106 protein-coding genes and 2 pseudogenes (1 of these 108 running past the window's edge) are annotated in these 113,729 nt (G+C 75.0%); 49 read left to right on the forward strand and 59 right to left on the reverse strand.

Annotated features, from left to right (window positions below; translation table 11 throughout):
* Positions 1-1,059: non-reducing end alpha-L-arabinofuranosidase family hydrolase (locus Cph01nite_RS11100; RefSeq protein ID WP_203674146.1), on the reverse strand; the 1,059-nt coding region annotated here is incomplete at its 3' end.
* A gap of 409 nt (positions 1,060-1,468) precedes the next feature.
* On the opposite strand from Cph01nite_RS11100, the gene Cph01nite_RS11105 reads away from it, so the two are divergent.
* From Cph01nite_RS11105 to Cph01nite_RS11125, 5 genes are all read left to right on the forward strand, one after another.
* On the forward strand, positions 1,469-2,395 hold the full coding sequence (locus Cph01nite_RS11105; RefSeq protein WP_203674148.1) for an ABC transporter ATP-binding protein: 927 nt from the start codon (positions 1,469-1,471) through the stop codon (positions 2,393-2,395).
* Entirely contained in the window at positions 2,392-3,258 is an 867-nt protein-coding gene (locus Cph01nite_RS11110; protein WP_203674150.1) for an ABC transporter permease subunit, read from the forward strand. The genes Cph01nite_RS11105 and Cph01nite_RS11110 overlap by 4 nt, the downstream gene beginning before the upstream one ends.
* A complete protein-coding gene (locus Cph01nite_RS11115; protein ID WP_203674151.1) occupies positions 3,255-4,097 on the forward strand; it encodes a hypothetical protein in 843 nt (280 codons plus the stop codon). The genes Cph01nite_RS11110 and Cph01nite_RS11115 overlap by 4 nt, the downstream gene beginning before the upstream one ends.
* A 76-nt stretch (positions 4,098-4,173) precedes the next feature.
* On the forward strand, positions 4,174-5,598 hold the full coding sequence (locus tag Cph01nite_RS11120; protein WP_239069202.1) for a sensor histidine kinase: 1,425 nt from the start codon (positions 4,174-4,176) through the stop codon (positions 5,596-5,598).
* On the forward strand, positions 5,595-6,293 hold the full coding sequence (locus Cph01nite_RS11125) for a response regulator (RefSeq protein WP_203674155.1): 699 nt from the start codon (positions 5,595-5,597) through the stop codon (positions 6,291-6,293). The genes Cph01nite_RS11120 and Cph01nite_RS11125 overlap by 4 nt, the downstream gene beginning before the upstream one ends.
* A 7-nt stretch (positions 6,294-6,300) precedes the next feature.
* Here the strand turns inward: Cph01nite_RS11125 and Cph01nite_RS11130 are convergent, their stop codons facing one another.
* Positions 6,301-6,990, reverse strand: coding sequence for a winged helix-turn-helix transcriptional regulator (locus Cph01nite_RS11130; RefSeq protein ID WP_203674157.1), 690 nt, complete (start codon positions 6,988-6,990; stop codon positions 6,301-6,303).
* Between the two features lie 74 nt (positions 6,991-7,064).
* Between Cph01nite_RS11130 and Cph01nite_RS11135 the strand changes: the two genes are divergently transcribed.
* Positions 7,065-7,745, forward strand: a complete 681-nt coding sequence (locus tag Cph01nite_RS11135; RefSeq protein ID WP_203674159.1) for a maleylpyruvate isomerase family mycothiol-dependent enzyme — start codon at positions 7,065-7,067, stop codon at positions 7,743-7,745.
* Positions 7,746-7,772: 27 nt separating this feature from the next.
* Here the strand turns inward: Cph01nite_RS11135 and Cph01nite_RS11145 are convergent, their stop codons facing one another.
* Entirely contained in the window at positions 7,773-9,047 is a 1,275-nt protein-coding gene (locus Cph01nite_RS11145; protein WP_308439441.1) for a DcsG N-terminal domain-containing protein, read from the reverse strand.
* A 26-nt stretch (positions 9,048-9,073) separates the two neighbouring features.
* Positions 9,074-9,562 (reverse strand): MarR family winged helix-turn-helix transcriptional regulator, encoded by a 489-nt coding sequence (locus Cph01nite_RS11150; RefSeq protein ID WP_308439442.1) that lies wholly within the window; start codon positions 9,560-9,562, stop codon positions 9,074-9,076.
* 129 nt (positions 9,563-9,691) lie between these two features.
* Here Cph01nite_RS11150 and Cph01nite_RS11155 point away from each other — a divergent pair, with 129 nt between their 5' ends.
* The 6 genes from Cph01nite_RS11155 to Cph01nite_RS11180 all read left to right on the forward strand — a co-directional run bounded on the left by Cph01nite_RS11155 (position 9,692) and on the right by Cph01nite_RS11180 (position 16,533).
* Entirely contained in the window at positions 9,692-10,522 is an 831-nt protein-coding gene (locus Cph01nite_RS11155) for an alpha/beta fold hydrolase (protein WP_203674161.1), read from the forward strand.
* A 233-nt stretch (positions 10,523-10,755) separates the two neighbouring features.
* Positions 10,756-11,760, forward strand: coding sequence for a hypothetical protein (locus Cph01nite_RS11160; RefSeq protein WP_203674163.1), 1,005 nt, complete (start codon positions 10,756-10,758; stop codon positions 11,758-11,760).
* A gap of 98 nt (positions 11,761-11,858) precedes the next feature.
* A complete protein-coding gene (locus tag Cph01nite_RS11165; protein ID WP_203674164.1) occupies positions 11,859-12,311 on the forward strand; it encodes a peptidoglycan-binding domain-containing protein in 453 nt (150 codons plus the stop codon).
* A 98-nt stretch (positions 12,312-12,409) separates the two neighbouring features.
* Entirely contained in the window at positions 12,410-13,453 is a 1,044-nt protein-coding gene (locus Cph01nite_RS11170) for an alcohol dehydrogenase catalytic domain-containing protein (protein WP_203674165.1), read from the forward strand.
* Between the two features lie 192 nt (positions 13,454-13,645).
* A complete protein-coding gene (locus tag Cph01nite_RS11175; protein ID WP_203674166.1) occupies positions 13,646-15,316 on the forward strand; it encodes a glycosyl hydrolase family 18 protein in 1,671 nt (556 codons plus the stop codon).
* Between the two features lie 182 nt (positions 15,317-15,498).
* Positions 15,499-16,533, forward strand: a complete 1,035-nt coding sequence (locus tag Cph01nite_RS11180) for a hypothetical protein (protein WP_203674167.1) — start codon at positions 15,499-15,501, stop codon at positions 16,531-16,533.
* A 221-nt stretch (positions 16,534-16,754) separates the two neighbouring features.
* On the opposite strand, the gene Cph01nite_RS11185 is transcribed toward Cph01nite_RS11180, so the two are convergent.
* A complete protein-coding gene (locus tag Cph01nite_RS11185; protein WP_203674168.1) occupies positions 16,755-17,543 on the reverse strand; it encodes an aldo/keto reductase in 789 nt (262 codons plus the stop codon).
* A gap of 178 nt (positions 17,544-17,721) precedes the next feature.
* Between Cph01nite_RS11185 and Cph01nite_RS11190 the strand changes: the two genes are divergently transcribed.
* Positions 17,722-19,554: an ABC transporter ATP-binding protein gene (locus Cph01nite_RS11190; protein ID WP_203674169.1), complete on the forward strand. Its 1,833-nt coding sequence runs from the start codon at positions 17,722-17,724 to the stop codon at positions 19,552-19,554.
* A gap of 14 nt (positions 19,555-19,568) precedes the next feature.
* On the opposite strand, the gene Cph01nite_RS11195 is transcribed toward Cph01nite_RS11190, so the two are convergent.
* On the reverse strand, positions 19,569-20,249 hold the full coding sequence (locus Cph01nite_RS11195; protein WP_203674170.1) for a nucleotidyltransferase family protein: 681 nt from the start codon (positions 20,247-20,249) through the stop codon (positions 19,569-19,571).
* A 97-nt stretch (positions 20,250-20,346) separates the two neighbouring features.
* On the opposite strand from Cph01nite_RS11195, the gene Cph01nite_RS11200 reads away from it, so the two are divergent.
* Both Cph01nite_RS11200 and Cph01nite_RS11205 read left to right on the forward strand, forming a co-directional pair.
* Positions 20,347-21,108 carry an endonuclease/exonuclease/phosphatase family protein gene (locus Cph01nite_RS11200; RefSeq protein ID WP_203674172.1) on the forward strand — a complete coding sequence of 254 codons (762 nt, stop codon included), beginning with the start codon at positions 20,347-20,349 and terminating at the stop codon, positions 21,106-21,108.
* 189 nt (positions 21,109-21,297) lie between these two features.
* Complete coding sequence (locus Cph01nite_RS11205; RefSeq protein ID WP_203674174.1) at positions 21,298-21,570, forward strand: iron-sulfur cluster assembly accessory protein; 273 nt, start codon at positions 21,298-21,300, stop codon at positions 21,568-21,570.
* A 127-nt stretch (positions 21,571-21,697) separates the two neighbouring features.
* On the opposite strand, the gene Cph01nite_RS11210 is transcribed toward Cph01nite_RS11205, so the two are convergent.
* The 6 genes from Cph01nite_RS11210 to Cph01nite_RS11235 all read right to left on the reverse strand — a co-directional run bounded on the left by Cph01nite_RS11210 (position 21,698) and on the right by Cph01nite_RS11235 (position 27,411).
* Entirely contained in the window at positions 21,698-22,318 is a 621-nt protein-coding gene (locus Cph01nite_RS11210) for a CE1759 family FMN reductase (protein WP_203674176.1), read from the reverse strand.
* A gap of 97 nt (positions 22,319-22,415) precedes the next feature.
* Positions 22,416-23,600: an LLM class flavin-dependent oxidoreductase gene (locus tag Cph01nite_RS11215; RefSeq protein ID WP_203674178.1), complete on the reverse strand. Its 1,185-nt coding sequence runs from the start codon at positions 23,598-23,600 to the stop codon at positions 22,416-22,418.
* An 85-nt stretch (positions 23,601-23,685) separates the two neighbouring features.
* Complete coding sequence (locus tag Cph01nite_RS11220; RefSeq protein ID WP_203674180.1) at positions 23,686-23,883, reverse strand: hypothetical protein; 198 nt, start codon at positions 23,881-23,883, stop codon at positions 23,686-23,688.
* Positions 23,864-24,577 (reverse strand): signal peptidase I, encoded by a 714-nt coding sequence (locus Cph01nite_RS11225; protein ID WP_239069203.1) that lies wholly within the window; start codon positions 24,575-24,577, stop codon positions 23,864-23,866. The genes Cph01nite_RS11220 and Cph01nite_RS11225 overlap by 20 nt, the downstream gene beginning before the upstream one ends.
* Before the next feature lie 7 nt (positions 24,578-24,584).
* On the reverse strand, positions 24,585-25,259 hold the full coding sequence (locus Cph01nite_RS11230; protein ID WP_203674182.1) for a TasA family protein: 675 nt from the start codon (positions 25,257-25,259) through the stop codon (positions 24,585-24,587).
* A gap of 130 nt (positions 25,260-25,389) precedes the next feature.
* Entirely contained in the window at positions 25,390-27,411 is a 2,022-nt protein-coding gene (locus tag Cph01nite_RS11235) for a putative bifunctional diguanylate cyclase/phosphodiesterase (protein WP_239069204.1), read from the reverse strand.
* Between the two features lie 182 nt (positions 27,412-27,593).
* On the opposite strand from Cph01nite_RS11235, the gene msrB reads away from it, so the two are divergent.
* The 3 genes from msrB (at position 27,594) to Cph01nite_RS11250 (ending at position 29,431) form a co-directional block, all read left to right on the forward strand.
* On the forward strand, positions 27,594-28,040 hold the full coding sequence (msrB, locus tag Cph01nite_RS11240; RefSeq protein ID WP_203674183.1) for a peptide-methionine (R)-S-oxide reductase MsrB: 447 nt from the start codon (positions 27,594-27,596) through the stop codon (positions 28,038-28,040).
* A 100-nt stretch (positions 28,041-28,140) separates the two neighbouring features.
* Positions 28,141-28,902: a nuclease-related domain-containing protein gene (locus Cph01nite_RS11245; protein ID WP_203674186.1), complete on the forward strand. Its 762-nt coding sequence runs from the start codon at positions 28,141-28,143 to the stop codon at positions 28,900-28,902.
* A 67-nt stretch (positions 28,903-28,969) separates the two neighbouring features.
* Complete coding sequence (locus Cph01nite_RS11250; RefSeq protein ID WP_203674188.1) at positions 28,970-29,431, forward strand: MarR family winged helix-turn-helix transcriptional regulator; 462 nt, start codon at positions 28,970-28,972, stop codon at positions 29,429-29,431.
* A gap of 36 nt (positions 29,432-29,467) precedes the next feature.
* Here the strand turns inward: Cph01nite_RS11250 and Cph01nite_RS11255 are convergent, their stop codons facing one another.
* On the reverse strand, positions 29,468-31,009 hold the full coding sequence (locus tag Cph01nite_RS11255) for an MFS transporter (protein WP_203674320.1): 1,542 nt from the start codon (positions 31,007-31,009) through the stop codon (positions 29,468-29,470).
* A 347-nt stretch (positions 31,010-31,356) separates the two neighbouring features.
* Here Cph01nite_RS11255 and Cph01nite_RS11260 point away from each other — a divergent pair, with 347 nt between their 5' ends.
* The 3 genes from Cph01nite_RS11260 (at position 31,357) to Cph01nite_RS11270 (ending at position 33,832) form a co-directional block, all read left to right on the forward strand.
* The gene (locus Cph01nite_RS11260) at positions 31,357-31,959 is read left to right on the forward strand and encodes a hypothetical protein (protein WP_203674323.1); all 603 of its coding nucleotides are present in this window, start codon (positions 31,357-31,359) and stop codon (positions 31,957-31,959) included.
* Between the two features lie 241 nt (positions 31,960-32,200).
* Complete coding sequence (locus Cph01nite_RS11265; protein ID WP_203674190.1) at positions 32,201-32,821, forward strand: DUF47 domain-containing protein; 621 nt, start codon at positions 32,201-32,203, stop codon at positions 32,819-32,821.
* A 6-nt stretch (positions 32,822-32,827) separates the two neighbouring features.
* Positions 32,828-33,832, forward strand: a complete 1,005-nt coding sequence (locus tag Cph01nite_RS11270; protein ID WP_203674192.1) for an inorganic phosphate transporter — start codon at positions 32,828-32,830, stop codon at positions 33,830-33,832.
* A 19-nt stretch (positions 33,833-33,851) separates the two neighbouring features.
* Here the strand turns inward: Cph01nite_RS11270 and Cph01nite_RS11275 are convergent, their stop codons facing one another.
* The 3 genes from Cph01nite_RS11275 to mshD are packed head-to-tail and all read right to left on the reverse strand — an operon-like array spanning position 33,852 to position 38,121.
* The gene (locus Cph01nite_RS11275; protein WP_203674194.1) at positions 33,852-34,829 is read right to left on the reverse strand and encodes an NUDIX hydrolase; all 978 of its coding nucleotides are present in this window, start codon (positions 34,827-34,829) and stop codon (positions 33,852-33,854) included.
* Positions 34,829-37,066 (reverse strand): RNA degradosome polyphosphate kinase, encoded by a 2,238-nt coding sequence (locus Cph01nite_RS11280; RefSeq protein WP_203674195.1) that lies wholly within the window; start codon positions 37,064-37,066, stop codon positions 34,829-34,831. The genes Cph01nite_RS11275 and Cph01nite_RS11280 overlap by 1 nt, the downstream gene beginning before the upstream one ends.
* Positions 37,063-38,121, reverse strand: a complete 1,059-nt coding sequence (gene mshD / locus Cph01nite_RS11285; RefSeq protein ID WP_203674197.1) for a mycothiol synthase — start codon at positions 38,119-38,121, stop codon at positions 37,063-37,065. The genes Cph01nite_RS11280 and mshD overlap by 4 nt, the downstream gene beginning before the upstream one ends.
* A gap of 124 nt (positions 38,122-38,245) precedes the next feature.
* Between mshD and Cph01nite_RS11290 the strand changes: the two genes are divergently transcribed.
* On the forward strand, positions 38,246-39,463 hold the full coding sequence (locus Cph01nite_RS11290; RefSeq protein ID WP_203674199.1) for an NAD(P)-binding domain-containing protein: 1,218 nt from the start codon (positions 38,246-38,248) through the stop codon (positions 39,461-39,463).
* 85 nt (positions 39,464-39,548) lie between these two features.
* Here Cph01nite_RS11290 and Cph01nite_RS11295 read toward each other — a convergent pair whose 3' ends face one another.
* From Cph01nite_RS11295 to Cph01nite_RS11305, 3 genes are all read right to left on the reverse strand, one after another.
* Positions 39,549-40,988: a cellulase family glycosylhydrolase gene (locus Cph01nite_RS11295; RefSeq protein ID WP_203674201.1), complete on the reverse strand. Its 1,440-nt coding sequence runs from the start codon at positions 40,986-40,988 to the stop codon at positions 39,549-39,551.
* A 172-nt stretch (positions 40,989-41,160) separates the two neighbouring features.
* Positions 41,161-43,194: an acetate--CoA ligase gene (gene acs / locus Cph01nite_RS11300; RefSeq protein ID WP_203674203.1), complete on the reverse strand. Its 2,034-nt coding sequence runs from the start codon at positions 43,192-43,194 to the stop codon at positions 41,161-41,163.
* A 115-nt stretch (positions 43,195-43,309) separates the two neighbouring features.
* On the reverse strand, positions 43,310-44,164 hold the full coding sequence (locus Cph01nite_RS11305; protein WP_203674205.1) for a hypothetical protein: 855 nt from the start codon (positions 44,162-44,164) through the stop codon (positions 43,310-43,312).
* Positions 44,165-44,434: 270 nt separating this feature from the next.
* On the opposite strand from Cph01nite_RS11305, the gene Cph01nite_RS11310 reads away from it, so the two are divergent.
* The 5 genes from Cph01nite_RS11310 to Cph01nite_RS11330 all read left to right on the forward strand — a co-directional run bounded on the left by Cph01nite_RS11310 (position 44,435) and on the right by Cph01nite_RS11330 (position 50,094).
* Positions 44,435-45,811, forward strand: coding sequence for an L-lactate MFS transporter (locus tag Cph01nite_RS11310; protein ID WP_203674207.1), 1,377 nt, complete (start codon positions 44,435-44,437; stop codon positions 45,809-45,811).
* Positions 45,811-45,984, forward strand: a complete 174-nt coding sequence (locus tag Cph01nite_RS11315; protein ID WP_203674209.1) for an MFS transporter small subunit — start codon at positions 45,811-45,813, stop codon at positions 45,982-45,984. Before Cph01nite_RS11310 ends, Cph01nite_RS11315 begins: the two co-directional genes overlap by 1 nt.
* Before the next feature lie 401 nt (positions 45,985-46,385).
* Complete coding sequence (locus tag Cph01nite_RS11320) at positions 46,386-48,062, forward strand: ABC transporter substrate-binding protein (protein ID WP_203674211.1); 1,677 nt, start codon at positions 46,386-46,388, stop codon at positions 48,060-48,062.
* A gap of 83 nt (positions 48,063-48,145) precedes the next feature.
* A complete protein-coding gene (locus tag Cph01nite_RS11325; RefSeq protein ID WP_203674213.1) occupies positions 48,146-49,168 on the forward strand; it encodes an ABC transporter permease in 1,023 nt (340 codons plus the stop codon).
* A complete protein-coding gene (locus Cph01nite_RS11330; protein ID WP_373307571.1) occupies positions 49,162-50,094 on the forward strand; it encodes a carbohydrate ABC transporter permease in 933 nt (310 codons plus the stop codon). Before Cph01nite_RS11325 ends, Cph01nite_RS11330 begins: the two co-directional genes overlap by 7 nt.
* 63 nt (positions 50,095-50,157) lie before the next feature.
* Here the strand turns inward: Cph01nite_RS11330 and Cph01nite_RS11335 are convergent, their stop codons facing one another.
* Complete coding sequence (locus Cph01nite_RS11335; RefSeq protein ID WP_203674215.1) at positions 50,158-51,609, reverse strand: NAD-dependent malic enzyme; 1,452 nt, start codon at positions 51,607-51,609, stop codon at positions 50,158-50,160.
* 105 nt (positions 51,610-51,714) lie between these two features.
* Here Cph01nite_RS11335 and Cph01nite_RS11340 point away from each other — a divergent pair, with 105 nt between their 5' ends.
* Together Cph01nite_RS11340 and Cph01nite_RS11345 are read left to right on the forward strand one after the other, a co-directional pair.
* The gene (locus Cph01nite_RS11340; protein ID WP_203674217.1) at positions 51,715-52,194 is read left to right on the forward strand and encodes an NUDIX hydrolase; all 480 of its coding nucleotides are present in this window, start codon (positions 51,715-51,717) and stop codon (positions 52,192-52,194) included.
* Entirely contained in the window at positions 52,191-53,048 is an 858-nt protein-coding gene (locus Cph01nite_RS11345; protein ID WP_203674219.1) for a Fic family protein, read from the forward strand. The genes Cph01nite_RS11340 and Cph01nite_RS11345 overlap by 4 nt, the downstream gene beginning before the upstream one ends.
* Positions 53,049-53,345: 297 nt before the next feature.
* Here Cph01nite_RS11345 and Cph01nite_RS11350 read toward each other — a convergent pair whose 3' ends face one another.
* The 7 genes from Cph01nite_RS11350 to Cph01nite_RS11380 all read right to left on the reverse strand — a co-directional run bounded on the left by Cph01nite_RS11350 (position 53,346) and on the right by Cph01nite_RS11380 (position 59,130).
* The gene (locus tag Cph01nite_RS11350) at positions 53,346-54,188 is read right to left on the reverse strand and encodes an HAD family hydrolase (protein ID WP_203674221.1); all 843 of its coding nucleotides are present in this window, start codon (positions 54,186-54,188) and stop codon (positions 53,346-53,348) included.
* Between the two features lie 78 nt (positions 54,189-54,266).
* Positions 54,267-54,833: a nucleotidyltransferase family protein gene (locus Cph01nite_RS11355; protein WP_203674223.1), complete on the reverse strand. Its 567-nt coding sequence runs from the start codon at positions 54,831-54,833 to the stop codon at positions 54,267-54,269.
* Positions 54,826-55,617 (reverse strand): ABC transporter permease, encoded by a 792-nt coding sequence (locus tag Cph01nite_RS11360; RefSeq protein WP_239069206.1) that lies wholly within the window; start codon positions 55,615-55,617, stop codon positions 54,826-54,828. The genes Cph01nite_RS11355 and Cph01nite_RS11360 overlap by 8 nt, the downstream gene beginning before the upstream one ends.
* Positions 55,614-56,474: an ABC transporter permease gene (locus Cph01nite_RS11365; RefSeq protein ID WP_203674225.1), complete on the reverse strand. Its 861-nt coding sequence runs from the start codon at positions 56,472-56,474 to the stop codon at positions 55,614-55,616. The genes Cph01nite_RS11360 and Cph01nite_RS11365 overlap by 4 nt, the downstream gene beginning before the upstream one ends.
* The gene (locus Cph01nite_RS11370) at positions 56,471-57,301 is read right to left on the reverse strand and encodes an ABC transporter ATP-binding protein (protein ID WP_373307572.1); all 831 of its coding nucleotides are present in this window, start codon (positions 57,299-57,301) and stop codon (positions 56,471-56,473) included. Before Cph01nite_RS11370 ends, Cph01nite_RS11365 begins: the two co-directional genes overlap by 4 nt.
* Before the next feature lie 10 nt (positions 57,302-57,311).
* Complete coding sequence (locus tag Cph01nite_RS11375) at positions 57,312-58,394, reverse strand: ABC transporter substrate-binding protein (RefSeq protein ID WP_203674227.1); 1,083 nt, start codon at positions 58,392-58,394, stop codon at positions 57,312-57,314.
* Positions 58,395-58,584: 190 nt separating this feature from the next.
* A complete protein-coding gene (locus tag Cph01nite_RS11380) occupies positions 58,585-59,130 on the reverse strand; it encodes a nucleoside deaminase (protein WP_203674229.1) in 546 nt (181 codons plus the stop codon).
* A 107-nt stretch (positions 59,131-59,237) separates the two neighbouring features.
* Between Cph01nite_RS11380 and Cph01nite_RS11385 the strand changes: the two genes are divergently transcribed.
* Positions 59,238-60,176: an XdhC family protein gene (locus Cph01nite_RS11385; protein WP_203674231.1), complete on the forward strand. Its 939-nt coding sequence runs from the start codon at positions 59,238-59,240 to the stop codon at positions 60,174-60,176.
* A 100-nt stretch (positions 60,177-60,276) separates the two neighbouring features.
* On the opposite strand, the gene Cph01nite_RS11390 is transcribed toward Cph01nite_RS11385, so the two are convergent.
* The 4 genes from Cph01nite_RS11390 to Cph01nite_RS19365 all read right to left on the reverse strand — a co-directional run bounded on the left by Cph01nite_RS11390 (position 60,277) and on the right by Cph01nite_RS19365 (position 64,765).
* Positions 60,277-60,786, reverse strand: coding sequence for a GNAT family N-acetyltransferase (locus Cph01nite_RS11390; RefSeq protein WP_203674233.1), 510 nt, complete (start codon positions 60,784-60,786; stop codon positions 60,277-60,279).
* A gap of 84 nt (positions 60,787-60,870) precedes the next feature.
* Entirely contained in the window at positions 60,871-63,075 is a 2,205-nt protein-coding gene (locus Cph01nite_RS11395; protein WP_203674235.1) for a catalase, read from the reverse strand.
* A 188-nt stretch (positions 63,076-63,263) separates the two neighbouring features.
* Positions 63,264-64,496: a type II toxin-antitoxin system HipA family toxin gene (locus Cph01nite_RS11400; RefSeq protein ID WP_203674237.1), complete on the reverse strand. Its 1,233-nt coding sequence runs from the start codon at positions 64,494-64,496 to the stop codon at positions 63,264-63,266.
* A complete protein-coding gene (locus Cph01nite_RS19365; RefSeq protein WP_203674239.1) occupies positions 64,493-64,765 on the reverse strand; it encodes a helix-turn-helix domain-containing protein in 273 nt (90 codons plus the stop codon). Before Cph01nite_RS19365 ends, Cph01nite_RS11400 begins: the two co-directional genes overlap by 4 nt.
* Before the next feature lie 128 nt (positions 64,766-64,893).
* Between Cph01nite_RS19365 and Cph01nite_RS11410 the strand changes: the two genes are divergently transcribed.
* The gene (locus Cph01nite_RS11410; RefSeq protein ID WP_239069207.1) at positions 64,894-66,297 is read left to right on the forward strand and encodes a recombinase family protein; all 1,404 of its coding nucleotides are present in this window, start codon (positions 64,894-64,896) and stop codon (positions 66,295-66,297) included.
* 186 nt (positions 66,298-66,483) lie between these two features.
* Here Cph01nite_RS11410 and Cph01nite_RS19080 read toward each other — a convergent pair whose 3' ends face one another.
* Complete coding sequence (locus Cph01nite_RS19080; RefSeq protein ID WP_444542253.1) at positions 66,484-66,897, reverse strand: rolling circle replication-associated protein; 414 nt, start codon at positions 66,895-66,897, stop codon at positions 66,484-66,486.
* A gap of 863 nt (positions 66,898-67,760) precedes the next feature.
* Here Cph01nite_RS19080 and Cph01nite_RS11420 point away from each other — a divergent pair.
* Complete coding sequence (locus Cph01nite_RS11420) at positions 67,761-68,267, forward strand: hypothetical protein (RefSeq protein ID WP_203674241.1); 507 nt, start codon at positions 67,761-67,763, stop codon at positions 68,265-68,267.
* Positions 68,268-68,807: 540 nt separating this feature from the next.
* Here the strand turns inward: Cph01nite_RS11420 and Cph01nite_RS19405 are convergent.
* The 13 genes from Cph01nite_RS19405 to Cph01nite_RS11480 form a co-directional block, all read right to left on the reverse strand.
* A complete protein-coding gene (locus Cph01nite_RS19405) occupies positions 68,808-69,290 on the reverse strand; it encodes a GvpU-like protein (protein WP_505661173.1) in 483 nt (160 codons plus the stop codon).
* Positions 69,287-69,661, reverse strand: a complete 375-nt coding sequence (locus Cph01nite_RS11425; RefSeq protein ID WP_203674243.1) for a hypothetical protein — start codon at positions 69,659-69,661, stop codon at positions 69,287-69,289. The genes Cph01nite_RS19405 and Cph01nite_RS11425 overlap by 4 nt, the downstream gene beginning before the upstream one ends.
* Before the next feature lie 103 nt (positions 69,662-69,764).
* Positions 69,765-72,542, reverse strand: a complete 2,778-nt coding sequence (locus Cph01nite_RS11430) for a molybdopterin-dependent oxidoreductase (RefSeq protein ID WP_203674245.1) — start codon at positions 72,540-72,542, stop codon at positions 69,765-69,767.
* Positions 72,539-73,336, reverse strand: a complete 798-nt coding sequence (locus Cph01nite_RS11435; protein ID WP_203674247.1) for an FAD binding domain-containing protein — start codon at positions 73,334-73,336, stop codon at positions 72,539-72,541. The genes Cph01nite_RS11430 and Cph01nite_RS11435 overlap by 4 nt, the downstream gene beginning before the upstream one ends.
* Positions 73,336-74,274, reverse strand: coding sequence for a MurR/RpiR family transcriptional regulator (locus Cph01nite_RS11440; RefSeq protein WP_203674250.1), 939 nt, complete (start codon positions 74,272-74,274; stop codon positions 73,336-73,338). Before Cph01nite_RS11440 ends, Cph01nite_RS11435 begins: the two co-directional genes overlap by 1 nt.
* On the reverse strand, positions 74,271-75,509 hold the full coding sequence (locus Cph01nite_RS11445) for an allantoate amidohydrolase (protein WP_203674252.1): 1,239 nt from the start codon (positions 75,507-75,509) through the stop codon (positions 74,271-74,273). The genes Cph01nite_RS11440 and Cph01nite_RS11445 overlap by 4 nt, the downstream gene beginning before the upstream one ends.
* Positions 75,506-76,714 carry a pyridoxal-phosphate-dependent aminotransferase family protein gene (locus Cph01nite_RS11450; protein WP_239069209.1) on the reverse strand — a complete coding sequence of 403 codons (1,209 nt, stop codon included), beginning with the start codon at positions 76,712-76,714 and terminating at the stop codon, positions 75,506-75,508. Before Cph01nite_RS11450 ends, Cph01nite_RS11445 begins: the two co-directional genes overlap by 4 nt.
* A 57-nt stretch (positions 76,715-76,771) precedes the next feature.
* Positions 76,772-78,217 (reverse strand): allantoinase AllB, encoded by a 1,446-nt coding sequence (gene allB, locus Cph01nite_RS11455; protein WP_203674254.1) that lies wholly within the window; start codon positions 78,215-78,217, stop codon positions 76,772-76,774.
* A gap of 10 nt (positions 78,218-78,227) precedes the next feature.
* Positions 78,228-79,130 carry a factor-independent urate hydroxylase gene (gene pucL / locus Cph01nite_RS11460; protein WP_203674256.1) on the reverse strand — a complete coding sequence of 301 codons (903 nt, stop codon included), beginning with the start codon at positions 79,128-79,130 and terminating at the stop codon, positions 78,228-78,230.
* A 3-nt stretch (positions 79,131-79,133) separates the two neighbouring features.
* Complete coding sequence (gene uraH, locus Cph01nite_RS11465) at positions 79,134-79,454, reverse strand: hydroxyisourate hydrolase (protein WP_203674258.1); 321 nt, start codon at positions 79,452-79,454, stop codon at positions 79,134-79,136.
* A complete protein-coding gene (gene uraD / locus Cph01nite_RS11470) occupies positions 79,451-79,993 on the reverse strand; it encodes a 2-oxo-4-hydroxy-4-carboxy-5-ureidoimidazoline decarboxylase (protein ID WP_203674260.1) in 543 nt (180 codons plus the stop codon). Before uraD ends, uraH begins: the two co-directional genes overlap by 4 nt.
* A 186-nt stretch (positions 79,994-80,179) precedes the next feature.
* The gene (locus Cph01nite_RS11475; protein ID WP_203674262.1) at positions 80,180-81,766 is read right to left on the reverse strand and encodes an AtzH-like domain-containing protein; all 1,587 of its coding nucleotides are present in this window, start codon (positions 81,764-81,766) and stop codon (positions 80,180-80,182) included.
* Positions 81,763-82,851, reverse strand: a complete 1,089-nt coding sequence (locus Cph01nite_RS11480) for an acetamidase/formamidase family protein (protein ID WP_203674264.1) — start codon at positions 82,849-82,851, stop codon at positions 81,763-81,765. The genes Cph01nite_RS11475 and Cph01nite_RS11480 overlap by 4 nt, the downstream gene beginning before the upstream one ends.
* Positions 82,852-83,052: 201 nt before the next feature.
* On the opposite strand from Cph01nite_RS11480, the gene Cph01nite_RS11485 reads away from it, so the two are divergent.
* The 7 genes and pseudogenes from Cph01nite_RS11485 to Cph01nite_RS19370 all read left to right on the forward strand — a co-directional run.
* Positions 83,053-83,763, forward strand: coding sequence for a CpaE-like family protein (locus Cph01nite_RS11485; RefSeq protein WP_203674265.1), 711 nt, complete (start codon positions 83,053-83,055; stop codon positions 83,761-83,763).
* Positions 83,760-84,977, forward strand: coding sequence for a TadA family conjugal transfer-associated ATPase (locus Cph01nite_RS11490; protein WP_239069210.1), 1,218 nt, complete (start codon positions 83,760-83,762; stop codon positions 84,975-84,977). Before Cph01nite_RS11485 ends, Cph01nite_RS11490 begins: the two co-directional genes overlap by 4 nt.
* A gap of 215 nt (positions 84,978-85,192) precedes the next feature.
* Entirely contained in the window at positions 85,193-85,687 is a 495-nt protein-coding gene (locus tag Cph01nite_RS11495) for a type II secretion system F family protein (RefSeq protein ID WP_203674267.1), read from the forward strand.
* Positions 85,684-86,292, forward strand: a complete 609-nt coding sequence (locus tag Cph01nite_RS19235; RefSeq protein ID WP_275407398.1) for a type II secretion system F family protein — start codon at positions 85,684-85,686, stop codon at positions 86,290-86,292. The genes Cph01nite_RS11495 and Cph01nite_RS19235 overlap by 4 nt, the downstream gene beginning before the upstream one ends.
* A 188-nt stretch (positions 86,293-86,480) precedes the next feature.
* Positions 86,481-86,720: a DUF4244 domain-containing protein gene (locus Cph01nite_RS11505; protein WP_203674269.1), complete on the forward strand. Its 240-nt coding sequence runs from the start codon at positions 86,481-86,483 to the stop codon at positions 86,718-86,720.
* On the forward strand, positions 86,717-87,118 hold the full coding sequence (locus Cph01nite_RS11510) for a TadE family type IV pilus minor pilin (protein ID WP_239069211.1): 402 nt from the start codon (positions 86,717-86,719) through the stop codon (positions 87,116-87,118). Before Cph01nite_RS11505 ends, Cph01nite_RS11510 begins: the two co-directional genes overlap by 4 nt.
* A pseudogene (locus tag Cph01nite_RS19370) lies at positions 87,115-87,429 on the forward strand (Rv3654c family TadE-like protein); the annotation flags it as partial. The gene Cph01nite_RS11510 and the pseudogene Cph01nite_RS19370, both read left to right, overlap by 4 nt.
* An 87-nt stretch (positions 87,430-87,516) precedes the next feature.
* Here the strand turns inward: Cph01nite_RS19370 and sftH are convergent.
* On the reverse strand, positions 87,517-90,090 hold the full coding sequence (gene sftH / locus Cph01nite_RS11520; protein ID WP_203674271.1) for a DEAD/DEAH box helicase: 2,574 nt from the start codon (positions 90,088-90,090) through the stop codon (positions 87,517-87,519).
* A gap of 183 nt (positions 90,091-90,273) precedes the next feature.
* Here sftH and Cph01nite_RS11525 point away from each other — a divergent pair.
* From Cph01nite_RS11525 to Cph01nite_RS11540, 4 genes and pseudogenes are all read left to right on the forward strand, one after another.
* Positions 90,274-90,990 (forward strand): annotated as a pseudogene (locus Cph01nite_RS11525) (LamB/YcsF family protein); the annotation flags it as partial.
* A complete protein-coding gene (locus Cph01nite_RS11530) occupies positions 90,987-92,717 on the forward strand; it encodes a 5-oxoprolinase subunit B/C family protein (RefSeq protein WP_203674273.1) in 1,731 nt (576 codons plus the stop codon). The pseudogene Cph01nite_RS11525 and the gene Cph01nite_RS11530, both read left to right, overlap by 4 nt.
* Positions 92,718-92,857: 140 nt before the next feature.
* Positions 92,858-94,684, forward strand: a complete 1,827-nt coding sequence (locus tag Cph01nite_RS11535; protein ID WP_203674275.1) for a ribonucleoside triphosphate reductase — start codon at positions 92,858-92,860, stop codon at positions 94,682-94,684.
* Positions 94,681-95,415 carry an anaerobic ribonucleoside-triphosphate reductase activating protein gene (locus Cph01nite_RS11540; RefSeq protein WP_203674277.1) on the forward strand — a complete coding sequence of 245 codons (735 nt, stop codon included), beginning with the start codon at positions 94,681-94,683 and terminating at the stop codon, positions 95,413-95,415. Before Cph01nite_RS11535 ends, Cph01nite_RS11540 begins: the two co-directional genes overlap by 4 nt.
* Positions 95,416-95,423: 8 nt before the next feature.
* Here the strand turns inward: Cph01nite_RS11540 and Cph01nite_RS11545 are convergent, their stop codons facing one another.
* From Cph01nite_RS11545 to Cph01nite_RS11600, 12 genes are all read right to left on the reverse strand, one after another.
* Complete coding sequence (locus Cph01nite_RS11545; protein WP_203674279.1) at positions 95,424-95,906, reverse strand: Na+/H+ antiporter subunit E; 483 nt, start codon at positions 95,904-95,906, stop codon at positions 95,424-95,426.
* Positions 95,903-97,675 carry a proton-conducting transporter transmembrane domain-containing protein gene (locus Cph01nite_RS11550; RefSeq protein WP_203674281.1) on the reverse strand — a complete coding sequence of 591 codons (1,773 nt, stop codon included), beginning with the start codon at positions 97,673-97,675 and terminating at the stop codon, positions 95,903-95,905. The genes Cph01nite_RS11545 and Cph01nite_RS11550 overlap by 4 nt, the downstream gene beginning before the upstream one ends.
* Positions 97,672-99,186, reverse strand: a complete 1,515-nt coding sequence (locus Cph01nite_RS11555) for a complex I subunit 5 family protein (RefSeq protein ID WP_239069212.1) — start codon at positions 99,184-99,186, stop codon at positions 97,672-97,674. Before Cph01nite_RS11555 ends, Cph01nite_RS11550 begins: the two co-directional genes overlap by 4 nt.
* Positions 99,183-100,649, reverse strand: coding sequence for a proton-conducting transporter transmembrane domain-containing protein (locus tag Cph01nite_RS11560; RefSeq protein WP_203674283.1), 1,467 nt, complete (start codon positions 100,647-100,649; stop codon positions 99,183-99,185). Before Cph01nite_RS11560 ends, Cph01nite_RS11555 begins: the two co-directional genes overlap by 4 nt.
* Positions 100,642-100,923 (reverse strand): NADH-quinone oxidoreductase subunit K, encoded by a 282-nt coding sequence (locus Cph01nite_RS11565; RefSeq protein WP_203674285.1) that lies wholly within the window; start codon positions 100,921-100,923, stop codon positions 100,642-100,644. Before Cph01nite_RS11565 ends, Cph01nite_RS11560 begins: the two co-directional genes overlap by 8 nt.
* Entirely contained in the window at positions 100,920-101,912 is a 993-nt protein-coding gene (locus tag Cph01nite_RS11570) for an MnhB domain-containing protein (RefSeq protein ID WP_203674287.1), read from the reverse strand. The genes Cph01nite_RS11565 and Cph01nite_RS11570 overlap by 4 nt, the downstream gene beginning before the upstream one ends.
* Positions 101,909-102,223 carry a cation:proton antiporter gene (locus Cph01nite_RS11575; protein ID WP_203674289.1) on the reverse strand — a complete coding sequence of 105 codons (315 nt, stop codon included), beginning with the start codon at positions 102,221-102,223 and terminating at the stop codon, positions 101,909-101,911. Before Cph01nite_RS11575 ends, Cph01nite_RS11570 begins: the two co-directional genes overlap by 4 nt.
* Positions 102,220-102,477 carry an MrpF/PhaF family protein gene (locus tag Cph01nite_RS11580; protein ID WP_203674291.1) on the reverse strand — a complete coding sequence of 86 codons (258 nt, stop codon included), beginning with the start codon at positions 102,475-102,477 and terminating at the stop codon, positions 102,220-102,222. Before Cph01nite_RS11580 ends, Cph01nite_RS11575 begins: the two co-directional genes overlap by 4 nt.
* A gap of 93 nt (positions 102,478-102,570) precedes the next feature.
* Positions 102,571-103,782, reverse strand: a complete 1,212-nt coding sequence (locus Cph01nite_RS11585) for a hypothetical protein (RefSeq protein WP_203674292.1) — start codon at positions 103,780-103,782, stop codon at positions 102,571-102,573.
* Complete coding sequence (locus Cph01nite_RS11590; protein WP_203674293.1) at positions 103,779-104,351, reverse strand: RNA polymerase sigma factor; 573 nt, start codon at positions 104,349-104,351, stop codon at positions 103,779-103,781. Before Cph01nite_RS11590 ends, Cph01nite_RS11585 begins: the two co-directional genes overlap by 4 nt.
* A gap of 105 nt (positions 104,352-104,456) precedes the next feature.
* Positions 104,457-105,605: a hypothetical protein gene (locus Cph01nite_RS11595; RefSeq protein ID WP_203674294.1), complete on the reverse strand. Its 1,149-nt coding sequence runs from the start codon at positions 105,603-105,605 to the stop codon at positions 104,457-104,459.
* Entirely contained in the window at positions 105,602-106,174 is a 573-nt protein-coding gene (locus Cph01nite_RS11600; protein WP_203674295.1) for a SigE family RNA polymerase sigma factor, read from the reverse strand. Before Cph01nite_RS11600 ends, Cph01nite_RS11595 begins: the two co-directional genes overlap by 4 nt.
* Positions 106,175-106,361: 187 nt before the next feature.
* On the opposite strand from Cph01nite_RS11600, the gene Cph01nite_RS11605 reads away from it, so the two are divergent.
* Positions 106,362-106,685 carry an STAS domain-containing protein gene (locus Cph01nite_RS11605; protein WP_444542254.1) on the forward strand — a complete coding sequence of 108 codons (324 nt, stop codon included), beginning with the start codon at positions 106,362-106,364 and terminating at the stop codon, positions 106,683-106,685.
* Between the two features lie 131 nt (positions 106,686-106,816).
* Positions 106,817-109,108: a sodium-translocating pyrophosphatase gene (locus Cph01nite_RS11610; RefSeq protein ID WP_203674297.1), complete on the forward strand. Its 2,292-nt coding sequence runs from the start codon at positions 106,817-106,819 to the stop codon at positions 109,106-109,108.
* Positions 109,109-109,118: 10 nt separating this feature from the next.
* Here the strand turns inward: Cph01nite_RS11610 and Cph01nite_RS11615 are convergent, their stop codons facing one another.
* Complete coding sequence (locus Cph01nite_RS11615) at positions 109,119-109,781, reverse strand: hypothetical protein (protein ID WP_203674299.1); 663 nt, start codon at positions 109,779-109,781, stop codon at positions 109,119-109,121.
* A 167-nt stretch (positions 109,782-109,948) separates the two neighbouring features.
* Here Cph01nite_RS11615 and Cph01nite_RS11620 point away from each other — a divergent pair, with 167 nt between their 5' ends.
* The 4 genes from Cph01nite_RS11620 to Cph01nite_RS11635 form a co-directional block, all read left to right on the forward strand.
* Positions 109,949-110,647: an endonuclease/exonuclease/phosphatase family protein gene (locus Cph01nite_RS11620; RefSeq protein ID WP_203674300.1), complete on the forward strand. Its 699-nt coding sequence runs from the start codon at positions 109,949-109,951 to the stop codon at positions 110,645-110,647.
* 56 nt (positions 110,648-110,703) lie between these two features.
* The gene (locus Cph01nite_RS11625) at positions 110,704-112,266 is read left to right on the forward strand and encodes a DUF7059 domain-containing protein (protein ID WP_203674302.1); all 1,563 of its coding nucleotides are present in this window, start codon (positions 110,704-110,706) and stop codon (positions 112,264-112,266) included.
* Between the two features lie 128 nt (positions 112,267-112,394).
* Positions 112,395-113,219 carry a pyrroline-5-carboxylate reductase gene (gene proC / locus Cph01nite_RS11630; protein ID WP_203674304.1) on the forward strand — a complete coding sequence of 275 codons (825 nt, stop codon included), beginning with the start codon at positions 112,395-112,397 and terminating at the stop codon, positions 113,217-113,219.
* 80 nt (positions 113,220-113,299) lie between these two features.
* Positions 113,300-113,729 carry the beginning of a LacI family DNA-binding transcriptional regulator gene (locus tag Cph01nite_RS11635; protein WP_203674306.1) on the forward strand. 566 nt of this gene lie beyond the right edge of the window, so the window shows 430 of its 996 coding nt (coding positions 1-430); it begins with the start codon at positions 113,300-113,302; its stop codon lies off the right edge, out of view.

Below are 113,729 nucleotides of genomic sequence, written 5' to 3' on the forward strand. Positions count from 1 at the left end.
GGCGATGAGGGCCTGGTCGATCGGACCGGTGCCGGAGTTGCTGATCGAGCCGGTGAACAGCGTCTGGTGCGCGGACCAGCCGTTGACGTTGTCCGGGTTGGTCGACGTCCGGTAGGAGAACGCCGGGCCGCCCCACTGGTACGCCATCACCCAGATGTTCTTCGGGGCGAAGTAGAACAGCGAGGGCGCGACGGCCGTGAACGGCATCGAGTTCTGGCTGGCGGAGGCCATCTGCGAGTAGTTCGAGAACAGCCCGAACTTCATCGAGCCCCAGCTGGAGCCGTTGTCGTGCGTCGTGGCGTACACGAGCTGCTGGCCGTTGTACGGCGCGACGGTGAAGTCCTTCAGCGAGGCCCAGCCGGAGCGCGGCTGGGCGAGCACGCCGGAGTCCCGCCACCGGTACGACGAGGGCAGGGTGCAGGTGCCCGTGGGGGGCGGGGTGGTCGGGTTCGTCACCGGCGGGGTCGTCGGGTTCGCCCCGGCGCCGACCCGCACGAGCTGCCACTGCTGGTTGTTCCCGCCCCAGTTGGAGTACTGGACGATGTTGGCGCCGTCGGCGGTCGAGCCGCCCTGGACCTCGATGGCCTTGCCGGAGTTGCGGTTGATGAAGATGACGTAGCCGCCGGCGACGTCCTGCATCCGGAACTGCTGGTTGGTCTGGTTGCGGTCCGTGTACTGGACGATCGCACCGCCGTCGGCGGTCGAGAAGTTGTAGACGTCGAGCACCTTGCTCGAGAGGCGCGACTTGATCCGGTAGTTGCCGTCACCGGAGTCGACGAACTGCCACTGCTGCTGCGAGCCGTCGTTGCGGGTCCACTGCGTGATCCGGGCGCCGTCCGACATCGACAGGTTGTAGACGTCGAGCGCCTTGCCGCTGCCGCGGTTGATCAGCACGTACGACGCGTTCGTGTCGACGGTCGCTGCGGAGGCTGCCGGGGCTGCGGCGACGGCGAGGGCGCCGCCTGACACGACCAGGGCGGCTGCCGTGAGGGCGGACGCCCACCGGCTGCGTCGTCCCCGCACCGGGTGCTGTGCCCCGGGTGCACGTGCTGGTCTCATGGGTGCTCTCCTTCGAGTTGTCGAGCGGGGGACGCTCGGGTGGTGCCGCGGGACGACGGCCGGGGACCGGCGACGTCGCTGGTCCGGAGGGGAGCGCATCCCACGCGATGTGAACCTTCACATTGCCATGTCGGATGTCTCCGACTGAAGGGGTTCTGCGGTGAGTTAAACCTTTAGCAGGGTCGAGCGGCCCGAGGTGTCCTCCGACCGGGCGACCCGGGGCGCCCGGAGCACCCGGAGCCGCCCGCACGGTCGCCGGGGTCACCCCCGGGTAGCGCCTCCTCCCCCCGCGGGAGGAGGCGCCCACGGCGCCCACCTCCTGCGACGGCAGGTGACGGCGGGCCGGGCGCCCTCCGTAGCGTCGCCGACGGACGCCCCGACGGGGCCGACCCGACGACGAGGAGACGTGATGATCGAGGTGGAGGCGCTGACCAAGCGCTACGGCAGCACGACGGCGGTCGACGGCCTGACGTTCACCGCCCGGCCCGGCACCGTCACCGGGTTCCTCGGGCCCAACGGCGCGGGCAAGTCCACGACCATGCGCGTCGTCGTGGGCCTCGAGCGCGCCACGTCCGGCACGGCGCGCGTCGACGGCCGGCGCTACGCCGACCTGCCGGCTCCCCTGCACGCGGTGGGCGTCATGCTCGACGCGCGCTCGGTGCACCCAGGTCGCACGGCGTACAAGCACCTGCTGGCGATGGCGCAGACGCACGGCATCGGCCGGGCGCGCGTGCAGGAGGTCATCGCGCAGACCGGCCTGGAGCCGGCCGCGCACCGGCGTGCGGGCACGTTCTCGCTCGGGATGGGGCAGCGGCTCGGGATCGCCGGTGCGCTGCTGGGCGACCCGGCGACGCTCGTCCTCGACGAGCCCGTCAACGGGCTGGACCCCGACGGGGTGCTGTGGGTGCGGCGCCTGGTGCGCGAGCTCGCGGCCGAGGGGCGCACCGTGCTCCTCTCCTCGCACCTCATGCACGAGCTCGCGCTGTGCGCCGACCGTGTCGTCATCATCGGGCGCGGGCGGCTGCTCGCCGACGCGACGGTGCAGGACGTCGTCGACCGCTCCGAGCGGGCGGGAACCGTGCGCGTGCGCACCACCGACCCCGAGCCCCTGACCCGGGAGCTGCTCGCCACCGGGGCCCAGGTCACCCCGCAGGACGGCGGGGTCCTGCAGGTCCGCGGCGCCACGGTCGACGAGGTCGGCACCGCGGCACGCCGCTGCGGCGCGACCGTCCTCGAGCTCGGCACGGAGTCCGGCTCGCTGGAGGAGGCGTACCTGCAGCTGACCGGCGACGCCGTCGAGTACCGCACCGCCGACACCCGGGAGGGTGCGCGATGAGCGCCTCGACCATGCCCCGCGCCGCGCGTCCGGCAGCCACCGCGCGCAGCGGCGGCCCGGGCTTCGCCCGGGTCGTCGCCTCCGAGTGGACGAAGCTGATCTCGCTGCGGTCCCCGTGGTGGACCGCCGTCGTCACCGTGGTGGTGGCGGGGCTCATCACCTACCTGAGCGCGTCGGCGTCGTCCGTCGACCCCGGGTTCACGCCGGCGAGCGACCTGACCACCGGACTCATGCTGGCGCAGATCGGGCCGCTCGTGCTGGGCGTCCTGGTCGGCGCGGGCGAGTTCCGTACCGGTGCCTTCCGCACGACGTTCACGCTGGTGCCGCGGCGCTGGCCCGCGCTCGCGGCGCAGGTCCTCGTCGTGACGGCGTTCGCGCTCGGGATCGGGGTCCTGACCCTCGCGGCCAGCGCCTTGGCGCTCCTGCCCCCGGCGGCGTCGCGTGACCTCCCGCTCGGTCTGACCGCCGGGGACACCCCCGGGATCATGCTCCGCACGGTGCTGTTCGTCGTCGGGCTGGCGCTGGTCGGGCTCGCACTCGGTGCGCTGCTCCGTCGGACGGTCCCGGCGCTGATCACCGCCCTCGTGCTCGTCATCTTCCTGCCCGTGGTGCTCATGATGGTCGGCGACCCCGGCGTCGACGCCGCCGGCATGGCGGCGCCCCACCAGGTCACGGTCCCCGGCGCGATCGGCGCGTTCACCCCTGGCACGGCCGCCCAGCTGATGACGACCTCCACGTCGCACGGGCCGATGCCGGGCACGCCCGACATCGGCCCGGTGGGTGGCACCCTCGTCCTCGGTGCGTGGGTGGTGCTCCTGCTCGTCGTGGCCGCCGTGCGGCTGCGCGTCCGGGACGTGCGATGACGACGCTCACCTCGGGGTCCCGCGCGGCGGCACGCACGCCACGCGGGGCGCCCGCCCGGCCGGGCGTCCGGTTCGCCCGCGTGCTCGTCGCGGAGTGGACCAAGCTCACGAGCGTGCCGTCGAACCCCTGGCTGGCGCTCGGCACGGTCGTCGCGGCCGCGGGCACCGCGTACGGGCTCGGTCTGTTCGTCCGGCCCGACGACGGGCGGTCCGGGTCCTGGGTGGTGGTGTCCGGGTTCGTGCTCGCGCAGCTCGGGTTCCTCGTCCTCGGGGCGGTCGTCGGGACGTCGGAGCACACGACGGGCACCGCGCGCACGACCTTCACCGCGGTACCGCGCCGGCTGCCCGTGCTCGGGGCGCAGGCGGTCGTCACGGCCGTCGCGGCGGGCGTGACCGCGGCGGTCGCACTGGGCGCGTCGTACCTGGCGACGACCGGCCCGCGGGCCGGCGACGCACCCGCGCTCGACCTGGCGGTGCCCGGCACGACCCGCGCCCTGGTCGGCTTCGTGGTGGTCGCCGTCGCGGTCTCCCTGCTGGGGCTCGGCCTCGGTGCGCTGCTGCGACGCCCGGCGGACGCGCTCGTGACCGGCGTCCTGCTCGTCTTCCTCCTCGACCTCACCCTCAGCGGGAACCCGGGACCCGTCACCGACACGGTCCGCGCGCTCCTGCCGTCGGCGGGGACCCGGCTCCTGGAGGACGACGCGGCGGTCGCGGTGCTGGACGCCGCGACCCGCGGGCCGGAGCTCGGCGCGTGGGGCGGGGCAGCGGTGCTCGGCGCGTGGGTCGTGGTGGTGCTCGGTGCCGCGGCGTACCGGCTGGTGCGGCATGACGTCCGCTGAGCCCGGCCCGCGGGTGGTGGTGCCGACCACCCGCGGGCCGGGCCGCTCCCACGGGCCGGAGTGGGAGAGTGGGCCGGTGATCCGACGTGCGGCCGTGGTGCGGGTGCCGCGCACCGGCGACGAGCCGCCGCTCACCGAGGAGCAGGTGCGCGGCGCGAGCCCGGTCGCGCGTCTCGTGACCGCACGGCCCTGGGTCATGGACGTCACCGTCGCCGTCGTGATCGTCCTGGTCGGTCTCGTCGGCTCGGGGTTCGTCTGGGAGACCGCGAACACCGCGGTCTACCTCGGTCTGTACCGGCCCGACTCCGGGATCGTGGAGCTGGCGACCTCCACCTGGCTGGTGGGGACGGCCGTCGGCGCGGCGCTGCTGCTCCTGCGGCGGGCGCGCCCGGTCACCGTGACGGTGCTGATGGTGATCGCGTCGCTGGTGTCCTTGCAGGTGGCGGGGGTGCTGGGGGTGCTCGGTGCGTGCCTCGCCTGTGCGCTCTACAGCGTGGCGGCCTCGCGCAGCACGACCACCACGTGGATCGTGTTCGGCGCCGCAATGACGGTGGTAACCGTCGCGCTGTGGCAGTGGCAGGATCTCGGCCTCATCGAGATCCTCGCCTGGTTCGGTGTCCACCCCTCGAACGGCGTGGAGACGCTGCCCTTCCGCGCCGAGCGCCCGCTGTTCTCGCCGGCCCGGCGCATGGGATCGGTGCTGCTGCTCCTCGCGCTGCTGCTGCTCGGCGTCGCGGTCGGCTCGGCCGCCCGTTCGCGGCGTCTGCACGCGGCCGAGCTGGTCGAGCGCTACCGCGCGCTGGCGCGGCAGCGCGACGACGGCATCGCGCTGGCCCGCGCCGCCGAGCGCGCGTACATCGCGCGGGAGATGCACGACGTGGTCGCCCACAGCCTGTCCGTCATGGTGGCCCTGGCCGACGGGGCCGACGCCGCCTTCGTGCGCGCCCCGGACCGGTCGCGCGACGCGCTGCGGCAGCTCGCGAGCACCGGTCGCTCGGCCCTGGCCGACATGCAGCGCGTGCTGGGGGCGCTGGGCCCGGCCGACCGGGACGGCACGGACCGCCTGGCCGAGCCGACCGAGGTGGACCTGGCGACCGTCGTCGAGCGGTTCCGCGCGGCGGGGCTGCCCGTGACCGCGACGGGCCTGGACACTGCGCTCCCGCAGGACACGTCGGTGCGCCTGGCGGTCCTGCGGATCCTGGGCGAGGCGCTGACCAACGTGCTGCGGCACGCACCGGGCGCACCGTCCGTGGAGGTCACGGTGCGGCGCACCCCGACGGCCGTCGAGGTCGACGTCGCCGACGCGGGCGGGACGCGACCGGGCAGCGGCGGCACCGGACGTGGGATCGTCGGCATGCGCGAGCGCGCGGAGCTGCTCGGTGGGCACGTCGAGGCCGGCCCGCGGCCGGAGGGCGGCTGGCGGGTGCACGCGGTCCTGCCGTGCGCGCCGCCGGACGCGACCGGACCGGCGGACGACGACGAGGGCGAGGGCGGACGATGACGACGGTGCTGCTGGTGGACGACCAGTCGCTGCTGCGGGTCGGGTTCCGGATGGTCATCGAGTCCGAGCCGGACCTCGAGGTCGTCGGCGAGGCCGCGGACGGGCAGGTGGCCCTCGAGCAGGTGGCGGCCCTCGCACCCGACGTGGTCCTCATGGACATCCGGATGCCCGGCATGGACGGCATCGAGGCGACACGCCGCGTGGTGGCGGAGCACCCGTCCTCGCGCGTGCTCGTCCTGACGACGTTCGACGTCGACGACCTCGCGTTCGCCGCGCTGCGGGCGGGCGCGAGCGGGTTCCTGCTGAAGTCCGCGCGCCCCGACGAGCTGGTCGACGCGATCCGGACCGTCGCCGCGGGCACGTCGGTCGTCGCGCCGCGGGTGCTGCGGCGCATGCTCGACCTGTTCGCGCCGCACCTGCCCGACGCGGGCGGGGCGGTGCCCGCCGACCCGGCCCGCGACCCGCGGGTGCGGTCGCTGACCCCGCGCGAGCTCGACGTGCTGCGCCTCGTGGCGGACGGCTGCACCAACTCCGAGATCGCCGCGGAGCTGTTCGTGTCGGAGACCACCGTGAAGACGCACGTCGGCAGCGTCTTCGGCAAGCTCGGGGCACGGGACCGCGTGCAGGCGGTGATCATCGCCTACGAGTGCGGGCTGGTGGCGCGGGGTGGGTCGGCCCCGGTCGCGGGAGGGTGAGCGCGCGTCACCCCGGGCCGGCGAGCGCCGTCGCCTCGACGAGCCGGCGCACCACGTCGAGGTCGCCGGCCGTCCGGACGTCCGGGAGGTCCTCGAGCGGGACACCGCCGATGAGGCACGCCTTCCAGTCCCGCGTGCTCGCGTCGACCTCGGCGTGGAGGGGCGCGGGGTCGGGCGCGGTGGGTCGGCTCAGGTGCGTGCCGTGGCGGCCGAGCCGCGCGAGGTAGGTGACCGGCTCGGCGTCCGCACGCCGCGAGTCCGTCAGGCGCAGGGCGACCCGGCGCTCGTCGGCGTAGGCGGCGACGGGCCGGGCGTGGGCGCGCATGGCCAGCACGACGGTGTCGGGGCTCATGTCCGCGTCGCGCGGCAGGGCAGGGGACGCCACCGCCCACCGGGACAGCGCGGTGTTGACGGCCTCGAGCCCGTACCCCCACGCCGTCAGCTCGTAGAGCTCGCCGCGCGCCGGCCGGGGCGCGGGCAGCCGCCGCACGACGCCGTCGGCCTCCAGGGCCTGCAGCCGCTGGGTGAGGACGGTGGGGCCGATGCCGTTGACGTCGCGCTGGAGGTCGGTGAACCGCTGCGGCCCGAGCAGGAGCTCGCGCACGACGATCATCGTCCAGCGGTCCCCGACGAGGTCGAGGGCGTGCGCGGCAGCGCAGCCGTCGTTGTACGAGCCGTACGACCGGCGGGTTCCCATGTCGGCAGGTTACTACTGATACCGTAGTGGGCACTACTGATGGAGTAGTGCGACGACGACGGACGGGAGCGCCGGTGCACGAGCCGACGGGACGAGGCGCGACGGACGGGGCGACCCGGCGCAGTGACCTGTGGGCGTGCGCCCACGCGGAGCGCGCCGCGCTCGCCGACGACCTGGCCGCCCTGGCGCCCGCGGACTGGCGGCACGCCACCCTGTGCGAGGGGTGGGACGTCGAGGACGTCGTCGCGCACCTCACGGCCGCCGCCAGCATCGGGCGGTGGGCGTGGCTGCGCAGCATCGTCGGTGCCCGGTTCCGCCCCGAGGTGCACAACCGCCGCCGGCTCGAGGAGCACCGCGGGCCGACGCCCGCCGCGACGCTCGACCGGTTCCGCGCCGTGGTCGGCAGCACCACGGCGCCCTCCGGGCACGTGCCGGCGTACCTCGGCGAGGTCGTCGTCCACGCGCAGGACATCCGCCGTCCCCTCGGCATCGCCCGGACACCGGCGGTCGACGCGCTGACGCCCGTGGCCCGGTTCTACGCGCGCCAGGACTTCACCGTCGCCGGCGCGACGGTCGCGAAGGGCCTGCGGCTGCGCGCCGACGACGGCCCGTTCGACACCGGCGCCGGCCCCCTGGTGACCGGCTCCACGCTCGCGCTGGTGATGGTGATGGCGGGGCGCGCGGCGTACCTCGATGAGCTCGCCGGGCCCGGTGCGGCGGTCCTGTGCGAGCGGCTGGCGCCCTCGCGGGGCTGACGGCCCGGGCCGCGGACCCACCGCGCGTCAGGTGTGGTCGGTCGGGGCGTCGTGCCGCGCCGCGCCCGGTGCGGCCGTCCCGGGTGCCGGTGCCGAGCGCCGGCGGCCCCAGGCCTGCCGGCCCTTGTCGAGGCCGGTCCGCCCCGCGGCGTGCGCCCGCTCGAGCCACCGCCGCGCCCACGCGAACTCGGTGGCCAGCACGGCGAGCCCGGCGAGGATCGCGACGATCCCCGGCCCCGGCAGGACGAGCATCGCGACACCCGTGAGCAGCACGGTGCCGCCGACGACCGCGACCGCGACCACCCGCACCGGGCGCGGCAGGGCGTCGATCTGCGCGCGGGCCCGCGTCCACCGACGCGACCACGCGGCCATGGCGCCGGAGCGCACCGGATCCTCGACCCGTGCCTGCACCGCGTCCGCGACGACGTCGGTCACCTCCGGGACGACGTGCAGGTTGAGCGCGGGCTCGAACAGCTCGGCCTCGAGCAGGACGAGGCCGTGCTCGGCCGAGTCCACGGTGTCGATCCGCGCGTACAGCGGCACGCCCAGCCCGGTCGCGTCGCTCACCGCGGCGACGACGGCCCGGGCGAAGGCGGCCTCCGCGTCGGTCACGTCGACCTGCTCGGGGTGCTCGGCGTAGACGCCGCCGAGGAGCCCGCCACCCGGCGCCAGCAGCGCGCCCTTGGCGATCGCGTGCGTGAGTCGCCCGTCGACCACGTACAGCGCCTTCTCGCGGCCCGCGGACAGCTCGGGCACCTCGGGCTGCACCATGACGACGCCCCCGCGGTCGACGATCCGCGCCGCGAGGGCGAGGGCGGCGGGGTCGTCGGCGCGGAACAGCCCGGTGTCGCGGGCGCCGGCCGACACCGCGGGCTTGAGCACGACCCGCGCGCCGGGTGCGGCGCCGGCGAGGTCCGCGCGCACGTCGTCGAGGGACGTGCGGTACGTCGTCGGGACCACGGCCACGCCCCGGTCGGCGAGCTGGGCCAGGTAGCGCTTGTCGAGGTTCCACCGCACGAGCGCCGGCGGGTTGAGCACGCGCGTGACGCCCTCGACGTGGTCGAGCCAGGCGAGGAGCTCCGGCAGCCGGTCGGGGTAGTCCCACGGGCTGCGCAGCACGAGCAGGTCGTAGGACGCCCAGTCGACGCCCGCGTCGTGCCAGACGGTCGCCGTCGCGTCGATCCCGCGGGCCCGCAGCGCGGCGACGAGGGGCGCGGTGTCGTGGTCGAGGTCCTCGGCGGGGTAGGTGTCGGTGACGACGACGCCCACGCGGGCGGCGGGCGGTGGCGGTGACGTGCTCACGTCGGGACCCTACGTCGGCGGGTGGCTCACGAGGGGGCGGGTCCGTCGGCGGCGTGCTGCGTCGCGGTGCGCGTGACGGTGCCGAGCATCCCCCCCAGCGTCGTCAGTTCCTCGTCGGCGAGGCCGAACGCGGCGCCGATCCGGCCGGGGACGTGCGCGACCCGGGCCCGCAGCTCCTGCCCGGCGTCGGTGAGGCTCACGGTGACGGACCGCTCGTCGTCCGCGCGGCGGCGGCGCTCGACCAGGCCGCGGGCCTCGAGGCGCTTGAGCAGGGGGGACACGGTCCCGTAGTCCAGGTGCAGGAGGTCGATGACCTGCCGCACGGTCTGCTCGCCGCGCGTCCACAGCACGACGAGGACGAGGTACTGGGGGTAGGTCAGGCCGACGGGGTCCAGCAGTCCGCGGTAGACGGCGGTCATGGCACGCGACGCCGAGTACAGGTCGAAGCAGAGCATCGTCGCCAGCGAGATGTCGTCGGGGGCGGGCGCGTCGTCGGGCCGGGGATGGTCGCTCACGGATCGAGTGTAGCCGGGGATTGACGTCCACAACTAGATCGTGCACGATGCAGTTGTGCCCGAGGGAAACTCGGGCCGCCGCAGCCCGGGCTGCTCGGTTCGGGCGTCACGAGGGAAGAGGGCAGGGGCATGCCGTTCATCACCAGCACCGCGACGGACCAGACGGTCGAGCTGTACTACGAGGACCACGGCACCGGCCAGCCGGTCGTCCTCATCCACGGCTACCCGCTCGACGGGCACTCGTGGGAGAAGCAGGCGGTCGCGCTGCTCGACGCCGGGTACCGCGTCATCACGTACGACCGCCGGGGGTTCGGCCGCTCCACCAAGGCGACGCAGGGCTACGACTACGACACGTTCGCGGCCGACCTCGACGCGGTCCTCACGACGCTCGACCTCACCGACGTCGTCCTCGTCGGCTTCTCGATGGGCACCGGCGAGGTGGGGCGCTACCTCGGCACCCGCGGGTCGGGGCGGGTGGCCAAGGCCGCGTTCCTCGCGTCGATCGAGCCGTTCCTGCTGCAGACCGACGACAATCCGGGCGGCCTGCCCCAGAGCGCGTTCGACGACATCGCGGCGAGCGCCCGCGCGGACCGGTTCGCCTGGTACGACGAGTTCTTCGCCAACTTCTACAACCTGGACGAGAACCTCGGCACGCGGATCAGCGAGGCGGCGGTGCGCGGCTCGTGGAACGTCGCGGCGTCCGCCGCGCCGTGGGCCGCCTGGGCCGTCGTCCCGACGTGGCACACGGACTTCCGTGCCGACATCGGCCGGATCGACGTCCCGACCCTCATCCTGCACGGCACGGGCGACCGCATCCTGCCGGTCGACGCCACGGGCCGCGCGTTCGCCGCGCTGCTGCCCGGGGCGACGTACGTCGAGGTCGAGGGTGCACCCCACGGCCTGCTGTGGACGCACGCCGACGAGGTCACCTCGGCGCTGCTGGAGTTCCTCGCCTCCTGACCGACCCGCGGGAGGGCGCGCCGGACCCGGCCACGGCCGTCCGGCCCGCCCTCCCGCCGGGGTGTGCCGAAGGTCGCCGCGAGAACTGGCCACGCGGTCTGTCCGGTTCTGGTAGAAATGCCCACGTGAACAACAGGGGGGATCGCCGGGCTGCCCGCAGATACCGTGCCCGGGGTCTCGGGATCGTGACGGCCGGCGTGATGGCGATCGGTTCCTGCACAGGTGCGGTGACGGTGGACGGCGGTGACGCGGTCGCCGCGGGCCGCGCGCCGGAGAATTCCTCGTCGACGATCCAGGAACCGTCGCTCGCCCTGCGCGTCGGGCGTGACCTGCCGTTCTCGCCCTATGCGGACGCCATTGCGACCGTGCTCGGACCGGACGGCACGGCGCAGAACGAGGAAGAGTTCCTGGCGCGCGAGCAGGTCGTCGCGGACTGCATGAAGCGTGAGGGTTTCGACTACACCCCGCGCCCCTACGTGAAATCCGAGGACGTCGCTGCCGGATGGGCCGAGGGTGTCGTCTTCCTGCCGGTCCTGCCCGAGGACCGCGCGGTCGTCGAGCAGATCGGGTACGGCGTCGACGACGTCCAGGAGCAGGAGCGTCTGCTCGAGTCCGCCGAGACCCCCGACGAGAACGACGCCTACCTCGCGGGCCTCAGCCCGTCGGCCCAGGACGCCTACGTGCTCGCGCTGTCGGGTCAGGACGGGCCGGACGACCCGGCCCCCGACCCCGGTGGCGGGTGCGTCGGCGAGGCGCTGCGCGAGGTCGCCGACGGCGGGCACGTCCCGGCGGCGGCGGACGAGTTCGCCCCCCTCATCGTCGCGATGCGGCGGGTCGCCCAGGAGGCCGTGTACGACGACCCGCGGACGGTCGCGCTCAACGAGGAGTGGACAGGCTGCATGCTCGACGCCGGGTTCGACGTCGCACCGCCGGAGTCGTCGGCAGCCTCCTGGCCTGCGGGTCCGCTGCAGGCGTACGACCTCGCGGTCGTGACCGCCGCCGACGGCAGCGTCGAGCGCCCGGGCCGGGACACGCCCACGAACGAGATCCCCCTCGAGCGGCGGTACCTCGTCGGGTCCGACGCCGAGCGCGCCGTCGCCCTCGCCGACTTCGACTGCCGCGCGAGCACGGACTACGTCGAGCGTTTCGTCACGGTGCTCGCCGACCTCGAGAGCGACTTCGTCGCCACGCAGGGCGCCGCGCTCGAGCAGCTGGTGACGGCCGCCGACTCGCGCTAGCCCCCCGCCCCGCCGCACCCGCCGGCCACGGCCCCGCCACCCGGCGCCGGCCGCCCGGCCGCGGACCCCTGTCCACCTGGGACCAGGTGGCGTCCGGCATGCCCAGAAGAATGGAGAAGCAGATGAAGAAGAACATTGCCGCGGCAGCGCTCGCTGTCGTGATGGCGGGGGGGATCGTCGTCGGGATGGCGACCACGAGCACCGCGACCGCCAATCGCCCGTGCACGGCGGCGACGTCGTTCGGGTCGGGTCAGTTCAAGCGCGTCGTCCCGACCGCCAACGGCTCGACCGACTGCTACCTGGTGAACGGCAACAGCGGTAACGGTGTGCGCGCGCTGCAGCGCGCCCTGGTCTACTGCGAGGGCTACTCGGTCGGTTCCTCGGGCATCGACGGCTCCTTCGGGAATGCCACCAAGAGCGCGGTGCTGGCGTTCCAGCGCTCGTTCGGCCTGACGCCGGACGGTCAGTACGGGAACCAGACGCGCAACTGGCTGAAGTTCCTCGACCGGGCGTCGAACCCGACCGGTTACTTCTACTGCAACCGGGTCTGACGCATTCGGCTGACATTCTCGTCGCCATGAGGTGACGGTCGCCCGGTGGCCCGGCAGGGCCCCGGGTGGCCGGCGCCGGCGTGCGCGAGGATGTCGGGGTGCGCGCCCTGCTGATCGACGATTTCGCCGCCCTGCCCCACGTCGCGCAGGTGCCCGACCCGGTGTGCCCGCCCGACGGCGTCGTGGTGCGCGTGGCGGCCACCGGCGTCTGCCGCAGCGACTGGCACGCCTGGCAGGGGCACGACGACGACGTCCGGCTGCCCCACGTGCCGGGTCACGAGCTGGCCGGGACGGTCGTCGAGGTCGGCGCCGACGTGCGCGGCTGGGTGGTCGGCGACGTCGTGACCGTGCCGTTCGTCATGGCGTGCGGCGCGTGCGCGACGTGCCGGGCCGGCGAGCAGCAGGTCTGCCCGCAGCAGACCCAGCCGGGGTTCACGCAGTGGGGGTCGTTCGCGGAGCTGGTCGCGCTCGACCACGCGGACACCAACCTGGTGCGGGTGCCCGACGGCATGTCGCCGGTCACGGCGGCGGCCCTCGGCTGCCGGTTCGCGACCGCCTACCGCGCGGTGACCGTGCATGCGGGGGTGCGTGCCGGCGACGTGGTCGCCGTGCTCGGGTGCGGGGGCGTGGGCCTGTCGGCGGTGATGGTCGCCGCCGCCGCGGGCGCCGACGTCGTCGCGGTGGACCCGTCGCCCGCGGCGCGCGAGGCGGCGCTGGCGGCCGGTGCGCGCGCGACGGTCGACCCGGGGGCCGACGTGCCCGCGGAGCTCGCCGCGCGGATCGTCGCGGCCGCCGGGGGAGGGGTGCACGCGAGCCTGGACGCCCTGGGGAGCCCGGCCACCGCGCAGGCCGGTGTCCTGGCGCTGCGGCGCCGCGGTCGGCACGTGCAGGTGGGGCTGCTGCTGCGCGAGGACGCGTGGACGGCGCTGCCGATGGACCGCGTGGTCGCGTGGGAGCTGTCGGTGCACGGCAGCCACGGCATGGCGGCGCACGAGTACCCGGCCATGCTGGCCGCGATCGCCGCGGGGCGGCTGGCGCCGGCGACCCTCGTGGGCCGCACGATCGGCCTGGAGGACGCGGCCGCCGCGCTCGCCGGGCTGCCGTCCGCGGGCGGCGCGGGGATGACCGTCGTCGTCCCCTGAGCGGCTGTTTCACCTGAACGGGTCACCGCACCCGCCTGACCTGCGGTGATGGGTCACCCTGACGGCCCTGCGCAGTGACGGTCGGGCGCCGTCGGCGTCATCGGTCCATTGACCGCCCGATTCGTCCGGGACTAGCGTCGTGCTCGTCCTATTAGTACGCAGTCCTTACATATTCGACGAACGGGAGTCGAGATGTCACGCAGCAGGACTCACGGCGGTCCACGGGACGTACCGGGGGCCGCTCGCCCCCGGCGCGCGCTCGTCGCCGTCGCCGCCGCACTCGCGGTCGCCCTCACCGGGCTGGTCACCGCGCCGGTGGCGAGCGCCGCCGGCGGCGTCACCGTCACCTTCACGTCCCAGGGCGACTGGGGCACCGGCCACCAGGTCGCCGTCACCGTCACCAACACCGGCACCGCGCCCGTGCCGACGTGGACCGTCGACTTCCGGCTGCCCGCCGGCGTCGCCGTCACCAGCGCGTGGGACGCCGACGTCACCCGCACCGGCCAGGACCACCGCGCCGTGAAGAAGAGCTGGGCCGGACCGCTGGCGCCGGGCGCGTCGCAGACCTGGGGCTACGTCGCCTCGGGCGCGTACGGCGCACCCACGTCGTGCAGCGTCAACGGCGGGACGTGCACGGGTGGCGGTGGTACGCCCACCCCCACGCCCACGGCGTCCCCGACCCCGACCGCGAGCCCCACGTCGACCCCCCGGCCGACGCCCACCCCGACGAGCCCCACGACCCCCCCTCCCGGCGGCGGCAAGGTCGTCGGCTACTTCGCCGAGTGGGGCGTCTACGGGCGCAACTACCACGTGAAGAACATCCACACGTCGGGCGCGGCCGACCGCATGACCCACATCCTCTACGCGTTCGGCAACACCACCGGCGGCCGCTGCTCGATCGGTGACTCGTACGCCGACTACGAGAAGGCGTACACCGCGGCCGACTCCGTCGACGGCGTCGCCGACACCTGGGACCAGCCGCTGCGGGGCAGCTTCAACCAGCTGCGCAAGCTCAAGGCCATGCACCCGAACCTCAAGGTCATCTGGTCGTTCGGCGGCTGGACGTGGTCCGGCGGCTTCACCCAGGCGGCGGCCAACCCCGAGGCGTTCGCGCAGTCCTGCTACGACCTCGTCGAGGACCCGCGGTGGGCCGACGTCTTCGACGGCATCGACGTCGACTGGGAGTACCCCAACGCGTGCGGCCTGACCTGCGACTCGTCAGGCCCCCAGGCCTTCGACCGCGTCGTCACCGCCCTGCGGGCGAAGTTCGGGGCGAACAACCTGGTCACGGCGGCCATCACGGCCGACGGGTCGTCCGGCGGCAAGATCGACGCCACCGACTACGCCACGGCGGCGACCAAGCTCGACTGGATCATGCCGATGACGTACGACTACTTCGGGGCGTTCAACCCGCAGGGTCCGACCGCACCGCACTCGCCGCTGACGTCCTACCCGGGCATCCCCCAGGAGGGCTTCAACTCCCAGGCGGCGGTCGACAAGCTCATCGCCAAGGGGGTCCCGGCGCGCAAGATCCTGCTCGGCGTGGGCTTCTACGGCCGTGGCTGGTCCGGCGTCACGCAGACCGCACCCGGTGGCTCCGCGACCGGTGCGGCGCCCGGCACGTACGAGCAGGGCATCGAGGACTACAAGGTCCTCGCGACCCGCTGCCCGGCGACCGGGACCGTCGCCGGCACCGCCTACGCGCGGTGCGGCAACGAGTGGTGGAGCTACGACACCCCCGCCACCGTCGCGTCGAAGATGACGTGGGCCCGCAGCAAGGGTCTCGGCGGCGCGTTCTTCTGGGAGCTGTCCGGCGACACGCCGAACGGCGACCTCGTGCGCGCCGTGGCCGGCGGGTGGTGACCGCGGGCTGACACCGCGCGCCGCCGCGCGCACCGCAGGCGTGCACCCCGGTCGATCCGGCCGGGGTGCACGCGCGCGTGGCGGGCGGTGCCACCAGCTCGACCTGGACCCTTGCCCATGTCCGGGCGGCAGGGCATCCTTCGAGCACCCGGCGCTCCTCCCGTCGACTCCCCGGAGCCGCGATGCGTCCCCGCTCCGCCGCGTTCGTGCCGCCCGTCGTCCGCCCCGTCGTCCTGCTCGCCGTGCTGTCCGTCGCGGGGCGCGCCGCGCTCGTCGACGGCCACCGCGTGCTCGCCTCCGGCTGGCCGGCCCCGCCGTCGGGTGTCTGGGTGGCGGCGGCGGTGGTCGGCCTGCTGGCCGCGGCCGGTGCCGCGTGGTGCACGGTGCCGGTGCTGCGGCGGTGGCACCGCGAGCTCGACGCGGCGCGCGGGGAGCCGAGCGGGCGGGTGGCCGACGTCGGGATCGGGCTCGTCGTGGTCTGCCTCGTGCTGGCCGGGCTGGCCGCCTCCCTCGGGGCGGCCGGTGACACCGCGGCCACCGGCGCCCGGCGACCGGGCCTGTGGTCCGCTGCCGTGCTCGCCCAGTGGCTGGTCGCGACGGCCGTCGTGCTGGCGATGCTGGTGCGCGGCGTCGTGCGGGAGGCGCTGCTGCGCGACGTCCTGGGTCGATCGCTCGGTGCACCGGGGCTGCGGTCGGTGCGCGGGGTGGTCGTGCCGCGGCGGGACGCCGTCGAGGTACGGCACCCGGTCACCGGGGCGCAGGTCGCCGCCTGGTACGTCGTGGGCGCCCCCGGCGAGGTGCGGGGTCCGGGTGTGCTGCCGTCGGGCCGGCACCGTGACCCGGGCCCGGCCCGCCCCCTGACCGCGGAGCTGCGGCGGGTGCGCGCCGTCGCGCGCCTGCTGGGTCGGCAGGTGGTCGTGTCGCAGGTCGCGCCCTTCGTCGTGATGTGCGGCGGCGTGCCGCTGACGGTCGACGTCACGGAGGTCGAGGTGCTCGGCTACCCCGACACGCACGTGGTGCTCCGCGCCGAGCGCCTCGGCCGGCACGCGGACCCCGAGCTCGTCGACGGCGACCGCGTCGGGCGGCGGCTGCACGTGCTGCCGTTCGGGACCCGGGTCGACGCGGTCGGCATGGTCGAGCGCGACGGGGCGGGCTGGCGCCTGCGGGCGACGCCGGCCCGCGTGCCGGGTGTCGTGGCGGTGGTGCGGCCCGGCTGACGGGTCGCACTGTGGTTGACGTCACGTCCGCGCGTGGGGTAGACCTTGGCCCGGCGGCACAACGGCGTGACGCCGAACGCAGGACACGGGCCCGGTTCCTCGGTAGGCCGAGCGCCCGACGTGCTCGCCGGTCGCAGTGCGACGGCGGCGAGCACGTGCGGGGTGGGAGCGCGACCACGCCGCCGGAGGTGCGGCGACCTCGGTGATCGCCGCATCCGGGCTCAGCGGCCGAGGGCGTCGATCGCGGCGACCTCGTCGGGGGACAGGGAGAAGCCGAGGACGCCGAGGTTCTCCTCGAGCCGCTCGCGCCGCACCGACTTGGGGATGACGACCACGTCGTGCTCCAGGTGCCACCGCAGCACCACCTGCGCCGGGGTGACGCCGTGCGCCTGCGCCGCGGCCACGATCGCCGCCGCGCCCAGGTCGGTCCGCTTGAGCGGGCTGTACCCCTCGACGACCACGCCGCGCTCGCGGTGCGCGGCGAGCAGGGCCGGGTCGTGGTCGACGGGCGAGTACGGGATCTGGTTGACCGCCGGCGCCTCCCCGGTCGCGGCGACCAGCTCGTCGATCTGCGCGATCGAGTAGTTGGAGACGCCGATCGACCGGACGTGGCCCTCGTCGCGCGCGCGGCGCAGCTCGTCCCACACGTCCGGGCGCGCCTGCTTGCCCGGGGGCCAGTGGATCAGCCACAGGTCCAGGTGGTCCGTGCCGAGCGCCGCCAGCGACTCCATGAGCGTCTGCCGGGTGCGGTCCGCGTGGTCGGGCGGCAGCTTGGTCGTGAGGAACACGTCGTCGCGGTCGATGCCGCGGGTCGCGAGCGCCCGGCCGACCTGCGCCTCGTTGCCGTAGCCGGTGGCGGTGTCGACGTGCCGGTAGCCGAGCTGCAGCGCGGCGCTCACGGCGAGCTCGGCGTCCGAGCCCTCCGACTGCCAGGTGCCGAGGCCCAGCAGCGGGATCTCGCCGCCGGGCAGGGTCAGGGTGGGGGTGTCGCTCACAGGGATGTCGGGCATCGCTCCATCGTCACCGAGGTGGCGCCGGTCCGCAGGTCGGGGCGGGCCGCGGGTGCGGCGGGCGACGACCGCACGGCGCTCCTCGTCGCCCGTGTGTGCCACGTCCCCGGACGCGACGCCTGACGTCCCTGAGGGCATGACCATTGACCGCAGTGGGACGACGGTGTGCGATGGCAGCATGTCGCTGCCGTCGTCGTCCGACGTCGACCCGGCGGTCACTGAGCCCCGCGACCCGCGGCCGGCCACGGTCCCGGGCGACGGGCGGCGCCGCCTCCTCCTGCTGCTCGACCTCGTGCGGCCGCACCGGCGCACCCTCGGCGCCGGCCTCCTGCTCGGCCTCGGCGGCACCGCGCTCGGGCTCGCCACCCCGATGGTCACCAAGTGGGTGCTCGACACCCTCGGCACGGGGGAGTCGCTCGCCCGCCCCATCGTGTGGCTGCTCGGCCTGTTCGTCGTCGGCTCGGTCGTCGGGTACCTGCAGGCGGTCGTCCTGGGGACCATGGCCGAGCGCATCGTGCTCGACGCCCGCGAGTCGCTCGTGCGGCGGTACCTGCGGGCCACCGTCGCGGCCGTCACGGGGCGTCCCACGGGTGAGCTCGTCACGCGCGTCACGTCCGACACCGTCCTGCTGCGCGAGGCGACGTCGTCGAGCCTCGTCGGGCTCGTCAACGGGGTCGTCGCCCTCGTCGGGACCCTCGTCCTCATGGGCGTCCTCGACCGGGTGCTGCTGGGGACCACGGTCGCCGCGCTCGTCGTCGTCGGTGCGGTCATGGCGCTGCTGCTCCCGGGCATCGGTGCCGCCGAGCGCGCCTCGCAGGAGGCCCTGGGCGGCCTCGGCGGCATGCTGGAGGGCTCGCTGCGGGCCGTGCGGACCGTCAAGTCCAGCCGGGCCGAGCAGCGTCAGGGGGCGGCCGTGCTCGCGGCGGCCCGCGCGGCCCGCGACCACGCCGTGCGGGCCGTCCGGACCACGGCCCTCGCCTGGACCGTGTCCTGGGGCGGCGTGCAGCTCGCCATCATCGTCATCCTCGGGCTCGGTGCCTGGCGCGTCGGTCAGGGCGAGCTCGCGGTGTCGAGCCTCATCGCGTTCCTGCTGTACGCCTTCAACATCGTGGGCCCCATCACCGAGCTCACGCAGGCGCTGACGCAGCTGCAGTCCGGTGTCGCGGCTGCGGCGCGGATCGGCGAGGTCCAGGCGATGGACGTCGAGCCCGACCACGCCCTGGCGCCGGCCGCCGGACCCACGGACCGGGCGCCGGCCCCCGACGTCCCGGTGATCGAGCTGCGCGGGGTGACCGCGGGCTACGGGCCGGGCCTGCCCGCGGCGGTCCGCGACCTCTCCCTGCGCGTCCCCCGGCGGGGGCACACGGCGATGGTCGGCCCCTCGGGAGCCGGCAAGACCACGGTCTTCTCGCTGCTGCTGCGCTTCCTCGAGCCGCAGGAGGGCGAGCTGCTGCTCGACGGCCGGCCGTACGCCACCTGGAGCCACGCCGACGTGCGCTCGCGGTTCGCGTACGTCGAGCAGGAGACCCCGGTCGTGCCGGGCTCGATCCGCGACAACCTGCTGTTCAGCAACCCGGACGCCACCGAGGCGGACCTGGCCGCCGCGCTCGCGGCGGTGCGGCTCGACGGGGCGTTCGACGGGCTGCCCGACGGTCTCGACACGCGCCTGTCCGAGACCTCCGTGTCCGGTGGGCAGCGCCAGCGCATCGCCCTGGCGCGGGCGCTGGTGTGCCGGCCGCAGGTCATGCTGCTCGACGAGGCCACCGCCCAGGTCGACGGCCTGACCGAGGCGGCCGTCCACGACACGATCCGCGCCCTGGCCACCACCGGGGCCGTGGTCACGGTCGCCCACCGGCTGTCGACGGTCGTCGACGCCGACACGATCCTCGTGCTCGAGGACGGCCGCGTGCGCGCCCGGGGCACGCACGCGGAGCTGCTCGCCGCGGACGCGCTGTACCGCGAGCTGGTCGAGGCGCTGCGGATCGCCGACGCGCCCGCTCCGCAGCCCTGACGGGGTCGGTGCCCTCAGGCGTCCGATCCGGGGTCCGTGCGTCCGGGCGCCGCGGTGAGGCGGTCCGACCCGTGCCCCGTCAGCCCCAGCTCGTCGGCCAGGAACAGGAACGCCCGCGCGTACGGGTGCCCCTCGATCTCGCCACGCACGCGCTGCCAGTCGATCTGCTCGCGCAGCGCCCGCGCCATCGGCAGCAGCCACGTGAAGTCGCAGTAGTGCTCGCCGAGCACCCGCATCTTCGCGGAGATGATGTCCGTGGCCGGCAGCACCGGCATGCGGACCGCCAGCACCTCGAGCTCGTCGGCCGCCGCGAGCTGCTCGCGGGTCACCGGCTCGCCGACCATCCGGAAGATCACGTCGATGAGCTGCCCGTGGTGGTACGCCTTGAACAGCCAGTTCTCCGCCGGCTGCTGCACGTGCAGGCCGGCCGCCTCGAGGGCCGCGCGCGCGTCGTCGACGTCGTCCTGCGCGACGGCGAAGTCGGCGTCGTGGCTGGGCTCCGGCGCGCCGCGGGCCCACGCCGCGTAGCCGCCGACCAGGGCGAACGGGATCTGCGCGTCGATCAGCGCGACGGCGGTCCGGCGCAGCCCGTCCTGCAGCGCCGCGCGGTCGTCGGGCGTCGCCGCGCCCAGGGGTGCGGGCAGCGGTGGCGGTGCCGCGCCGGTCAGGGGCGAGGTCGAGGGGGTCGAGTGCATGCACGGTGTCTACACCGCGGCGTGCGCGCCCGCGCGGCGAACCGGCGCCGGTGCGCGCCGTCGTGCGCGCGGCCGGGGTCGCGGCGAGAATCGCACGGTGCGGCTCGCGACCTTCAACATCCTCCACGGCCGCTCGCCCGCCGACGGGCGGGTCGACCTCGACCGGTTCGCCGCCGCGGTCCGCCGGCTCGACGCCGACGTGCTCGCCCTGCAGGAGGTCGACCGCGCGCAGAGCCGGTCCCACGGCGCCGACCTCACGGCGGTCGCCGCGGACGCGATGGGTGCGCCCCACCACCGGTTCGTCGCGACCCTGCACGGCGAGCCCGGCCTGTGGGTCGCCGGCACGGGGCAGGAGCAGCCGGACACCGCCGCCTACGGGATCGCGCTGCTCTCGCGGCGCCCGGTCCGTCAGTGGCACGTCCTCACGCTGCCCACCCTGCGCCGGCGCACCCCCGTCCGGTTCCCCGGCGCGCGCTGGCCCGCCCTGGTGCGTGACGAGCCGCGCAGCGCGCTCGCGGCCGTCGTGGACGACGAGCGCGGACCGCTGACGGTGGTCGGGACGCACCTGACGTTCATCCCGGGCTGGAACGTGCGCCAGCTGCGGCACCTGGTGCGCGTGACGCGCCCGCTGCCCGGTGCGACGGTCGTCATGGGTGACCTCAACCTCGCCGGCGAGCAGCCGGCGCGGCTCTCGGGGCTGCGCTCCCTGGTGCGTGCCCCGACGTTCCCGGTGGACGTGCCCGTGCGGCAGCTCGACCACGTGCTCGCGGGGCCGGGCGTGCACGCGGTCGGCACCGGCGAGGCGCTCGACCTGGGGCTGTCCGACCACCGCGCGCTCGTGGTGGACGTGACCCGCTGAGCGTCGGTCGCACCCGTCTCGTCCAGCGGACCAGCGTTTGCGCCGCCGCCCCGTCGGGGTGACGGTGGAGTGGTCCGACGGCGTCGGACCGGCGCTCGTCGTCCTGCCCCCGTGGTGCACCCCCCGCACCCGGCGGGGCGGGGCAGCGCGTGCCGGCCGACGTCCCCAGGCCATCGGAGAGGAGCACCCGTGCTCACCCTGACCGACACCGCCCGTACCGCCGTCGAGACCCTCACGAGCCGTGCCGGGCTGCCCGAGGAGGGCGGCCTGCGCATCGCCGAGCAGGAGTCGGGAGGCTTCGAGCTCGCGCTCGTCGCCGGCCCCGACCCGGGGGACGACGTGGTCGCCGAGGGCGACGCCCGCATCTACGTCGACCCGCGCACGTCGCAGACGCTCGCCGAGCAGCAGCTCGACGTCGAGGCGACCGACACCGGGACGACGTTCACGCTGACCCCGCAGTGAGGTCCGTGCGGCGGGTGCACGATGCCCGCCGCACGGGGACGACGAGGGGCCGACCACCCGGTGGTCGGCCCCTCGTCGTGTCCCGGCTCGTCGTGCCCCGGCAGCCGTGCCCGGGTCGGTCGTCGGCTCAGGCGTCGCCGAGCAGGTCCTCGAACGACGGGACGGCGTCGTAGAGCCCGCCCTTGGCGACGGGCTCGCGCGCGGCGACGCGCTGCGCGAGCTCGGCGGCCGCGCGGCGGACCCGCTCGGGCAGCGGCTTGACCTGCTCGCCGCCCGCGTCGGCCCAGTCGTCGGTGGCGGCGAAGACCGAGGTGGGGACGACGTCGGCGTGCAGGTACGCGAACAGGGGACGCAGCGCGTGCTCGAGCGCGAGCGAGTGGCGGGCGGTGCCGCCCGTGGCCCCCAGGAGCACGGGGGTCCCGCTGAGCGCCTCGGGGTCCAGCACGTCGACGAACGACTTGAAGAGCCCGGCGTACGACGCCGCGTAGACGGGCGAGACCGCGATGACGCCGTCGGCGCCGGCGAGCGCGCTCAGGGCGGCGGCCAGGTCGGGGCGGGCGTACCCGGTGAGCGTCATGTCGACCACGTCGTGCGCGAGACCGCGCAGCTCGACGACCTCGACGACCGTGTCGATGCCGCGGCGGGTGAGGTCCTGGACGGTCGCCTCCGTGAGGCGGTCGGCCAGCAGCCGCGTCGACGAGGGCTGCGAGAGCCCTCCGGAGACGACGACGATCGATCGGGACGGCACGGGGTCCTCCTGGCGGTGGTGCTGGATCGCCCTGTCACGGGCGGGGTGGTGAGGGGGCGGATCGCCCCCTCGCGGTGAGGGGGCGATCCGGGGCGCGTCAGCGGGTGGTGGCGCCGGCGGCCTGGGCCGCCTCGAGGTCGTCCTCGGCCGCCCGGCCCGTCCAGTGGTCCGCCGGTGCGGCCTGCTGGGCCTGCAGGCGACCTGCGGCACGGGCGGCGGCGACGCGCTCGGCGTGCGACGGCGGGTTCGCCGGCACGTCGGCGGGGCGACGGGCCTCGGCCTCCTTGCGGAGCACGGGCACGACGTCCTCGGCGAGGATGTCGATCTGCTCCAGGACGGTCTTGAGGGGCAGGCCCGCGTGGTCGATGAGGAACATCTGGCGCTGGTAGTGGCCGACCTGCTCCCAGAAGGCGCCGTAGCGGTCGATGACCTGCTGCGGGCTCCCGACCGTCAGCGGGGTCTCGCGCGTGAAGTCCTCCATCGTCGGACCGTGCCCGTAGACGGGCGCGTTGTCGAAGTAGGGGCGGAACTCGTCCCACGCGGCCTGGCTGTTCTTGCGCATGAAGACCTGCCCGCCGAGCCCGACGATCGCCTGGTCCGCGCGGCCGTGGCCGTGGTGCTCGTAGCGCTGACGGTAGAAGTTCACCATCTGCGCGGTGTGCTCCATGGGCCAGAAGATCGCGTTGTGCAGGAACCCGTCGCCGTAGAACGCGGCCTGCTCGGCGATCTCGGGGGTGCGGATCGACCCGTGCCACACGAACGGCGGGACGCCGTCGAGCGGGCGGGGCGTGGCGGTGAAGCCCTGCAGCGGGGTGCGGAACCGGCCGCTCCAGTCCACGACCTCCTCCTCCCAGAGGCGGCGCAGCAGCGCGTAGTTCTCGACGGCCAGCGGCAGGCCCTGGCGGATGTCCTTGCCGAACCACGGGTAGACGGGGCCGGTGTTGCCGCGGCCCATCATGAGGTCCATGCGGCCGCCGGAGACGACCTGGAGCATCGCGTACTCCTCGGCCAGGCGGACCGGGTCGTTGGTGGTGATGAGCGTGGTCGCGGTCGACAGCAGGATGTTCTTCGTGCGGCCCGCGAGGTAGCCGAGCATCGTGGTGGGGGACGAGGTCACGAAGGGCGGGTTGTGGTGCTCGCCGGAGGCGAAGACGTCGAGCCCGGCGGCGTCGGCGTGCTCGGCGATCGTCAGCATCGCGCGCACGCGCTCGGTGTCGTCGGGGGTCCGGCCGGTGGTGGGGTCGGTCGTCACGTCGCCGACGGAGAAGATCCCGAACTGCATGGTGCACCTCGCTCGTCAAAGTTGATGCGTTTGCATCGATCAGGCCTCTCAACGGCGGCACCCGCCCGACTATTCCGTCCGCCGCTCAGCCCGCGTCCGCGAACTCCGGCAGCGTCGAGACCACCGTGCTCGTCTGCGTCGTGTCCGTCAGCAGCGCGCCCGTGAGCTCGACCGTCGACGACAGCAGCATCATCACGACGACCAGCAGCAGCACCGCGAGCCGCACCCACGTCCCGCGGGCCTCCGCCCGCGGGCGCCGCGGGTCACTCGGAGACGAGGGCATCGATCCTCCTGTCGTCCCGCGACCGACGCGCGAGCCTGCCGCGCCGCCGGCCCTCCAGCACCGAGACGACCTCGAGCGTCGCCAGGGCCAGCAGCGGCGGCACGAGCATCACGGCGCGACCCTGGGCCGACGTGGCCCACGACAGGACCGCACCCCAGCCGTGGTGCACCTCGAGCACGACGCCGCGCACGCGCTCCACGGGCGTGGCGTTCGGGTCGGGCTCCGGGTTGGCGTCGCCCTGCGTCCGGATGTACGGCTGCATGACCGGGTCGCCGTCCTCCTGCAGCACCGGCTCCATGCGGCCCGAGCCGTCGCCCACGTCCTGCATGGCCGGCAGGCTGTGCAGGGAGACGATGCGGTGCGTCACCAGGTTCGGCTCCCCGACGGGCTGGAACGTCACGACCAGGTCGGGCTTGAGCTCCGACGGGTCGGTCACGGCCCGCAGCACCACGACGTCACCGGCCACGAACTGCGGCGCCATCGACCCCGACGTCACGATGAGCAGCCGCTGCCCCTGCGCCTGGAACCACAGCGGCGCGGCCAGGGACACCACGAACGCCAGTACCCCGACGACCACGACCGTCCACAGCAGCGCGCTCGCCGCCGACCGCCACCAGGGTGTGCGCGGGCGGACCGCCGGGCGGGGAGCGCGGCGGTCGACGACGGGCCGCGGGGCCTGCTGCGCCGAGGTCAAGGTCGTCTCAGTTGTTCACCGTCTGCTCGGAGTCGAGCCGGAAGGTCAGCTCGGCAGCCGTGTTCTGGAAGGTGTCGTCCGCGTCGCGCGACATGTCGACGCGCAGGCAGAGCACCTCGGACCGCACGACGGCGTCCAACCCGCGATCGCCGGGCTGCGCGCCCGTCGCCGGGTCGCCCACGATCGGCGTCAGGTCGCCCGGGAGGCCGAAGTCGCCCGGCAGGAGGGTGCGCGTGTCCCCCAGGGCGGTCCCGGCGTCCGTGCTGGCCTGCGTGCACGTGGCGTCCGCGTACACCCGCACGCGCAGCTGCGTGCGCAGGTCACCCGTGCCCGGCGTGCCGGTCGCCGGCGTCGCGGTCGCGGCGGACGTGCTCACCGCGTACCGGAGCGCCAGCGAGCCCTCGTTGCGCACCGTCAGCGGCGCGAGCGCCACGTCGCCGGGGGCCAGGCCCTCGGCCGGCAGCGTGAACTGCGCGCCCTCGGCCGTCAGCACCACGGTCCCCGTGGTGAGGCTGTCGGACAGCGTGTCCTGGTCCGTGAACAGCGCCGACGTCGTCAGCGACGTCACGCCCACGGCCGCGAGGACGAGGATGGACCCGGTGGCCCAGACGCGCCGCCGCCGCGCCACGTCCTGCCGCGAGGGCGCCGGATCGATCATCTCCTCGAGCAGCTCGTCCATCATCCTGATCGGTCCCCTTCGTCGTGTCCGCCCGCGCGCGTGCGTGTCGCCGCCCCGCGGCGGTGGGCCCAGTCCACCCTCTTCGGCCCGCATCGACCAGAGTGGTCCCGATCTTGAGAGCGTACGACGACATTCACGCGATCGGGTGAAGCGAGTGCCCGCCGGGCGGGTGGAGTGCGTCGGCCGGTGCCGGGCGGGCCCACAGGAACCCCTGCGCGCGGTCGACGCCCAGGCGCTCGAGCGTCCGTGCCGTCTGCTCGTCCTCGACGCCCTCGGCCACCACCCGCAGGCCGAAGGAGTGGGCGAGGTCGACCATCGCCTGCACGACGACCTCCGAGCCCGCCCGACCGCCCTCGCCGAGGTCGGCGACGAACACGCGGTCGATCTTCAGCTCGGCGACCGGCAGGTCCCGCAGCTGCGAGATCGACGTGGTGCCCGTCCCGAAGTCGTCGATCGCCACCCGCACGCCCAGGGCGCTCAGCCGCTCGAGCACCGGGACCACGCGCGAGCGGTCCGCGACGAGCGCCGTCTCGGTGATCTCGACCTCGAGCAGCCCCGGCTCGACCCCGTGCTCCGCGAGCAGCAGCTCGATCATGTCGACGACGGCCGGGCTGGCGACGTCGTGCGCCGACAGGTTCACCGCGACGGGCACGGCCTCGCCCTGCGCGCGCCACCGCGCGAGCTGGCGCACCGACTCCTCGAGGGCGAACCCCGTGACCCGGTGGATGAGGCCCGACTGCTCGGCCAGCGGCACGAACGCGCCCGGCGGCAGCAGGCCGCGCGTGGGGTGGCGCCACCGGATCAGCGCCTCCAGGCCCACCGTCCGCTGCGACGCGAGCTCGATCTTCGGCTGGTAGTGCATCTCCAGCTGGGGGGCGGCGCCGGCCTCGGAGCGCGACTCGAGCGCCTGGTGCAGCTCGCCCAGCAGGACCAGCCGCGCGGGCGAGGAGTCGTCCGCGCTGGGGGAGTAGACGCTCACCCCCGCCCGGTGGTGCTTGGCCGCGTACATCGCGATGTCGGCCGTGCGCATGAGCGCGGACGCGTCGGCCGCGTGGTCCGGCAGGCACGCGACGCCGATGGACGTCTCGACGTGCAGGGCGATGTCGCTCAGCTCGAACGGGCGGCCGAACAGCCCGCGCACGCGGCGCGCCAGCCGCTCGGCGTTGGCGACCGTGCGCACGTCCGGCAGGAGGATCGCGAACTCGTCGCCACCGAGGCGGGCGACCACGTCGTCGTCGCGCAGGGCGTTGCGCAACCGCTCCGCGACCTGCTGCAGCAGCTCGTCGCCGTGGTCGTGGCCCAGCGTGTCGTTGATGTCCTTGAAGCGGTCGATGTCGAGCAGGATGAGGCCGACCCGGGCCCCGGCGTCGTCGTGCGAGACCTTGTCGATCGCGCGCTGCATCTGGTCGGCGAGCAGCCGGCGGTTCGGCAGCCCGGTGAGGGAGTCGAGCAGCGCGAGCCGGGCGTTCTCGAGCGCGGTCGAGCGCAGCCGGCGCGACGTCGAGTGCACGATCTGGAAGAGCAGCAGCCACAGCAGGACCAGGCTCCCGACGACCACGAGCGTGACCGTGCGGGTCGTCGTCTGCAGCGTCTGCTGGGTGGCGGTGTGGTCGAGCATCACCTCGGCCGCCCCGACCGACGCCTCGCCGGCGACGCCGGCCTGCGCCTCGGGGGTGGCGGTGTCGGCCAGGCGCACCGGCACGTACACGTCGAGCACCGTGCGCTCGTCGGTGGCGGCGTCGCCCGCGCGCACGTCGGGCTGGACGACGGCGTCGGGCTGCCCGGACTGCATCGCCCGGGCGAGGCGGTCCGCGTGGGGCAGTCCCGTGGTCGCCTCGTCCGAGGAGTACATCAGCCGGCCGTCGGTGCTCCACAGGCGCAGCTCGACGAGCTCGTCGCCGAACCCGCGGGTGGCCGCCGTGACCGCGACCTGCTCCTCGGTGGACAGGACGCCCGTGACGAAGGACGGCGACGGCACGACGCCCGCGGCGAACAGCGCCATCCGCGACGCCGCGCCCGTCCCGTCGCGCACCGCCTGGTCGCGCATCTGCGACGACGTCACCAGGACCAGGGCGACCCCGACCAGGACCATGCCGACGAGGCTCACGACCGCGAACCGGCGCGTGGGGCTCGAACGACGGCGAGCAGCTGGCACGTGCACCTCGTGACTCCGGCGGACCCTGGTGACGGGAACCTCCCGTTCAGCGTATGTCGTGACGTGCGCCACGCCCAGGCGCCCCGCTGGACGACCGTCCGCCACGTGCGGGAACGTCGGGTGAATGTCGGGTGTTGTGCCCGACGGTGCCGCCGCGCGGGCGGCGCCGGAAGGAGCCCACCGTGACCGACCCCCGGACGTACCCCGTGACGAAGAGCGACGCGCAGTGGTCGCTCGAGCTCGAGCCGCAGGAGTTCGCGGTGCTGCGCCGTGCCGGCACCGAGCGACCGTGGACCGGCGCCCTGCTCGACGAGCACCGCGAGGGCGTGTACCGCTGCCGCGCGTGCGGCAACGAGCTGTTCCGCTCCGACACCAAGTTCGACTCGCACTGCGGGTGGCCCAGCTTCTACTCCCCGCTCGCGGGCGACCGCGTCGAGCTGCTGACCGACCGCACCCTCGGGATGGTCCGCACCGAGGTGCGGTGCGCGCGGTGCGGCTCCCACCTGGGGCACGTCTTCGACGACGCGCCGCAGACGCCCACGGGCGACCGCTTCTGCATGAACTCGGTCAGCCTGACGTTCGAGCCGGCGCCCGCGTCACCCGCAGGTGAGCGCGGTACCGACGCCTGACGGGCGGGCGGGTGACGACACGCCGCGACACGCCGCCACGGGCGGAAGTCCACCGTGGACGGGACTGAAGTGCGAGGCCCCGCGTGCCGATAATGCGAAGGTGGACGAGGTCCTGACTGTTCGGCGATGGCGGCGGTACGGTGCCGACCGTCTCTACGTCACGCACGAGACCGGTGCGCGCGTCGGTTCCGTCGACCTCCAGTCCGGCGAGGTCGTGGCCGACGACCCCGTGCTGGAGGCGAGGGTCCGGCGCGCCGCGCAGGCCTACCTGCGCTCCGACGTCCCCGAGCTGGTCCTGCCGGTCACCTCCGAGCTCGCGTCGATCGACGCGCTCGAGGGGGCGGGTGTCGAGGCCTGGCTCGGTGACGGCGACGACCACGCCCGGGGCGAGCGGGGCAGCCCGGTGGGCGCACGCCTCGACCGGCTCGCCGACGAGGGCTGGCAGGCCGTGCACGACGTGCCGCTGGGCCGTCAGGGCTCGGTCGTCGAGCACCTGCTCATCGGCCCCGGCGGCATCTTCACGGTCTCCGAGCGCCGGCACCCCGGCAGCCACGTGCGCGCGACGGCCCGCACCCTGCACGTCGACGGCCGTGCCGTGGCGTACCTGCGCGACGCGCGTCTCGAGGCGTCGCGGGTCCAGGGGCTGCTGCACTCCGCCGGCTGCGCCGGGGTCGGGGTGCGCGCGGTGCTGGTGGTCACGGGCGACCTCGAGCGCGACGTGCAGGACCCGCCGCAGGACGCCCTGGTCATCGCGCGCCACGAGGTGCCCAACCTCTTCCGCCGGCTGCCGGAGCGGCTGGACCCGGCGCGCGTGTCCGCGGTCGCGCAGGTGGCGCGTCGTCGCACCACCTGGGCGCGCTGAGCGCACGACCCGGCTCTGTGCCCTCGACAGTGCCCCGGCGAGGGTCCGGCTGCGCCAGGATGTGCGCATGAGCGACGACCCGGTCCTGCGCGTCGAACGGGAGCTCGGGCTCTTCATGCGCCGGGCGCGCGCGGCCTCGGCCGGGCTGGCGCGCTCGGTCCACCCGGACCTCGACGCGTCCGCCTACCTGCTGCTGGCGACCGTGGCGCGCACGCCCGGCACCCGCACGAGCGACCTGGCCGACCTGCTGGGCGTGGGGCGCGGGACGATGTCCCGGCAGGTGACGCGGCTCGAGCGGCTGGGGCTGCTGGCCCGCCGCGCGGACCCGCACGACTCGCGCAGCCAGCCGCTGGTCCTCACCGACGAGGGGGAGCGGCGGCTGGCGCACGCCCGCACCGGCCGGCAGGAGTACATGCGCCGGTCGCTCGACGCGTGGCGCGCCGAGGAGCTCACGCAGCTCGCCGACCTGCTCGGGCGGCTGAACGACGACCTCGTGCGGCACGCGGAGCGGCCCGCCGACCCCGCCTGAGCGGGGCCGACGGGCCGAGCGGCACCGGCGCGAGCGTCAGGGCGTCGCCGGCTGCGTACCCTGCGTCGCGAGCCGCTGCTGGGCGCCCGTGACGCGGCCCAGCGGGACCTCGCGCAGCGCGAGGACGGCCACGAGCGCGAGCAGCGCGATGGGCGCGCCGATGAGGAACAGCTCGGCCACGCCCACGCCGAACGCGTGCTCGACCACGTGGCGCACCGGGACGGGCAGGGTCGCGAGGTCGGGCAGCACGCCCGTGCCGGCCGCGCCCATGGCCGCGGGGTCCACGCCGATGCCCGTCAGCCCGTCGGCCAGCAGGTGCGACACCCGGGCCGACAGCACCGCGCCGAGCGCCGAGACCCCGATCGCGCCGCCGAGGGTGCGGAAGAACGCGACCGTCGCGGTGCCGGCGCCCATGTCGGTGATCGGCAGGGTGTTCTGCGTCGCGAGCACGAGGTTCTGCATGAGCATGCCCACGCCCGCGCCGACGACCAGCAGGTAGAGGCCGACCAGCGTGAAGCCGGTGCGCTCGTCGATGGTGCCCATCAGCGCCATGCCCCCGGTGAGCAGCACCGCGCCGCCCACCATGATCCGCTTGTAGCGGCCGGTGCGGGTGATCGCGCGGCCCGACAGCGTCGACGACACGAACACGCCCGCGACCATCGGGATGGTCAGCAGCCCCGACTGCGTGGGCGTCCTGCCGCGCGCGAGCTGCATGTACTGGCTGAGGAAGACCTGGGTCCCGAACAGCGCGATGCCGACGGCCACCGAGGCGAGCACCGTGAGGACGACCGTGCGGTTGCGGAACAGGTGCAGGGGGATGATCGGCTCGGCGGCGCGCTGCTCGACCAGGACGACGGCGACGACGCCCAGCGCGGCCCCGCCCACCATGACCCCCGTCTGCCAGGACGCCCACGCGAACGACGAGCCGGCGAACGTGATCCACAGCAGCAGCGTCGCGATCGAGGCGGACAGCAGGACCGCACCGGCCCAGTCGATGCGCACGCGACGCCGGGTGACGGCCGGCAGGTGCAGGGTGCGCTGCAGCACGACGATCGCCGCGACGGCGAACGGCAGGCCGACGAAGAAGTTCCAGCGCCACCCCGCGGTGTCGGTGATGACGCCGCCGAGCAGCGGCCCGCCGACCATGCCCACGGCCATGACCGCGCCCATGAGGCCCATGTACCGCCCGCGCTCGCGGGGGCTGATGATGTCGGCGATGAGGACGGTGCCCAGGGCCGTCAGGCCGCCGGCGCCGATGCCCTGCAGGGCGCGCATGCCGATGAGCACCTCGGTGCTGCCGGACAGCCCGGCCAGGGCGGAGGACACCACCGAGACGACGAGCGCCAGCTGGACGAGCAGCTTGCGGTCGACGAGGTCGGCGAGCTTGCCCCAGATCGGGGTGGACACCGTCGTCGTCAGGAGCGTCGCGGTGACGACCCAGGTGAACGACGACTGGCTGCCGCCGAGGTCGGTGATGATCCGCGGCAGCGACGTCGAGACGACGCTCGTCGCGAGGATCGAGACGAACATGCCCAGGAGGATCCCGGACAGGGCCTCGAGGACCTCGCGGTGCGTCATGGCGCCGGGGGTGGCGGCGGGCTCGACGGTCGCGCCGTCGACGGGGGTGGTGGTGCTCACGGGCGGGGACTCGCTTCCACGGGACAGTTGCTCCAGGCAACTCTAGAAGCGATAGTTACCTGAGGCAACATGTTGTGCGTCACGTGGTCGGGCGGACGGGACGGGAGGGCGGCCACGGGAGGGGGAACGGGCGGTCGTCGTCGGCCCGGCGGGTGGTGGTCGGCCGCGCGACGGGGGATCATGCCGCGGTGAGCGCGGACGGGTCCGGGACGGGTGGAGCAGGCGGCGGCGGGGCAGGGAGCGGCGCTGCCGGTGGTGGCGCGCCCGGGCGGCGGCACCACCGCCCGCTGGTCGTCGACCCGGCGCTGGCCGACGAGCTGCCCGGCGAGCTCGACCCGGCCCTGCGCGACGAGATCGCCCACACCACCGCCAACGCGCTCGTCCGGCACGGGCGGGCCACCGAGGACCCCGAGGTGGTCGCGCGCCTCGTCGCGCTCGTCGAGACCGAGGGGCTCGACGTGGTCGCCGGCATGTGGGCGGACAGCCCCGCCGACACCCTGCCGGGCGCGCTCTGGCGCCTGTACGTGCTGCGCGAGTGGGTGCGCCGCGACCCCGGGACCGTCGTCGACCGGTACCGCCAGGGCGTCGCCGCCGCGCCCGTGCACGACGTCGTCGCCGGGGTCGTCGACATGCCCGGTCCCGACGACGTGCGGACGGTGGCGGACGCCGTGCTGTCGGGCGTGTATACCGGGGACCTCGCGGTCGCACTCGAGCGTGCGGCGGCGTTCTGCCAGGTCCTGGCCACGGGCGCCGCGTTCGACGCCGACCACCTCGACGCGCTCGACCCCGGCGCGGCGGTGCGGCAGACCCGCGGCGCCGCGTCCCTCGTGCGCACCGCCGAGGAGCTCGCGCGCGCCGCGCAGCTGTGGCGGGCGGACCGGCTGGAGTGACTCCGGCCGCGTACACTGGACGGGCGACGCCGGGTCGGTAGCCCCGGGCTCCATCATCAGCCGCTTCGAGCGGCCTCGCGCCGTCAGGCGCTCCGGCCCGGCGTCGTTCACACGTGAGGGAGCGTCGTGCACCGTGCGCGCATGCGACCTGGGTCCGGCACTCCCGCCGTTCACCGGCCGTTAGGCTGAGCGTCGCTCCGCCGCTGCGGGGCGACCACCAGTCGATGACCCGGAGCTCTCCGTGCGCCTGCGCCTGACACCGCGCGACACCTCGTACTTCGACCTCTTCGCCGCATCCGCCGCCCACCTCGTGACGGGCGCGAACCTGCTGGCCGAGATGCTGGGCGCCGACCGTGCCGCCCGCAAGGAGCTGAACAAGCGGATGGGCGAGGCGGAGCACGCCGCCGACGACGCCACCCACACGATCATGCGGCGGCTGAACAAGACGTTCGTCACCCCGTTCGACCGCGACGACATCTACAACCTCGCCTCGTACCTCGACGACTGCATGGACCACATGGACGAGGCCTCCGACCTCATCGTCCTGTACAAGGTCGACGAGCTGCCCGCGCGCGTCTCCGACCAGGTCCAGGTGCTGCAGCGCGCCGCCGAGCTCACGGCCGAGGCCATGCCGCGGCTGCGCTCCATGGACTCGCTGCAGGAGTACTGGGTCGAGGTCAACCGCCTGGAGAACCAGGCCGACAAGTCGCACCGCAAGCTCCTCGCGCAGATGTTCGACGAGATCGCCGACCCGATCCTGCTGATGAAGCTCAAGGAGATCGTCGAGAAGCTCGAGGACGCCGCCGACGCCTTCGAGAAGGTGGCCAACACGGTCGAGACGATCGCGCTCAAGGAGTCCTGAGCGCCCGTGGAACCTGTGCTCGTCGTCGTCGTCGTCGCGCTCGCTCTCGGGTTCGACTACACCAACGGATTCCACGACGCCGCCAACGCCATCGCCACCTCGGTCTCGACGCGCGCGCTGACGCCGCGTGCCGCGCTCATCATGGCCGCGGTGATGAACTTCACGGGAGCGCTGCTCGGCACCGAGGTGGCCGAGACGATCGCGACCCAGATCGTCGACCTGCAGTCCGCGTCGTCGCACAGCGCGCTCGTCGTCATCCTCTGCGCGCTCGTGGGGGCGATCACCTGGAACATGGTGACCTGGTGGTTCGGGCTGCCGTCGTCGTCCACGCACGCGCTCATCGGGGGCCTGGTGGGTGCGGGCCTCGCCGGCGGGTTCGGGGTCTACGGGTCGTCGATCCTCGACAAGGTCGTCCTGCCGATGATCTTCTCGCCGCTCATCGGGTTCACGCTCGCGTTCTTCGTCATGGTCGGCCTGCTGTGGCTCATCCGGAACAAGGCGCCCGCCCGCACCAACCGGCGCTTCCGGTTCGCCCAGACGGTGTCCGCCGCGGCCATGGCCCTGGGCCACGGTCTGCAGGACGCGCAGAAGACGATGGGCGTCATCTACCTGGCGCTGCTCACCGCCGGCTGGGCGAACGCCGAGGAGGGCATCCCGCTGTGGGTCAAGCTCGCCGCGGCGGCCGCGATCTCCCTCGGCACGTACGCCGGCGGGTGGCGCATCATGCGCACGCTCGGGCGCAAGATCATCGAGCTCGACCCGGCCCGGGGCTTCGTCGCCGAGTCCGTGTCGGCGGTGGTGCTCTACGTCAACGCGTTCGCGCTGCACGCGCCGGTGTCGACGACGCACACGATCACGTCGGCGATCATGGGCGTCGGCGCGACCAAGCGGCTGTCGGCCGTGCGGTGGGGCGTCGCCAAGAACATCGCCGGAGCGTGGGTGCTGACGATCCCCGCCGCCGCCGCGGTCGCCGCCGTCGTGTTCTGGGTGCTGCACCCGGTCCTGGGCTGAGCCCCTCGGGCCGAGCGCCTCAGCCCGCCACCGCGGACGAGGTGTGCAGCTCGACCGCCAGCACCCGCACGCCGCGGTGCGTGACACCCCGGTGCGCCACGAGCACCTCGGCCGGCGCGAGGAACGGGTTCTCGCGCGGCAGGGCGTCGGCGACGTGGCGGCCGCTGTGCTCGGCCAGCACGTCCAGCACGGTCGGCAGGACGGGGCGGTGCGTGCACAGCACCGTGTCGCGCAGGTCGTCGATCGCCTCGCGGACCATCGCCCCGACGCGGGCGGGCGACTCGTCGTGACGCGCCTCCGTCAACCCGTCGGCGACCTGCGGCTCGATGCCGGACGCGGCCGCGTACGGGGCCACGGTGGCGGTGCAGCGCTCCCACCGGCTCGTCAGCACCCGCCCGACCCCGTACGCCGCCAGCACCGGCACCATCTGCTCGGCCTGCTGCAGGCCCAGGCCGGTCAGCGGGCGGTCGTCCTCGGTGCCGTCCCACTGGCTGCGCTTGCGCGCCTGCGCGTGACGCGCGACCACCAGGGCGCTGGTGGCGAGCCGACCGCGCCCGTGGGCGTCCACCAGCGCGTCCAGCGGTCCGCGGTCGTCGCCCCGGGTCAGGCGCTTCGCGGCGTCGTCCGCGTCGAACCACTCCCACCCGTCGATCTCCGTGCGGTCGGCGTGGGCGACCGGCGGACGGGCGCCGAGCGGAGCGTCGTCGCCGCGGCCCGCAGCCCGCGCCGCCCAGTAGTGGACGACCTTGTGCCGCCCGTCCGACAGGCGGTACCCCAGCCCGGGCAGCGGGATCCCGAGGACGACGTCCAGGCCGATCTCCTCCTCGACCTCCCGGACCGCGGCCACGGGCGCGCTCTCCCCGGGGTCGAGCTTGCCCTTGGGCCACGACCAGTCCCGGTACCGCGGGCGGTGCACCAGGGCCACCTGGAGGCGCCCGGCGCGCACGCGCCACACCAGGGCCCCGGCCGCCTCGACGGGGGAGGGGGCGGACGCCATCACCGGGCGGCGCCGGGACGGCGCCTCGCGCGGTGGATCAGCACCTCCTGGAGGTCCACCAGCGGCCCGTCCGGTCCGGCGTGGTGCCGCACCCACTCACCGTCGGCCCGCAGCCGCCAGGACGACGTCGCGTCGTCCATCGACTCCTCGACGTACTCGACCAGCTCGCGGACCTGCCCCGGCTCGGCGACCCGCACCAGTGCCTCGACACGTCGGTCGAGGTTGCGGTGCATGAGGTCGGCCGACCCGATGAACACCTCCGGCCCCTCGAACCCGTCCTCGCCCGTGGTGCCGGCCGTGTGCGCGAACGCGAAGACCCGGGAGTGCTCGAGGAAGCGCCCCAGGATCGACCGCACCCGGATCGTCTCGGAGACCCCGGGGACGCCCGGGCGCAGCGCGCAGATCCCGCGCACGTTGATGTCGATCGGCACACCCGCCTGCGACGCGCGGTACAGCGCGTCGATGATGGCCTCGTCGACCATCGAGTTCACCTTGATCCGGATCCACGCCGGATCGCCGCGGCGCGCGGCCTCGGCCTCGCGCTCGATGCGCTCGAGCAGCCCGGTGCGCACCGACCGGGGCGCCACGAGCAGACGGTGGAACCGGGACTTCGGTGCGTACCCCGACAGCTGGTTGAACAGGCGCGTGAGGTCCTGGCCGACGTCCGGGTCGGCCGTCAGGAGCCCCAGGTCGGTGTAGAGCCGCGCGGTCTTCGGGTGGTAGTTGCCCGTGCCGACGTGGCTGTAGCGGCGCAGCCCGTCGGCCTCCTGCCGCACGACGAGGGACAGCTTGCAGTGCGTCTTGAGGCCCACGATCCCGTAGACGACGTGCACGCCCGCCTGCTCGAGCTTGCGCGCCCAGGAGATGTTGTTCTGCTCGTCGAACCGCGCCTTGATCTCGACCAGCGCGAGGACCTGCTTGCCGGCCTGGGCCGCGTCGATGAGGGCGTCGACGATGGGGGAGTCGCCCGACGTGCGGTACAGCGTCTGCTTGATGGCCAGCACGGCGGGGTCGGCCGCGGCCTGCTCGAGGAACGTCTGCACCGACGTCGAGAACGAGTCGTACGGGTGGTGCAGCAGGATGTCCCGGGCGCGGATCGCCGCGAACACGTCCGTCGGCGACGCGGACTCCACCTCCGCGAGGTGCCGGTGCGTCACGGGCACGAACCGCGGGAACTGCAGCTCGGGGCGGTCCAGGTCGGCGATGACGCTCAGGCCGGTGTGGTCCAGCGGCGCCGGGAGCTCGTACACGTCGTCCTCGGACATGCCGAGCTCGCGGACCAGGAACTTGCGCACGCGCGGGCTGATGCCCTCGGCGAGCTCGAGGCGCACCGGCGGGCCGAACCGCCGCCGCAGCAGCTCCTTCTCCATCGCCTTGAGGAGGTTCTCCGCGTCGTCCTCCTCGACCTCGAAGTCCTCGTTGCGCGTGATGCGGAACGTGTGGAACTCCCGGACCTCCATGCCCGGGAACAGCATGTCCAGGTGCTGGGCGATGACGTCCTCGACGGGCACGAACGACATCGGGCCGCGCTCGGGGGCCGCCGTCTGCGGGACGGGCGCCGAGGGGCGGCCCGCCGCGTCGACCGCGATGTAGCGCGGGAGCAGCGGCGGCACCTTGACGCGCGCGAAGTGCTCCTTGCCGCTCGCCGGGTTCACCACGCTCACGGCCAGGTTGAGCGACAGCCCCGAGATGTACGGGAACGGGTGCGCCGGGTCGACCGCCAGCGGCGTGAGGACCGGGAAGATCTGACGGCGGAAGAACTTGTGGAGCCGGTCCTGCTCGGCGTCGCCCAGGTCGTCCCAGCGCACGATCGTGATGCCCTCGGCGGCGAGGGCCGGCTGCACGTCCTGCGTGAGGACCCGCGCGTGCCGCTCCATGAGGGCGTGCGCGCGCTCGCTGATCGACTCGAGCACCTGGCGGGGGGACAGCCCGGAGGCGGCGGTCACGGCGATGCCGGTCGCGATGCGGCGCTTGAGGCCCGCGACGCGCACCATGAAGAACTCGTCGAGGTTGGACGCGAAGATCGCGAGGAACCGCACGCGCTCCAGGAGCGGCAGGTCGGCGTCCTCGGCGAGCTCCAGGACGCGCTGGTTGAACGCCAGCCAGGACAGCTCGCGGTCGAGGAACCGGTCGTCGGGCAGCGCCTCGTCCTGCGGGCGCGGGGCCTCGTCGGGGGTGTCCACGTGCTCGGCGATCCGCTCGGCCAGCGCCGGATCGATCGGGGGGGCGTCGGTCATGTGCCCATCGTGGCATCGCTGGGTGAACTCGTCGTGTCGTCGTCGTTCACCTGGACGAGCGGCGTGCCGTGGGCCGGGCTCCCGGCGGCCGGCGGGCCGTACATGACGTCGACGGCCGTCCGCGCGAACCCCGCGCGCTCGTAGGTGTGCACGGCGACCGTGTTCTCGGCGCCGGTGTAGAGGATCACGGTGCGCAGGCCGCGGTCGCGCAGGTACCCCAGGCCCAGCGCCGTCAGGGCCCGGCCCATGCCCAGGCCCTGCGCGTCCGGGTCGACGCCGACCACGTAGATCTCGCCGACCTCCTGCTCGGCGTCGCCGTCCGGGGCGTCGCCCGCGGGGTGCACCTTGGTCCACACCGAGCCGAGCAGCTGCCCGTCGCGCTCGGCGAGCAGGAACCCGGCCGGGTCGAACCACGGCTCGGACTCGCGTGCCCGCAGGTCGGCGGACGTCATGCGGCCCTGCTCGGGGTGGTGCGCGAACGCGCGCGCGTTCACCCGCCGCCACACCTCCTCGTCCTGGCCGGGCACGAACGGCCGCACGTCCACGCCCGGCGGCAGCTGCGGCGCCGCGGGCGGGTGCTGCGTGAGGTCCACGGCCATGCGCCACAGCTCGCGCACCACCACCAGGCCGGCCGCGGCCGCGGTGGCCCGGGCCGCGGGCAGGTCGCCGTGCGCCCACACGTGCAGCCGCCGCCCGGCGACGGTGTCCGTCTCCTGCGTCGCGCGCGCCAGCAGCGCACGGGCCACGCCGCGGCGGCGGTGGGCCGGTCCGACGACCAGCTCGGCGCGCACGGTGGTCGAGCTGCCCACGTCGAGCTGGGCGTAGCCGGCCAGCTCGCCGTCGCCGTCGCCGCCCGGGGCGTCGCGGGTCGCGAGCAGGTGGACGACCGGCGCCTCGTCGTCGGCCAGCCACAGCAGCGGCTGCTCGGACAGCGGCGGCACGCGGTCCACGCGCGCGGCCTCGTGGTGCAGCGCGCGCACGGCGTCCGCCGCACCGGGCGGCAGCGGACCGGTGACGGCGGCGAGCGACGTCGGGACCTCGATGTCGGACGACATGCGTCCATCCCATCACGGACCGCCCGCGGCCGGGCCGGGCAGCGGGGTGATCCGTCGCGTCCCCTGCGCCGGACGGGTGGGCGAGCCTCGCCGCGCCCGCCTCAGCCGGTAGCGTGGTCGCGTCATGCCCCGTCCCGCAGCCGCCGCCCCCGCCGCCGCGGGGAGACGTGCGCGACGGGACCCCCGCGGCCCGCGCACGGTCGACGTCGACGTCGTCGTGGTGGGTGCCGGGCAGGCCGGCCTGGCGACGGCGTACCACCTGCACCGCACCGGGCTGGTCCCGGTCGGCTCGGCCGGGTGGGAGCGGGCGCGCGGCACCTTCGTCGTGCTGGACGAGAACCCGCGGGCCGGTGGGGCCTGGCAGCACCGCTGGCGGTCGCTGACCATGGCGGACGCCCACCGGGTCCACGACCTGCCGGGCATGCCGCTGACGATCGCCGACCCCGCCGAGCCCGCGGCCGACGCGGTGCCCTACTACTTCGCGCAGTACGAGGAGGCCTTCGGGCTCAACGTGCAGCGGCCCGTGCGCGTGGCCCGCGTCGAGCGGTCCGGTGACGGCGACGACCGCCGGTTCCTCGTGACGACGCGCCACGTCGACCACCCCGAGGAGGTCGTGGTGTGGGCGGCGCGGGGGCTGGTCAACGCGTCCGGCACGTGGGGCAGGCCCTTCTGGCCCGCCTACCCGGGGCGGGCGCAGTTCCGCGGCCGGCAGCTGCACACGCGGGACTTCCGGGCGGCGTCGGACCTGGCCGACGGGCACGTGGTGGTGGTGGGGGGCGGGACGTCCGCCGTCCAGCTGCTGCTGCAGGTCGCGCAGGTCACGACGACCACCTGGGTCACCCGACGACCGCCCGCCTGGCTCGACGAGGAGTTCACGCCCGAGCTGGGCCGCGAGGCCGTCGGGCGGGTCCACGAGCGCGTCGCCGCGGGCCTGGTACCGGAGTCGGTCGTGTCGGTGACGGGGCTGCCGCTGACCCCGGAGTACCGCGCCGGCATCGAGTCCGGCGTGCTGCGCGCGCGCCCGGTGTTCTCGCGCCTGGTGCCGGACGGCGTCGCCTGGGATCCCGGGTCGACGGCCCCGGCCGTCGACGGCTGGGTCGACGGGCCGCCCCTCGTCGAGGCCCGCACGGTCCTGTGGGCGACCGGCTTCCGCGCGTCGCTCGACCACCTCGCGCCGCTGGGGCTGCGCGCGCCCGGGGGCGGGATCGTGATGGACGGCACGGAGGTGGTGGCCGAGCCGCGGGTCCAGCTGGTCGGGTACGGGCCGAGCGCCTCGACGATCGGCGCCACCCGGGCCGGTCGCGAGGCGGCCCGGCGGCTGCGCCGCGCCCTGGGCTGGTGACCGGGGAAGGCGTCGGCCCCGCCCGGGGGGGGAAGGACGGGGCCGACGGTGGACGCGCGTCGTCGCGCGCCCGGTCAGGGGCGGGTCAGCGGCAGCTCACCGCGACCGTGCCGGTCGGTGCGGTCCCGGAGCCGATGAACCCGTAGGTGGCGGTCTGGCCGGCGGCGAGGCTGCCGTTCCACGCGGCGTTCGACGCGGTCACCGCACTGCCCGTGCCGCTGAACGTGGCGCTCCAGCCCTGCGCGACCGACGCACCGGCCGGCAGCGTGAACGACGTGGTCCAGCCGGACAGCGCGCCGGCACCGGCCGTGACGTCGACCGTGCCCTGGAAGCCGCCGGGCCACGCGTTGGACACCGTGAGCCGGGCGGTGCACGCCCCGCCCGGCGTGCTCGTGGGCGTGGGGGTGGGAGTGGGCGTCGGTGACGTCGTGGGTGTGGGCGTGGGTGTCGGGGTGGGCGTCGGCGTCGGCGTGGGCGACGTGGTCGGCGTGGGCGACGTGGTCGGCGTCGGCGTCGCGCCGGTGAAGAAGGTGGCGGTGCGTGCCGTCGCCCGGATGCCGTTCGCGCCGTCGAAGATCAGGGTGCCCCAGGCGGTCTTCCGCGCCGGGTCGAAGGCGGTGACCATGTCGAGGTACTCCACGCCGCCGCTGTTGCCGGACCACGACCACCCGTAGTACCCGATGCCGCGCGCGACGGCCTCGCGCATGATCGTCGCCTCGTCGGGGTTGCCGTCCGAGTGGTCGTGCCCGAACTCGCCGATGACCAGCGGCAGGCCCTGCGCCGCGAACGCGTCGAGGTACGACGTGATCGTCGAGGCCTGCGCGTACACGCCGTACATGTGCACGGAGAAGAGCGTGTTGCCCTCGGGGTCGGCCGCGGCGACGGTCGCGGCGGTGTCCCGCATGACGCCCTTCCAGTCCTGGCCCCAGTTGGGTGCGTCCACGACGATGTTGTGCCGCAGGCCGGCGGCGCGCACCGTGCGGATCGCCGCGGCGGTGTCCGCGGTCCAGCGCGTGACCTGCGGCTCGTTGTTGCCGGTGGGCTCGTTGCCGATGTTGATCTGGATGAAGTCCTCGGTGCCCTGCAGGACGGACCGCAGCCCGACCCAGTAGGCGGCCGCGGCGTCCAGGCCGACGGCGCCCGTCTGCTCGCCGTAGCCCGTGGTGTCGTGGTTCTCGAGCATGCAGACGAGCTGGTTCGCCTTGCACAGCGCGATGACGCCCGCGACGTCGGACGCGCCGTTGGCCGTCCACCGGCCGCCGGACAGCACGACGCGCACGGCGTTGGCGCCCGCGGCGCGGATCGCCGGGAGGGCGGTCGGCGTCTGCGACGTGTACCAGGTGTGCGCGTGGCTCACACCGCGCGCGACGAACGGCGTGCCGTCCTGCTCGACGAGCTGCGTGCCGGAGATGTGCAGGCCGACGGGGTCGGCCGCGGTGGCGGTGGTGGCGACGGCGGTGATCCCGCCGACCGCCAGGAGGGCGGCGCCGCAGGCGGCTGCGGCGCGCAGGGTGGTGGTCCTCATCGACGTCCTCGTTCCGCGAAGGTGTCCGGGTGCCCGTCGGCGCCGTCCGGCGCACGCGGGGTGCGGCGGTCAGACAACCAGCGGGCCCCGGCGTCCTCCATCGGCGAAGCGTTTCACCGTCGGATCCGCGCAAGCGCTTCGCCGACGCGCCCCTGGGACGTCGCCCCGGCGCTCAGTCCTGCGAGGCCGCCGCGGGCGTCGCCAGGCCCTGGGCGATGAGGTCCATGACCGAGGAGTCCGCGAGCGTCGTCGCGTCCCCGACCTGCCGGTGCTCGGCCACGTCGCGCAGCAGCCGCCGCATGATCTTGCCGGACCGCGTCTTGGGCAGCTCGGCGACCACGAGGATCTGACGCGGCTTGGCGATGGGGCCGATCTCCTTGGCCACGTGCGTGCGCAGCGTCTCCTGCACCGTCGCGGCGTCGGCGGCGTGCCCCTCGGCGACGTCCCCGCGCAGGATGACGAACGCCACGACCGCCTGGCCCGTCGTCTCGTCCGTCGCCCCCACGACGGCCGCCTCCGCGACCCACGGGTGCGACACGAGCGCCGACTCGATCTCGGTGGTCGACAGCCGGTGGCCGGAGACGTTCATGACGTCGTCGACCCGTCCGAGCAGCCAGATGTCGCCGTCGTCGTCCTTCTTCGCCCCGTCCCCGGCGAAGTAGATGTTCCGGAACCGGGACCAGTAGGTGTCCTTGTACCGGTCGGGGTCGCCCCAGATGCCGCGCAGCATCGAGGGCCACGGCTCGGTGAGGACGAGGTACCCGCCGCCGCCGTTCGGGACCGGCTGCGCGTCGTCGTCGACGACGTCCGCGGCGATGCCGGGCAGCGGGACCTGCGCCGACCCCGGCTTGGTCTCGGTGACGCCGGGCAGCGGGCTGATCATGATCGCGCCCGTCTCGGTCTGCCACCACGTGTCGACGATCGGGGTGCGGTCCCCGCCGATGACGCGGCGGTACCACATCCACGCCTCGGGGTTGATCGGCTCGCCCACCGACCCGAGCACGCGCAGCGACGACAGGTCGAACTGCTCGGGGATCTCGGCGCCCCACTTCATGCACGTCCGGATCGCGGTGGGCGCGGTGTAGAGGATCGTCACGCCGTACTTCTGCACGATCTCCCACCAGCGGCCCCGGTGCGGGGTGTCCGGGGTCCCCTCGTAGATGACCTGCGTGGCGCCGTTGAGCAGCGGCCCGTAGACCACGTACGTGTGCCCCGTGATCCAGCCGACGTCGGCCGTGCACCAGTACACGTCCGTCTCCGGCTTGAGGTCGAACACGTTGAGGTGCGTGTACGCGGCCTGGGTGAGGTAGCCGCCGGTGGTGTGGAAGATGCCCTTGGGCTTCCCGGTCGTGCCCGACGTGTAGAGGATGAACAGCGGGTGCTCGGCCTCGACGTCGACCGGTGCGTGCGTGGCGGACGCCGCGTCCACCGCCTCGTGCCACCAGACGTCGCGCCCGTCCGTCCAGTCGACCGGCTGCCCGGTGCGCCGCACGACCATCACGTGCGACACGCTCGGCGCACCCTTCGCCAGCGCCTCGTCGACGGCCGGCTTGAGCGCCGAGGGCTTGCCGCGGCGGAACCCGCCGTCGGCCGTGACCACGAGGGTGGCCTCGGCGTCGAGGATGCGTGAGCTCAGGGCCTCGGCGGAGAACCCGCCGAACACCACGGAGTGCGGCGCGCCGATCCGGGCGCACGCGAGCATCGTGATGACGGCCTCGGGGATGAGCGGCAGGTAGATCGCGACCCGGTCGCCGGTACCGACACCCAGCGCGGCGAACGCGTTGGCGGCCTTGGACACCTCGCGCTGCAGGTCCGCGTACGTCAGCGTGCGCGTGTCGCCGCCCTCGCCTTCAAAGTGCAGGGCGACACGGTCGCCGTGGCCCGCCTCGACGTGCCGGTCCACCGCGTTGTACGCGGCGTTGAGCCGACCGTCGGCGAACCACCGCACGAACGGCGCGTCGGACCAGTCGAGCGTCTGCGTGAACGGCGTGGACCACGAGACCAGCTCGCGCGCCTGGTCCGCCCAGAAGCCGGGGCGGTCCGCGTTCGCCCACGCGTAGGCGTCGGGCGTCGCGTTGGCCTGGGCGGCGAACTCCGGCGACGGCGGGAAGCGGCGCTCCTCCGTCAGGAGGTTCTCCAGGCCGGGGCTCCCCGGGGGGACGACCGCGTCACCGGTCGACGTGGGGGCGGCAGGCTGTTCGGTCACGGTGTCTCCTACGCAGCGGCTTCGGTGCGACGGTGGGCTGACCAGTGCGGTCCTCGTCACGGACCTTAGTCCCGGATGCGCACCTCGCGCACCGTGCTGGGCTGCGGCGACGCCGTCAGGCCGCCCGGTTGCGCTCGCGGAACGCGCCGAGCCGCACGCCGTGGCGACGCGCCAGCGCGATGACCACACCACCCGCGAGCAGCAGCACCCCGACCGTGATCGTCGTGCCCGACGTCCCGGCGACGTTCACCTGCGTCGTGGTCAGGTCCCACGCGTCGGCCCCCACGATGTCGAGCGCGGCGGCGCGGGCGATCCCCGGGGCGTACAGCTGCAGCCCGCCCACCCCGCCCAGCACCAGACCGGCCGTCACGGGGACCGCCGCGGACCACAGCCCCAGCGCGAGCAGGGCGGCCAGGAGCAGGGCCCCGGCGCTGACGAGCACGATGCCCAGGAGCTCCAGGGACGCGTCCCAGCCGTCGTGCTGGACCACGAGGATGCGGCTCTGGCCCAGCAGGAGGACCCCGGCGGCCGGCAGCGAGAGCAGCAGGCCGACGAGCGCACCGAGCACGTGGCTGCCCAGGTGCGGCGTGCGGGGTGCGTGCGGGTCGGGGAACAGCTCGTCGTCGTCGCTCGCGCGCGGCCCGGGGTCGTCGGCCGGGCGCCGCCCGGCGTCGTCGCTCGGGCGCGGCCCGGCCGTGCCGTGGTCGTCGTCGGCGGTCCCGGGGGTCCCGGGGGTCACGGGCGGGGTCGACCCGGCCGGCGCCGCGGGCCGCTCGTCGCCCGCGGGCGAGGTGGTCACGGGCGTCGGACCGGTGCGGGGCGGCGTCGGCGCGGGGTCGGTGGGCGGCGTCGGCGCGGGGCGCTGCACGGCGTGGCGGCCGGCGTCCGGGTCGCCCGTCCCGGCCGGTCCCGTCACCCCGTCGCCCGTGCCCGGGTCGTCGCCGGGGCGGGTCGGGTCCGTCGTGCTCACGCGTGCTCCTCGGGTCACGGCGGCGCACCGTGCGACGCCTGGTAGCCACGCTAGGGCGCTCGTCGCCCGCGCGCCTCGTGGGCGCGCGGGCCGGCCGGGTGCGGGGCCTTCGGGACCTTGGTCACGCGCGAGCCCCCGCCGCCCGGGCGCGGGGCACGGGCACGGCCCCGTGGACGGCCGGTCTCGTGACGTTGGTCCCCCGGGATGCGCGGTGCGCGACGCCACGATGTGGCTCACGCCCGACCGTGGGCACCGAGGTGGGAGGACCTGATGAGGGTGCTGGACAAGAGTCGGACCGTCGCCCCGCGCGGCTACAACCGGTGGCTGGTGCCGCCGGCTGCGCTCGCGGTGCACCTGTCGATCGGGCAGGTGTACGCGTTCTCCGTCTTCAAGAACCCGCTGCTGGAGCGGTTCGGGACGAGCCACACGTCGGTGGCCGTGATCTTCTCGATGGCGATCGTCATGCTCGGCCTGTCGGCCGCGTTCGGCGGCAAGTGGATGGAGCGCAACGGCCCGCGCAAGGCGATGGCGCTGTCCGCGGTCTGCTGGGTGAGCGGCTTCCTCGTCGCCGCGCTCGGCGTGCAGCTCGGCCAGCTGTGGATCGTCTACCTCGGCTACGGACTCATCGGCGGCATCGGCCTCGGCATCGGCTACATCTCGCCGGTGTCGACCCTCATCAAGTGGTTCCCGGACCGTCCCGGTCTGGCCACCGGCCTGGCGATCATGGGCTTCGGCGGCGGTGCGCTCGTCGCCTCGCCCCTGACCGCGCGCCTGCTCGAGGCCTACGCCCCGACGCCGGCGCAGGCGATCGTCCCGACGATGCTCACGCTCGCCGCGGTGTACGCGGTCCTCATGACCTGCGGCGCGGCGATGATCCGGGTCCCCGCGCCGGGCTGGCGGCCCGCCGGCTGGACGCCGCCGGCGCGCGGTGCGAACGCCATGCAGTCGCACGCCGACGTCCGTGTCGGCAACGCCGTGCGGACGCCGCAGTTCTACCTGCTGTGGATCGTGCTGTTCACCAACGTCACCGCCGGCATCGGCATCCTCGAGCAGGCCTCGCCGATGATCCAGGACTTCTTCCCCGCGGTCACCGCCGCGACCGCCGCCGGGTTCGTCGGGCTGCTGTCGCTGGCGAACATGGGTGGCCGCTTCGTGTGGTCGACGACCTCGGACAAGCTCGGCCGCAAACGGACCTACATCATGTACCTCGGCGTCGGCGCCGTGCTGTACGCCTTCCTCGCCGCCCTCGGGGCGTCGGCCGTCGGCCTGTTCGTCGCGCTGACGTTCGTCATCGTCAGCTTCTACGGCGGCGGCTTCGCGACGATCCCCGCGTACCTCAAGGACCTGTTCGGCCAGCTCGAGGTGGGCGCGATCCACGGTCGTCTCCTGACGGCGTGGTCCGCCGCCGGCATCGCCGGTCCGCTGATCGTCAACGGCATCGCCGACGCCCGCAGCGCGCAGGGCGTGACCGGTGCGGCGCTCTACCTGCCGTCGCTCGTGACGATGTGCGGCGTGCTCGTCGTGGGCTTCGTCGCCAACATGCTCGTCCGGCCCGTCGCGGCCCGCTTCCACGAGCCGGAGACCCCCGCGCTCGTCGTCCCCCAGGCCGACCGCGTCCCCGTCGGCGTCGTCACCGAGGAGTCCTGATGACCAGCGACCAGCCCCTGGACGCCAACGACACCGCCGCCCTGACCGAGCCCGCCGCCGGGGGCTCCGCCCCCGTCCGTGCCCTGGCGATCGCGCTGTGGGTCGTGGTGGGTTCCCTGCTCGCCTACGGCATCGCCCAGACCGTCATCAAGGCGTCCGCGCTCTTCGCCTGAACCCCAGCGGCCGCGCGCCGCCGTCACGGCCCCCCCTCGTGACGGCGGCGCGTCGGCGTGCCCGCGCACGGGTGCGCCGCGAGGTCGTGCGACGGCGCAGGTCGGGGGTCCGTGCTGGGCCGTCCGACCCGGGGGAGCGATTCCACGATCAGTCGTCATCTGTTCGTTATCGCAGGTGCTTGACGGGGCCCCACCGGGGCTCGTAGCGTCCCGGCACATCGGCAGATGTATCGTTAATCCTGGTGCATCGACCGGTGACACCGGAGGTCGTCGGCAAGGGTGCTGACGGGCCCCCCGGGCCGGTGACGCAGAGTGGCACATCGCTCGGCGTCGGCGGTGCTCGTTCCCTGCTCCAACGCCCGGGTCGTCGCCTGGGACGGATCTCGAAGAGGAGAGCCCTGATGGCACGTGCGGGACACATGATGGGACGACGGACGCGCTCGGCGCGTGCCGTCGGTGCGCTGACGGTGGTCGGCGCGCTGGCACTGGCCGCCTGCGGCGGCAGTGACGGCGGGTCCACGAACGCGGACGGCGAGCCCGCGGACCTGGAGTGCTCGACCGAGGCGGTCGCCGACCAGCCGTGGAAGGCCGCGGAGCCGCGCGAGTTCTCGCTGCTGTGGACGGACTGGGCCGACTACCCGATCACCGACAGCTGGGACTTCTTCGACGAGATCGAGGAGCGGACCAACGTCCGGCTGAACCTGACGAACATCCCGTTCAGCGACGCGACCGAGAAGCGCAGCCTGCTCATCAGCGCCGGCGACGCGCCGCAGATCATCCCGCTCGTGTACACGGGCGAGGAGCGCCAGTTCGCCGCCTCCGGCGCGGTCGTGCCGCTGAGCGACTACGTCGACTACATGCCCAACTTCCAGAAGTACATGGAGGAGTGGGACCTGACAGACATGGTCAACGACCTGCGGCAGGAGGACGGCAAGTACTACATGACGCCCGGCCTCCAGGAGGTCTCGGTCCCCGTCTTCACGCTGATCATCCGCAAGGACGTCTTCGACGAGGTCGGCGCTCCGGCGCCCGAGACCTGGGAGGACCTGCAGGAGGGCCTCGAGCTCATCAAGGCCGCCTACCCGGACAGCCAGCCGCTGGCCGACGGCTTCGAGGGCCAGTCGATGATCAACTACGCGGCCCACGCCTTCGGCACGGTCGGTGGCTGGGGCTTCGGTGACGGCGCCTGGTGGGACGAGGACGCGGGCGAGTTCGTCTACGCCGCGACCACCGACGGCTACAAGGACATGGTGACGTACTTCAACGGGCTGGCCGAGAACGGCCTGCTCGACACCGAGTCGTTCACGGCGTCCAACGACGGTGGCGGCACGGTGACCGAGAAGTTCGCCGCCGAGCGCGTGTTCGCGGCCTCGGGTGGCTCGTGGACCGTGCAGGAGTTCTCGACCGCTCTCGAGGCGGCCGGCGTCACGGACTTCGAGCTCGTGCAGATCGCGCCCCCGGGCGGCCCTGCCGGCATGGTCGTCGAGCCCCGCAACTTCTGGAACGGGTTCATGCTCACCTCCGACGCGGTGAACGACCCGAACTTCTGCGACCTGCTCGGGTTCACCGACTGGCTGTACTACAACCCCGAGGCACGTGAGCTCATCCAGTGGGGCGTCGAGGGCGAGCACTACACCAAGGACGCCGAGGGCAACTACACGCTGGAGCCCGACATCACGTTCGCGGGCCTCAACCTGAACCCGTCCGGCACGATCGACCTCAAGAAGGACCTCGGGTACGCCAACGACGTCTTCGCCGGGTCGACCGAGTCGCGCGAGCTCAAGGAGTCCTACAACGTCCCGGCGTTCGTCGAGTACATCGACGACGTGCAGTCGAACCGGACGCCGCGCGACCCGTTCCCGCCGCACCCGCTCGACGAGGCCGAGCTCGAGCAGTCCTCGCTGCTGGGGACCCCGCTCAAGGACACGGTCGACACGGCGACGCTCGAGTTCATCCTCGGGCAGCGCGACCTCTCGGAGTGGGACTCCTTCGTGTCCCAGCTCGAGGGCCAGGGTCTGTCGAACTACATGGACCTGATCAACGGCGCTCGTGAGCGCGCCGCCGGGAACAACGGCTGAGCCCACGCTCGACGAGGTGCGGTGGGCCGGTCCCCACGGGGCCGGCCCACCGCACCGCCGATCCGCTCACGAAGGAGTGAGAAATGAGCGCAGCTCACGCGACGGGTGACGCCTTCGCGACCACGGTCACGGCATCGGGGGGACCCGTCCCCTCGACGGTCGAGGACGAGGCGGTCCGCGGCACCACGCGCCCGCCGACACGCAAGATCGGGTGGGGGCACACCCTGCGTCGCGACTGGGTGCTCTACGCGATGGCCCTGGTGCCGGTGCTGTTCCTGCTCGTGTTCCGGTACATCCCGATGTTCGGCAACATCATCGCGTTCCGCCGGTTCCGGCCGGGCGGCAGCATCATCGGCGACGAGTGGGTCGGGATGCGCTATGTCGAGCTCTTCCTCAACGACCCGAACTTCTGGAACGTCTTCGGCAACACGGTCATCCTCGGTGGCCTGACGCTGCTCTTCTGCTTCCCGCTGCCGATCGTCCTGGCCCTGCTGCTCAACGAGGTGCGCCAGCGGGCGTTCAAGCGCGTCGTGCAGTCGATCTCCTACCTGCCGCACTTCCTGTCGGTCGTCATCGTCGTCGGCATGGTCATGCAGCTGCTGTCCCTCCAGGGCACGGTGAACCAGCTGATCGAGGCCTTCGGCGGCGAGGCCATCCCGTTCCTGCAGCGCTCCGAGTGGTTCCGGACCGTGTACGTCGGGTCCGAGATCTGGCAGACCGTCGGGTGGGGCACGATCCTCTACCTCGCGGCCCTCACCACGGTCGACTCCTCGCTCTACGAGGCCGCCCGCATCGACGGCGCCAACCGCTGGCGGCAGACGTGGCACGTCACGCTGCCGGGCATCCGCCCGACGATGATCACGCTGCTGATCCTCAACATCGGCCTGTTCCTCAACGTCGGGTTCGAGAAGGTCCTGCTGCTGTACAACCCCCTCACCTACTCCACCGGCGACGTCGTCTCGACGTACCTGTACCGGGTGGGCCTGGTCTCGAACAACTTCAGCTACGCGACGGCCATCGGCCTGTTCCAGGCGATCATCGGCCTCGTCATGATCCTCTCCGCGAACTTCCTGTCGCGCCGAGTGGTAGGAGCAAGCCTGTGGTGACCCAGAGCGCACTCACCGCGCCGTCGTCCGGCGGCGGCATGTCCATCGGGCCGCGTGACTCCAAGGGCTACAAGGCGTTCACGTGGTTCAACGGCTCGTTCCTCGTCGTGCTCTGCGGGTTCATGCTCTACCCGTTCGTCACGGTGCTGGCGCAGTCGTTCAGCAGCGCCGGCGCGGTCAAGGCCGGCCTGGTCAACGTCGTGCCGATCGGCTTCAACGTCGACACGTACCGCGTCGTCATCGCGAACGACCTGTTCTGGTCGTCGTACCGCAACACCGTGGTGTACACGCTGGTCGGCACCACCATCGCCATGGTGCTGACGACGCTGCTCGCCTACGTCCTGGCACGCAAGGCGCTGCGCGGGCGCAACGTCCTCATCGGCATCGCCGTGTTCACGATGTTCTTCAACGGCGGTCTGATCCCCAACTACGTGCTCATCCAGACCCTCGGTCTGAAGAACACGATGTGGGCCGTCGTGCTGCCCGGTGCGATCTCGGTGTTCAACCTGCTGGTCATGAAGTCGTTCTTCGAGAACATGCCCTCGGAGCTCGAGGAGGCCGCGAAGGTCGACGGGCTCGGCTGGTGGGGGATCTTCCGCCGCATCGTCCTGCCGCTGTCCAAGGCGGTCCTGGCGACGATGATCCTGTTCTACTCGGTGGCGATCTGGAACGACTGGTTCGCGGCGTTCCTGTACCTCGACAAGCAGGAGCTGTTCCCGGTGACGCTGTACCTGCGCAACATGATCGCGGGTGCCTCGTCGACGGCCTCCCAGGGCGCGGCGGCCGCCGGGTCCACCAAGGAGGCGATCTCGGCGAACATCCAGGCGGTGACGATGATCCTCACCATCATCCCGATCCTGTGCATCTACCCGTTCGTCCAGCGGTACTTCGTGTCCGGCATCATGCTCGGCTCGGTCAAGGGCTGAGCGCGGCGCACGACCGCGGACGCGACCCCGGCGAGGACACCTCCTCGCCGGGGTCGCGTGCGTTCAGGCCCCGGTGTACCGGACGGTGGCGATCGCTCCGGTCTCCGGGCGGGCCGCCACGTGACCGGCCTCCGACTCGGCGGCGGCGCGCACCGCGGCGGCGACCGCCGTCGTCGCCTCGGGGTTGAAGACGCTGGGGACGATGTACGTCGGGTTGAGCTCGTCCGGGTGGACCACCGACGCCAGCGCGTGCGCCGCGGCCAGCAGCATGGACTCCGTCACGCTGCGCGACTGCGCGTCGAGCAGGCCGCGGAACACGCCCGGGAACGCCAGCACGTTGTTGATCTGGTTCGCGAAGTCCGAGCGCCCGGTCCCGACGACCGCCGCGTACTGCGCGGCCTCGTCGGGGTCGACCTCGGGGCGCGGGTTGGCGAGCGCGAAGACGATCGCGTCCGGCGCCATGCGCGACACGTCCTGCCCCGTGATGACGTCGGGCGCCGACAGGCCGATGAACACGTCCGCCCCCGCGACCGCGTCGCGCAGCGTGCCGGTGACGCCGCGCTGGTTGGTGGCCTCCGCCGTCCAGCGCAGGGACGGGCTCAGACCCGGCCGGTCGCGGTGGATCACGCCGTCGACGTCGGCGACGACCACGTCGCGCACGCCGGCCGCGAGCAGCAGCTTGAGGACCGCGGTGCCCGCGGCCCCCGCCCCGGACATGACGACCCGCACGTCGCCGACGCGCTTGCCGACGACCTGCAGCGCGTTGCTCAGCGCCGCGACCACCACGATCGCCGTGCCGTGCTGGTCGTCGTGGAACACCGGGATGTCGAGCCGCTCGCGCAGCCGCCGCTCGATCTCGAAGCAGCGCGGTGCCGAGATGTCCTCGAGGTTGATGCCCGCGAACACGGGCGCGATCGCGACCACCGTCTCCACGATGCGGTCGACGTCGGTCGTGTCCAGGCAGATCGGGAACGCGTCGATGTCCGCGAACCGCTTGAACAGGACGGCCTTGCCCTCCATCACCGGCAGCGCCGCCAGCGGGCCGATGTCCCCCATGCCGAGGACGGCGGTGCCGTCCGTGACCACCGCGATCGTGTTGCGCTTGATGGTCAGGCGCCGGGCGTCCTCGGGGTGCTCGGCGATGGCCTGGCACACCCGCGCCACGCCCGGCGTGTACGCCATCGACAGGTCGTCGCGGTTGCGCAGCGGCACCTTCGACTCGATCGAGAGCTTGCCGCCGAGGTGCATGAGGAACGTCCGGTCGGAGACGCGCTGCACGACCACGCCGTCGAGGCCCTCGAGGGCCGCGACGACGTCGGCGGCGTGGGCGGTGTCCCGCGTCGCGCACGTGACGTCGACGGTCATCGTCTCGTGGAACGACGCCGTGACGTCCAGCGCCGTGACGATCCCCCCGGCGCGCTCGATCGCGGTCGTGAGGTCCGAGACGGCCGTGGGGCGCGCCTGCACCTCCAGCCGGGCGGTGATGGACGAGGACACGGACGGTGCGAGGACCATGTCGACATTGTGGCCGCCCGGGGGCTCGCGGTGCGCGCGGGCCACGCCGGTCGGCCGCCGCGCCGGGCATGCTCCGGGGGCGACGCCGGCCGGTAGCATCGGCGCGTGCCCGTCCCGCCGTTCGTCCTGGCCCTGCGTGAGCGCGTCGGGCACGATCTGCTGTGGATGCCGGGGGTCACGGCCGTCGTCCTGCGCGAGGACGGGCCGCGGCCCCTGCTGCTCCTGGTGCGCCGCGCCGACGACGGGCAGTGGACGCCCGTCACCGGGATCGTCGACCCGGGGGAGGACCCGGCCGTCGCCGCGGTGCGCGAGGTGCGCGAGGAGGCCGACGTCGTCGCGGTTGCCCAGCGACTCGCGCAGGTGAGCGTGGTGGGGCCCGTCGTCTACGAGAACGGCGACCGGTCGCAGTACCTCGACCTGACCTTCCGGTGCCGCTGGGTGTCCGGCGAGCCGTTCCCCGCGGACGGCGAGAACACCGACGCCCGGTGGTACGACCTGGACGCGCTGCCGACCATGTCGCCGTCGATGGCGTCGCGCGTGGCGGCCGCACTGCCGGAGCGCGGCGAGGCCGAGTTCGCCACGTGACGGGCTCCACGGACGCGCTCGCGGGCCTCGCCGGGCTGCCGGGGGTCGCGGCGGCGGTCGACGTCGCACGCGCGGCCTGCGAGGAGCTGCGGTGGCACGAGGCGTTCCGCCGCCGGTGGCGCGAGGTGCGCGCCGAGGCGGGGCTGCGGGCGGCGGCCGCGTCGGCGGCGCTCGACGGCGCACCCGTCGGCGTCGACGCGCTGCGGGCCTGGGCGACGGGGACCTCCGCCCCGGGCGGCGGCGTGGACGTGGTCGCAGCGGGCGCCCTGCGCGCGCAGGGCGTCGTCGAGGCGCAGCTGCCGGACCTCGGTGGCCCCGGCCCGCGGGCGTCGACGCCGCTGCCGCAGGTGCTCGCGCGGCTGCACGCGGCTGCCGCCGCGGACCTGCTGCCGCCGCACGAGGTCGGCCGTCCCCGCACCGGGCCGCCCGGGGACCTGCGCGCCCTGGGGGCTGCGCCGCAGGCCGGGGTCGCGGCCGCGCGGGTCGCTGGAGTCCTGGCCGACGCCGCCGCGACGCGTGCACCGGCACTCGTCGTCGTCGCGGTCGTCCACGCCGAGCTGCTGAGCGTCCGCCCGTTCCGCGCGGCCAACGGCGTGGTCGCGCGGGCCGCCGCCCGGCTGCTCGCGGTGCGCACCGGCCTGGACCCGACCGCCTGCGCGGTGCCCGAGGCGGTGTGGCGGGACGCACCGGCGGCGTACCTCGCCGCGGCCGCCCGGTACGCGACGGGGGAGCCCGAGGGGGTCGCGGGGTGGGTCGTGGCCTACGCGGACGCGGTGGCCCGTGGTGCCGGGGTGGCCCGGGGCGTCGCCGACGAGGTGCTGGCCGGCCGGCGAGCGGCGGCCCCGCCAGGCTGAGCGGGGGACCGTCCCGGCGACGCGTCGCGCCGCGACCAGGCCCGGACACGAACGACGGCGCCTCGTGGGACGCCGTCGCCGTACTGAGGGCCGGAGAGTGATCAGGCGTGCATCATCGCGGTCGCTCCGGGACCAGCCCGGTCGACCTGCCCATCAGTGGGCGTCCTGCGCGTGGGTGCTCTCGCGGTCGTTCAGTTGTGGTCCTGTCGTACACCCGATGCACCGCGGGGGCAACGGCCGGGGGCGTCGCCGCAGGTCAGCAGGGTCCTGCCGTCGCATGGTGAGACGCGGTGACCGTCACGCGGAACGCCCCCGACGCCGCCGTCGCCACCACCAGACGCCCCCGACCACGAGCAGCAGCCCCGTGAGCACCGCGCCCGTCGTCACCCGCACCTGGGTGTCGAGCTGGCGCAGCGGCACCGGGCGGCGGAAGGTCAGCACCTCCCAGCCGTGCTCGACGGCGAGGCGGCGCAGCGCACGGTCGGGGTTGACCACGTGCCCGTGCCCGACCGCCTCGAGCATCGGCGCGTCCGTGACGGAGTCGGAGTACGCGAAGCTGGCGGCGAGGTCGTACCCCCGCGCGGCTGCGAGCTCGCGGATCGCGACGGCCTTGTTGTCGCCGTACGCGTAGAAGTCGATCTCGCCGGTGTAGCGGCCGTCCGCGACGGCCATCCGGGTCGCGATGACGGCGTCGGCCCCCAGCATCTCGGCGATCGGCTCGACGACCTCCGCCCCGGACGCCGACACGACCACGACGTCGTGGCCCGCGGCCTGGTGCTCGGCGATGAGCTCGACGGCCTCGGCGTAGACGCTCGGGTCGATCGACTCGTGGAGGGTGTCGCGCACGATCGTCGAGACCTGCGCGACGTCCCAGCCGACGACCATGCGCGCGAGGGACGCGCGCAGGCGCTCCGTGGACGCGGCGTCGGCCCCGCCGAGGAGGTAGGCGAGCTGGGCGTACGCGGACGCGACGACCGAGCGGCGCGTGAGCAGCCCCTGCGCCAGGAAGCCCTTGGAGAAGGCCGTCGCCGACGACGTCGCGATGATGGTCTTGTCGAGGTCGAAGAACGCGGCCACGCGGGGCCGGCGTGCGGGCCGGCGGGCGCCACGCGCCGGGTCGACGGGCTCGTGGTGGGCCATGGCGCTCCGCGGGTCCGGGACGAGGTGGGGACCTGGGCGAGCGTAGCGGGAGGCTCCGACACGTGCGCGGTCCTCCCGTCAGCCCGGGGTGTCGCGGTCGAGCCCTCCGGGCAGGTCGGTGCAGTCGACGTCGACGGGAGGGTGGCTCCGCAGGTACGCGCGGGCGCCGGCGTCGCCGTCGAGGTGGGAGCGCAGCGGCGCCCAGTGGTCACGGCCGATCAGCACCGGGTGCCCGGGGCCGGTGGCGAAGGTGGCGCGCCGCAGGTCGCCCGGCCGGACGGCGCCGGCCGTCACCCGCGCCACGGCACGGGCGTCGAGGTCGGGCAGGTCGACGAGCGTGACGACGACGGCGACGGTGGGGGAGCCCGGTCCCAGGCCGTCCAGCCCGGCCGCGAGCGACGCTCCCAGGCCGCGCTGCCAGCGGGTGGCGACGACGACCTCGGCGCCCGCCGGCACGAGCGGCCGGGCCGCACCGGCGCCCGCTCCCAGGACGACGCGCACCCGGGTGCACCCGCCGCCGGCCAGCGCGTCGTGCGCCAGCCGGAGCCACGGGGCGCCGGCCGGAGTCGCGCACAGCGCCTTGGGCCGGCCCATGCGCGTCCCGGCGCCGGCCGCCAGGACGACCCCGAGCAGGTCCTCAGGCACGCCCTGCCGCCGGGCCGAACCGTGCCAGGACCCACTGCTCGACGAGCTGCGCGAGCGTGTAGAGCACCAGCGAGGCCAGGGTGACCACCACGACGAGCGCCCACACCTTGGTGTTCTGGGCGCGGCCGACGGCCGACACCACGCCGTAGCCGATGCCGCCGCCCGTCGCCAGCCACTCGGCGATGAGCGCGCCCGTGATCGCCCCGGGCACCGAGATCCGGACGGCGGCGAAGACGGACGGCAGCGCCGCGGGCAGCTGCACCAGGCGCAGCACCGTGCGCGGCCCACCACCCAGGACGGTCACCAGATCGCGCATCGGCGCCGACGCCGAGCGCAGGCCCAGCACGATCGTCACGAGCGCGGGGAACAGCACGACGATCCCGCTCATGACGGCGACCGACGCCACGCCCCGCCCGACGAGCAGGATGATGACCGGCGCGAGGGCGATCAGCGGGACCGACCGGAACAGCATCGCGACGGGCATGATCGTGCCCTCCGCGGTCCGCGACAGCACGATCGCGGCGGCGAGCAGCAGCGCGGCCGTCATCCCGGCGACGAAGCCGATGGACGCGTCGGTCAGCGTCTCGCCGAGCAGCGCCGCGACCTCGGCGCGGTGCTCGCCCGCGTCCGCGTCGGTCACGAGGTAGGCCCACACCTGCGCCGGCCCCTTGCCGACGTACGGGGAGACGTCGAACGCTGCGAGCAGCACCGTCCAGGCCACGAGGACGACGGCGGTCGTCGTGGCCGCGTCGAGCAGCACGCGGCCCACGCGGGCGGCCGTCACGACGCACCCCCGGCCGGTGCCGCACCCCCGGCGGCCCAGGGCGTGACCAGCCGGGCCAGGGCGGCGAACAGCGCGTACCCGGCGCCGGCGACCACGGCGCACGCCAGCGCGATGCCCCACGCCCGCTCGGCGTTCAGCGACTGCCCGGCGTTGACGAGCGCCGGGCCGACCCCGCGGTCGACGCCGCCGATGTACTCGCCGAGGATCGCGCCGAGCAGCGCCGCGGGCGCCGCGATCTGCAGCGCGCCGATGATGCCCGGCAGGGCCGCGACGAGCCGGACCCGCACGAGCTGCTGCCAGCGGCCCCCGCCGAAGACGGTGACGACGTCGAGGCTGGCGGGGTCCGCGGAGCGGAAGCCGAGCACGGCCCCGACCACGGTGGTGAAGAAGACCGACAGCGCGGCCAGCACCACGGCGGTGCCGGACGGCTCCCCCGACGGCGGTGGGCCGATGACGATGTAGAGGATCGGGGTGATCGCCACCAGCGGCAGGCAGTAGCTGATGACGGCGACCTGCATGATGAGGCGCTCGAGCGCCGGGACCAGCAGCACGAGCGACGCGAGCAGCAGTGCCAGGCCGTTGCCGACGAGGAACCCGCGCACGGCCTCCTCGAGCGTGACCGACATGTTCGCGACGTAGAACCCCAGGCCGTCCGCGGCGAACCCCTGGGCGACGCCCAGCGGGGTCGGCATCGTCGTGCCGGCGAGCACGGTGGCGGCCGCGAGCCACCACACGGCGACGACCCCCAGGACCCCGCCGGCCCCCGGCGCCCAGCGGCGCGCGAGGCGCAGCACGCCGCGGTGCCGGGGTGCGGGGGGCGCGGCGCGCGTGCCGGCGTCGTCGGTCACGACGCTCATGCGCCCACCGCGTCACCGAAGAGCAGCTCGGACGCGTGGTCGTGCAGCGCGTGGAACTCCGGGGTGCGCATCATCGCCGGCGTCCGCGGGCGCGGCAGGTCGACGTCGATGACCTCCTTGACCCGACCGGGACGCGGGCTCATCACCGCCACCTGGTCGGACAAGAAGATCGCCTCGGAGATCCCGTGGGTGACCATGAGGGTCGTCGCGGGCTTCTCCGTCCAGATGCGCAGCAGCTCGAGGTTCAGGCGCTGGCGCGTCATGTCGTCCAGGGCCCCGAACGGCTCGTCGAGCAGCAGGACCGACGGCTGGACGACCAGCGCCCGGGCGATCGACACGCGCTGCCGCATGCCGCCCGAGAGCTGCGCGGGCTTGGCCTTCTCGAAGCCCTCGAGGCCGACCAGCCGCACCAGGTCGGCGACGAGCGCGTGGTCCGGCGTGGTGCCGGAGACCTCGAACGGCAGCCGGATGTTCGCCTCGACGCTGCGCCACGGCAGCAGGGCCGAGTCCTGGAAGGCGATGCCGAGCGCGTGCTCGGCCCGCAGCTCGACGGGGGTGCGGCCCTCGACGAGCGCCGTGCCCGTCGTCGGCTGCTCGAGCCCGGCGAGGATGCGCAGGATCGTCGACTTGCCGCACCCCGAGGGGCCCAGCAGCGACAGGAAGCTGCCCTTGTCGGTGTGCAGCGTCGTGTCCTGCAGCGCGGTGACGTGACGGCGGCCGGTGGTGAACGTCTTGCCGAGGCCGTCGAGGCCCACGCCGGTGCCCAGCGAGCCACCCCGGCGGGGGGCGGCCTGCGGGGCACCGGCGTCGTGCTGCACGTGCGTCACGGGCGTCGTGTCACTTCGCCAGGTCCGGCTGCTCCTCGAGCAGCTCGGTCAGCAGGGACAGGTCGAACAGGTCGTCGGCCTCGAGCACGATGCCGGCCGCGGCGAGGGTCGCGAGGTTCTGCGCGATGAGGTCGTCGGAGATCGTGAACAGGCCGTTCTCGCGCGTCTCCTCGGTGACGATGAGATCGATCTGGATCGTCGCCTGCTGGATCTCCTTGTCCAGGTCGAGGTCCAGGTCGGTGCCGTACTCCTCGACGGCCAGGCGCGCACCCTCCTCCGGGTCGGCGACCGCGTCCTTCCAGCCGCGGATCTCCGCCTCGAGGAACGCCTTCACCTTCTCCGGCTCGTTCTCGATCATCTCCTCGGTGGTGACGACCGACTCGGCGACGAACGGCAGGCCGTTGTCCGCGAACAGCAGGTTGGTCACGGCGTGACCGTCGGACTCGACGGTGATCGCCTCGTTGGTGACGTAGGCGAGGAACCCGTCGACCTCGCCGTTGACCAGCGGTGACGGGTCGTACTCGACCGGCACCTTGGTGACCTCGGCCGGGTCGATCTCGTTGACCGCGAGCAGGGCGTCGAACAGGGCCTCGTTGGGCCCGGCCTGCACGCCGATCCGCTTGCCCTTGAGGTCCTCGGGCGTGGCGATGTCGCCGCCGTCCGCGAGGGACAGGATCGTGAACGGGTTCTTCTGGAACGTCGTGCCGACGATCTTCAGCGGTGCGTCCTCCTCCGCGACGACCTGACCGACCGAGATCGCGTTCGACAGGCCGAAGTCGGCGCCGCCGGACAGCACGATCGACTCGGTCGCGCCGGGGCCGGCGTTGAGCGTCACGGAGCTGAACCCCGCGTCGGCGTAGTAGCCCTTGCTGTCGGCGAAGAACTCGCCCGCGAACTCGGCGTTCTTGATCCACGAGAGCTGGACGGTGATGGCCCCGAGGTCCGCGGTGTCGGCACCGGTCGCGTCGTCACCTGCCCCGGCGTCGGCGCCCGTGGAGCAGGCGCCCAGGACGAGTGCGAGGGCGGCGCCGGTGGCGGCGATCCCCGTGAGGCGGGCACGGCGCGTGCGGCGGGGGTGCGGGGGGAGGGACATCGGCACTCCATCGGGGAACGGGCGCGAGCGGGTCGCGCGGTGCGTGAAACAGGTGTTGCGCGCGGTGACGCTACGGACGCGGCGTGTCGGGGCGTCGCGTGCTCTGTGTCCCGGGCGTAAACGTCGGCCGGGCGGGGTCACGGTTCGGTCTCGGTCGGGCGTCCAGGAGGCGCTCGCGGTCGTGGAGCGGTCAGTAGTCGGTGCGTGCCGTGTGCGTGAGCCACGCGTCGAACGGGCGCGTGGACTCCGGCAGGCGGAGCTCGTGGACCCGGGTGCGGTCCCACGCGTCGCGGTCCCGGGCGAACAGCTCGTAGAACGCGGAGTCGTCGAAACCCCCGCGGCTCGCGTCGTGCCGGTCGGCGCTGAACACGACGCGGTCCAGGCGGGCCCACAGGCACGCCGCGAGGCACAGCGGGCACGGCTCGCACGACGTGTAGAGCGTCATGCCCTCGAGCGCGAACGTCCCCGCCGCGCGGCACGCGGCCCGGATGGCCTGGACCTCGGCGTGCGCGGTGGGGTCGAGGTCGCGCGTCACGCGGTTCTGGCCCGTCGCGACCTCGACGCCGCCCGCGACGACGACGGCACCGAACGGCCCCCCGCCCTCGGCGACGTTGGCGGTGGCGAGCTCGACCGCGCGCCGCAGCCAGCGGGCGTCGGCCGTCTCGTCGGCGGCCGACGGCCCGGTGGGCGGCTCGGTCCGTGCGGCGGCGCCGACGGGGTCCACGACGATCGACATGGCCGGTCCTCTCGTTGTCCTCGCCGTCGATCGTGCGGCCGCGCTGTTTCGGCACCGTTACCCCCGCGCGCCGGTTCTCGAAACAATCATTTCGTAGCGTCACCGGCATGCTCGACCAGGCCGGCGAGATCTGCCGCCGCCTCGACGCCGGTCAGCGCGTCGTGGCGGCGACGGTCGTGCGCGTGGTGGGCAGCGCGCCGCGGGCGGTCGGGTCGTCGTTCGTCGTCGGCTCGGACGGCACCGTGGCCGGCAGCGTCTCGGGCGGGTGCGTGGAGTCCGACCTGGTCGAGCGCTGCCGCGGGGTGCTCGACGGCGGCCCGGCGCACGTCGTGTCGTACGGGGTCGGCGACGAGCTCGGGGAGCCCGGGCTCACCTGCGGCGGGACGATCACGGTGCTGGTGCACGACGTGACGGCGCTGCCGGCCGGCGCGCTGCACCAGGTGCGGCGCGCGGCCGAGGGGCTCGACGCGTGCGTGCTGCTCGACGCGCAGGGACGCAGCTGCACCGACGACCCGCTGGTCACGCTGCGCACGCCGGCCGCGCACCCGCTGCTCGTCGTCGGGGCCGGTGAGCACGCCGTGGCTCTGACGCGCCTGGCCGCCGGCTGCGGGTTCGCGGTGACCGTGCTCGACCAGCGCCCGTTGTTCGCGACCAAGGAGCGCTTCCCCGACGCGTACGCGGTGGTCCGGGACTGGCCCGGTCGCTGGTTGGCGGCGCACCCGCTGACGGCGTCGCACGCGGTCGCCGTCCTCACCCACGACCAGCGCGTCGACGTCCCGACCCTCACGGCCGCGCTGGCCTCACCCGCCCGCTACGTCGGGGCGATGGGGTCGCGCGCCACGCACGCCCGGCGGGTGGCGGCGCTGCGTGCCGCGGGGGTGGGGCCCGAGGCGCTCGCGCGGCTGCGCTCGCCGATCGGCCTGGACCTGGGCGGCTCGACGCCGCAGGAGGTCGCGCTGTCGGTCCTGGCGGAGGTCGTCATGGCCCGCCACGGCGCCACGGGCCGCCCGCTGTCGACGACGACGACCCCGCTGCACCGCGGCTGACGCGCGCACCGGCCGCGAGACCGGGCTCGGGTCGCTCACCGGGCGGGGTCAGCGACCTGAGCCCGGTCTCGCGTCGGCGTCGTCCCGCCGGCGGACACCGTCACGGGGCGGTGGACGTGACAGGGCGGGAGCGCCAGACGAGGTCGAGGGCCGGGTCGCCCGACGGGCTCGGGTCGACCCGGACCACGGTGAAGCCCTCGCGCTCGTAGAAGGCGGCCGCGCGGGTGTTGGCCGCGACGTGCTCGACGTGCAGCGTGCGCGCGCCGTCGGGCAGGTGGCGGGTCAGCGCGTCGAGCAGCCGTGGACCCAGCCCGTGGCCGCGCAGCGCGGGGTCGACGTAGAGCTTGTAGACGACGTGGTCGTCCCCGGACCGGCCGAGCTGGGCGACGCCGACGCACGCGCCACCGTCGTCGGCCACGACGACGGAGCCCTTCTCGACCGCGTCGGCGACGTATGCCGGGTGCCACCAGGCGCGCACCTGCGCGTCGGCGGCCTGCACCCCGATGAGGGGCGCGTAGTGCGCGCGGACGTGCGCCTCGCCGAATTCGCAGATCCCGGCGACGTCCTCGGGGCACGCGTCGCGGACGACCGGGTGAGGTGCGGCCTGCATGCCCGCCAGCCTGGCAGACCCCGCGGCCGGTGCGCCTGCCGGGCACGGCCCGGGCCCGACCTGGTGGCCGGGCCCGGGCGGGCGTCAGACCGCCGTCGCGGGGAACCTCTCCCACGCCCGGTGCAGGGCGAGCTGCGCCAGGAGGGTCTCGGCGATCGTCGACACGTCGTCGCCGACCAGCACGCCCGGGGCCTGCGGGTCGACCCCCGCGGCCGCGAGGACGCCGGCCGCCGCCGGCACGGCCGCCACCGACTTCGCGTGCCGGTACGCCTGCTGGACGAGCAGGACGACGCGGGGGTCGACGTCCGCGCCGGGGCCGCCGGCCTTGGCGTCGAACGACGGCCGGGCGTCCGGGGCGGGGGCCGCGGCACCCAGCAGCACGAGCGCGTCGAACTCGGGCGACGCGGCCGTCAGCCAGGTGCGCTGCGCGACGACGTCCGGACGCGCGGGGTCCAGGGGTCCACCCGTCGGTGCGACGACGAGCGGCAGGACCCCGGCGGCGTCCAGCGCGTCCCGCACGGCCACGAGCACGTCGAGGTCGGTCGTCGGGTCGGCCACCAGCCCGACGACGCGGCCGTCGACGGGCCACCGCTCCCCGACCTGCGACAGCGTCGGGCTGGGCGCGGCGTCCGGGACCTCCACGGTGGGTGCCGGCGCGGGCAGGCCGAGACCCGCGGCGACGGTCGCGCAGAGCCCGGCGTCGACGTGGGCCAGCGCCTGCAGCTGCCGCTCCTTGATCGCCTGCTCGAAGCACTTGCCGAGCTCGAACGTGTACGCCTGCGCGGTGTGCGCCTGCTCCACGGGCGTCAGGCTGCGCCAGAACATGCGCACCTGGCTGAAGTGGTCGTCGTACGACGCGGGCTGCGCACGCTCCTTGACGCCGTCGGCGACCCGCGCCGGCACGTCGATGAACGCGAGGTCCGCGCCCGCGTGGAAGGGGCAGCCGCCGTCCAGCGTGTTCGGCTTGTACGGGGCGACGCCGATGTGGTCGGCGGTCTGGTGCATGCCGTCGCGCAGCATGTCGTTGACCGGGGCGTGCGGCCGGTTGATGGGCAGCTGCGTGAAGTTGGGCCCACCGAGGCGGCTGAGCTGGGTGTCGAGGTACGAGAACAGCCGGCCCTGCAGCAGCGGGTCGTCGGTGACGTCGATGCCGCGCACCAGGTGCCCGACGTGGAACGCGACCTGCTCGGTCTCCGCGAAGTAGTTGCGCGGGTTGCGGTCCAGCGTCAGCAGCCCGATCGGCTGCACCGGGGCCAGCTCCTCGGGCACCAGCTTGGTCGGGTCGAGCAGGTCGATGCCCTCGAACACCTGGTCCTCGGTGTCGGGGAACACCTGGACCCCCAGCTCCCACTGCGGGTGGGCGCCGTGCTCGATGGCCAGCGCCAGGTCGCGGCGGTGGAAGTCCGGGTCGGTGCCCGCGGCGAGCTGCGCCTCCTCCCACGTCAGGGAGTGCACGCCCAGCTTGGGCTTCCAGTGGAACTTCACGAGCGACGTCGTGCCGTCGTCCGCGACGAGCCGGAACGTGTGGACGCCGAAGCCCTCCATCGTCCGGTACGAGCGCGGGATGCCGCGGTCGGACATGTTCCAGATGGTGTGGTGCTGCGCCTCGGTGTGCAGCGACACGAAGTCCCAGAAGGTGTCGTGCGCGGACTGCGCCTGCGGGATCTCGACGTCCGGGTGCGGCTTGACGGCGTGGACGACGTCGGGGAACTTGATCGCGTCCTGGATGAAGAACACGGGGATGTTGTTGCCCACCAGGTCGAACGTGCCCTCGGCCGTGTAGAACTTCGTCGCGAAGCCACGGGTGTCACGCACCGTGTCCGCGGACCCGCGCGAGCCCACCACGGTCGAGAACCGCACGAACACCGGCGTCGTCACGTCGGGCTGCAGGAACTGCGCGCACGTCAGCCTCGCTGCCGTCCCGTAGGACTCGAAGCGCCCGTGGGCCGCGGCCCCGCGCGCGTGGACGACGCGCTCGGGGATGCGCTCGTGGTCGAAGTGCGTGATCTTCTCGCGCAGGTGGTGGTCCTGCAGCAGCGTCGGGCCGCGCCGGCCGGCCTTGAGCGAGTGGTCCGTGTCCCGCAGCGGGACACCGCCGGCCGTGGTGAGGAACGCGCCGTCCTGCGAGCGGGTCGCCGGGTCGCCGCCCCACGGCCGGCCCGTCGGCGAGACAGCCGCGGGGCCGTCGCTCGCGTCCTTGGGGGGCAGCGGCTCCCGGGGCTCGGTCGGCTCCTCGAGGGGGGCGGGCGCGGAGCCCGGGGCGCCGGGCTGGACGGGGGAGTCGGTCACGGGACGCTCCTGGGGATCGGGGGTCGGCCACCCGGGAGGGGCGGCCGTCACGATCCACTATCGAAGAGTCATGGGTGGTCCGCACTCCGAGCGGGTCGGTCGGGTGCGCCTCGGCGACGAGCCTGCTGCGCCGACGGGGCCACGGCGGTCACGGTGACGTCCTCACCGTCCGCCCACGGTGGCGACGGTCACACGGATGCGTCGGCCAGGACGCGAGCCGCGCGAGCGGCGATCTGCTCGGCCACGTCGTCGGTGTCGAGACCCACGGCTGCGCAGTGCGGGAGCGCCTCGCGCACGGCTGTCGTCACGCGCTCCACGACCTCGAGCACGGCGGGCTCGCGCATGCCCCAGTGTGCGGCCTCGCGGACGAGGTGGGCGCCCGTGAGGTGTCGTAGCCGGGGCTGGCCGTCGAGCGCGAGCCCGAAGTGCTGGTAGGCGGGGTTGAGCAGGTAGACCGGAGCCACGTCGTACAGCGGGGCCATCGCGCAGCCGGCTGCGTCGCCGAGAGTCAGCGAGTAGTTCTTCGCGTGCGCGTCGCCGTTGCCCACGACGAGGTTGAACGTGACCTGGGCGAGAAGACCGGTGAGGAGGGCGTCGGGATCGGTGGCCTCGGCCGCGGCGACGGCGGCGAGCGACTCCAGCCGCGACGGCCGCGCGCTCGAGGACTCGTACTTGTCACGCGCGGCGACGCCCAGAGCCTGCGCCATGTCCTCCTGGTGGACGCGGGCCCCGCCCCGGCGGTCGAAGCGCTCGACGACGATCGCCGTCCGGCCGTCGAACTCCGCCAGCTCGGCCGTGGCAGCCGGGAGCCCTGCGGTGCGCGCCAGGCGCAACGTCCACTCCTCCCACCGCACGAGGTCCGGCACCGCGACGTCCGTGACGGGCTCGGGCTTGACGATGTGCGTGGACATCGCACCGTCCGCGGGCCAGGCCCACCCGTCGTCCGTGCGGGTGAGCAGCACCTTCGCCTGGACGCCGCCCAGCGACGCGCTGACGGTCTCGCCGTCCGGCGGGTCGAGCGTGGGCAGGCGGGAGACGAGCACGGCGACCGCGTCGTCGGTCAGGGGGACCAGTCGCCCCGGGCCGAGGGGGCGGTCGTCGGCCGTCAGCTGGACGGCGCCGGCGCACTCCCGTCCCAGGGCACCGAGCAGCGTGAAGGTGTCACCGGGCCGCACACCGTGCTCGCGTTCCAGTGCCGAGCGCACGCTGCTCTCCGGCAGCAGGTTGTCGAGGAAGCGTTCGAGCTGAGGACCCTGCACCCGGCGGTCCGTGACGGGCAGCGACAGGGAGAGCGGACGTGCGCCGATACCGTGACGGGCGACCGCGTCGTCGTCGAACCGGAGGCGTAACCGCCCGTTGCGCAGCCGCTGCACCTCGCCGAGGCGGACGCCGTGCAGCCAGACGACGAGCCGGTCGTTCACGAGACGCTGACCTGCGCACCGCGAGGCACGACGACGACCTCGTAACCGCACCGGGCGAGAGCATCGAGAACGGTCCCGGCGGAGACGGCCTGTCCACGCTCGAGGCGTGAGAGCGTCGGTCGCGAGGACCCGATCATGTCGGCGAGCTGGTCCTGGGTGAGCCCGCGGACCTCCCGGGCGCCGCGCACCGCGTCCCCGAGGGCAGGCAGCGACCGGGCGCGGTACCACCTGACGCGCATCGGATCTGATGCATGGGGGGTGTTGGACATGGCTGAATCGTATCTGATGCATGCCCGGGGAACGGAGTGATGCGTCAGAAGTGATGCATGAATGGAGCGGGCGAGTGGCGTAAGGAGCGACCGGTGTGACGTTACCCACTAGTCGCTAGTGTGCCCACATGACGACGAGGCGCGCCGTGGCGCTGTACGCCCGGATCTCCCAGGACCGTAGCGGCGACGAGGCGGGAGTGACGCGACAGCTGCGCGACTGCCGAGCCGAGGCCGAGCGGCGCGGGTGGACCGTGGCTGAGGAGTACGTGGACGACGACGTGTCGGCGTACTCGGGCAAGCGGCGACCTGCGTACCAGCGGATGCTGCGGGACATCACCGAGGGTCGGCGGGACGCGGTGGTGGTGTGGCACATGGACCGGCTGCATCGTCGGCCGATCGAGTTGGAGCAGTTCGTGAGCGTGTGCGAGCGGGCCGGGGTGCGTGACGTCGTGACGCTCTCGGGCGAGGTGGACCTGGCGAACGGGGACGGGCTGCTCATGGCGCGGCTGCTGGCCGCGGTGGCGGCGAACGAGTCGGCGTCGAAGTCGCGGCGGCTCAAGCGCAAGGCGTTGGAGATCGCCGAGACGGGTCGCCCGACGATGGGCGGTCGGCGTCCGTTCGGGTTCGCCGAGGATCGGATCACGCACGAGCCTGCCGAGGCCGCCGCGGTGCGCGAGGCGGCGGCGCGGCTGCTGGCGGGGGAGAGCCTGACGTCGGTCACGACGTGGATGCAGGAGTCGGGCGCCCCTGCGGTGTCCGGTGCGCAGTGGCGCACGCACTCGGTGCGCCAGGTGGTCACCAACCCGCGGATGTGGGGGATGCGGGTGCACCAGGACCAGGTGATCGGTACCGGGACGTGGGAGCCGATCCTGGCCCCGGAGCAGGGCGAGCGGCTGCGCCGGTTGCTGTTGAACCCGGCCCGGCGGACGAACCGCACGGCGCGGCGCTACCTGCTGTCGGGGATGTTGACGTGCGGTAAGTGCGGCGCTCGCATGGTCTCGGCGCCGCGTGAGGGTGTGCGGCGGTACGCGTGCCGGGCCGGCCCAGACCAGGGCGGCTGCGGCGGCATCTACGTGACAGCGGACCCCCTCGAGCGGTTCGTGGCCGAGGCCGTGCTGCAACGCCTGGACAGCCCGCAGATGCACGACGCCCTGACCGGCGACGAGCACGACGACGCCGAGGTCGCGGCGCTGGCGGTGAAGGTGCAGGATGACGAGCGGCGACTGCTGGACCTGGCGGACATGTTCGCCACCGGGGAGATCGACCGCGTCGGCATGAAGCGAGCACGCGACCAGATCACCCCGCGCCTGGAGGTCAACCGGCGTGCGCTTGCGGCGGCGAACGGCCGCGATCAGGTCGTGGAGTACGCGGGTCGCGGTGCCGAGCTGCGCGGGGCGTGGGACGGGCTGGACCTGTCGCGGCAGGTCGCCGTGGTCAAGGCGGTGCTAGCCGGCGCGAGGGTGCTGCCGGCTACCCAGCGAGGTCGGCGCGGGTTCGATCCGGGACGACTGGTCCCGGACTGGCGTGCCTGAGGCCACGGGGCGCGGGCCGGTGCGTGCGTGGCGCTGGCGCGCCATGCGCGCGCTCCGCCCCGTGCCCCGTGGCGAGCATGACCGCCACATCGGCGAGCACGGTCATGTCGGTGACCTTCTCCGGTAGGCCCTGAGCCGCGGTAGTGGCGCGCACCCAGGCGGCGACGGCAATCGGGTCGAGCGCGGTCATCGCCACTGTGCCCACACCGACGGAGGCCGGTCCCAGTCCGCGACGTCACCGGACCACCAGAACTGCTCGGGGTCGGCACCCATCGCCTCGCACGCCTGGTCCAGCACGTCATCGACGGTCCGTCCCGCCAGGGTGACCTTCTCGGGCTGGAACCCCTGGGCGACGTCGTACCGGTGCAGGCCGAGCGAACGGAACTCCGGGTCGTCGAACGTCTTGGCGACGTACTTCGACAGGTAGCCCGCGGCACGACGGGCCTCCTCGCGCGGTCCAGACCCGACGGGCATGGCACTGAGCAGTTTGATGTGGACGAACCCGCGTCCCCACGCCTCCTCGATCAGGGAGCGAGGGACGTATCGCCCGACGGCGAAGTGCACGTGCAGGCCGTGCCCGGTCTTGTGCCACTCCGGCACTTACACGTACGCCAGCCGCTCGCTGCCGAGCCCGGCACGCAGGGCGCGGAAGAACTCACCGACGAGCTCACGGACGGCTCGCGGGTCGTGGCAACCGTCGCCCCGGTAGGTCAGGGTGCCGAGCCTGTTCAGACGGTTCGCGGCGCAGTACCGGCGCAACTTCTTGCGGGCACGGGACCCTGCCTCACGTGCAGCGCGGGACGGATTGGCCGCGGCTCCGGGTGCGACGTAGGCAGCCAGGCGCCGAGAGGAGGACAGCACGGAGCCGCCGCCCTCGGCAGCATCCGGGTACAACGAGAACGACCAACCGGTAGGTGGGAACAACGAGACCACTCCACGCACACGAGACGACTAGGGACGCTGCGCGCGTTCGTTGTCTCGTGTGGTGCGGCGGGCTGACTGGCAGGGTTCCTGGGGCGACCCTGTCCGACCCGTCGCTGGCATGTGTCTCGTTGTGGTCCCAGGACGCAGTACGTGCACCAAACCACACGCGTGCGACTCACCTCAAGGAGGTCACCCGTTCGGACGCGCTGCCGCGGGACCGTTCGTCCTCGCCCGCAGAGCGGGCTGCGGGCGCTGCGTCCCTTGCCCTCGAACCGCTCTGGTCGCCTCCCGAGTCACGTTGCTACTTCAAGTCAAGACGACCCGCGCAGTACGTTGGCGAGATGAACCGAAAGCGAGACGACTTCTCCGCCCCGACTCGTAGAAATCTGGCGGCCCGGGCTGGCTACCGCTGCAGCAACCCCACGTGTCGCAGACCGACCTCCAGGCCTGATCCCGGAGACCCGAATAAGTGGGTAGACATCGGCGTGGCGAGCCACCTCGCCGGTGCAAGCCCTGGCGGCCCTCGGTTCGATCGCGCCATGAGCCGGGAGGTCCGGCGCAGCATTGACAATGGTGTCTGGCTATGCCAGGTCTGCGCGAAAGTAATCGATGATGCGCCCGAGGCGTTCACGATCGACGGACTTCGGGCCTGGAAGAGCCACGCCGAAGCCGCTGCGGCTCGGGACTCGAGCGCGCTGGCGGACCAGATAATGGAGGTCCTATCTGACCTCGACCGGGCGCATGCGCTGTTGCTTGATTTCTGCGAGCAATGGCAGCAAGGTGAGCCAGCACATGACTTCGAGCGCTTCGAGGAAAGTACGGAGGCTCTCATCGCATACTCAAATGCCAGACGCTCCGCATATCAGCGCGAAATTAGCCCTGGCGTCACATCTGTCATCGTGCGTGTGGAAAGGATGATGGGCAAGCAAGACGAGGACGTCATCGAGTGCAAGCGTGAAGCGATGATGGGGCCGACGAACTATATCGGCATGCGTATGCTTGCCGACTCACTTCAGCGCCTGCGTGCCGTCGTCGCTTTGCGTTGATGGGGCGCCTTAGCAACTAGCGGGGTTCGCCGGTCATGTCACGCGTCGCTGTGTGATGGCAGGCTGAGGCGTTTCTCGCGGTCTCAGCACGACTCAGGCTGGTCTTGCTATGCGTCCGCCCCACGGCCCCACGGCCCCACGACGTGGACGGTCGACGAGATCGCATCGGGTCAGCGGGCAGGCACCACACGAGGTCGTTGGTCATCGGCATCCCGTGCGGCCGCACGCCGTTCGCGTCGCGGACCGCGTTGGCCAGGGCCGGAGCGACCCGTTGTACGGCGCCTCACTGATCGACTTGGCGCCGTGCGGGACGAGGCCATCGTGCGTGGGCCAACAGCACGCGTATCGGGGCGACGTCGGCCATCTGCGGGACGCGGCAGCCGCGCATCGTGAGCGAGACGACGCCGCCCTCGCGCAGCACAGCATCCTCCGCAGAGCCCGCCGATGCCCGGGGCGACGCCGCCTCGATCTGCCCGCGCAGCTGCTCGGGGTTGAGCACGACAACCGCGTCGGTAGCCTGGACCGATTGCAGGATCCGCCTTACGACGGTCCGAGTGTCCCAATCGACCAACCGTCCAAGCGATCAAGGCGTGCTCGCCAAATGGGTAGATGCACCTGCTGGGACGTGTTCCACATGGTGACGTCCCTGAGGTGCAAGTGCTTCAGCGCGGGAATCGGAAGCCCTGCTTTGTCGCGGCGATCGTAGACCTCAGCAGTCGCGTCCAATTGCCGGTCAAAGTGCGGCTCAAGGGCCGTGGTCAAACCCGGCGCAGCAGCCCTCATCGAATCGAACCAGAGTTGTTGCCAGCGGCCCCGAGGGATGGCGGTGCCGCTCACCAGAGCGCCGCCGATCGATACTGTAATTCCAACCGATGCGTCAGTGTCCTTATAGCCGAGTACCGCAGTCAGAAAGATGTCCAAAATACCGTCCGCTGGCAGCATGTCGTCGCGCGTGAATCCATCGGGATCCTGGTCGAACGCATACGCGTGAAGAGACCTCGATGAGGGTTTCGAATCGTTCATTGTTTCGCGCCCTCGATCCGATTCAGTGTCACTTGAGCCACCTCCTGTATGTCTGCTGTCTGAGTAGTAAGCGTGAGTTTCTGGATTTCAACGTATTGTTCGCCTGTAACTTGCCCAAGCATCAGCTTCGATGGATCTCGCAATGCAACGAAAAAAACTGCCGCAAGGAGGCCGATCGACAGTGTGCCGGCGAATAAAATCAGCCATGGGATCAGCCAGGTACTCTCTCCCGTGCTTGCGAGAACCCCGACAAGTGCAGTGTCGGCCGTCAATGCGAGTCCGAGAATGGTTGCATAGAAAGCGAGTACGGTCTTAGGATTCTCGGTGCGCTTCGAATGAAACCCTTGGACAGCCTCGCTAACTCCCGACATGTGACCATCCTGCCAGTACCCAGCTAACGTGCCCATCTGGGTGGATCAGCGACTAGTCGCTTTGCAGACGCCGGTCGCGCCCCTGGGAGCTGGTAGGCGGACCTCAGCGCAGCAGCCGCCACACCCGGTCCTTCGTCATCGGGATCTCGTGCGGGCGCACCCCGAGCGCGTCGCGGACCGCGTTGGCCAGCGCCGGCGCGACGGGGTTGTAGGGGGCCTCGCTCATGGACTTCGCGCCGTGCGGGCCTAGGCCGTCGCGGGTGCGGGCCAGCAGGACCCGCGTCGGGGGGATGTCGGCCATCTGCGGGACGCGGTAGCCGCGGAAGGTCCGGGACACGACGACACCGCCGTGCAGGACGGTCTCCTCCTGGAGGGCGGACCCGATGCCCTGCGCCACGCCGCCCTCGATCTGCCCGCGCAGCTGCTCGGGGTTGAGGGCGACGCCCGCGTCGGCGGCCTGTACCGACTGCAGGACGCGCACGGTCCCGGTCGCGGTGTCGACCGCGACGCGGAAGCCGTGCACGTTGAAGGCGACCGAGCGCGGGCTGCCGTGGTGCGCACCCTGCGCGCTGCGCGGACCGAGCTCGGCGAACGTGACGAGCCGGTCGCCGACCCGCACGCCGTCGGGCCCGACGACGGGGGCGGCGTCGGAGTCGCGCCCCGACCCGGCGGACGCTGCCGACGCGACGCCCGCCTCGTGCCGCCCCTCGACGAGGGTGAGCGCGGCGCTCACCAGGTCCTCGCGCACCTGCGCCGCGGCCTGCGCGACGGCCCGCCCGGCGACCACCGAGCCCGTCGACCCGTACGCACCCGTGTCGTACCCGGCGCGGTCGGTGTCGGACTGCACCAGCCGCACCCGCTCGGGGCTGGTCCCCAGCGCGGTCGCGACCAGCTGCACGTGCACGGTCGACGTGCCGTTGCCGAACTCCGCCGTGCCCACCGCGACCTCGTACCGCCCCGCGGCGTCGACGGACACGGTCGCGGTGGAGTGGTGCCCGCGCGGCGGGATCGTCGCGATCATCGCCACGGCCACGCCCTCGCCGACGCGCCACCGGTCACCGGCGGGCACGAGCGCGGCGTCACCGTCGCGCGTCGTGACCAGCGCGTCCTCGACGAGGTCCAGGCACTCCAGCAGCCCGTACGACGGGGTGTCGTCGTCCGGTGCAGCGACCCCGTACCCCAGGTCCGTCGTGGTGTCCTCGTGGTTGACGAGGAACGGGTCGCCGGGGCGCACGACGTTGCGCCGCCGCATCTCGAACGGGTCGAGCCCGACCTCGCGCGCCAGCTCGTCGACCGCGGACTCCAGCGCGAACATCACCTGCCCCAGCCCGTACCCGCGGAACGCCCCCGACGGCAGCTGGTGCGTGTACACGGCCTCGGCGTCGACGCGCTTGGCCGCGCACCGGTACTGCGCGACGGACTCGTGGATGCCGTGGAACAGCACGCCCGGCGCGTGGTTGCCGTACGCGCCGGTGTCGGTCAGCACGTCGAGGTGCATCGCGGTCAGCCGCCCGTCCGCGTCCGCGCCCAGCGCCACCTCGACGCGCACCGGGTGCCGGCACGGCGCGAGCGCCAGCTCGTCCTCGCGCGTCATCTCGTACTGCACCGGCCGGCCCGTGCGCAGTACCGCGAGCGTCACCAGGTCCTCGGTGAGCAGCTCCTGCTTGCCGCCGAACCCGCCGCCGACGCGCGCCACGACGACCCGCACGCGCTCGCGGTCGAGCCCGAACACGTGGCACAGCTCGTCGCGCACGAGGAACGGGACCTGCGAGCTCGTGCGGACCACGAGCCGCCCGTCGTCGTCGAGCCAGCCGACGGCGGCGTGCGTCTCGAGGGACGCGTGCGACACCCGCGCCGTGCGCCACGTGCCCCGCACGACGTGCGCGGACGCGGCCAGCGCGCCGGCCACGTCCCCGACCTCGCCGTGGCTGGCCGCGACGACGTTGCGTGCCGGGTCGGCGATGCGGGACGTCGCGGCGTCCTTGTCGCCGTGCACCAGCGGCGCACCGGGTCGCCGCGCCTCCGCCGGGTCGAGCACGGCCGGCAGCGGCTCGTACGTCACGTCGACGAGCGCGCACGCCGCCTGCGCGACCGCGACGGAGTCGGCCACGACGGCCGCCACCCGCTGACCGTGGAACCGCACGACGTCGTCGAGGACGCGCGTGTCGTCCGGGTCGTCGGTGCGGTGCTGGTGGCGGCCGGTGGAGAACAGCACGTCGGGGGAGTCGCGGTGCGTCAGCACCAGGTGCACACCGGGCAGCGCCTGCGCGCGCGACGTGTCGATCGCCAGGATCCGCGCGTGCGGGTGCGGCGACCCGAGGACCGCCAGGTGCAGCAGCCCTGTGGGTGGCTCGTCGAGCGTGAACGGCTCGCGCCCGCACACGATCCGCCGCCCCGCCGGGACGGCCACCGAGTCCCCGACGCCGCCGTCGCGCACCACGTTGGCCTTGCCGGCCAGGGCGTCGCGCACCGCGCGGTACCCCGTGCACCGGCACAGGTTGCCCTTGAACCGCCGCACCAGGCCGTCCTCGTCGAGGTGCACGTGCCCGTCCTCGTCGGCCAGCGCCGTGGCGGTGACGACCATGCCGGCCGTGCAGAACCCGCACTGGAAGCCCTGCGCCTCGACGAACGCCTCCTGCACCGGGCTCAGCGCGTCGGGGGTCCCCAGGCCCGCGGCCGTGGTGACCTCGGCGTCCACGACCCGGGCCGCCGGGACCAGGCAGGAGTGCCGGGCCTGCCCGTCGACGAGCACGGTGCACGCGCCGCAGTCCCCGGAGTCGCAGCCCTTCTTCACCGCGACGTGCCCCTCCTGCCGCAGGAACGTGCGCAGACACTGCCCCGGTGCAGGCGTGGCGGTGACCTCCCGGCCGTCGACCCTCACGCCGTCACCTCGCCGACGACCTCGTGCGCGAGCAGGCTCGTCACGGCCCGTCGCCAGTCGGGTGCGCCGTGCAGGTCGTCGAACCACTCCAGCCCGGCCAGGACCCCGTCGACCTGCGCCGACGTGGGCGCCGACGCGAACCGGTGCTGAACCGGGTGCGGCGTCGCCGCGGTCACCGTGAGGGTGACGGTGCCGTCCGCGTCGCGCCGCGCGACCACGAGCGACGCGGACCGCCCGACGGCCGTGAGCGAGACCTGCCGCACTGCCGTCCGCGCCCGCAGCGCGTGCGGCGGGACGTCGAACGCGCGCAGCACCTCGCCGGCCGCGAGCGTCGTGCGGCCCGCCCCCACGACGAGGTCCGCGACGGCCTCGCGCCGCTCCCCGCCGTCCGGGGTCCACACCACGGCCACCGCGTCGAGCGCGGCCAGCAGGCTCGTCATCGCGCCGGCGGGCAGGGCGAGCGCCACGTTGCCGCCGACCGTGGCCTGCCCCTGCACCTTGAACGACATCAGCAGGGCGTCCATGCAGGCGTCGACCAGCGGCCACGCCGTCCACGCGGCGTCGGGCGGGAACGCGGCGAGCTGCTCCACCGTGCACGTCGCCGCGACGCGCAGCCCGTCGCCCACGCGCTCGACGGGCTCCCAGCCGAGCGTCGTGAGGTCGACCAGCCCGGTGACGCCCGGCTGCGGCTCGGAGAACCACCACGTGCCACCGGCGAGGAACTGCTCACCGGGGGCCAGGCGCAGGTCGGCGCGGGTGCGGGCCGCACGCAGGGACGTCGTCGCCAGGTCCATCAGCGTGCCTCCACCTCGCCCAGGCCGCGGTACGCCGAGTCGATCGCGGCGACCCGCTGCTCGCCCGTGCGCCCGCGGCGGGCCAGGACGGCGTCGGCGAGCACGGCGACGACCGACGACGCCGCCGCGTACGAGTCGAACGCGCCGCGCGCCTGCACGGGGCACTCGACCCACCAGGTCGCGTCGGCGGCGAGCGCGCGGGCCGTCGGGTCGGCGAGCAGCACGACCGGGGTCCCGGCGGTGCGCAGCCGCTCGACCAGCGCGCGCACCCCTGGCGGCCGGCGCCGGAACGCGACCAGGACCACCGCGTCCTGCGGCGTGAGGTCCACGACGTCCTCCGACCACGACTGCCCCGGCTGGGGCAGCAGCGTGACGTGGGGGCGCACCTGCGTGAGCTGCTGGCGCAGGTGCAGCGCGACCGGGTAGCTGCTGCGCAGCCCCACGACGACGACGCGCGGGGCGTGCGCGAGCAGGTCCGCCACCGCGTCGAGGTGTGCCGCGAGGGAGGCGACGCCCGCCCGGACCGCGGCGCCCTCGGCGGCGACGTGCGCCTCCAGGTCCGGGGTCCCGCCCAGCGTCAGCGGCAGGCCGTGGCCGCGCAGGGCACGCAGGTGGTCGCGCACCTGCGTGAAGTCCTCGAAGCCCAGGCTGCGGAACAGCCGGCTCATCGTGGCCTTCGACACCCCGGCGAGCGTCGCGAGCTCGGCCGCCGTGTACGTCGCGAGGTCCCCGAAGTGCTCGAGCAGCACGTCGGCGCCCTTGCGCTCCTGCGGGGGCAGGTCGGCGTAGCGGGCGGCGACGCGCTCGTCGAGGCGCAGGCCGTCGACGTCGGGCGGCGGTGCCGTCGGCGCGGAAGAGGTCAGCGCGGCGGCCGTCTGCGGGGGTGCCGACGCCGGGGGAGCGGGCGCCGCGGCCGGCACCGCGAGGGTCGTCGTCATGCGGGGACCGGTGCCTGCGTCGCGACGGTGCGCGCCGCCGCCGTCAACGCGTCGAGCGCGGCCGCGACGTCGACCTCGCGGACGGCCTCCGCGGGGTGGTGGCTGATGCCGTCGTGGCAGCGCAGGAACAGCATGCCGACGTCCGTGACCGCGGACACCGCCATGCCGTCGTGGCCCGCGCGGCTCCACACGTCCAGCGGCGCGGGGTCGCCGGTGGCGACGACGCCGGCGCGCAGCGCGTCGCGCAGCCGGTCGGCGCACGGCGTGGCCGGGGCCGCGTACACGTCGGTGACGCGCACACCCAGGCCGCGGGCCGCGCACACGGCCTCGATGCCGGCCAGCAGCGTGTCGCGCATCGCGTCGCGCGCCTCGTCCGTCGCGGCCCGCAGGTCCAGCGAGAACACCGCGCGCCCCGGGATGACGTTGACGGCGCCCGGTTCGACGTCGATCTGGCCGACCGTCGCGATCGCCTCGGAGTCCCGGACGGTTCGCTCGATCAGCACGATCGCCTCGGCCGCCCCCACGAGGGCGTCGCGCCGGCGCGGGTAGGGCGTGCCGCCGGCGTGCCGCGCCTCCCCGAGCACCTCGACGCGCAGGCGCCGGGCGCCGGCGATCGTCGTCACGACGCCCAGCGAGCGGTCGGCCTCCTCCAGCAGCGGGCCCTGCTCGATGTGCGCCTCGAGGTACCCGACGAGGTCGGCGGGCCGCCGCGCGGCCGTGCCGATCAGCGACGGGTCGAGCCCGAAGTCCCGGGCCGCCTGCGCTAGGGGCACGCCGTCAGCGTCCTGCAGGTCCCACCACTCGTCGTCCCACGTGCCCGCCAGCGCGCGCGAGCCCAGCAGGGCGGTGCCGAAGCGCGCGCCCTCCTCGTCGGTGAACCCGACGACCTCGAGCGCGCACGGCCACGCGGCGACCTCGGGGCCCAGCCGCTCGGCCACCGCGACGGCCAGCAGGACGCCGAGCATGCCGTCGTACCGGCCCGCGTCGGGGACGGTGTCCAGGTGCGAGCCCAGCAGCAGCGCGGGCAGGCCGGGCTCCCGCCCCTCGATCCGGCCGCACAGGTTGCCCGCCTGGTCGCGCCACGTGCGCAGCCCGGCCGCCGTCATCCAGCCCGTCACCAGCCGGTGCGCGGCCGCCAGCGCGGGTGTGAGGTGGGCGCGATCGAGGTGGTCGGGGTGGTCGCTGCACGCGGCGAGCGCGTCGCAGCGGGCCAGCACGTCGGCGGCGGTGCTCACGCGGCGTACACCTCCTGCGCGGCGGTGACGCCACCGCCCGCCGGGACCGCGACGCCGTGGGTGCGCAGCACGTGCTCGAGCGCCGCGAGGGTCGTGAGGACCGCGTCCTTGCGGGCGTTGACCCCCATCGTCCCGATGCGCCACACGCGGCCGTGCAGCGGGCCGAACGACGTGCCGATCTCGATGGCGAAGTCGTCGAGCATCGCGGCGCGCACCGCGTCGGCGACGACGCCCTCCGGCACGTGCACCGCGACGACGTTGTGCATCTTGTGCGCGACGTCGCCGAACACGTCCAGCCCCAGCCCCCGGACGCCGGCGAGCATCGCCGCGCCCGCGACGCGGTGCCGCTCGACCGTCGCGTCCAGCCCTTCCTCGAGCACGATCCGCGCGCACTCGTGCGCCGCGTACAGCATCGACGTCGCCTCGGTGTGGTGGTTGAGGCGGCGCGGGCCCCAGTACTCGAGGAGCTGCGCGAGGTCGAGGTAGTTGGAGCCGATGACGGTGCCGCGCGGCTCGTCGTCGTCGGTGCGCAGGCCCTCCTCGACGTGGCGGCGGGCCCGGACCGCGTCGGCCGCGCGGTCCGACAGGGTCGTCGGGGCGCTGCCCGACGGCCCGCCCAGGCACTTCTGCAGCCCGGCGGTGACGACGTCGAGCCGCCAGTCGTCGGTGCGCAGCTCGTTGCCGGCCAGGGACGCGGTCGCGTCGACGTACAGCAGCGCGTCGTGCTCGGCGCACACCGCCCAGAGGTCCGCGAGCGGCTGCCGCATCGTCGTCGAGGTGTCGCCGTGGACCACCGCGACGAGCCGCGGCCGGTGCGTCCGCACGGCGTCGGCGATCCGCTGGGGGTCCACGACCTGCCCCCACGGCACCTCGACGGTCTGCACCTGGGCCCCGGCACGCCGGGCGATCTCGACCAGCAGGTGCCCGAACCGCCCGAACACCGGGACCAGCACGCGGTCGCCCGGCTCGACGAGGGACACGACCGCTGCCTCGATCGCGGCGCGCGCCGTGCCGTCGACCAGGAGCGTCGCCTCGTTCGTGGTGCGGAACACCTGGCGGTACACGTCCTGCGTGGCGTTCATGTACCCCGTCATCACCGGGTCGAACTGCCCGACCAGCGGCGCGGACATCGCGCGCAGCACGCGCGGATCGGCCGTGATCGGTCCCGGCCCCATGAGCAGGCGGTGCGGCGGGTGCAGGGTCATGGGCGGCACGCTACGAAACGGCCGTTTCACCGAGGTTTCGCCGACGTGCGCGGCGGGTCACGGCCGGGACAGGAGGCGACCGGTGCCGGCGGTCACCGCGCCGTCGCGCGTCACCACGCGCCCGCGCAGCACGGTCGCCGTGACGGACGCCGACAGCTCGAGGCCGTCGTACGCGCTGAGCGGGTGGCGGTGCGCGAGGGTCCGGACGTCGACGTGCAGGGGCCGGCGCGGGTCGAGCACCAGCACGTCCGCGTCGGCGCCGACCGCGAGCCGGCCCTTGTGCCCCAGCCCGACGAGGTCCGCCGTGGACGTCGACATCCAGCGGCTGACCTGCGCGACGTCGATCCCGCGGGCAACGGCCCCGTGCACGACCGCCTGGAACCCGACCTGCAGGCCGGAGATCCCGCCCCAGGCCTGCTGCAGGTCGCCGCCGCCGCGCAGCTTCTCCTCCGGGGTGGCCGGGGAGTGGTCGGTGACGACGACGTCGATCACGCCGGCGCGCAGGCCGTCCCACAGCGCCTCGCGGTTGCCGACGTCGCGGATCGGCGGGCAGCACTTGTACGCCGGCGACGCGTCGGGGATCGCCTCGGCGTCGAACGTCAGGTAGTGCGGGCACGTCTCGACCGTGACCGGCAGCCCCTCGGCGCGGGCGTCGGCCAGCAGGTCCAGCGCGCGGGCGCTCGACAGGTGCAGGACGTGGACGCGGCAGCCCGTGGCCCGCGCGCCGGCCACGACGCGCGCGATCGCCGCCGTCTCGGCCTCGTGCGGGCGCGACGCCACGAAGTCCCGGTACGCCCCGCCCGGGCGCACGGGCGCGTCCGCGAGCACCGCCGGGTCCTCCGCGTGCACGATCACCAGACCGTCGAACGCGGCGACGGCCCGCAGCGCCGCCTCGAACCCCACGGGCCCCAGCGGCGGGAACTCCTCGACGCCCGACGGCGACAGGAAGCACTTGAACCCCAGGACCCCGGCGTCCCACAGCGGCCGCAGGTCGTCGAGGTTGCCCGGCACGGCGCCGCCCCACAGACCGACGTCGACGGTGAGCTGGCCGGTCGTCGCGCGACGCTTCGCTGCCAGGCCGTGCGGCGTCGTCGTCGGCGGGACCGAGTTGAGCGGCATGTCGACGAACGTCGTCACCCCGCCGAGCGCGGCGGCGCGCGTCGCCGACGCGAAGCCCTCCCACGCCGTGCGGCCGGGCTCGTTGACGTGCACGTGGGTGTCCACGACGCCCGGGAGCACGTGCGCGTGGTCGGGGGCCTCGAGGACCGGGCCGTCCACGGGCGTGTCGTACGGGGAGACGGCGCTGACGCGCCCGTCGGCGACGTGCACGGTGGCCGCGCGCAGCGTCCCGTCGACGAGGACCTGCCGCCCCCGGACGGCCGCGACGAGGTCACCGGGTGCCGGGCTGCCCGGGCTGCCCGGCCGGCCGGCCGGTGCGCCGCGGGGTGGGTCGTGCTGCGGGCGCGCTGCGGGCACGTCCGCCGGGGCTGCCGCCGTCGTCATCGCCGCCCCCTCAGACGAACCCGGGGACGGCCGCCCACACGTGGGGCACCGGCGGGTCGCCCTCGCGTCGGACCTCCGCCTCGATGAGGCCGTACGGGCGGTCGGCGGCGTGGAAGACCTCGTTCGGGTTGTCCAGGCCGAAGGGCGCGAGGTCGACCAGCAGGTGGTGCTTGTTGGGGCAGGACAGCCGCACCTCGGCCACGTCGTCGCACGCCTCCAGCACCGCGCGGCCCATCTCGAAGATCGTGTGCTGCAGCGCCAGGGAGTGCACCTGCGCGAACGTCGTCAGCAGCAGGTCCCGCACGACCGGGTAGCGCGCCTCGACGTCGACGTCCGGGTCCTGCCACCGCCACCAGGCCGTGACCGAGGTCGCCAGCACCCGGTCGGTGGTCTCCGCGAGCGTCGTGTACGCGTCGCGCGGGAACCCCGTGAACTCCGAGCCCGTCGACTTCAGCACCGTCGCGCCGGTGAACCCCGAGACGACCTGCACGTCGTCGCCGTCGACGAGCACGACGGCGCGACGCGTCTCGCGCCCCGCGCGGACGAACGCGTGGTCGTGCGGCTCGCCGTCGACTGCGATGCGGTCCCACGCGTGCACGTCGGCCGCGAACCGACCGCCCGTGACCTGCGCGAACCCGTCGACGAAGTGCCGCGCCAGCCGCAGCAGGAACTGCTCGGGCGACCCGACGCCGTGCTGCTTCGCGAACGCGTACACGGTGTTCTTCTGCGTGTCCGTCGCGACGACGTGCGCGTTGTCGCCCGTCGTGTGGCACGCCTCGAAGTCGCCGCGCAGCTGCGTGGTCACCGTGAGGTCCGCGATCTCGTGCACCGGGGTGTCGCGCGTGACCCGGACCAGGCGCACCTCGGCCTTCCCGTACTGGTTGGCTCCCAGGACGACGTCTCCGACGGCCATGCGTCAGCTCCCTCGGTACGTGGTGCAGGCGAACGGGCTCAGCAGCAGGGCCAGGTGGTAGTGGGGCTCGGTGCCGTCCACGAGGACCTCGAGGTGGACGGCCGCGTGGATCGTCGCGACGCCCGCCGCGGCGAACCACGCACCCGTCGCGTACCGCAGGGCGTACGTCCCGGTGCGCAGGGTCGTGGCCCAGCGCAGCCGGCCGTCGTCGTCGGTGCGGCCCGTCTCCAGGACCGTCCCGTCGGCGTCGAGCAGCGTGACGTCGATCCCGACGGCGGGCCGGCCCGCGGCCGCGTCGAGCACGTGCGTCGAGCAGGTGGTCATGCGACCGGCTCCGGGGCGGGCCGCGGGGCAGGTGCCTCGACGGGGTCGTCGACGAGGTCCGCCAGGCGCAGCGCCGCGATCTCGCGCAGCTGCTGCGCGGTGACCGCGGCCTCGGTCGCGTCGTCGTGGGTCAGGCGCCGCTCCAGCAGGGCGAGGATCTCGGCGCTGCTGCGCCCGGCCGCCCGCACGAGGAACACGCGGCCGAACCGCTGCTCGTAGCGCGCGTTGCCGTCGGCGAGGCGCGCCGCGACCCGTGCGTCCGCCGGGTCGACCCCCGCCTGCTCGCGTGCCGACAGGGCCGCCGTCGCCCCGGGTGTGCGGTGCCGCTCGCCGATGCGGGGGTGGTCGGCCAGGGCCTGCTCGACGTCGGAGGCGGTCCACCGCCGGGCCGCGTCGTCCGCGTGGGCACGCAGCGCGGCGACCGAGGGGTACGGCCGGGCGGCGACGACGGCCGCGGCCCACGACGGCACGTCGGCGCACCTGCGCACGAGCGCCTGCGCGTCCGCCTCGCCCAGCGCGTGGAAGTCCTCCAGCTGCATCGGCCCGTCCTCTCACCCGGGCCGACCGTAGGCGCGCGATGTGTCACCGAGGGAAACGCCCGTTTCAGCGGCGTGAACAGGCCCGCACCCGCCCACTCGGGGTGGCGGGAGGAGATCAGGCCCCGGGAGGCGGGGCTGGATCGACTTCTCGGCGGGAGGGGGTGGCGGGGTCAGGTGGTGGCGGGGTCATGTGGCGGCGAGGGTGCGGGCCAGGGCGAGCAGACCGCGGTCGCGGCCCGGGGCGGCGACCAGGCACACGCCGACCGGCAGGTCAGCGCGTCGCCCGGGAGCCGGCCGGTCCGGGCCGGCACCCCCTGGGGCGTGAGAGGTCGATCCGGCCCCGTCGTGCCCGGCCGCGGGGCGGGTGGGCAGGACGACCGCCGGCAGCCCGCCGAGGCCGGCGACGCAGGTCAGGCGCAGGGTGGCCGTGCGCACGGCGTCGAGGTCGGCCGGGTCCGGGCGCGGGGCGACGGACGACGCGGCGGGGAGCACGAGCACGTCGTCGCCGACGAGGTCGAGGATCTGTGCCCGCACCGCCTCGCGTCGCACCGCCGCGGCGGCGCCGGCCCCGTCGTCGACCTGGGACGCCGTCGAGAACCGGGTGGCGACGTCCGGGCCCAGCGCACCGGGGTGCGCGCGCACCCACCCGCCGTGCGCGCGCCACGCCTCCCACGCCTGGCGCACCCGGAAGACCTCGGCCCACGCCGCGAGGTCGACGTCGTCCCACGCGGTCGTCGTCGCCGCGCCGGCGTCGGCCGCGAACGCGCCGACCCGGGACGCCACCTCGTCCTGCGCGTGGGCGAGCAGCGCCGGGCTCACGACGAGGCGGGGCGACCACCGTCCGTCGTCGCCGCCCAGCAGCAGCACGTCGCCGACGGCCGCGAGCAGGTCGGCGTCGCGCGTCAGCCACCCGACGGTGTCGAACGACGGCGCAAGGGGGACCAGGCCCGTCGTCGCGACGGCACCGTGCGTCGTCCGCAGCCCGTACAACCCCTGGTAGGAGGCCGGCACACGGATCGACCCCCCGGTGTCGGTGCCCAGCCCGACGTCCGCCTGCCCCAGCGCGACGGCCGCTGCCGAGCCGGACGACGAGCCGCCGGGCACCCGGCCGGGCGCCCGCGGGTTCGGGGGTGTGCCGGTGTGCGCGTTCGTCCCCGCGAGGGAGTACGCGAGCTCGTCGGTCCGCGCGACGCCGCGGACGTCGGCACCCGCGGCGAGCAGGCGGTCGACGGCGGCGGAGTGGGCACGTTCGACCCCGGCGCCCGCGAGCCACGTCGGGTTGCCGGCGCCGACGCGCTGCCCGGCGACCGCGTACAGGTCCTTGACCGCGACCGTGCGGCCCGTCAGCGGACCGTCCGTCGCCCCGGCGACGAGCGGGTCGCCCAGCACGCGCCACACGCGCGCGTCGAACGCGGGCGCCGGCGCGTGGACGTGCGCGGCGACGACCACCCAGCCCGCGTCCCCGCGCTCCCACAGCTGCGTCTGCTGGCCACGCCCGCCGCCGCGCGGCTCGGTCACGGCGACGACCAGCGCGTGGTCGTCGTCGACCGTGCGCACGTGCACCTCGACGAGCCGGCGCGCCGGTGCGCCCCCGCGCGCGCCCCGGAACGCCGCGATCTCGTCGTGCCCGACGAGCAGGCCCGTCGCGTCGCCGCGCAGGGTCGCCGGGCCGGGAGCGAAGAGGCGGTCGAGCGCGTCGAGGTCGTCGGTCCCCAGCGCCTGCTCGTACGCGCGGAACGCGTCGAGCAGACCGGGCGGCGGGTCGGTCCTCATGGGCGCGCACCGTCGTCGGAGGGCTCGTCGAAGTCCGCCAGCCGGATGCGTGCGTGCACCCCGGTGACCCGGTCGACCACCTGCGACACGTCGAAGTCGGTCGCCGCGGACAGGTACGCGAGCGCGTGCGCCCGGTCCATGCCGAACCGCGCCCCGAGCAGGTCGAGGGCGGCGCGCACGCAGCGGCGCAGCGCCTCGTCGAGGTCGACGTCCAGGCCCGTCGGGACGAGGTGCTCGGCCGTGCGGACCAGGGGCCCGGAGAGGTCCCCGAGCGCGGCGACCGCGTCGGCACGGGGGAGCAGGTCGAGGCGCAGCGTGACGCGCAGGGACGCCTCGAGGGCGGTGAGCGCGACCTCGCCGTCGCCCTGCGCGAAGTGCGGGTCGCCCACGTACGCCAGGGCCCCGTCCACCTGGACCGGCAGGTACAGCGTCGCGCCGGCCTGCAGCAGGTTGATGTCGAGGTTGCCGCCGTGGGCGCCCGGTGGCACCGAGTGCGGGCGCTCGTCGCCGGCGACCGCGACGCCCAGGATCCCGGGGAACGGTGCCAGCGGGAACGAGACCGTCCGCTCGCTGCCGGCCGCGCGCGGCATGACGGCCCGGGCGCCGCTCGCGTCGAGCCGGGCGACGACACTGACGACGTCGACGCCGCCCTCGGGCATCTCGCCGGGCAGCGCACCGCGCCCGTGGCGGTTCGAGATGACGCCGTACGGCACGCGCGGCAGGGCCTCGACGACCGTGATGGCCAGCACGTCCCCGGGGCGGGCGCCGCGCACGGCGATCGGCCCGGTGACGACGTGGGGCCCGTCGGCGCCGGGATCGCGCGGGTGGTCCGACGCGGCGAGCGCGACCGCGTCGGCGAGCACGTCGACCAGGCCGTGCGCGGCGAAGAACGCCCGCGGGTCCCGCCCCTGGTCCTCCAGCAGCCCCTCGTGGCTCAGGGTGTCGACCGTGACCTCGGTGCCCGGGTCGACGGTGAGCACGGGGGCGTCGGCCGCGCAGGGCAGCCGACCCCACAGGACGTTGCCCGGCGTCGCGGGCAGGTAGGTGGCCGCGCGGACGGGGCCGGTGCCGGGGTCGAGCAGCATGTGCCGGACTGTAGGGGTCGCGGGTGACAGGCGTGTTGCGGGACGTGGGGTGCGGTGACGTCCCGAGTCGAGCCGCCCCCAGCCCCCGCCGTCGGCGCCCTCGTCCACAGCGCGCGCCCGTCGGCCCCCGCGGGCGGCCTCCGGCGGGCGAGAGTCGGCGACGCGGGGACCCCCGTGCACGGACGACGGGCGGAGGCACGCGTGGAACGCGGACGCAGGGCGGTCGTGGTCGGGGTCGTCGGCGCAGCCGGCGGCGTGGGCGCCTCCACGCTGGCCGCGCTGGTCGCACGGCGGGTGTCGCGGACCACGTCGACCGCACTCGTCGACCTCGACCGCGGTGCGGCCGGCCTGGACGTCGTCGTGGGTGTCGAGGAGGTCGACGGTGCGCGGTGGCCCGACCTGCGGGGCGCCGGCGGCGACATCCGTGGTGCCGACGTGGTCGCCCTGCTGCCGCGGTGGGGCGCCTGCGCCGTGCTCTCGGCGGACCGGACCCGCCCGGCCGCCGTGGACCCCGGCGTGCGCCTCGACGTGCTGCACGCCCTGGCGTGCGAGGTCGGCGCCCTCGTCCTCGACCTCGACCGCGGGACCGTCGTCGACGGCGACGCCCCGCTCGCGGCGTGCGACGCGGTCGTCGTCGTCGCCCACCCCGACCTGCGCAGCGTCGCGGGGGCGCTCGCGCTGCGGCCGCGTCTCGACGAGGCCGCCAGCCGACGCGGGCTCGTGGTCCTCGGAGGGCCGCGCGCCGCGCTGTCGGCCGCCGACGTGGCGGCCGCCAGCGGTCTGGACGTCTGGCACGTGGCGGGCCGCGACCGCGCGCTCGCGGCCCGCGCCGAACGTGCGGGGCCCGCCGGTCGCGGGCCCGCCACCCGGGCCGCGGACGCCGTCGTGCGCCGGCTGGGGATCGGCGCGTGACCCGGCCCGTCGAGGTGCGCAGCGCCGCCCCCGCCCGCCGGCCCGCCCCTGCGGCCGTGGTCGCCCACGTCAGGGACGCGTGGCGCGCGGCCCCCGCGAGCGCCTCCGGGCTGACGACGCTCGTCGACGCCGCGCTGCGCGCCCACGGCACGCTCCTGGGCCCGGTCCCCCTGGCCGAGACCGTGCGCTCCGTCACCGACGAGCTCCTCGGGGCAGGTGCCCTGCAGCCCTGGCTCGACGACCCGGCGGTCACGGACGTCCTGGTCAACGGACCGCGGGACGTGTGGGTCGAGCGGGCCGGTGCGCTGCTGCGCGTCGACGTCGACCTGGGCACCCCTGCCGACGTGCGGGCGCTCGCCGCCCGGCTGGCCGCCGCGGCAGGGCGCCGCCTCGACGACGCCGCACCCACGGTCGACGCGCGACTCCCGGACGGGACCCGGCTGCACGCGGTGCTGCCACCGCTCGCCGAGACGTGCACGATCATGAGCCTGCGGGTCGTGCGGCCGCGTGCCTTCACGCTCGCCGAGCTCGTCGCCGCCGGTGCCGTCGCGCCGGCGCTCGTCCCGCTGGTGCGCGGACTGGTCGCGTCCCGGGCCAACGTGCTGGTCTCCGGTGCGACCGGCGCCGGCAAGACCACCCTGCTCGCGGCGCTGCTGTCACTCGTCCCGCACGGCGAGCGGGTCGTCCTGGTCGAGGAGGCGGGCGAGCTCGTCGCGGACCACCCGCACGTCGTCCGGCTGACGAGCCGACCGCCCAACGTCGACGGCGCCGGCGGTGTCGACCTCGCCGACCTCGTGCGGCAGGCGCTGCGGATGCGACCCGACCGGATCGTGCTGGGGGAGTGCCGCGGCGCCGAGGTGCGCGACGTGCTGGCCGCGCTCAACACCGGTCACGAGGGCGGCTGCGCGACCCTGCACGCCAACACCGCCGCCGACGTGCCCGCGCGGCTCGAGGCGCTCGCGGCGCTCGCCGGCCTCGACCGTGCCGCCGTCGCCGCCCAGGCGGCGAGCGCCGTCGACGCGGTGCTGCACGTGCGCCGGGTGCGGCGCGGGCCCGAGGCGGGACGCCGCTACCTCGCGGAGATCGGGGTCGTCGAGCGCGGCGACGACGGCGGGTTGCGCGTGACGACGGCGGTCGACGTCGGCGACGACGGCCGGGTGCGCTCGGGCCCGGCGTGGCGCCGCCTGGCGGCCCGCGCCGCCGTCGACGCGTGACCGTGGGCGTCGTCGTGGGAGTCCTCGTGGCCCTGGGCGTGCTCGCGGCTGCGGGCCCCGCACCGCGACGCGCAGCGGGGTGGGCGGGTCGATGCGGTGGCGGAACGGGGACGGACGGACGACCGGCGCGGCGTGCCGGACCCGTGCCCGTGCCCCGGTCCCGCCGGCGCCTGCGGCCGGGGCGCGGGACGTCCGCCGGTGGCCCCGGTGAGCGGGTGGACCTCGCCGGCGTGCTGCACGCCGTGGCCGCGCAGGTGCGTGCCGGCGCGCCACCGGGCACGGCGTGGGGCGCGGTCCTCGGGCGGCCCGTCGACGGCCAGGTCCCCGACGCCGAGGTCGTGGAGACGGCCGTCGGGGCGGGCGCCGCCCAGCGGGCGCGGATCCGTGCCGTCGTCGCGGGCGCGCACGTCGCCGCGGAGACGGGTGCGCCGCTCGCGGACGTGCTCGAGCAGCTGGCGGACGCCGTCGCCGCGGACGAGGAGCAGGCCGCCGAGCTGGCCGCGGCGCTGGCCGGTCCGCGCGCGACGGCGCGCGTCCTCGTGCTGCTGCCGGCTCTCGGCCTGCTGGTCGGCAGCGCGATGGGTGCGCGGCCCTGGCACGTCCTGGCCGACGGGGGCCCGGGCACAGCGCTCGGTGCCGCCGGGGTGGTCGCCGTCGTCGCGGGGCACGTGTGGGTCCGCGCGCTGCTGCGGCGGGCGGGCGCACCGTGACCGCGGGCGTGGCGGGGGTGCTGGTGGCCGCGGCGGCCCTGGTCGCGGCGCTCCCGTGGGCCGTGCCGCACCGGCTGCGCGGTCCGGCGGGTCCGCGGCGCGACGGTGTGGCCCGGGGCCGTCCGGTCGGTGTCGCCCGCGCGCTCCGGCGTCCGCACGCCACGAGCGACGTGCTCGACCCGGCCTTCGTCCTCGACCTGTGCGCAGCGGCCGTGCGGGGCGGGGCACCCGTGCCCGTGGCGCTCGTCGTGACCGGTCGGCACCTCGGTCGGGACGAGGGCGACGCGCTCGTGCGTGCCGGCACGGCGCTCGCGCTCGGCGCGCCCTGGGACGTCGCCTGGGCGGGGTCGCCGCCGTCCGTCGCGACGCTCGCCCGAGCGCTGCGCACCGGGTGGGACTCCGGCTCGTCGCCGGCGGTGGCGCTGCGCGCCGCGGCGGCCGGGCTGCGCCGGGAGCGGCGGGCGCGCGTGCGCACCGCCGCCGGCGCACTGGGGGTGCGGCTGACGCTGCCGCTCGGCGTGTGCTTCCTCCCTGCGTTCGTGCTGCTCGGGCTCGTCCCGGTGGTGCTCGGGCTCGCGGGTGACCTGCGGGGCGTGCTGCCGTGACCCCGTCGCCGCCGTCCACCTGCGCCCTGGGAGACCACGAGCCGCCCACAGCCACCGCCGGTGGGCGGTCGATCCACGGATCCGTCGGCCGCGCGCTGCGGCCGTGTGCCGCCGCCCGAGGCTCGTCACGGGCACCGCGAGGGTGCCGGCCCGCCCTCGGCGGACCAGGTCGGAGCAGGAGGAACAGCATGAGGAACGGGACGAGGAGCCGTGCCGGCGGGGCGCCGTGGCACGAGGTTCGGCGCGTCGTGGCGCAGCGGGTGCGTGCCGCACGGCAGGGCGCCGGCGACGCGGGGATGGCCACCGCCGAGTACGCCGTCGCGACCCTGGCCGCGGTCGGGTTCGCGGGGGTGCTGGTCGTGGTGCTCAAGGGGAACGAGGTGAAGGGCCTGCTCACCGGGATCGTGCGGCAGGCGCTCGGCGGATGAGGGGACGGCGCCGCGGCCGCTCGGACGACCTCGGCCCGGCGGCTCCCGTCGGCCGGGAGGTCGAGGTCGACCGTGGCGCCGTCACCGCCGAGCTCGCGGTCGGGATGGTGGCCGTGGCGGCGGTGCTCGTCGCGGTCCTCGCGACCGGGGCGGCCACGCTCACGCGCCTGACGTGCCTCGACGCGGCGCGCACGGGTGCTCGCGTGGCGGCGCTCGGGGAGACCGACGGCGAGGTGGTCGCCGCTGCGCGGCACGTCCTCGGCGCGCGTGGTGGGGACGTCCGGGTGACGCGTGACGACGGCTGGGTGACCGTCACGGTGAGCGCACCGTTCACCGCGTGGCCCGGTGCCGGGGGCGTGCGGGCGCGGGCGGCGGCGACGGGCTGGGCCGAGCCGTGAGGACGTCGGACACCGGGTCCGGCGCGGTGCTCGTGCTCGCGGTCGTCGCCGTCGCGCTCAGCCTGGTGCTCGCCGCCGGCCTCGTCGGGTCCGCGCGCGCGGCGGCCGCACAGGCCGCCGCCGCCGCGGACCTCGCGGCGCTCGCCGGGGCCCAGCACACCGCGGACGGCGGCGCCGACCCGTGCGGGCAGGCGTCGGCGGCCGCGCGCCGCAACGGTGCGGCCGTCACGGCGTGCACGCCGGGACCGGGAGGTGACGTCACGGTGCGGGTGCGGGTCGCCTCGGTGGTCGGCGACGCGCACGACGTGGCCCGCGCGGGTCCGCGGCAGCCCGCCTCCCGGAGCGGCCGGCGGTCCCGTCGCGCACGCCCTCCCGGGCCGGGCCGCCGCCGGCCCGGGTCAGGCCGGGGCGTGGTCGAGCACGGTCGTGAGCAGCCGCACCGCGCCCGCCTTGTCCAGGGGGTCGTTGGCGTTGCCGCACTTGGGCGACTGCACGCACGCAGGGCAGCCCGTCGCGCACGGGCACGCCGCGATCGCGTCGCGCGTCGCGGTCAGCCACACCGGGCCCAGCTCGTACCCGCGCTCGGCGAACCCGGCGCCACCGGGGTGACCGTCGTGCACGAAGACCGTGGCGTGGCCCGAGTCCGGGTGCACCAGCGTCGACAACCCGCCCAGGTCCCACCGGTCGCAGGTCGCCAGCAGCGGCAGCAGCCCGATCGACGCGTGCTCGGCCGCGTGCAGCGCGCCCGGGGCGACCTCGAGCGTGACGCCGGCGGCGGCGAGCACCTCGGGCGGGGCGGTCCACCAGACGGCGGTCGTGCGCAGCGTCCGAGCGGGCAGGTCCAGCTCGTGCGTCGACAGCACCTGCAGGTCGGGGATGCGTCGCCGCTGGTAGCCCACCACCTGCGTCGTCACGTCGACCTGGCCGTAGGCCCAGGTCAGCGGGCCCCAGGTGACCTCCTTCTCGACGTCCACGATCGTCGTCGAGGTGACCCAGCGCGCCCACGTCCCGTGGTCGACGTCGCGTCGCGTCGCCAGCGCGGCGCCGTCCTCGAGGTGCAGCTCGTCCACCACGTACGTCACCCCGAGGTGCACGTACACGGCGCCGGGGTGCACCGTCGCGTCGGCGGACGCGGCGTCGACCGTGCCCAGCAGCCGGCCCGTCGCGGTCTCGACCACCCGGACGGGGTCGCCGCCGGCGCCGCGCAGGTCCGTCATGCGGCTCGCCGACTCGGCGTGCGTCCAGTACCAGCCGGAGGTCCGTCGCCGCAGGATGCCGCGCTCGGTGAGCTCGGCGAGCAGCTCCTCGGCCCGCGGACCGAACGGCCCGAGCTCGTCGGACCGCAGCGGTCGCTCGGCGGCCGCGGCGCACAGGTGCGGCGCCAGGACGTACGGGTTGCCCGGGTCGAAGACGGTCGCCTCCACGGGAGCGTCGAGCGCCGCCGCGGGATGGTGCACGAGGTAGGTGTCCAGGGGGTCCTCGCGCGCGACGAGGACGACGAGCCCGTCGGCGCCGGCGCGCCCGGCCCGGCCCGCCTGCTGCCACAGCGACACGCGCGTCCCCGGCCAGCCGGCGATGAGCACGGCGTCGAGGCCCGAGATGTCGACGCCCAGCTCGAGCGCGTTCGTCGTCGCCAGCGCCCGCAGGTGTCCCTGGCGGATCGCGCGCTCGAGGGCGCGACGCTCCTCGGGCAGGTAGCCCCCGCGGTACGACGACACGAGCGACGGCAGCGTCGGGTCGACCTCGGCGAGGTGGGCGCGCGTCGCCGCTGCCACGGACTCGGCACCGCGGCGCGAGCGGGTGAACGCCAGCACCCGGGCACCGGCCGCGACCAGGTCGGCCAGCAGGTCGGCGACCTCCGCCGTGGCGGTCCGTCGCGGGCGGTCCCGGGGCAGGGCGACCAGCCGCTCACCGGTCCCCACCGGGCCGGAGCCCTCGGGTGCGGGCGTGCGGGCGTCCCCCGGGCGTTCCGGGGAGGCTCCGCCGTCATCCGTGGCCGCCGCGGGTCCGCGGTCGGGCCCCTCGGGGTCGCGCGCACCGGCGTCGCCCGGCGGCACGGTGATGACCGTCGACCACGGGTCCTCCGCCGGCAGCAGCGCGGCCCACGGTCCGTCCCCGCCGGGCAGCTCGGGCGGCTGCCACAGCACGACCGTCTTGCGCCCGGCCGGGGACGTGTCCGCCGTGACGGCGTGGACGTCCTCAGGAGCGACCCCCAGCAGGCGGGCGGCGCTCGTCGAGGGGTCCGACGTGGTCGCCGAGGCGAGGACCACCACCGGCGAGGCCCCGCAGGCCGCCGCGAGCCGCAGCAGACGCCGCAGCACCAGCGCGACGTGCGCACCGAAGACCCCGCGGAACGCGTGGCACTCGTCCACGACCACGTACGCGAGGGACGACAGCAGCCGGGACCAGCTCGCGTGCGCGGGCAGCAGGGCGTAGTGCAGGAAGTCGGGGTTCGTCAGCACCACGTCGGCGTGCTCCCGCACCCAGCGGCGCTCGTCGCGCGACGTGTCCCCGTCGCACGTCGCGACCCGCACGTCCCGGGTCCCGGCCGCGACGAGCAGCCGCTCGAGGCCCGCGAGCTGGTCGGCCGCGAGCGCCTTGGTGGGGCTGAGGTACAGGACCGTCGGGCGGCGCCGTGCGGACTCGATACGGCCCGGGTCCAGCAGCGCACCGGCGGCGCCGCGGCGGACCGCGGACAGCGCGGGCAGCCAGAACGCCAGCGACTTGCCGGACCCCGTCGACGTCGCCAGCACGGTGTGCCGGCCCGCCCAGGCCGCGTCGGCCGCCTCCAGCTGGTGGGCCCACGGCCGTTCGACCCCGAGGGTGCGGTAGCCGCGCACCAGGTCGGCGTCGGCCCATGCCGGCCAGTCCGCGCGCACGCCGTCGCGGGCCGGCAGCTCGCGGACGTGGGTCGCCCGGTCGGCTCGCCGGCCGCCGGCGAGCAGCACGTCGAGCAGCTCGCCGGGACCCACCCCCCGATCCTCCCACCACCGCCCGGCCGCCCGACGGGCCGGCGGCGGTCCGACTCGGCGCTGACCGGAGCGCCGGATCCCCCTGTCGTGGACCCCGTGGGGGAGGATCAGGGGGTGGGCGTGATCGACCTCAACGCGGACCTCGGCGAGGGTGACGGACCGTGGCGCGTCGAGCCGCCCGCCGACGACGCGCTCCTCGACCTCGTGACCAGCGCCAACGTGGCTGCCGGGTTCCACGGCGGGGACGCCTCGATCATGTCGGCGACGTGCGCGGCCGCGCTCACCCGCGGGGTGGCCGTCGGTGCGCACCCCTCGTACGACGACCGCGAGGGATTCGGTCGACGACCCCTCGCCGTGCCCCCCGACGTGCTGCGCGCCCAGGTCGCGTACCAGGTGGGGGCGCTCGTGGCCGTGGCGTCGTCGGTGGGTGCGCAGGTGACGCACGTCAAGCCGCACGGGGCGCTGTACAACGCGGTCGTCCACGACGACGAGCAGGCGCGTGCCGTCGTCGAGGGGGTGCTGGCCGTCGACCCGCGGCTCGCCGTGCTCGGGCTGCCGGGCTCGCGCGTCCTCGCGCACGCGGCCGCCGCCGGGCTGCGCACCGTCGTGGAGGCGTTCGTCGACCGGGGGTACCGCGCCGACGGCACCCTCGTGCCGCGGACCGAGCCCGGCGCGCTCGTGACCGACCCCGTGGTCGCCGCCGAGCGTGCGGTGCGGCTCGCCGTCGACGGGGTCGTCGTCGCCGTCGACGGGACGCCGGTGCACCTGCGCCCCGACTCCCTGTGCGTGCACTCCGACACCCGCGGCGCCGTGGCGCTGGCCGCCGCGGTCCGGCACGGGCTCCGCCAGGCGGGCGTCGACGTCCGGCCGTTCGCCGGACGCCTCCCGGACGAGCCGTGACGACGCCGCCGCCCCGCGACGACCCCCGGGGGCGCCGCGTGTCCCCGTTCGGCGTCGACGGGGTCCTGGTCGAGCTGCCGGACCTGGCGACCGTGCGGGTGCTCGACGAGCGCCTGCGACGCGCCGGGATCCCCGGCGTCGTCGACGTCGTGCCCGCCGCCCGCACCGTGCTCGTGCGCGGTGAGCCCCGCGCGCGGCACGCGTGGGGGCGTGCGGTCGCCGACGCGGCGCGCACCGTGACCACCGACGACCCGCCCGCCGGTCCGTCACGCACCGTCGAGGTGCCGGTCGTGTACGACGGTGCGGACCTCGCGGAGGTCGCCCGGCTGACGGGGGCCAGCGTGGCCGAGGTCGTCGCCCGTCACCTGGCCGGGGGGCAGGACGGCTACCGGGTCGCGTTCGGCGGCTTCATGCCCGGGTTCGCGTACGTCGTGGGACTGGACCCGCGGCTGCAGGTGCCCCGGCTGGACAGCCCGCGCACGCGCGTGCCGGCCGGGGCGGTCGCCGTCGCGGGGGAGTTCACCGCCGTGTACCCCGCCGCCACGCCCGGTGGCTGGCGGCTGCTGGGGCGCACGGACCTGTCGATGTTCGACGTCGCCCGCGGGGCGCAGGGGGCGGCGCTGCTCGCGCCCGGCGACGTCGTGCGCTTCGTGCGGGCCGCACCCGCTCCCGTGCGGGGCTCCGCGCCGGCGCCCGCGCCCACGTCCCCGCCGGGAACGCCGGCCGAACCCGCCCCGTCGCCCCCCCGCGCCCGGGTCGACCCCGCCGGCACCGCTCCGTCCTCCACCACCCCCACGCTCGCGTTCACGGTCGTCGACCCGGGCCTGCTGACGCTCGTCGAGGACCGCGGCCGGGCGGGCCTGGCGGCGGTGGGCGTGCCGCGCTCGGGCGCGGCGGACCCGGTGGCGCTCGACCGGGCCAACCGGCTCGTGGGCAACGCGCGGGGCGCCGCCGGGCTCGAGGTGCTGCTGGGCGGCCTCGTCCTGACCTTCCACGCGACGACCGCCGTCGCCCTGGTCGGCGCGGACCCCGGCGCGGACCTCGACGGGGTCCCGGTCCCCGTCGGTCGGCCGGTGCGGGTGCCCGCGGGCGCGACGCTGACGCTCGGGGTGCCGGGCCACGGGCTGCGGACGTGGCTCGCGGTCCGCGGCGGCGTGGACGTGCCGCGCGTCCTGGGGTCCCGGTCGCGCGACGTGCTGTCCGGTCTCGGCCCGCCACCGCTGCGGGCGGGGGACGTGCTGGCCTGGGGCGCGGAGCTCGACGGGCTGCCGGACGCGGCGGGTACCCCGCCGGGCGCGGCGCCCGGCGTCCCGTCCGGCGCCGCGACGCCGAGCCCACCGGGCACGGACGTCGTCGAGCTGCCCGCGTTGCCGGGACCGCGCCTGGACCACCTCGACGACGACGGCCGCGACCGGCTGTGGCGGCAGGAGTGGGACGTCACCGCCGACAGCAACCGGGTGGCGGTGCGCCTCGACGGTCGCCCGCTGACCCGATCGGGAGGCGGTGAGCTCGCGTCGGAGGGCATGGTCCTGGGGGCCGTGCAGCTCCCGCACGACGGCCGACCCGTGCTGTTCGGCCCCGACCACCCCGTGACGGGCGGCTACCCGGTCGTCGCGGTGCTGACGCCCGCGGGGGTGGCCCGCGCCGCCCAGCTGCGCCCGGGGGACCGCGTGCGCCTCACGCCGCCGCCGGACGGCGGCGCGAATCACCCTCCCGACGGGACGTAGGTCCCGTCGACGACGCGACGCGCCGACGAGCGGTACGGAACATGTGGTGCGGCACGCGTGTCGTGGCACAACATCTAGTGGTGGTGCGGTCGACTGGGTGCTCTGCTCGTCCTGGCAGAACGTCGTGAGGAGAAACCCGGATGTCCCAGCCCGCCGCCCCGCACCGACCGATGGTCGACGTGGTCTCGTCGATCGACGAGTACCTCGACCGCAGCGACTGGCGGGTGAACGCGAACGCCAACCAGGGCTACTCCCTGGGCGGGCTGATCCTCAACACGGCGGGCAAGGTCATCGCCAACTACTGGCTGAGCGAGGTCTACCCCGCCGACGTGGGCGAGGCGCACCGGGACGGCTCGATGCACATCCACGACCTCGACATGCTGTCCGGCTACTGCGCCGGCTGGTCCCTGCGGACCCTGCTGCAGGAGGGGCTCAACGGCGTCCCCGGCAAGGTCGAGGCCCGCCCGCCGAAGCACTTCAGCGCCGCGATCGGCCAGATCGTCAACTTCCTCGGGACGATGCAGAACGAGTGGGCCGGTGCGCAGGCCTTCAGCAGCTTCGACACGTTCATGGCGCCGTACGTGCGGCTCGACGCCCTGAGCTACCGCGAGGTCCGGCAGGGCATCCAGGAGCTGATCTACAACCTCAACGTGCCGTCCCGGTGGGGCACGCAGACGCCGTTCACCAACCTCACGTTCGACTGGACGTGCCCCGCGGACCTGGCCGACCAGACGCCGTTCGTCGCCGACGAGCCGTGCGACTTCACCTACGGCGACCTGCAGGTCGAGATGGACATGATCAACCGCGCGTACATGGAGGTCATGACCGAGGGAGACGCCTCGGGCCGCGTCTTCACGTTCCCGATCCCCACGTACAACATCACCAAGGACTTCCCGTGGGAGTCCGAGAACGCGCAGCGGCTGTGGGCCATGACGTCCAAGTACGGCCTGCCGTACTTCCAGAACTTCATCAACTCCGACATGGAGCCCGGTGACGTCCGCTCGATGTGCTGCCGCCTGCAGCTGGACCTGCGCGAGCTGCTCAAGCGCGGCAACGGGCTGTTCGGCTCCGGCGAGCAGACCGGCTCGATCGGCGTGGTGACGATCAACTGCGCGCGCCTCGGGTTCCGCCACCCCGGTGACGAGGCGACGCTGCTCACCGAGCTCGACCGGCTGCTCGACCTGGCCCGCACGTCCCTGGAGCTCAAGCGCACGACGATCCAGCGACTGATGGACGAGGGGCTGTTCCCGTACTCGCGCCGCTACCTCGGCTCGCTGGACAGCCACTTCTCGACGATCGGCGTCAACGGCCTCAACGAGATGGTCCGCAACTTCACCGGGGACCTGTACGACCTCACCGACGAGCGCGGGCACGCGATGGCGCTGCGCGTCCTGGACCACGTGCGGGCCCGCATGGTCGAGTTCCAGGAGGCCACGGGCAACCTCTACAACCTCGAGGCCACGCCCGCCGAGGGCACCACGTACCGGTTCGCCAAGGAGGACCGCAAGCGGTTCCCGACGATCCTGCAGGCCGGGACCAGCGAGCACCCGTACTACACCAACTCCTCGCAGCTGCCGGTGGGCTTCACCGACGACCCGTTCGAGGCGCTCGAGCGGCAGGACGAGCTGCAGACCCGCTACACCGGCGGCACCGTGCTGCACCTGTACATGTCCGAGCGCATCTCCACCCCCGAGGCGTGCCGCGAGCTGGTGAAGCGGGCACTGAGCACGTTCCGGCTGCCGTACCTGACGGTGACCCCCACGTTCTCGATCTGCCCGGCGCACGGCTACCTGTCCGGGGAGCACCCCGTGTGCCCGACGTGCGAGGAGGACGGCGTGGTCACGACGTGCGAGGTGTGGACCCGCGTCATGGGATACCACCGGCCCGTGAGCTCGTTCAACATCGGCAAGCAGGGCGAGCACGCCGAGCGCGTGCCCTTCCTGGAGTCGGCGGGAGCGCCGGCGTGACGTCCGACGACCCGACGTCGGGCCGCCCCGCGCCGGGGCGGCCCGACCCGCACGGCTGGGAGCAGCGCGCGACGTCCCTGCAGATCGCGGGCCTCACGCCGCTGTCCACCGTCGACTGGCCGGGCCGGCTCGTCGCGACGGCGTTCCTGCAGGGCTGTCCGTGGCGGTGCACGTACTGCCACAACAGCGCGATCCTCGACGTGCGGCTGCCGGGCGTGGTCCCGTGGTCCCGCGTCACGGACCTGCTGCGCCGCCGCCGCGGCCTGCTCGACGGGCTCGTGCTCTCCGGCGGCGAGCCCACGCGGCAGGCCGGGGTCGTCGCGGCCGCCCGCGAGGTGAAGGAGGCCGGGTTCCTCGTCGGTCTGCACACCGCGGGCGCGTACCCGGCGCGGCTGCCCGACCTGCTGCCGTACGTCGACTGGGTGGGCCTGGACATCAAGGCGCCCGCGCACCTGTACCGCGCGATCACGCGGGCCGGCGGGGCCACGACGACGGCCGAGAAGGCGTTCGCGTCGTTGCGCCTCGTGCTGGACAGCGGGGTCGACGTGCAGGTCCGCACCACCGTCGACCCCACGGTGCTGACCGACGCCGACGTCGCCGGCCTCACCGCGGCGCTGGCCGACCTCGGGGTGCGCGACCACGTGCTGCAGCAGGTCCGCCCCGACGGCGCGACCGACGAGTACGCCGAGGCCCTGGCCCGGGTGCCGCGCGGGAGCCTGCACCGGGGCTGAGCCGGTGCTCAGGCCTCGAGGACCGCCGCGATGCGTGCCTGCAGGTCGTCGAGGTGCTCGCGCCAGGGCGTCGAGCGGTCGAGCACGTGCGCGACGAGCACGTCGTCGCGCAGGTCGACGGTCAGGGTGCCCGGCATCAGCGCGTAGAGCTGGGCGCACAGCACCCGGGCCGTACCGGCAGGCAGGCTCAGCGGGTGCTCGACGGTCACGGGGTCGATGCGCACGGGGCGCTGCACGGCACGGACGCCGACGTCGACGGCCCCGAGGAGCGACTGCCGCACGAACCAGGCGGCGAGCCGGACCCCCGGCACCGCCCGCCGCGCCAGGCGCAGCCGCCGACCCGTCGGGGGCGACACGACGAGCGTCGCGGCGGCGACGAGGGGCACGACGACCACGCCGTACACCCACGTCCCGACGTCGCCCTCGGTGACGGCCCACCACACGACCGCCAGCGCGAGGCCCCGCACGAGGGCGGCGCGCAGCGCGCTCACGGCGCACCTCCCAGGACGAGCCCGACGAGGCCGGCGACGACGAGCACGGCGGCACCGGCGGGCACCCACGCGGACAGCAGGTCCTCGAGCCGGTCGACGGGGCCGACGGGTGCCCGCGCGAGGACCGCGCGGGCGCGGGCGGCGGCCCGGTCCCGGGTGCGGCCCGTCGCGCGTGCGGCGCGGTCGGCCACGCGCAGGGCCGCGGCCGCCGCGCGCTCGGCGGGGACCAGCACGTCACCGGCGGGCACGAGCGTGCCGTCGGGGTGGGCGAGCGCGCGCGGGAGCAGGTCGCGCCTCGACGCGGCGACGGCCAGCGCGGTGAGCGCCAGCCCGAGCAGCACGGGCCACGTCGCGTCCCACGTCGTCACCGGGTCGAGCCCGGGGGTCGCCACGACCGGCGCCCACAGGCCCGCCAGCGCCCAGGTGGCGACGGTCCCGCCCACGACGAGCACGGCCCACGTCAGCACCGAGGCGTCGACCCCCCACGCGTCTGCCGGGGTGCTGGGCAGCAGGCGCACCGCCGCGCGGGCCAGCAGCAGCGTGGACACGGTGCCCACGAGCGGCAGGGTGGCGACCAGGTCCACGACGTCGAAGGTGCTCGGCTCGAGCGCCTGCTTCGCGGCGTACTTGGCCACCGACCCGCTGCCCAGCGGTGCCCCGGCGACGGCCAGCGCGAGCAGGGCCATCCCGGCGAGCAGCGGCACGCGCAGCCGCCCGCGGCCGTGGAACCGCCACACGGTCACCGACAGGAACAGCCCGCCCTTGGCGGCCCCGTGGTGCACCGCGTAGACGACGGCCGCCAGGACGCAGGCCTCGGCGAGCGTGGGCTCGAGCAGCGCGACCCCGACGAGCACGCCGATGAACCCCATCTGGCTGACCGAGGAGTACGCGAGCGCGACCTTCGGGTCGGCCGTGAGCACGCCGGGGACGAGCACGCCGAACGCCCCGAGCAGGGCCAGCACGACGAGCAGCGTGCCCCAGCCGGGCAGCGCGACCTCGCCCAGCGGCAGGAACCGCAGCCACCCCACGAGGCCCGCCTTGATCATGGCGCCGGACAGCACCGCGCTGGCCGGCGGCGGCGCGGCCGGGTGCGCGACCGGCAGCCAGACGTGCAGCGGCGCCAGGCCGGCCTTGATCCCGAAGCCCAGGAGCAGCAGCCCGACGGTCACCCCCAGGTGCGGGGACCCGGCGACGGCCGCGGGCGCGTCGGCCAGGCGCATGCCGCCGGCCAGGACGACGAGCAGGACGCCGGCGAGCACCGCCATCTCGCTGACGAGCGTGAGCACGAGGTACGCGCGCCCGGCGCGGCGTGCGGCGTCGGTGCGCTCGTGCACGACGAGCCCGTAGGCCGGGATGCTCATGAGGGCGTAGCCGAGGTAGAACGTCGCCGCGTCGGCGGCGACCAGCACGGTGGCGTTGCCGACGAAGCACACGAGCAGCAGCGCACCCAGGACGGCCTTGCGGTGGGTGCGGGAGTCGGCGGTCGCGGCGAGGGCGGCGCCGTAGAGCACGACGGCGACCAGCAGCAGGGGACGTCCGACGTCGTCGAGCTCTGCGGTGACACCGAGGAAGGCCCAGGGCAGGTCGAGGGGGCCGGCCGCCGGTCCGAGCACGGCCAGCGCGAGGGCCGGTGCCAGCGACAGCAGCGACGTGCGCAGCAGCCGGCGGCGCAGCGTGCGCCGGCGCTCCCCGGTGCCCGAGGCGGCGCCCGCCAGGGCCACGGCCCAGGCGACGGGCAGCGCGGCGGCTGCCGCCCACAGCCACGTCATGGCGCCCCTCCCTCGACGATCGCGCGCGCCATCGCCAGCGGCGAGAAGGGCAGGCCGGCGACGAGGACGACGACCACGGACGCGCCCGCCGTCACGAGCGTCGGCCCGACCATGGCCCACGGCCCCTCGGCCCGTCGCGGCCGCGGCAGGTCCTGCTCGGGCGCGGGGGTGCCCCACCACATCCGGGCGACGACGGGACCGAAGTAGGCGGCGTTGAGCAGGCTGGAGGCGACGAGCACGGCGAGCACCCACCCCGCGCCCGCCTCGAGGGCTCCGAGGCCGAGGTACCACTTGGTGACGTAGCCGGCCACGGGCGGCACCCCGATCATGCCGAGGGCGCCCACCGTGAACGCGGCGCACGTCAGCGGCATCCGTCGCCCGACGCCCGACAGCTCGCTGACGCGGGTCAGACCGAGCGTCGAGGCCAGCAGGCCGGCGCAGAAGAACAGCGTGATCTTCATGAGGCCCTGGTGGACGATGTGCACGACGCCGCCGGTGGTGGCGGTCGCACCGGCCACCGCGACGCCCAGGGTGACGTAGGCGACCTGGCTGACCGTGGAGTACGCGAGCCGCGCCTTGAGCCCGTCCTGGCGCAGGGCACGCACCGAGCCCCACAGGATCGTCACGCACGCGAGCACGGTCAGCGGGCCCAGGACGCCCAGGCGCTGGGCGACCTCCGCACCGAAGACGTCGTCGACCAGCAGGACGATCCCGAACACCCCGGCCTTGACGACGGCGACGGCGTGCAGCAGCGCGCTCACCGGCGCGGGCGCGACCATGGCCCGCGGCAGCCAGCCGTGCAGGGGGACGAGCGCGGCCTTGACCGCGAGGCCGACGAGCAGCAGGGCGAACAGCAGGCGCGCGGTGGCCGGGTCGCGCTCGGCGAGCTCGCCGACCGCGGCGCTGCCCGACGCGGCGAACTCCACGGGGCCCACGAGCGCGGTCAGCCACACGGCGCCGAGCAGCAGCGCCACGCCCCCGGCCAGCGTGTACGCGAGGTACGTGCGCGCCCCGCGCAGCGCGGCCGCGGTCTGCTCGTGCGCGACCAGCGGGTAGGTGGCCAGCGTGAGCAGCTCGTAGAAGACGACGAAGGTCACGAGGTTGCCCGAGAGCGCGATGCCCGACGTCGCGACCACGCACAGCGAGAAGAAGCCGAAGAAGCGCGAGCGGTCCCGGCCCTCGCGCAGGTACCCGATCGCGTAGATCGTCGTGAGCAGCCACAGGAACGCCGACAGGCCGAGGAAGTACAGGGCGAACGGCTCGACGCGCAGCACGAGGTCCGTCCCGGGGACGAAGGGCACGCGCCACTCGAAGCGCTGACCGGCCAGCACGGGCGGCACGAGCACGGCGACGAGCCCGACCTTGGCGAGCGCCCCGGCGAGGTTGAGCACGGTGCGCGCGCGCCGCTGCTCCTCCCGCAGCAGGAAGATGACGAGCGCGGGGACCAGCGACGTCAGCAGGATCACGGGCGGGATCCAGCTGGCCTGCACCTCGGTGCCCGAGCCGATCACGTCCCCACCCCCGTCCCGACGAGCGTGAGGTCCGCGAGCCAGGCCGACCCGACACCGGCGCCGATCGCCAGCACCGCCAGCGTGAGCGCGGGGAGCGCGACGCGGCGCGGGACGGGCGCGCCTGCCGCAGGGGCGTCGTCCTCGTCGTCGTCGGGCCGGCGCAGCGCCGTCGCGACGACGCGTGCGACGGCCGCGGCGGTGAGCAGCCCGCCGACGAGCAGCACCAGCACGGCCCACCACGCCCCGCCGGCGACGGCCGCGGTCAGGAGCTGCCACTTGCCGACGAACGCGAGCGACGGCGGCAGCCCGGCCAGGGCGACCCCCGCGACGCCGAACGTCATGACCACGACGGGCGCACGCGCCGCGATGCCGCGCAGGTCGGCCACGCGGTCGCCGCCCGCCACCTGCACGAGGGTGCCCGCCGCAAGGAACGCGGCCGCCTTGGCCAGCCCGTGCGCGAGCAGGATCAGCATCCCGCCCTGCCAGGCCAGGCGGGCGACGTCGGCGGCCGCCGCGTCGGTGGGGTCGAGGAGCGAGGGTGTCACCAGCGGCACGAGCAGCACGACGTAGCCGACCTGCGCGACGGTGGAGTACGCGACGAGCCGCTTGAGGCGCTCCTGCCGCACGGCCGCGACCCCGCCGACGAGGACGGCCAGGCCGCCGAGCAGCCCGACGAGCGTGCCGAGGTGCGCGTCGCCGCCCAGCCCCGTCCACACCCGCAGCAGGACGACGAGCGACCCCTTGACGACCAGTGCGGACAGCAGCGGGCTGACGGCGGCGGGGGCCGCGGCGTGCGCGGCCGGCAGCCAGGCGTGCAGCGGGAACAGCGCGGACTTCAGGCCGAGCCCCACCACGACCAGCCCCAGCACCGTGGCCGTGGCCGCACCCGGCGGCATCGCCGCCGCGCCGTCGTGCAGGGCGAGCGGGCCGGTCCGGGCGTAGACCAGCGCGACGGCCACGAGGTAGGCGAACGACCCGAGCACCGCGACGCACAGGTACCGCACGGCCGGCTCGTACGCGCGGCGCCCGCCGAGCGCCACGAGCCCGACCGCGCCGACGGTGAGCAGCTCGAGCGCGACGTAGGTGGTGAACCAGTCGTCGGCGACGAGCACGGTCTGCAGCCCCGCGACGGTCACCAGCACCAGCGGCCAGTACCCCGGCCCGCCCGTCGCGGCGGGCACGGCGGCGGCGTGCGCGGCGACGGCCAGCACGACCACCCCGCTCAGCAGGCCGACGGCCGCCCCGGGCCCGTCGAGCCGCAGCCCGATGCCGAGGGGCTGCGCCCACCCGCCCAGCTCGCCCAGGACCGGCCCGTCGCGCAGCACCGCCGCGGCGGCGACCACACCCAGCGCGAGCTGCGCGACCGCGACGACCAGGCCGACGACGGCCCGCGCGGGCACGAGCGCGGCCACGACCGCACCGGCCAGCGGCAGCAGTACGAGCAGGACGAGGACGTCAGTCACCGTCGTCCTCCTCGACGCGCCGCACGAGCACCAGCGCCAGGCCCGTGACCGCGACCGTGATGACGATGCCCGTCAGCGCGAGCGCGTGCAGGACGGGGTCGGGGTCGCCCGGGCCGCGTGCGGCGAGCGCCACCAGCACCAGGAGCGTGCCGACCCCGGCGACGTTGAGCGCCACGACGCGGCGCAGCAGGTCCGCGGTCGTCAGCAGCCGCACGGCGCCGAGCAGGGTGACGACGGCACCGAGCACGAGGAACAGGTCGGCGCGCGCGGTCATCGGTGGCCCGCCGGCGGCGTGGGGGGCGCGGACGTGTCGCGGCGCGCGGCGAGGAAGAGGACGGCCAGCCCCACGCCGATCGCCGGGACGAGCGCGGCCTCGAGCGCGAGCACGAGGCCGGCGCCCCACGGCGGGGACGACCCGAGCCACGCGCCGGCGGCCAGCCGGGTGCCCGCGGCCACCAGGAGGAACGCGGCGAGCCCGCCGACGACGACCGGGCGCAGCCAGCGCCCGTCGTGCGGCACCCGGCCCGTCAGGACGAGCAGCAGCACGGCGCCCGTGAGCAGCGCACCGGCCTGGAAGGCCCCGCCCGGGCGGGTCGAGCCGGCGACCAGCAGCCACCCGACGAGCAGCAGCACCAGCGGCACGGCGAGCGTGACGAACGCGCGCAGGAGCGGTCGGGTGTCGGGGCGCACCCGCACGGCGGCGAGCGTGCCGTCACGCTGCAGCGCGAGCGCGGCCAGGACGGCGGCGGCCAGCACGGCGATCTCGAGCAGGGTGTCCAGCGCGCGCAGGTCCAGCAGCACGCCGGTCACGGGGTGGGGGACCACCGTCCCGGCGGCCAGAGCCTGCTCACCCAGCCGGCCGGGGCCCTCGCCCTCGCGCGCGGCCGTCAGCAGGACGCGGCCCAGCAGCACCCCGACCACGGCCGCGACGGCCAGGCCCAGCGCCGCGCCCGCGCGCCGCGCGGACCGCACCCGCCCGGTGCCTCCCGCGGCTCCCGTGCCCTGCGTGCCGTCGCCTCGCGTGCCGTCGCCCCGCGGGGCCCGGGCCGTCAGCGCCTGCACCAGCAGCGCGCCGGTGACCCCCGAGGCGATCGTCGCCTCGGCGAGGGCGACGTCCGGTGCACCGAGCCGCCCCCAGACCAGGACCAGGAGCAGGCCGAGCACGAGGAAGAGCGTCGCGCCGGCCGCCCGCCGCGGCACGACCAGGGTCGCGACCGCGGACGCGAGCACCGCCGCGGCGAGCAGCACGTCGAGCGCCGTCACGGCGCACCCTCCGGCGCAGGGGCCGCCGCGCCGTCGGCCGGGGAGGTGTCGTCGCGGGCGAGCAGGCTGCCGTTGGTGGCCGCGGCCAGCAGCGCCAGCAGCCAGACCAGCACCAGCAGGACGCCGGTCGCCGGGTGGGGCACCTGCGGCAGCAGGCCCAGCACGATCAGCCCGAGCCCCACGTTGTCGGCCTTGGTCAGGGCGTGCAGGCGGGACCGCAGGTCCCCGAACCGCAGCAGGCCGACGGTGCCCGCGGTGACGAACAGGCAGCCGGACGTCACCAGCACCACCGTCACGACGTCCGCGATCATGCCCGGTCCCGCTCCCCGGTGACGCGGACGACGACCGTCAGCGAGGCCAGCGCGACCAGCACGAGGGCGGCCGTGCGCAGCGCGGGGACGTCGACGGCCTGCGCGAGGACCACCAGTGCCGCGGACCCGGTGGTCGACAGCAGGAGCAGCGCGGTCATCCGGTCGCGCGTCGAGGGCCCGCGCAGGGCCCGGACGCCCGCCACGACGATGTTGAGCACGAGGGCGCAGGTCGCGGCGAGCAGGAACGTCTGCACGTCGGCACCTCTCGTGTCGGCTGCGGGCCTCCAGGCTAGGGGCGGCCGGGGGAGTGCGCCGGTCGAGCGGGCGCCACCCTCACCTCTCCCGGCTCAGCGCAGCGTCACGGGCCACGGCCCGGCCAGCAGGTGCACGTCGCCCGACTCGCCCGCCGGGAGCGACCGACCCGTGAGCAGCAGGTCCAGCCCCACCCACACCTCGTAGTCCCCGGGCGCGAGCGGGTGCCCCTCGTCCGGGCCGAACGCGTCGGCCAGAGCGCCGGTCGCGCAGTCCACGAGCGAGCTCGTGGCGTCGTACCCGATCGACGCGCCGGGGGAGATGCCCGCCGACAGCGCCAGCTCGGACGGCCCCGGCGGCGTGGCGACGACGCGCCCGTCCCGCGTGAGCAGCACCGACGGGCGCCCGACGTAGGCGTCGACGACGGACCTCCCCTCGTTGGTCGCGGACACCGTGAACCGCAGCTCACCGCCCGCGGCCACCTCGGCGGGGACGTCGGCGTCGAGGGTGACCGCGAACGGATTCGCCTCCGGCCCGGCGCGCGCGGCCAGGGTCGCGGTGTCAGAGCCGCACTCCTCGGGCAGCGGCTCGGCCGCCGGGCGCGCGAACTCCGTGACCGTGACGCGCAGCTGCCGGGACACGCGCGTGGACCCGGCGCTGCCGTCGGCGGCCCGCCACCGGACCGTCTGGCTCACGACCAGCTCGTAGACCCCGGCCGGCACCCGCGGGTCCCCGGTGCCGTCGGGGACCTGCGCGCAGGATGCCAGGACGGCGCCGTGGGACCAGACGCCGACACCGGGGACCGACGGGTCCTCGGGCAGCTCGGAGGCCGGGACGACGACACGCCCGGCCCCGTCCTCGACCGCGACGACGACCCCGTCGCGCAGCAGCAGCGCCTCGAACGCCGCAGGCCCGACGTCGGAGACGGCCTCCGGGTCGTACCGCACCCACGTCGACGTCATCGAGAGCCGGTCCGCGCCGATCGTGTCCTGCGGCTCGAGCGTCACGGCGACGGGCGCGTCCTCGTCGTCGTCGGCGACCGTCACGCGCTCGCCGCACCGGCCGAACTGCGCCGGCCAGTCGCCCTGCGCGGCCGGCGGCACGCCGCCCGGCCCGCCGAGGACCGCCGGCAGGGCGAGGGCCACCGCGACGACAGCCCCGCACGCGACACCGCCGCGCGCCGCCGCGCGCACCCGGCGGCGGTGCCGCACGCGTGCCCGCACGAGCGCGACGGGGACCTCGTAGTCCGCACCCGACCGCTCGGCGTCGTCCAGCGCGTCCGCCAGCGGGTGCCGGTCCGTGCTCATCGTGCCTCCCGGGCGTGGACGACGACGTGGTCCGCGTCGTCGGGCAGCGGTCCCAGCCGCTGCGCGAGCTTGGCGGACCCCGTCGACAGGTACCGCTTGACCGTGCCGACCGCGAGGCCCATCTGCGCCGCGACGTCGGGGACCGTGAGGTCCTCGACGTACCGCAGCACGACGGCGACCCGCTCCTGCGGCGCGAGGGTCGCGAGCGCGGACTGGACCGCGGAGTCGGTGGCGACGGACGTGGCGGGGTCGCGGACGGTGTCCTCGCCCGGCACGTGCAGCAGGTGGCGCACCGTCGCCCACCGCTGCCGTCGTCGCAGCGCGTCGAGGTGCCCCCGCAGGATCGCGGAGCGCACGTACGCCTCGGCGTGCGCGACGTCCGTCCCGGCGCGCACCCGCGAGAACGTGCGCACGAGGGCGTCCTGCACGAGGTCCTCGGCGGTGCCGCGGTCGCCGCTCAGCAGGTAGGCGTACCCGAACAGCGCGCGGCCGCGCTCACGCGCGAGGACGGCGAGGGTGTCGTCGTCGTCCTCGGTGGCGTCGTCGACGGAGGTGCTGCTCGTCGGCACGCGTCACCTCCCGTGGCACCCGGGCCGTCCCGGCGCGGACGGGTGGGTCCCGTCACCAGCCGAGACGCGCGGCGGCCCGGGAACGTTGTACCGCCGCGCGGGCCGTCACGGGCGCGCGGTCAGGATGTACACCACCGACGGCTCCCCGGCGGGCGTCCGGGAGGCGACCGCGCGCACCGCCCAGCCCGGCAGCTCGACGCCCGCACGCGTGACGACCACGTCCTGGTACGGCGGGCCGAGCACCATCGCGTCCGCCGGGACGTGGTCCGAGCGCAGGGCCACCGGCGCCAGCAGGGAGACCGCCACGGTGCCACGGTCGTTGCCGGGGGTGACGATCTCGGCGGCCCACCCGTCGCCGTGCCGGTGCGCGGCGACCAGGCGGCCGTCGATCAGCGGCACGTCCTGGGGGAAGCCGTCCGGCAGCGCGTGCGGCGTGGCGTCGTCGGCCGCGACCTCGACGTCCCACGGGCCGGCGGCGCCGCGGGCGGTGCCGACCGCGTCGACCGTCGTGGCGTACACCTGGTACGTCCCGGGGGGCAGGGCCCCCGAGCCGTCGCACGCCGTCAGCCCCAGCTCGACGGTCTGGGCGACCCGCAGCGCGCCGCCCGAGGTCTCGACGACCTCCCACCACCGCCGGTCGGTCTCCTCCAGGGGGTACACGGGCAGGTGGTCGGTGGTCCACGCCCCGATGCCCTCGAGCCGCGTGCTCAGGACCTCGTCGGTGGTGAGCGGCGTGACCGCGATGGGCTCGTGCGCGGTGCCGAGCACCACGCCGTCCTGGGTGAGCAGGAACCGCAGACGTGTCGCGCCCACGCCGGCGTCGGGGATCTGCGAGACGTTGACGACCAGGTCCGCGGACCCGCTCAGCCATGTTCCCAGGTCCTGCCCGGCGCCCGCGGGATCGATCACCGCCACGTCGTCGGCGTCGCGCTGACCGAGCTCGACGCCGAGCACGTCGCGCGGCCCGGACGGCAGGTCCGCCACGGCCGACCGGCACTCGCCCGGGTCGGCGTCGGGGTCGCCCGCGGGGGTGGCCTCCCGCGTGAGCTGCGGCCCGACCAGCGCGACGGCCCCGGCCGCGCTCGCGGCGACGGCGGTGGTCGCCGCACCCCGGGCGGCGCGCCGCCGCCGCACGCGCGCGGCCAGGCGGTGCACGGTCGTGGCGGTGCCGGGGGTCTCCGGGTCGCCGAACCCGCTCGACGCGCCCGCGGCCTCGGCGACCTCCTGCAGCGCGAGATCCAGCCGTGTGCTCATCGTGACCTCCGGACGGTGACGAGGACCTCGTCGGTGTGGTGCGCGGGTGCGTCGTCGGCGCCGGCGAGGTCACCGAGCCGTGACTCGAGCGTGCGGGTGGCGTCCGACAGGTAGCGCTTGACGGTGCCGACGGACAGGGACAGCGCGTCGGCGACCTGCGCGACGGTCATGTCCTCGAAGTGGCGCAGGACGATGCACGCGCGCTCGCGAGGCGGCAGCAGCGCGAGCGCCTGCTGGACGGCCAGCCGCGTCGTGATCACGGGCTCCGGCCCGGCGTCGGGGCCGTCCGACGGGGTCGGCTCGGGCACCGCGGCAAGGTGCCGGATCGTCGCCCAGTGCCGCCGTCGCCGGAAGCCGTCGACGTACGTCGTGAGGATCGCGCGCCGCACGTACGCCTCGGCGGACGCGACCTCGCGGGTCCCGCGCCCGCGGGTGAACGTCCGGACCAGGGCGTCCTGCACCAGGTCCTCCGCCTCGCGCGGGTCGCCCGTGAGCAGGTACGCGTAGCCGACGAGCGCACGGCCGCGGGTGCGGACGAGCTCGTCCAGCGCGTCCTGCCAGGTGCTCACGGTGCTCCCGTCGTCGGCCGGCGGGGGCGCGGCACAGCCGTCCCCTCACGACATGGTGACGGATGAGCAGCGCGAAACGTTGGGTCGGGGACGACGGCGCGCGCGGACGGCTGCCCCCGGTGCGCCACGGGATGCTTGAATGCAGGCGACACGACGGGTCCGGGGAGGGGCGTCCATGGAGGTGCAGGTGACCACCGAGGACGTCGGCGCGCGCACCGTCGTGCACGTCGCGGGGGAGATCGACGTCGCCTCGGCCGACCGGCTGCGCGAGAGCGTCGCGCAGCTGCTGTCCGACGGCCGCACGGACCTCGTCGTCGACCTCTCCGCGGTGACGTTCATGGACTCCACGGGTCTGGGCCTGCTCGTCGGCACCCTCAAGCGCGTGCGGCTCGCCGGCGGCCGCCTCGTCCTGGTGGTCGACTCCGAGCGGCTCCTCAAGGTCTTCCGCATCACGGGCCTCACGCAGGTCTTCACGATCCACGACACGCTGGACGCCGCTCTCGCGACCTGAGCGGGGTGACCGAGTGCTGACCAGGTGCGACCTGCGTCACACCCCCCGCTAGACTCGCCCGGTCCGACGGCAACGGGGCCGGGCGGTGGGGCGCGCTCAGGGGGATCGCGCCGGTGTGTCGAGGAGGATGCATGCAGCTCGGTGCCACGAGCATCACGATCGTCGCGGCGATCGCCGTCATCGGACTGGCGGCCCTGGTCGTCGCCGCCGTCCTCCGTCGCCAGGTGCTCGCCGCCGGCGAGGGGACCGCCTCGATGCAGCAGATCGCCCAGGCGGTGCAGGAGGGCGCCTCGGCGTTCCTCAGTCGCCAGTTCCGCACGCTCGCCGTGTTCGCGGCGGTGGTCTGCGCCCTGCTGTTCCTGCTGCCGGGCGACGGCGGGGTCAAGATCGGGCGGTCCGTCTTCTTCCTCGTCGGCGCCGGGTTCTCGGCCGCCATCGGGTTCCTCGGGATGTGGCTCGCGACGCGCGCCAACCTGCGGGTCGCCGCCGCGGCGTCCGGCCCCGACGGCCGCGCGGAGGGTGCGCGGATCGCGTTCCGCACCGGTGGCGTCGTCGGCATGGCCGTCGTCGGTCTCGGCCTGCTGGGTGCCTCCCTCGTCGTGCTGCTGTACCGCGGCGAGGCACCGGCGGTGCTCGAGGGCTTCGGGTTCGGCGCCGCGCTGCTCGCGATGTTCATGCGCGTCGGCGGGGGCATCTTCACCAAGGCCGCCGACGTCGGCGCGGACCTCGTCGGCAAGGTCGAGCAGGGCATCCCCGAGGACGACCCGCGCAACGCCGCCACGATCGCGGACAACGTCGGCGACAACGTGGGGGACTGCGCCGGGATGGCTGCGGACCTGTTCGAGTCCTACGCCGTCATGCTGGTCGCGGCCCTGATCCTCGGGCGCGCGGCGTTCGGCGAGGAGGGCATGGTGTTCCCGCTCATCGTCACCGCGGTGGGAGCGCTCGTCGCGGCCCTCGGTGTCGCGATGACCCGGGTGCGCGGCGACGAGAGCGGCCTGGCCGCCATCAACCGCGGCTTCTACGTGTCGGCGCTCGTCGGCGTCGCGCTGGCCGCCGCGGCCGCCTACGCCTACCTCCCGGCGACGTTCGCCGAGCTGCCCGGCGGCACGACCGGCCTCGAGGGCCACGCGGGCGACCCGCGGCTCGTCGCGTCGGCCGCCGTGCTCATCGGCGTCGTCCTCGCGGGCGTCATCCTGTGGGTCACCGGCTACTTCACGGGCACGACGAGCAAGCCGACGCTGCACGTCGCCCGCACCACGCTGACCGGTCCCGCCACGGTCGTGCTGTCCGGGATCGGCGTGGGCTTCGAGTCCGCCGTCTACACGGCCGGCATCATCGCCGCCGCGATCTGCGGGGTCTTCCTGCTCGCCGGCGGCTCGGTGCCCCTCGCGCTGTTCCTCATCGCGCTCGCGGGCTGCGGCCTGCTGACGACCGTGGGGGTCATCGTCGCGATGGACACGTTCGGGCCGGTGAGCGACAACGCGCAGGGCATCGCCGAGATGTCGGGCGACGTCACCCCCGAGGGGGCGCAGATCCTCACGGACCTCGACGCGGTGGGCAACACCACCAAGGCGGTCACCAAGGGCATCGCGATCGCCACGGCCGTGCTCGCCGCGACCGCGCTGTTCGGCTCGTACGCCGACGCCGTGCGGCAGGCGCTCGCGGGCGTCTCGGGCGAGATGGGCGACGACCTCGTCGCGGCGATGATGTCGTACGACATCATCAACCCGATCACCCTCGTCGGGGTGATCCTGGGCGGCGCCACCGTGTTCCTCTTCTCCGGGCTCGCCATCGACGCGGTGACGCGCGCGGCGGGTGCCATCGTGTTCGAGGTGCGCCGCCAGTTCCGCGAGAACCCCGGCATCATGACGGGCGAGGTGCGGCCCGAGTACGCGCGCGTGGTCGACATCTGCACGCGCGACTCCCTGCGCGAGCTCGCGACCCCGGGCCTGCTGGCCGCGTTCGCGCCCATCGCCGTGGGCTTCGGCCTGGGCGTCGGCCCGCTCGCCGGCTTCCTGGCCGGGACCATCGGCACCGGTGTGCTGATGGCCGTGTTCCTGTCCAACTCCGGCGGCACGTGGGACAACGCGAAGAAGATCATCGAGGACGGCAGCTACGGCGGGAAGGGATCGCCCGCCCACGCGGCCGCCGTCATCGGCGACACCGTCGGCGACCCGTTCAAGGACACGGCCGGGCCCGCGATCAACCCGCTCATCAAGGTGATGAACCTGGTGTCGGTGCTCATCGCCCCGGCGATCGTCGTGGTGTCCGTCGGTGACGACGCGAACCACGCCCTGCGCCTGGGGATCGCGGTCGTGGCCACCGCCATCGCGTTCGGCGCGGTCATCGCGTCGCGGCTGCGCGCCGCCAAGGTCGACCGTGAGGGACGCCTCGAGCACGAGGCGCAGCTGGTCGGCTGACCCGCGGCGGTCAGCGCCGCAGCACGTAGGTGATGCCGACGGCGTCGCCCCCGGCATCGGCCGGCGGCGACGCCGTCAGCGCGAGCGCGTCGGGCGAGCAGGTCGCGGTGGAGGACGTCGGCGGGAGCGCCTCGATCGCGTCCTCGGCGGAGCCCGCCGGGACGTCGAGCGGGTCGCCGCCCAGCGTGGCGGTCGTCGTCACGTCCAGGTCCTGCGGGTCGACGTCCGCGATGGTCAGCACACCGTCCGCGAGCACCCAGGTCCCCTCGAGGTCCCCGGCCGACGCCGACGTCGACCTCAGCTCGTCCCCCCCGGCGGACATCGCCACCGACGACGAGGAGTCGACGGCGGCGGTGAAGCGCCCGTCGACCTCGAACTCGTAGGTCGTCGTGCCGTCGAGGGTCACCTCGACCTCGCCGTCGCCGCTCCCGGCGACCAGGTCGCGCAGCTCGCCCTGCATGGCCGCGAGGTCCAGGCGCCACGTGCCGACCACGCAGTCGTCGGTGGCGGCCGCCGTGGGCAGCGGGCCGGGCGGGGGCGCGTCCGGCGCGGCCGGCGTCGCACCGGGCGCGGTCGTGCCCGTCGCGTCGGGCGTCGGGGTGTCGGACGCTGTGCAGGCGGTCAGGAGCAGGGTGGCGGCGGCCGTGACGGCCAGGGCGCGGGTGCGGCGCACGCGGGTCCTCTCGTCGGGCGCGTCGCGGCGCACCGGTCGGTCGGTCGGAGGCGGCCAACGTACGCCAGGTCGGCGCGTGCCGCGGCAGGGGCGTCCGTGGTCGGCCCCGTGACGCGCCCGCGGCCGCTCGGTACGCTCACGCAGCCGCACGACGGACGGAGCCCACGGTGAACGCGCGCGACATCGGCACCCTGCGGGTGATGACGTACAACCTGCGAGGGCTGCGTGAGGAGGTCGACGCGCTCGTCGAGGTCGTGCGTGCGGCGCGTCCCGACGTGCTCGCGGTCCAGGAGCCGCCGCGCGGCCTGCGCGGGCGGGTACGGCTGCGGCGGTTCGCCGCACGCACCGGGCTGCGGGTGGCCGTCGGCGGCGGTGGTGCCCGGACGACGGCCCTGCTCGTGGTGCCGCACCGCAGCGTGCGGGGCGCGACGGCGCTGCGGCTGCCGTGGCGGCCCGGGCTCACGCGGCGCGGGGCGGCCACCGCACGCGTCGACGGCGTCCGCGTCGTCGTCGTCCACCTGGGACTGCGCGCGTCCGAGCGCAGCCGGCACGTGGACCTGCTGACGCGCCGGCTCCTGCACGGGTCCGACGGCCCGGTCGTGGTGGCCGGCGACCTCAACGAGCGCCCGGGCGGGCCGTCGTGGGTCGCGCTGACCGCAGGCGGCGGTGCGCTGCAGGACGCCGCGAGCGTCGCCGACGCCGACCACCCGACCTACCCGGCCGACGTGCCGCGGGTCCGCATCGACGTGGTCCTCGTCGACCGGCGCCTGCCGGTGCTCGGCGCGCACGTGCCCGACGCCGCGGCCGTGGGCGTCGCGAGCGACCACCGCCCCCTCGTCGTGGACGTGCACCTGCCCGAGCCCTGAGCGCCGGCCGTGCCCGGGCGACGGCCGGGACCGGCGCCGCCTGGGACGATGGGAGCGTGAGCGTCACCCCGGACACCCCCGTCGTCGACCCCCGCCTCGTGGACGCGCTGCGTGCGGACCTGACCGCCGCCGCGTACACGGTCGAGCACGTCGACGAGCTGCTCGGCCCCGTCCCGGCGGGCGCCCTCGCACGCGGGGAGGCCGTGCCGGCGCTGCGCGCGACCGACCCGTCGGCCCCTGCCGGTCGCGACCCGGCCGCCGTGCTCACGCGCGTGTTCGTGCTCGGTGCACCGGTCACGGCGGCCGCTCTGGAGGCCGCGCTGCCCACGGTCGGGGTGGCCGGCGCGCGTCGGCTCGGGCTGGTCGACGTCGCCGGCGCCGCCCCCGACGACCAGGCGCGCGCCCGGGTCGACCTGCGCCCCTACGCCGCCACGGACGGGGCGGGCGACGCCTCCTGGTGGATCGCGTCCGACCTGGGCGAGCTCGCGACCGGGGGTGCGCTGCGCACCGACCACGTGCTCGGCGTCGGCGGGGCGTCCCTCACGCTCGCGCAGGCCACGGTCCGCGACCCGCGCCGGCGCGTCCTGGACCTCGGCACCGGGTGCGGCGTGCAGGCCCTGCACGCGAGCCGCCACGCCGCGCACGTCGTCGCCACGGACCTGTCCTCCCGGGCCCTCGCGTACGCGGGGTTCACCGCGGCGCTGGCGGGTCTGGGCCCCGACCGCGTGAGCCTGCGCGCCGGCTCGATGCTCGACCCCGTCGCGGACGAGACGTTCGACCTGGTCGTCAGCAACCCGCCCTTCGTCATCACCCCCCGCCGCGCCGACGTGCCCGCGTACGACTACCGCGACGGCGGCCGGGCCGGCGACGACCTGGTCCGGGACCTGGTCACCGGCGTGGGGGCGGTGCTGGCCCCCGGTGGGGTGGCCCAGCTGCTCGCCAACTGGGAGGTGCGCGGCGGGGAGGACTGGCACGAGCGCATCGGCGCGTGGGTCGACGCGTCCGGGCTGGACGCGTGGGTCGTGCTGCGCGACCAGCAGGACCCGGCGCAGTACGCCGAGACGTGGATCCGCGACGGCGGCACCACACCCGCGGACCGCGGCACCTGGGCGTCCCGGTACGGTGCCTGGCTCGACGACCTGGCGTCGCGCGACGTCACGTCGGTCGGGTTCGGGATCGTCACGCTGCGTCGGCCCGTCGCCGGGCCCGCGACCCTGCGGCGGCTCGAGCAGCAGACCGGGCCGGTCCGCCCGCCCCTGGGACCCGTCATCGCGGCGGGCCTCGCCGCGCACGACGCCGTCGCGGGCCTGACCGCCGAGGGCCTCGCCGCGCTGCGGCTGACCGTCGCGCCCGACGTCACCGAGGAGCGGTACCTCGAGCCCGGTGCGGTCGATCCGCGCGTCGTCCTGCTGCGGCAGGGGCACGGGTTCGGGCGCGCGGTCCAGGCCGGCACGGCGCTCGCCGCGTTCGTCGGCGCCTGCGACGGGGAGCTGACCGCCGGCCAGATCATCGGGGCGCTGGGCGCCCTGCTCGACGTCCCGGCGGGTGACGTCGCCGCCGACGTGCTGCCCACGGTCCGCGGACTGCTCCTCGACGGCCTGCTGACGGTGGAGCCCTGACGTCGCCCGAGCCCGCCCACGACGTCGACGGGGGCAGGACGCGCGGCTGCTGCGGCCACGGTCCCGCGCGACAGTAGGCTCGCCCTGGTCGCGCGACGGGCGGCCGTGATCAGCGACGGAGGGGCTCGATGACCACGCAGGACACGGGGGCGCCGCCCGCGGTGGCGGTGCTCGGCGGTGGGGTCATGGGCGGCACGCTCGTCGCGGCCCTGCGCGCGGGCGGGTGGCCGGGGGACCGCGTGGCGGTGGCGGACCAGGACCGCGCCAAGGCGCACGCCCTGGCGCAGGAGCACGGCGTGCGCACGGCCGGCAACCGGGACGCGGTCGCCGCGGCCGACGTCGTGCTGCTCGCGGTCAAACCCGACGTGGTGCCGGCGGCGCTCGCGGAGATCGCGCCCGTGCTGCGCCCCGGTGCGCTGGTCGTGAGCGTCGCCGCGGGGGTGCCGCTGCGGGTCTACGAGGACGCCCTGCCGGCGGGCACCCCCGTGGTGCGCGTCATGCCCAACACGCCGGCCCTCATCGGCAAGGGGGCCAGCGCGATCGCGCCGGGCGCGGCCGCCGGCGAGGAGCACCTCGCGCTCGTCGAGCGGGTGCTCGCGGCGACGGGCCTGGTCGAACGGGTCGCGGAGAAGCACCTCGACGCGGTGACGGCGCTGTCCGGGTCGGGTCCCGCGTACGCGTTCTACGTGATCGACGCGATGGCCGAGGCGGGTGTCCTGCTGGGGCTGCCGCGCGACCTGGCGTCGCGGCTCGCCGTCGCGACCGTCGAGGGCGCGGCCGCGATGGTCGCGCAGACCGGCGAGCACCCGGTGGTCCTGCGCGAGCGGGTCTCGTCCCCCGGGGGGACGACGGTCGCGGGCGTCGCCGCGCTCGACGCGCACGCGGTGCGCGCGGGCCTCGTGGCGGGTGTGCGCGCCGCCGCGGAGCGCTCGCGCGAGCTCGGCGCGGGCTGACGGTGACCGGGGGTCCCCGACCGGCGGGTGCCGGGCGACCGGCGACGTCGCGCCGCTCGCGCGACGGCCGGCCGCCGGCGATGAACGACGTGGCGGCGCTCGCGGGCGTCAGCCACCAGACGGTGTCCCGCGTGCTCAACGAGCACCCGAGCGTGCGCCCGGCGACGCGGGAGCGGGTGCTCGAGGCGATCGCGACCCTCGGCTACCGGCCCAACCTGGCCGCGCGCGCCCTGGTGACGCGCCGTACGGGGACGCTCGGGGTGATCACGCCGGCGAGTGCGCTGTTCGGCCCGACGAGCACGCTGGTGGCGTTCGAGCAGGCGGCGCGCGACGCGGGGTTCTACGTCTCGGTCGCGACGCTGCGCGCGTTCCAGGGCGACGAGGTCGTCGCCGCGGTCGAGCACTTCCTGGCCCAGGGGGTGGACGGGGTCGTCGTCGTCGCGCCGCGCAGCGGGACGGTCGACGCGGTGGGCGGCGTGCACGTCCCGGTGCCGGTCGTGCTCGTGTCGT

Source organism: Cellulomonas phragmiteti (assembly GCF_016862775.1).
Lineage (GTDB): Bacteria > Actinomycetota > Actinomycetes > Actinomycetales > Cellulomonadaceae > Cellulomonas > Cellulomonas phragmiteti.

Bases quoted from the DNA above. Each gene is read 5' to 3' on its own strand.
- uraD (WP_203674260.1), bottom strand. From the start codon at position 79,993: ATGCAGCTGGAGGACTTCCACGCGCTGGGCGAGGCGGACGCGCAGGCG.
- Cph01nite_RS11575 (WP_203674289.1), bottom strand. From the start codon at position 102,223: ATGATCGCGGACGTCGTGACGGTGGTGCTGGTGACGTCCGGCTGCCTG.
- Cph01nite_RS11290 (WP_203674199.1), top strand. From the start codon at position 38,246: ATGCCCCGTCCCGCAGCCGCCGCCCCCGCCGCCGCGGGGAGACGTGCG.
- Cph01nite_RS11175 (WP_203674166.1), top strand. From the start codon at position 13,646: ATGTCACGCAGCAGGACTCACGGCGGTCCACGGGACGTACCGGGGGCC.
- uraH (WP_203674258.1), bottom strand. From the start codon at position 79,454: ATGACCACCTGCTCGACGCACGTGCTCGACGCGGCCGCGGGCCGGCCC.
- Cph01nite_RS11480 (WP_203674264.1), bottom strand. From the start codon at position 82,851: ATGCTGCTCGACCCCGGCACCGGCCCCGTCCGCGCGGCCACCTACCTG.
- pucL (WP_203674256.1), bottom strand. From the start codon at position 79,130: ATGGCCGTCGGAGACGTCGTCCTGGGAGCCAACCAGTACGGGAAGGCC.
- Cph01nite_RS11535 (WP_203674275.1), top strand. From the start codon at position 92,858: ATGTCCCAGCCCGCCGCCCCGCACCGACCGATGGTCGACGTGGTCTCG.
- Cph01nite_RS11385 (WP_203674231.1), top strand. From the start codon at position 59,238: ATGCTCGACCAGGCCGGCGAGATCTGCCGCCGCCTCGACGCCGGTCAG.
- Cph01nite_RS11165 (WP_203674164.1), top strand. From the start codon at position 11,859: ATGCCCAGAAGAATGGAGAAGCAGATGAAGAAGAACATTGCCGCGGCA.
- Cph01nite_RS11435 (WP_203674247.1), bottom strand. From the start codon at position 73,336: ATGGACCTGGCGACGACGTCCCTGCGTGCGGCCCGCACCCGCGCCGAC.
- Cph01nite_RS11440 (WP_203674250.1), bottom strand. From the start codon at position 74,274: ATGACGACGACCCTCGCGGTGCCGGCCGCGGCGCCCGCTCCCCCGGCG.
- Cph01nite_RS11115 (WP_203674151.1), top strand. From the start codon at position 3,255: ATGACGACGCTCACCTCGGGGTCCCGCGCGGCGGCACGCACGCCACGC.
- Cph01nite_RS11220 (WP_203674180.1), bottom strand. From the start codon at position 23,883: ATGCCCTCGTCTCCGAGTGACCCGCGGCGCCCGCGGGCGGAGGCCCGC.
- Cph01nite_RS11255 (WP_203674320.1), bottom strand. From the start codon at position 31,009: ATGACGCACCGCGAGGTCCTCGAGGCCCTGTCCGGGATCCTCCTGGGC.
- Cph01nite_RS11390 (WP_203674233.1), bottom strand. From the start codon at position 60,786: ATGCAGGCCGCACCTCACCCGGTCGTCCGCGACGCGTGCCCCGAGGAC.
- Cph01nite_RS11365 (WP_203674225.1), bottom strand. From the start codon at position 56,474: ATGAGCGTCGTGACCGACGACGCCGGCACGCGCGCCGCGCCCCCCGCA.
- Cph01nite_RS11155 (WP_203674161.1), top strand. From the start codon at position 9,692: ATGCCGTTCATCACCAGCACCGCGACGGACCAGACGGTCGAGCTGTAC.
- Cph01nite_RS11280 (WP_203674195.1), bottom strand. From the start codon at position 37,066: ATGACCGACGCCCCCCCGATCGATCCGGCGCTGGCCGAGCGGATCGCC.
- Cph01nite_RS11130 (WP_203674157.1), bottom strand. From the start codon at position 6,990: ATGGGAACCCGCCGGTCGTACGGCTCGTACAACGACGGCTGCGCTGCC.
- Cph01nite_RS11505 (WP_203674269.1), top strand. From the start codon at position 86,481: ATGAGGAACGGGACGAGGAGCCGTGCCGGCGGGGCGCCGTGGCACGAG.
- Cph01nite_RS11190 (WP_203674169.1), top strand. From the start codon at position 17,722: ATGTCGCTGCCGTCGTCGTCCGACGTCGACCCGGCGGTCACTGAGCCC.
- Cph01nite_RS11565 (WP_203674285.1), bottom strand. From the start codon at position 100,923: ATGACCGCGCGCGCCGACCTGTTCCTCGTGCTCGGTGCCGTCGTCACC.
- Cph01nite_RS11125 (WP_203674155.1), top strand. From the start codon at position 5,595: ATGACGACGGTGCTGCTGGTGGACGACCAGTCGCTGCTGCGGGTCGGG.
- Cph01nite_RS11230 (WP_203674182.1), bottom strand. From the start codon at position 25,259: ATGATGGACGAGCTGCTCGAGGAGATGATCGATCCGGCGCCCTCGCGG.
- Cph01nite_RS19405 (WP_505661173.1), bottom strand. From the start codon at position 69,290: ATGAACGATTCGAAACCCTCATCGAGGTCTCTTCACGCGTATGCGTTC.
- Cph01nite_RS11410 (WP_239069207.1), top strand. From the start codon at position 64,894: ATGACGACGAGGCGCGCCGTGGCGCTGTACGCCCGGATCTCCCAGGAC.
- Cph01nite_RS11425 (WP_203674243.1), bottom strand. From the start codon at position 69,661: ATGTCGGGAGTTAGCGAGGCTGTCCAAGGGTTTCATTCGAAGCGCACC.
- Cph01nite_RS11380 (WP_203674229.1), bottom strand. From the start codon at position 59,130: ATGTCGATCGTCGTGGACCCCGTCGGCGCCGCCGCACGGACCGAGCCG.
- mshD (WP_203674197.1), bottom strand. From the start codon at position 38,121: ATGTCGTCCGACATCGAGGTCCCGACGTCGCTCGCCGCCGTCACCGGT.
- Cph01nite_RS11195 (WP_203674170.1), bottom strand. From the start codon at position 20,249: ATGCACTCGACCCCCTCGACCTCGCCCCTGACCGGCGCGGCACCGCCA.
- Cph01nite_RS11510 (WP_239069211.1), top strand. From the start codon at position 86,717: ATGAGGGGACGGCGCCGCGGCCGCTCGGACGACCTCGGCCCGGCGGCT.
- Cph01nite_RS11550 (WP_203674281.1), bottom strand. From the start codon at position 97,675: ATGACGTGGCTGTGGGCGGCAGCCGCCGCGCTGCCCGTCGCCTGGGCC.
- Cph01nite_RS11610 (WP_203674297.1), top strand. From the start codon at position 106,817: ATGCAGCTCGGTGCCACGAGCATCACGATCGTCGCGGCGATCGCCGTC.
- Cph01nite_RS11315 (WP_203674209.1), top strand. From the start codon at position 45,811: ATGACCAGCGACCAGCCCCTGGACGCCAACGACACCGCCGCCCTGACC.
- Cph01nite_RS11320 (WP_203674211.1), top strand. From the start codon at position 46,386: ATGGCACGTGCGGGACACATGATGGGACGACGGACGCGCTCGGCGCGT.
- Cph01nite_RS11450 (WP_239069209.1), bottom strand. From the start codon at position 76,714: ATGACCCTGCACCCGCCGCACCGCCTGCTCATGGGGCCGGGACCGATC.
- Cph01nite_RS11250 (WP_203674188.1), top strand. From the start codon at position 28,970: ATGAGCGACGACCCGGTCCTGCGCGTCGAACGGGAGCTCGGGCTCTTC.
- Cph01nite_RS11420 (WP_203674241.1), top strand. From the start codon at position 67,761: ATGAGCCGGGAGGTCCGGCGCAGCATTGACAATGGTGTCTGGCTATGC.
- Cph01nite_RS11295 (WP_203674201.1), bottom strand. From the start codon at position 40,988: ATGAGGACCACCACCCTGCGCGCCGCAGCCGCCTGCGGCGCCGCCCTC.
- Cph01nite_RS11275 (WP_203674194.1), bottom strand. From the start codon at position 34,829: ATGGCGTCCGCCCCCTCCCCCGTCGAGGCGGCCGGGGCCCTGGTGTGG.
- Cph01nite_RS19365 (WP_203674239.1), bottom strand. From the start codon at position 64,765: ATGTCCAACACCCCCCATGCATCAGATCCGATGCGCGTCAGGTGGTAC.
- Cph01nite_RS11185 (WP_203674168.1), bottom strand. From the start codon at position 17,543: ATGCCCGACATCCCTGTGAGCGACACCCCCACCCTGACCCTGCCCGGC.
- Cph01nite_RS11110 (WP_203674150.1), top strand. From the start codon at position 2,392: ATGAGCGCCTCGACCATGCCCCGCGCCGCGCGTCCGGCAGCCACCGCG.
- Cph01nite_RS11375 (WP_203674227.1), bottom strand. From the start codon at position 58,394: ATGTCCCTCCCCCCGCACCCCCGCCGCACGCGCCGTGCCCGCCTCACG.
- Cph01nite_RS11335 (WP_203674215.1), bottom strand. From the start codon at position 51,609: ATGGTCCTCGCACCGTCCGTGTCCTCGTCCATCACCGCCCGGCTGGAG.
- Cph01nite_RS11585 (WP_203674292.1), bottom strand. From the start codon at position 103,782: ATGAGCACGGACCGGCACCCGCTGGCGGACGCGCTGGACGACGCCGAG.
- allB (WP_203674254.1), bottom strand. From the start codon at position 78,217: ATGACGACGGCGGCAGCCCCGGCGGACGTGCCCGCAGCGCGCCCGCAG.
- Cph01nite_RS11595 (WP_203674294.1), bottom strand. From the start codon at position 105,605: ATGAGCACACGGCTGGATCTCGCGCTGCAGGAGGTCGCCGAGGCCGCG.
- Cph01nite_RS11325 (WP_203674213.1), top strand. From the start codon at position 48,146: ATGAGCGCAGCTCACGCGACGGGTGACGCCTTCGCGACCACGGTCACG.
- Cph01nite_RS11475 (WP_203674262.1), bottom strand. From the start codon at position 81,766: ATGAGGACCGACCCGCCGCCCGGTCTGCTCGACGCGTTCCGCGCGTAC.
- Cph01nite_RS11180 (WP_203674167.1), top strand. From the start codon at position 15,499: ATGCGTCCCCGCTCCGCCGCGTTCGTGCCGCCCGTCGTCCGCCCCGTC.
- Cph01nite_RS11105 (WP_203674148.1), top strand. From the start codon at position 1,469: ATGATCGAGGTGGAGGCGCTGACCAAGCGCTACGGCAGCACGACGGCG.
- Cph01nite_RS11310 (WP_203674207.1), top strand. From the start codon at position 44,435: ATGAGGGTGCTGGACAAGAGTCGGACCGTCGCCCCGCGCGGCTACAAC.
- proC (WP_203674304.1), top strand. From the start codon at position 112,395: ATGACCACGCAGGACACGGGGGCGCCGCCCGCGGTGGCGGTGCTCGGC.
- Cph01nite_RS11215 (WP_203674178.1), bottom strand. From the start codon at position 23,600: ATGCAGTTCGGGATCTTCTCCGTCGGCGACGTGACGACCGACCCCACC.
- Cph01nite_RS11350 (WP_203674221.1), bottom strand. From the start codon at position 54,188: ATGGCCCACCACGAGCCCGTCGACCCGGCGCGTGGCGCCCGCCGGCCC.